At 61.3% G+C, this 115,343-nt stretch carries 80 protein-coding genes and 2 riboswitches (2 of these 82 cut by a window edge); of the genes, 11 read left to right on the plus strand and 69 right to left on the minus strand.

Going from position 1 to position 115,343, the window contains the following annotated elements; all coding sequences use genetic code 11:
- From PQG80_RS13975 to PQG80_RS13995, 5 genes are all read right to left on the minus strand, one after another.
- On the minus strand, positions 1 to 174 hold the beginning of the coding sequence (locus tag PQG80_RS13975) for a sirohydrochlorin chelatase (RefSeq protein WP_271751984.1). The gene continues 693 nt to the left of window position 1, outside the view; only the first 174 of its 867 coding nucleotides appear in the window; it begins with the start codon at positions 172 to 174; its stop codon lies beyond the left edge, outside the window.
- A gap of 169 nt (positions 175 to 343) precedes the next feature.
- Positions 344 to 1,690, minus strand: coding sequence for a hypothetical protein (locus PQG80_RS13980; RefSeq protein ID WP_271751985.1), 1,347 nt, complete (start codon positions 1,688 to 1,690; stop codon positions 344 to 346).
- Positions 1,691 to 1,937: 247 nt separating this feature from the next.
- Positions 1,938 to 3,815 carry an S-layer homology domain-containing protein gene (locus PQG80_RS13985; protein ID WP_271751986.1) on the minus strand — a complete coding sequence of 626 codons (1,878 nt, stop codon included), beginning with the start codon at positions 3,813 to 3,815 and terminating at the stop codon, positions 1,938 to 1,940.
- A 59-nt stretch (positions 3,816 to 3,874) separates the two neighbouring features.
- A complete protein-coding gene (locus PQG80_RS13990) occupies positions 3,875 to 8,770 on the minus strand; it encodes an Ig-like domain-containing protein (RefSeq protein ID WP_271751987.1) in 4,896 nt (1,631 codons plus the stop codon).
- Between the two features lie 234 nt (positions 8,771 to 9,004).
- Positions 9,005 to 12,337 (minus strand): beta-galactosidase, encoded by a 3,333-nt coding sequence (locus tag PQG80_RS13995; RefSeq protein WP_271751988.1) that lies wholly within the window; start codon positions 12,335 to 12,337, stop codon positions 9,005 to 9,007.
- 99 nt (positions 12,338 to 12,436) lie between these two features.
- On the opposite strand from PQG80_RS13995, the gene PQG80_RS14000 reads away from it, so the two are divergent.
- Positions 12,437 to 14,767, plus strand: a complete 2,331-nt coding sequence (locus tag PQG80_RS14000) for a helix-turn-helix domain-containing protein (protein WP_271751989.1) — start codon at positions 12,437 to 12,439, stop codon at positions 14,765 to 14,767.
- 168 nt (positions 14,768 to 14,935) lie between these two features.
- Here the strand turns inward: PQG80_RS14000 and PQG80_RS14005 are convergent, their stop codons facing one another.
- The 3 genes from PQG80_RS14005 to PQG80_RS14015 form a co-directional block, all read right to left on the minus strand.
- Positions 14,936 to 16,537, minus strand: coding sequence for a type 2 periplasmic-binding domain-containing protein (locus PQG80_RS14005; protein ID WP_271751990.1), 1,602 nt, complete (start codon positions 16,535 to 16,537; stop codon positions 14,936 to 14,938).
- 119 nt (positions 16,538 to 16,656) lie between these two features.
- Positions 16,657 to 17,577 (minus strand): carbohydrate ABC transporter permease, encoded by a 921-nt coding sequence (locus PQG80_RS14010; protein WP_271751991.1) that lies wholly within the window; start codon positions 17,575 to 17,577, stop codon positions 16,657 to 16,659.
- Positions 17,578 to 17,593: 16 nt separating this feature from the next.
- Entirely contained in the window at positions 17,594 to 18,541 is a 948-nt protein-coding gene (locus tag PQG80_RS14015) for an ABC transporter permease (RefSeq protein WP_271752117.1), read from the minus strand.
- Positions 18,542 to 18,975: 434 nt separating this feature from the next.
- On the opposite strand from PQG80_RS14015, the gene PQG80_RS14020 reads away from it, so the two are divergent.
- Positions 18,976 to 20,271 (plus strand): glycoside hydrolase family 125 protein, encoded by a 1,296-nt coding sequence (locus PQG80_RS14020; protein ID WP_271751992.1) that lies wholly within the window; start codon positions 18,976 to 18,978, stop codon positions 20,269 to 20,271.
- Between the two features lie 96 nt (positions 20,272 to 20,367).
- Here the strand turns inward: PQG80_RS14020 and PQG80_RS14025 are convergent, their stop codons facing one another.
- The 8 genes from PQG80_RS14025 to PQG80_RS14060 all read right to left on the minus strand — a co-directional run bounded on the left by PQG80_RS14025 (position 20,368) and on the right by PQG80_RS14060 (position 34,420).
- Entirely contained in the window at positions 20,368 to 21,348 is a 981-nt protein-coding gene (locus PQG80_RS14025; RefSeq protein WP_271751993.1) for an S-layer homology domain-containing protein, read from the minus strand.
- Positions 21,349 to 21,423: 75 nt separating this feature from the next.
- The gene (locus tag PQG80_RS14030; RefSeq protein WP_271751994.1) at positions 21,424 to 26,706 is read right to left on the minus strand and encodes a cohesin domain-containing protein; all 5,283 of its coding nucleotides are present in this window, start codon (positions 26,704 to 26,706) and stop codon (positions 21,424 to 21,426) included.
- A 213-nt stretch (positions 26,707 to 26,919) separates the two neighbouring features.
- Positions 26,920 to 27,726 carry a carbohydrate ABC transporter permease gene (locus PQG80_RS14035; RefSeq protein WP_271751995.1) on the minus strand — a complete coding sequence of 269 codons (807 nt, stop codon included), beginning with the start codon at positions 27,724 to 27,726 and terminating at the stop codon, positions 26,920 to 26,922.
- A 23-nt stretch (positions 27,727 to 27,749) separates the two neighbouring features.
- Complete coding sequence (locus PQG80_RS14040) at positions 27,750 to 28,634, minus strand: carbohydrate ABC transporter permease (protein WP_271751996.1); 885 nt, start codon at positions 28,632 to 28,634, stop codon at positions 27,750 to 27,752.
- A 73-nt stretch (positions 28,635 to 28,707) separates the two neighbouring features.
- Positions 28,708 to 30,090, minus strand: coding sequence for an ABC transporter substrate-binding protein (locus tag PQG80_RS14045; protein WP_271751997.1), 1,383 nt, complete (start codon positions 30,088 to 30,090; stop codon positions 28,708 to 28,710).
- 191 nt (positions 30,091 to 30,281) lie between these two features.
- Entirely contained in the window at positions 30,282 to 31,886 is a 1,605-nt protein-coding gene (locus PQG80_RS14050; protein ID WP_271751998.1) for a response regulator, read from the minus strand.
- A gap of 68 nt (positions 31,887 to 31,954) precedes the next feature.
- Positions 31,955 to 33,751 carry a cache domain-containing sensor histidine kinase gene (locus PQG80_RS14055; RefSeq protein ID WP_271751999.1) on the minus strand — a complete coding sequence of 599 codons (1,797 nt, stop codon included), beginning with the start codon at positions 33,749 to 33,751 and terminating at the stop codon, positions 31,955 to 31,957.
- 327 nt (positions 33,752 to 34,078) lie between these two features.
- Positions 34,079 to 34,420, minus strand: a complete 342-nt coding sequence (locus PQG80_RS14060; RefSeq protein ID WP_271752000.1) for a YerC/YecD family TrpR-related protein — start codon at positions 34,418 to 34,420, stop codon at positions 34,079 to 34,081.
- Between the two features lie 288 nt (positions 34,421 to 34,708).
- Here PQG80_RS14060 and PQG80_RS14065 point away from each other — a divergent pair, with 288 nt between their 5' ends.
- Complete coding sequence (locus tag PQG80_RS14065; RefSeq protein WP_271752001.1) at positions 34,709 to 35,290, plus strand: hypothetical protein; 582 nt, start codon at positions 34,709 to 34,711, stop codon at positions 35,288 to 35,290.
- Positions 35,291 to 35,803: 513 nt separating this feature from the next.
- Here PQG80_RS14065 and PQG80_RS14070 read toward each other — a convergent pair.
- The 6 genes from PQG80_RS14070 to PQG80_RS14095 form a co-directional block, all read right to left on the minus strand.
- Positions 35,804 to 36,748 carry a DUF1861 family protein gene (locus tag PQG80_RS14070; RefSeq protein WP_432432756.1) on the minus strand — a complete coding sequence of 315 codons (945 nt, stop codon included), beginning with the start codon at positions 36,746 to 36,748 and terminating at the stop codon, positions 35,804 to 35,806.
- 103 nt (positions 36,749 to 36,851) lie between these two features.
- Positions 36,852 to 37,847 (minus strand): inorganic phosphate transporter, encoded by a 996-nt coding sequence (locus PQG80_RS14075; protein WP_271752003.1) that lies wholly within the window; start codon positions 37,845 to 37,847, stop codon positions 36,852 to 36,854.
- A 26-nt stretch (positions 37,848 to 37,873) separates the two neighbouring features.
- A complete protein-coding gene (locus PQG80_RS14080; protein WP_271752004.1) occupies positions 37,874 to 38,488 on the minus strand; it encodes a DUF47 domain-containing protein in 615 nt (204 codons plus the stop codon).
- A gap of 312 nt (positions 38,489 to 38,800) precedes the next feature.
- The gene (locus tag PQG80_RS14085) at positions 38,801 to 39,874 is read right to left on the minus strand and encodes a glycosyltransferase family 4 protein (protein ID WP_271752005.1); all 1,074 of its coding nucleotides are present in this window, start codon (positions 39,872 to 39,874) and stop codon (positions 38,801 to 38,803) included.
- A gap of 12 nt (positions 39,875 to 39,886) precedes the next feature.
- A complete protein-coding gene (locus PQG80_RS14090; RefSeq protein ID WP_271752006.1) occupies positions 39,887 to 41,089 on the minus strand; it encodes a glycosyltransferase family 2 protein in 1,203 nt (400 codons plus the stop codon).
- A gap of 141 nt (positions 41,090 to 41,230) precedes the next feature.
- The gene (locus tag PQG80_RS14095; RefSeq protein WP_271752007.1) at positions 41,231 to 41,608 is read right to left on the minus strand and encodes a hypothetical protein; all 378 of its coding nucleotides are present in this window, start codon (positions 41,606 to 41,608) and stop codon (positions 41,231 to 41,233) included.
- A gap of 171 nt (positions 41,609 to 41,779) precedes the next feature.
- Here PQG80_RS14095 and PQG80_RS14100 point away from each other — a divergent pair, with 171 nt between their 5' ends.
- A complete protein-coding gene (locus PQG80_RS14100; RefSeq protein ID WP_271752008.1) occupies positions 41,780 to 43,024 on the plus strand; it encodes a sialidase family protein in 1,245 nt (414 codons plus the stop codon).
- A 96-nt stretch (positions 43,025 to 43,120) separates the two neighbouring features.
- Here the strand turns inward: PQG80_RS14100 and PQG80_RS14105 are convergent, their stop codons facing one another.
- The 4 genes from PQG80_RS14105 to PQG80_RS14120 all read right to left on the minus strand — a co-directional run bounded on the left by PQG80_RS14105 (position 43,121) and on the right by PQG80_RS14120 (position 47,917).
- On the minus strand, positions 43,121 to 43,555 hold the full coding sequence (locus PQG80_RS14105) for a hypothetical protein (protein WP_271752009.1): 435 nt from the start codon (positions 43,553 to 43,555) through the stop codon (positions 43,121 to 43,123).
- Positions 43,556 to 43,923: 368 nt separating this feature from the next.
- Positions 43,924 to 44,979 (minus strand): LLM class flavin-dependent oxidoreductase, encoded by a 1,056-nt coding sequence (locus PQG80_RS14110; protein WP_271752010.1) that lies wholly within the window; start codon positions 44,977 to 44,979, stop codon positions 43,924 to 43,926.
- Positions 44,980 to 45,492: 513 nt separating this feature from the next.
- The gene (locus tag PQG80_RS14115; protein WP_271752011.1) at positions 45,493 to 46,815 is read right to left on the minus strand and encodes a M20 metallopeptidase family protein; all 1,323 of its coding nucleotides are present in this window, start codon (positions 46,813 to 46,815) and stop codon (positions 45,493 to 45,495) included.
- A gap of 127 nt (positions 46,816 to 46,942) precedes the next feature.
- A complete protein-coding gene (locus PQG80_RS14120) occupies positions 46,943 to 47,917 on the minus strand; it encodes an NADP-dependent oxidoreductase (protein WP_271752012.1) in 975 nt (324 codons plus the stop codon).
- A gap of 257 nt (positions 47,918 to 48,174) precedes the next feature.
- On the opposite strand from PQG80_RS14120, the gene PQG80_RS14125 reads away from it, so the two are divergent.
- Complete coding sequence (locus tag PQG80_RS14125; RefSeq protein ID WP_271752013.1) at positions 48,175 to 48,786, plus strand: TetR/AcrR family transcriptional regulator; 612 nt, start codon at positions 48,175 to 48,177, stop codon at positions 48,784 to 48,786.
- 137 nt (positions 48,787 to 48,923) lie between these two features.
- Here the strand turns inward: PQG80_RS14125 and PQG80_RS14130 are convergent, their stop codons facing one another.
- On the minus strand, positions 48,924 to 49,748 hold the full coding sequence (locus PQG80_RS14130) for an AraC family transcriptional regulator (protein ID WP_271752014.1): 825 nt from the start codon (positions 49,746 to 49,748) through the stop codon (positions 48,924 to 48,926).
- 118 nt (positions 49,749 to 49,866) lie between these two features.
- On the opposite strand from PQG80_RS14130, the gene lacZ reads away from it, so the two are divergent.
- On the plus strand, positions 49,867 to 53,049 hold the full coding sequence (lacZ, locus tag PQG80_RS14135) for a beta-galactosidase, LacZ type (protein WP_271752015.1): 3,183 nt from the start codon (positions 49,867 to 49,869) through the stop codon (positions 53,047 to 53,049).
- Positions 53,050 to 53,140: 91 nt separating this feature from the next.
- On the opposite strand, the gene PQG80_RS14140 is transcribed toward lacZ, so the two are convergent.
- From PQG80_RS14140 to pxpB, 12 genes are all read right to left on the minus strand, one after another.
- Positions 53,141 to 53,617, minus strand: coding sequence for a GyrI-like domain-containing protein (locus PQG80_RS14140; RefSeq protein WP_271752016.1), 477 nt, complete (start codon positions 53,615 to 53,617; stop codon positions 53,141 to 53,143).
- 512 nt (positions 53,618 to 54,129) lie between these two features.
- On the minus strand, positions 54,130 to 55,323 hold the full coding sequence (locus PQG80_RS14145; protein ID WP_271752017.1) for an LLM class flavin-dependent oxidoreductase: 1,194 nt from the start codon (positions 55,321 to 55,323) through the stop codon (positions 54,130 to 54,132).
- Between the two features lie 37 nt (positions 55,324 to 55,360).
- The gene (locus PQG80_RS14150) at positions 55,361 to 56,320 is read right to left on the minus strand and encodes a type 2 periplasmic-binding domain-containing protein (protein WP_271752018.1); all 960 of its coding nucleotides are present in this window, start codon (positions 56,318 to 56,320) and stop codon (positions 55,361 to 55,363) included.
- A 51-nt stretch (positions 56,321 to 56,371) separates the two neighbouring features.
- The gene (locus tag PQG80_RS14155; protein WP_271752019.1) at positions 56,372 to 56,683 is read right to left on the minus strand and encodes a 2Fe-2S iron-sulfur cluster-binding protein; all 312 of its coding nucleotides are present in this window, start codon (positions 56,681 to 56,683) and stop codon (positions 56,372 to 56,374) included.
- A gap of 36 nt (positions 56,684 to 56,719) precedes the next feature.
- Positions 56,720 to 58,429 (minus strand): FAD-binding protein, encoded by a 1,710-nt coding sequence (locus PQG80_RS14160; protein WP_271752020.1) that lies wholly within the window; start codon positions 58,427 to 58,429, stop codon positions 56,720 to 56,722.
- A 50-nt stretch (positions 58,430 to 58,479) separates the two neighbouring features.
- Positions 58,480 to 59,241, minus strand: a complete 762-nt coding sequence (locus PQG80_RS14165) for a LamB/YcsF family protein (RefSeq protein WP_271752021.1) — start codon at positions 59,239 to 59,241, stop codon at positions 58,480 to 58,482.
- A 210-nt stretch (positions 59,242 to 59,451) separates the two neighbouring features.
- Entirely contained in the window at positions 59,452 to 60,882 is a 1,431-nt protein-coding gene (locus tag PQG80_RS14170; protein WP_271752022.1) for a UbiD family decarboxylase, read from the minus strand.
- 18 nt (positions 60,883 to 60,900) lie between these two features.
- Positions 60,901 to 61,947: an ABC transporter substrate-binding protein gene (locus PQG80_RS14175; protein ID WP_271752023.1), complete on the minus strand. Its 1,047-nt coding sequence runs from the start codon at positions 61,945 to 61,947 to the stop codon at positions 60,901 to 60,903.
- Between the two features lie 127 nt (positions 61,948 to 62,074).
- Positions 62,075 to 62,875 carry an ABC transporter permease gene (locus PQG80_RS14180; RefSeq protein WP_271752024.1) on the minus strand — a complete coding sequence of 267 codons (801 nt, stop codon included), beginning with the start codon at positions 62,873 to 62,875 and terminating at the stop codon, positions 62,075 to 62,077.
- On the minus strand, positions 62,875 to 63,663 hold the full coding sequence (locus PQG80_RS14185) for an ABC transporter ATP-binding protein (RefSeq protein WP_271752025.1): 789 nt from the start codon (positions 63,661 to 63,663) through the stop codon (positions 62,875 to 62,877). The genes PQG80_RS14180 and PQG80_RS14185 overlap by 1 nt, the downstream gene beginning before the upstream one ends.
- Before the next feature lie 4 nt (positions 63,664 to 63,667).
- Complete coding sequence (locus PQG80_RS14190) at positions 63,668 to 64,690, minus strand: 5-oxoprolinase subunit C family protein (RefSeq protein ID WP_271752026.1); 1,023 nt, start codon at positions 64,688 to 64,690, stop codon at positions 63,668 to 63,670.
- A complete protein-coding gene (pxpB, locus tag PQG80_RS14195; protein WP_271752118.1) occupies positions 64,687 to 65,466 on the minus strand; it encodes a 5-oxoprolinase subunit PxpB in 780 nt (259 codons plus the stop codon). Before pxpB ends, PQG80_RS14190 begins: the two co-directional genes overlap by 4 nt.
- Before the next feature lie 285 nt (positions 65,467 to 65,751).
- Here pxpB and PQG80_RS14200 point away from each other — a divergent pair, with 285 nt between their 5' ends.
- On the plus strand, positions 65,752 to 66,489 hold the full coding sequence (locus tag PQG80_RS14200) for an IclR family transcriptional regulator (protein ID WP_432432757.1): 738 nt from the start codon (positions 65,752 to 65,754) through the stop codon (positions 66,487 to 66,489).
- Between the two features lie 355 nt (positions 66,490 to 66,844).
- Here the strand turns inward: PQG80_RS14200 and PQG80_RS14205 are convergent, their stop codons facing one another.
- From PQG80_RS14205 to PQG80_RS14235, 7 genes are all read right to left on the minus strand, one after another.
- Positions 66,845 to 69,238, minus strand: coding sequence for a heavy metal translocating P-type ATPase (locus tag PQG80_RS14205; protein ID WP_271752027.1), 2,394 nt, complete (start codon positions 69,236 to 69,238; stop codon positions 66,845 to 66,847).
- Positions 69,239 to 69,315: 77 nt separating this feature from the next.
- Complete coding sequence (locus tag PQG80_RS14210) at positions 69,316 to 69,675, minus strand: metal-sensitive transcriptional regulator (RefSeq protein WP_271752028.1); 360 nt, start codon at positions 69,673 to 69,675, stop codon at positions 69,316 to 69,318.
- A gap of 67 nt (positions 69,676 to 69,742) precedes the next feature.
- Positions 69,743 to 71,440 carry a sensor domain-containing protein gene (locus tag PQG80_RS14215; RefSeq protein ID WP_271752029.1) on the minus strand — a complete coding sequence of 566 codons (1,698 nt, stop codon included), beginning with the start codon at positions 71,438 to 71,440 and terminating at the stop codon, positions 69,743 to 69,745.
- Entirely contained in the window at positions 71,427 to 73,490 is a 2,064-nt protein-coding gene (locus PQG80_RS14220) for an EAL domain-containing protein (protein WP_271752030.1), read from the minus strand. Before PQG80_RS14220 ends, PQG80_RS14215 begins: the two co-directional genes overlap by 14 nt.
- A 221-nt stretch (positions 73,491 to 73,711) precedes the next feature.
- On the minus strand, positions 73,712 to 74,575 hold the full coding sequence (locus PQG80_RS14225) for a CheR family methyltransferase (protein WP_271752031.1): 864 nt from the start codon (positions 74,573 to 74,575) through the stop codon (positions 73,712 to 73,714).
- Positions 74,572 to 77,847 (minus strand): response regulator, encoded by a 3,276-nt coding sequence (locus PQG80_RS14230; RefSeq protein WP_271752032.1) that lies wholly within the window; start codon positions 77,845 to 77,847, stop codon positions 74,572 to 74,574. Before PQG80_RS14230 ends, PQG80_RS14225 begins: the two co-directional genes overlap by 4 nt.
- Positions 77,848 to 77,880: 33 nt before the next feature.
- Positions 77,881 to 80,394 (minus strand): EAL domain-containing protein, encoded by a 2,514-nt coding sequence (locus PQG80_RS14235; protein ID WP_271752033.1) that lies wholly within the window; start codon positions 80,392 to 80,394, stop codon positions 77,881 to 77,883.
- A gap of 184 nt (positions 80,395 to 80,578) precedes the next feature.
- Here PQG80_RS14235 and PQG80_RS14240 point away from each other — a divergent pair, with 184 nt between their 5' ends.
- The 3 genes from PQG80_RS14240 (at position 80,579) to PQG80_RS14250 (ending at position 82,123) form a co-directional block, all read left to right on the plus strand.
- On the plus strand, positions 80,579 to 80,926 hold the full coding sequence (locus tag PQG80_RS14240) for a hypothetical protein (protein ID WP_271752034.1): 348 nt from the start codon (positions 80,579 to 80,581) through the stop codon (positions 80,924 to 80,926).
- Between the two features lie 129 nt (positions 80,927 to 81,055).
- On the plus strand, positions 81,056 to 81,436 hold the full coding sequence (locus PQG80_RS14245) for a helix-turn-helix domain-containing protein (protein WP_271752035.1): 381 nt from the start codon (positions 81,056 to 81,058) through the stop codon (positions 81,434 to 81,436).
- 18 nt (positions 81,437 to 81,454) lie between these two features.
- Positions 81,455 to 82,123 carry a GAF domain-containing protein gene (locus PQG80_RS14250; RefSeq protein WP_271752036.1) on the plus strand — a complete coding sequence of 223 codons (669 nt, stop codon included), beginning with the start codon at positions 81,455 to 81,457 and terminating at the stop codon, positions 82,121 to 82,123.
- A 108-nt stretch (positions 82,124 to 82,231) separates the two neighbouring features.
- Here PQG80_RS14250 and PQG80_RS14255 read toward each other — a convergent pair whose 3' ends face one another.
- A complete protein-coding gene (locus tag PQG80_RS14255; RefSeq protein ID WP_271752037.1) occupies positions 82,232 to 83,530 on the minus strand; it encodes an alpha-glucosidase/alpha-galactosidase in 1,299 nt (432 codons plus the stop codon).
- Positions 83,531 to 83,666: 136 nt separating this feature from the next.
- On the opposite strand from PQG80_RS14255, the gene PQG80_RS14260 reads away from it, so the two are divergent.
- Positions 83,667 to 84,521: an AraC family transcriptional regulator gene (locus PQG80_RS14260; RefSeq protein WP_271752038.1), complete on the plus strand. Its 855-nt coding sequence runs from the start codon at positions 83,667 to 83,669 to the stop codon at positions 84,519 to 84,521.
- 4 nt (positions 84,522 to 84,525) lie between these two features.
- Here the strand turns inward: PQG80_RS14260 and PQG80_RS14265 are convergent, their stop codons facing one another.
- The 22 genes from PQG80_RS14265 to guaA form a co-directional block, all read right to left on the minus strand.
- Complete coding sequence (locus PQG80_RS14265) at positions 84,526 to 85,617, minus strand: DUF3048 domain-containing protein (RefSeq protein WP_271752039.1); 1,092 nt, start codon at positions 85,615 to 85,617, stop codon at positions 84,526 to 84,528.
- Between the two features lie 115 nt (positions 85,618 to 85,732).
- Positions 85,733 to 86,749 (minus strand): S66 family peptidase, encoded by a 1,017-nt coding sequence (locus PQG80_RS14270; protein WP_271752040.1) that lies wholly within the window; start codon positions 86,747 to 86,749, stop codon positions 85,733 to 85,735.
- Between the two features lie 149 nt (positions 86,750 to 86,898).
- Complete coding sequence (locus PQG80_RS14275) at positions 86,899 to 87,723, minus strand: alpha/beta hydrolase family protein (protein WP_271752041.1); 825 nt, start codon at positions 87,721 to 87,723, stop codon at positions 86,899 to 86,901.
- A 181-nt stretch (positions 87,724 to 87,904) separates the two neighbouring features.
- Positions 87,905 to 89,164 carry a phosphoribosylamine--glycine ligase gene (gene purD, locus PQG80_RS14280; protein WP_271752042.1) on the minus strand — a complete coding sequence of 420 codons (1,260 nt, stop codon included), beginning with the start codon at positions 89,162 to 89,164 and terminating at the stop codon, positions 87,905 to 87,907.
- 27 nt (positions 89,165 to 89,191) lie between these two features.
- Positions 89,192 to 90,748 (minus strand): bifunctional phosphoribosylaminoimidazolecarboxamide formyltransferase/IMP cyclohydrolase, encoded by a 1,557-nt coding sequence (gene purH / locus PQG80_RS14285; protein ID WP_271752043.1) that lies wholly within the window; start codon positions 90,746 to 90,748, stop codon positions 89,192 to 89,194.
- Between the two features lie 414 nt (positions 90,749 to 91,162).
- Positions 91,163 to 91,801 carry a phosphoribosylglycinamide formyltransferase gene (purN, locus tag PQG80_RS14290; protein WP_271752045.1) on the minus strand — a complete coding sequence of 213 codons (639 nt, stop codon included), beginning with the start codon at positions 91,799 to 91,801 and terminating at the stop codon, positions 91,163 to 91,165.
- Entirely contained in the window at positions 91,798 to 92,844 is a 1,047-nt protein-coding gene (purM, locus tag PQG80_RS14295) for a phosphoribosylformylglycinamidine cyclo-ligase (RefSeq protein WP_271752046.1), read from the minus strand. Before purM ends, purN begins: the two co-directional genes overlap by 4 nt.
- A 432-nt stretch (positions 92,845 to 93,276) precedes the next feature.
- A complete protein-coding gene (gene purF / locus PQG80_RS14300; RefSeq protein WP_271752121.1) occupies positions 93,277 to 94,770 on the minus strand; it encodes an amidophosphoribosyltransferase in 1,494 nt (497 codons plus the stop codon).
- 128 nt (positions 94,771 to 94,898) lie between these two features.
- Entirely contained in the window at positions 94,899 to 97,142 is a 2,244-nt protein-coding gene (gene purL, locus PQG80_RS14305; protein WP_271752047.1) for a phosphoribosylformylglycinamidine synthase subunit PurL, read from the minus strand.
- Positions 97,120 to 97,812 carry a phosphoribosylformylglycinamidine synthase subunit PurQ gene (gene purQ / locus PQG80_RS14310; protein WP_271752048.1) on the minus strand — a complete coding sequence of 231 codons (693 nt, stop codon included), beginning with the start codon at positions 97,810 to 97,812 and terminating at the stop codon, positions 97,120 to 97,122. The genes purL and purQ overlap by 23 nt, the downstream gene beginning before the upstream one ends.
- A gap of 6 nt (positions 97,813 to 97,818) precedes the next feature.
- A complete protein-coding gene (gene purS / locus PQG80_RS14315; RefSeq protein ID WP_271752049.1) occupies positions 97,819 to 98,061 on the minus strand; it encodes a phosphoribosylformylglycinamidine synthase subunit PurS in 243 nt (80 codons plus the stop codon).
- A gap of 398 nt (positions 98,062 to 98,459) precedes the next feature.
- The gene (locus PQG80_RS14320) at positions 98,460 to 99,383 is read right to left on the minus strand and encodes a phosphoribosylaminoimidazolesuccinocarboxamide synthase (RefSeq protein WP_271752050.1); all 924 of its coding nucleotides are present in this window, start codon (positions 99,381 to 99,383) and stop codon (positions 98,460 to 98,462) included.
- Positions 99,384 to 99,415: 32 nt separating this feature from the next.
- Complete coding sequence (gene purB, locus PQG80_RS14325; protein WP_271752051.1) at positions 99,416 to 100,711, minus strand: adenylosuccinate lyase; 1,296 nt, start codon at positions 100,709 to 100,711, stop codon at positions 99,416 to 99,418.
- A 6-nt stretch (positions 100,712 to 100,717) separates the two neighbouring features.
- Positions 100,718 to 101,986: a 5-(carboxyamino)imidazole ribonucleotide synthase gene (gene purK / locus PQG80_RS14330; RefSeq protein ID WP_432432758.1), complete on the minus strand. Its 1,269-nt coding sequence runs from the start codon at positions 101,984 to 101,986 to the stop codon at positions 100,718 to 100,720.
- Between the two features lie 5 nt (positions 101,987 to 101,991).
- Entirely contained in the window at positions 101,992 to 102,477 is a 486-nt protein-coding gene (purE, locus tag PQG80_RS14335; protein WP_271752053.1) for a 5-(carboxyamino)imidazole ribonucleotide mutase, read from the minus strand.
- 253 nt (positions 102,478 to 102,730) lie between these two features.
- Positions 102,731 to 102,832, minus strand: a riboswitch (purine riboswitch).
- Positions 102,833 to 103,082: 250 nt separating this feature from the next.
- The gene (locus tag PQG80_RS14340) at positions 103,083 to 103,652 is read right to left on the minus strand and encodes a hypothetical protein (protein WP_271752054.1); all 570 of its coding nucleotides are present in this window, start codon (positions 103,650 to 103,652) and stop codon (positions 103,083 to 103,085) included.
- 228 nt (positions 103,653 to 103,880) lie between these two features.
- Positions 103,881 to 104,396, minus strand: coding sequence for a hypothetical protein (locus PQG80_RS14345; RefSeq protein ID WP_271752055.1), 516 nt, complete (start codon positions 104,394 to 104,396; stop codon positions 103,881 to 103,883).
- 28 nt (positions 104,397 to 104,424) lie between these two features.
- Positions 104,425 to 106,554, minus strand: coding sequence for an ABC transporter transmembrane domain-containing protein (locus PQG80_RS14350; RefSeq protein ID WP_271752056.1), 2,130 nt, complete (start codon positions 106,552 to 106,554; stop codon positions 104,425 to 104,427).
- Between the two features lie 159 nt (positions 106,555 to 106,713).
- Positions 106,714 to 108,105, minus strand: coding sequence for an NCS2 family permease (locus PQG80_RS14355; RefSeq protein WP_271752057.1), 1,392 nt, complete (start codon positions 108,103 to 108,105; stop codon positions 106,714 to 106,716).
- 120 nt (positions 108,106 to 108,225) lie between these two features.
- A riboswitch (purine riboswitch) is annotated at positions 108,226 to 108,326 on the minus strand.
- Between the two features lie 189 nt (positions 108,327 to 108,515).
- Positions 108,516 to 109,268, minus strand: a complete 753-nt coding sequence (locus PQG80_RS14360; protein ID WP_271752122.1) for a YdcF family protein — start codon at positions 109,266 to 109,268, stop codon at positions 108,516 to 108,518.
- Positions 109,269 to 109,406: 138 nt separating this feature from the next.
- Positions 109,407 to 114,260 (minus strand): S-layer homology domain-containing protein, encoded by a 4,854-nt coding sequence (locus PQG80_RS14365; protein ID WP_271752058.1) that lies wholly within the window; start codon positions 114,258 to 114,260, stop codon positions 109,407 to 109,409.
- A 204-nt stretch (positions 114,261 to 114,464) separates the two neighbouring features.
- Positions 114,465 to 115,343: the 3' portion of a glutamine-hydrolyzing GMP synthase gene (gene guaA, locus PQG80_RS14370; protein ID WP_271752123.1), read on the minus strand. It continues 642 nt past the right edge of the window; only the last 879 of its 1,521 coding nucleotides appear in the window; its start codon lies off the right edge, out of view; its stop codon occupies positions 114,465 to 114,467.

Genomic DNA, 115,343 nt, shown 5'->3' on the forward strand with positions numbered 1-115,343 from the left:
CAGCTTGGCCCTCGCCTCGGCGACGGCCTGCTCCACCTGCGCCACCCAGCCCGGCTCGCGGGAGCCATGGCTGATGACCAGCACCCCGGGCCGCACGACCGCTTCCGCCGCGCCTTCTTCTCGTTCCCGCGCCCCCGACGGCGCTTTTCCCTTTTCGCCCACCAGATCCTGCATCCCGCTTCCGTTCCTCCCGGCCTGAACGCTATTCCCTTCATGCTATCCAACGCCGGCGCCGGTGTCAACGAAGAGACGGGATACGCTCACGAGGCGCCGACTCTCTCAGAACACTCGCATCTTGCGGACTCGCATGACAGGCATCGACCTCGGAGGGAGCAAACGCCGCTTACTCGTCCTTGAACGCAATATACTGAGGCAGCTTCTCGAACTCGCTTCCTGCGAGTCCGCCGTTGTCGTAGATCGCGAGCCTCCATGCGCCTGCGGGCACCGCCGTGTCCGCCGGAATCTCGAAGTATCGGCTCTCGCCCTCCACCACGTCGATCGCCGCGCCGATCGGCTGCTGCCACTCGTCCACGAAGAAGAGCGCCGCCCCGTAATCCGGGAACCGCGGCTTGACGTACACCGTGCCGCCGATCTTCCCCTTCGCCGCATCGGTATCGGCGAACAGCGGGTCGGGGTCGCCGCCGACCGGAATATAGACCGCCGCCGACGTGCCCCCGTCCCGCACCGCGTAGATGGCGATGCTGCTCACGTCCTTCAGCGGGAACTCCGGCAGCGCGAGGCGATAAGCCTTGCCGTCGAACGGATAGTCGTTCGTCACGTCGGCGATCGGCTGGATCGGCACGCCGTCCGCATCCGCGCCGTAGACCACGTAGTTCACCGTCGTAGAGCTGTCCGCGTCGTACCAGCTGAGCTCGCCGGATACGCGCGTCTTGCCGCCGGAGAGGACCGGCTTGAAGTGAATATCAGACACGGGCGCGCTGGTAGAATTTACATCTCCCGGCACGACCCAGCTCGCCTCTTCATTCCGGATATCGTCGTAGGATTGCACCCGCGCGCTGGCGCTGTACTCGAAGATGCCGCCCTCGCGGTACGGCACGACCGATACTTCGCCGAGGATGTCGAGATCCCGCAATGCAAGCTTGTAGCGCCCGGTCGACGACTTCGCCACCTTCTCTTTGCCGCCCGGGTACTCGATCTGGTAGCCGTCGTAGTCCGTGCCGTCCGCCGGATCGGTCCAGCCGATCGACCCCGAAGCGCCCGCTGCCGGATCGGCGTCGCTGTACGTCAGTCCCCCGACCAGGTACGCGGGGTAATCCCGCAGCGACGCCTTCGCCACCGGCACGGCCGCGGACTTGCCGCTGTCCGACGCGTTGAAGACGCCTAGCGCCGCGGCTCTGGCGGTTACCTTCGTATCCTCGGGGATAACGAACGAATGCCGCTCCGCCGCGTATTTGCCGATCGCCTTCCCGTACCGCTTGCCTTTATCGTCGAGCAGATACGCCTCGTAGATCTTCGCCGCCGAAGCCCCGCTTTCGCTAATATATATAATGCCGCCGATCTCCCCCGCCTGCGCGTCCCGGTCCTGGAACGAAGCCGACACCGTCGCGGTCGCCTTCGCCGTCCCCTTTCCCGTTGACGCCGCGTGCGCGGAGCCTGCCGACAGTCCGACCGACCCGGTGACCATGAACCCCAAGAGAGCGATGCCGATAGCGCGCAATTCCCGATACATGTGCGTCCCCCTAGTTGCAAGATTTACAGACTCTACATGTATTAAACCGATATTTCCGGCGTTAATCGGCGAGCTGATGGCCAATAGGAAGCGTCTGCCTACCATCGATAAGCGAGAAATCAATGCGGGACAAGCAGTAAAAGTCCGCTGCAAGATGCGCATATAGCGTTAGAAAGTGGAAATCAACGCTCTCTCGAACGCAAAAAAGCAGAGCGCCGATGGCGCTCTGCCGTTCCTGCCCATTCGTTTACAACGTCCCGTTAATATAACCCGCCTTCACCAGCAATCGGTGCGCCATGGCCGCCGTCTCCGCGCGGGTGATCCCCGCGCTCGGGTTCAGCTTGCCTCCGTTGCCTTGGGCGAGACCGGCGTCGACGACGGACGCGACCGCGTCCCTCGCCCAGGCGCCGATGCTGCCGGCATCCGCGAATCCGCTCAGAACGTCGCCGGCGGCGCGGCCGCTACCTGCCCCGAGGTCGGCCAACTTCATCGCGCGGGCGAGCATCGCCATCGCTTCTTGCCTGGTGATCGGAGCGCCAGGCTTGAATGTACCGTCGCTATAACCGCCCGCGATCCCGTAGGAAGCCGCGATTCGAACCGCTCCCCCGTACCAACTGCCGTCCGGTATGTCGGCGTAGGCAGCCGCGACTCCCGTTCCCTGCTCGACATGCAGTCCCAGCCCTCTTGTCAGGATCGAGACGAACTCGGCGCGCGTGACGCCGCGATTCGGTTCGAACGCCGTTGCCGTCGCGCCGTTCACGACCAGCCTGGAGGCCAGATCGTTCACGTCGTCGCGGCTCCAATGAGAGGCCACGTCGGCGAAGGCCTTCGGGTGCCAGATCACCGTATATTCGCTATTCGTCAGGCTGCGGATCGTCGCATAATATTTCCCTTCTTTTTGCGAGACGATCGTCGGCACATGCGAGACCGTACCGTCATCGTTCAGCACGACGCCCGTCGTGATGCGAGCCGGGTCGACGCCGTCGGGCAGCGCCACGGTCCGCTCGACGTAACTGCTGAACCGGTTGACGGCGATGACTTTGCCCGCATGAGAGGCATAGACCTCAAAGCTCACGGGCTTCGCCACCTGGGAAGCGCCGGCGTTTTGCGCAGCCTGCTCTATCTTCTCGATCGCCGAGTCATCAGGGTCGGCGATGCGGACGCTGATCTCGATATCCTGCAGGGCGATGTCCTTGCCGATCTGCGAGGCGATGGCATCGATGCGGATCTGCGAGGCTGGCAGCGTGTACCCGCCCTTGTCCGTTTCGATCTGCAGAACCGCTTCCTTGCTCTCCATCGTTTTCACCAGCTTGCCGTTCAGCTTAGAGACGATGAGGCCGGATGCATCGCCGCGCGCGTCCAGGAGCAGCGTTTTCGTCTCGTTGCCGGCGATGCGCGCCTCTACGGCATCGTTATCTACGGCGATGTTCGCCACATCGCGGCCGTCAATCTTATCCCGCGTGACGGTCGCCGACTTCGGCTGGACTTGCCCGTCGATATAGACCTTCAGATCCGCGGCAGCAGGCGCCGCGCTGCTTGGGCTGCTGACGCTCAGCCGGCCGGCTTCGACGCTGACCGTCAGCGCATTCGGCTTGTTCCCGACGAACGTGCCGCCGGTGAACGACAGGTTCTCCGCGCTCGCTGCGTCGACGGACAAGGTCTGGCTGCCTGTTTGGTTCTTGGCTTCAACTTTGATCTCGAACAGCGTCTGCTCGGACGCGATCGGATGCTCCGCTTCGCTGCCCGTGCTCGGATCGATCCAGGCGGCCCGCAGCCATCCTGCGGCATTGTCGAAGCTCGATTGGATGCAGCCCTGCGCGTCGGTCAGGCATGCCGCTTCGTCGGCGTTGCCGTATTCCGGCGTGACGGATACGACCTCAACCGCTTTGGGATCGTAGTCGATCTGTACGTTGTACGAGGCGATCGCCTTTTCCGTCTTGACCGAGACCGGAATGGTCGTCGTGCTGCCGGTCGTTACGGATGCTTGTCCGATGACGAGCCGCACGTCGGCAGACGCCGGCTCGGCCGAAGCCGTGCCGTAGAAGCCTACAGGAATGCCCAGGAGCAGGGTCAAGACGAACAGCGCCGCCCGGAGAGCGGGGGACATACGATTGCGTGTGCTCATGGTGAACCTCCGTTATGTTAGTATCCTGTTGTTAAAATGGAACGCCGTTTAGCGTTAAGTTAGTTTGTATGGGTTCCGAAATACTGCAGCGTACCCTTCGGGAAGCTGTTCCACTGTCCCAGCTGGAACTTCGGCGAGCCGCCGAACGTCTGCGGTTTGCGAATAATCGTGCCGCCGCTCGCCATGAACTTGAGATCCGTCGTCGCGGTCGGATCGCCCAGCACGTCGATTACCTTCCCGCTTCCGTCCTTGAGGACGATCGCCGTCACGGAGAAGCTGTTCGGATTGTACAGGTCCAGCTCGTCGTTAAAGTACCAGATGTTCATGATATCCATCGCGTCGTAGAAGATCGTATCGATATAGATAAACGGCATGTTCGGAATGATTTTCAGAATCGGAACGGTCGTCGTCGAGATCTGCTGCGTCGCTTTCATGTATTTGTATACGACGACGCTGTAGCCGGTCGCTTCCTGAGCGGACGTGTTGAATAACTCGAGCGCGATCCGTCCGTCTCCGGCATCCAGATATTGCGAAAAGTAAGGACCCGGAATCTCCTCGATCGTCCTGAACCACCAGTCGGTATTCGCGCTCATAGCCGGGCTGGCAGAGCCGTCCGCGCTCGCGAACGCGCCGGCTTCCATGGTCACGTAATACTCCGTCAGATTGTTCAGCATGTTCGGCTGAATGGTGACCGTCGCCCCGCTGATCGTCACTTTGGAAGAATCGTTCGCCGAGATGTTCTGCAAAAGGAAACCGTCCGATCTTCGGATCATCCGGATCGTCTTCCCCGGTACCGCCGTGACGGCCTTGTCGAACGTAAGACTGAGCGTGCCCCGCTTGTCCGCGTCCGTCGCGCCAACGGCCGGGGTGCGGCTCGCGATAGACAGCACGCGAGGCTTGGCCGTGATCGTCATGGCATCCGACGTGATCGTCTTGCCGCTCGCAAGTCCCGACGGCAGCACGGTCACGCTGAAGTCGGTCACGTCCGCGCCCATCGGCGTATCGTCGTAATCGAGACTGAGCATCAAGGTCTGATCGTCGATCTTGTCCGCGCTCAGGATGGTCACGCCTGCAGGGGCATGATTTAATTGAAGGTTCGCTTTATCGAAAACCTCATTGGAACCCGCATCCAGATCGTAGCGGAACTGGTCGCCCGTAATCGTAAGAAGCAGAATGGCGCCTCCGTCCGCGCTCATCTGCGCTTCGGTGAAGTCCGCAACGTTCTCCGCCCCGAAGACGCGCGAGTCCGCGGTGACGAACCGCCATGCGGTCTTGCCGCTGATCCCTGCGAAGGGATTGCCTGTCATGTCGGCGATCGCGCCCGGCTCCACATTGACGTAATACGACGTCGCGTCGTCGAGCCCATCGTGCGCGATCGAGAGCGTCTTGCCGCTGACCGTCACGTTCGCCAGGTCGGACGCATCGAACTCGGCGAACAGGCTGTCGTCGGCCGCATAGCGAATCGCGATTTTCTTGCCGCTCACGGCTTTGATATTTTCGTTGAACGTAATCCGGATGTCGTCGGCGAGGCTCACGCCCGTCGCCTGATCGGACGGCGTCAGCGAAGCGATGACCGGCGCAGCCGTATCCGGCGTCGTGAACGTCCAGCCGGAGCTGCCTGCGTAGCCTGCGAAGCCGTTGCCGGCCGAATCCCGGAAAGCCCCGCTTGCAATCTCGATGTAGTAGCCCGTCTCGCTTGAGAGACCCGGATTGCGAATCGTCGCTTGCGTACCGCTGATCGTGACCTTGGACGTATCTCCGACCGTATAAGAGGCTACAACGCCGTCATCCGATGCCCGCTTAATCGCGATCGTACCGCTATTCGCAACGACCGGCTCGCTGAACTCGATAACGAAGTCCGCGGTCAAGCTGACGCCCGTCGCCTGCTGAACGGGGCTTAGCGTCTCGGCCGTCGGCGCGATCGTATCCGGCGTGGCGAAGCGCCAGCCCGTTTTACTCGCGATTCCCGCGTACGCGTTGCCCTCCGCATCTTCGAATGCGCCTGCATCGACTTTTACGTAGTAGGCCGTATTCTCGTTCAATTGCAGGTTTTTCAGTTGGACCTGGTTCCCCTTCACGACCGCGCGATCGGTATCGGCCGCGTCGATCTTGACGGCTTCCGAGTCGTCAGCGGCGTTGTACACGGTTATATACTTACCGCTGCCGGCCTGAACATTTTCGCTCAAGGTCAGCGTCAGATCGAGGTCCTTGCCGACCGTCACGGCGCCGTCGACCGGCGTCCTCGACGTCAGCGTCGGCGCGATCGTATCCGGGGTCGTGAACGACCAGGCGCTCGAGCCGTTGATGGCCGGAGCCGCATTGCCCGCCAGGTCGGCGAAGGCGCCGGCCGGTACGTCCACGTAGTACGCGGCGTTGTCGCTTAGACCCGGGTTCTGAATAGTGACCGTGCCTCCGCTAATGGATACGTGCGACGAATCTTCAGCCAGGAAAATGGCCAGCGGCATCGACGGCGAAGCCGCGTCGTAGATCTTGATGACATGTCCAGCCACCGCCTTCATCGCTTCGTTATACGTGAGCGTGAGATCGCCCGCTGCGCTCGCGCGCGCGGCCAGATGAACCGGCGACAGCGCGTTCAGCGCAGGCGGTACCGTATCCGGCACGGTGAACGTCCATTCCGAGGCAAGACCCGCGAACGCGTTGTCCGATAGGTCTGCGAACGCGCCGTCGTCCACCCGTACCTCGTAGCTCTCCGCCTCGGCCAGATTCGGGTGCTTGATCGTCACTGTCGAGCCGCTCACCTCGACGTTCGAAGTAGCCGTGACGACGTTGTACGTCAGGAGCGGCTCCACGTTGCCCTGCTTGTAGATCTCGACCTTTTTGCCCGCGACCGCCTTAACCGGCTCGTTAAATGTCAGCACGATATCGGCGTCCTTCAGCACGTTCAACGCACCGGGGGACGGCGACTTCGTCGTCAGCGTCGGCGCCGTAGTATCGGGCGTCAAGAATGTCCACGTCGTGCTGCCGTTCGTGCCCGCGTAGGCATTGCCCGCCAGATCGACGATCGCCGTCGGCTCGATCTCGACGTAATACGCCGTCACGTCGGCGAGGCCAGGATTTTTGATCGTCACTTTATCGTTCGAGATCGTTACGTGCGCCGCATCATTCGCCTCGTAGGAAACGACCGCGCTGCTATCCGATACCTTGCGCAGCTTGATGCTGCCCGTGCCGGCCTTTACCTTTTCCGTGAACGTCATGACGAAGTCCGCCGCCATGTCGCCCTTCGCCACCGTTCCGGTCGGCGTCAGCGCGCCGGTCGCTGCTAGCGCCGGCGGCACCGTATCCGGCACCGTAAACGTCCAGCCCGAAGCCACGCCCGCGAACGCGTTGTCCGACAAGTCTGCGAACGCGCCGTCTTCCACCCGTACCTCGTAGCTCTCCGACTCGTCCAGGTTCGGGTGCTTGATCGTTACCGTCGTGCCGCTTACCTCGACGTTCGAGGTATCCGTAACGACGTTGTACGTCAAGAGCGGATCCTGGCTGCCCTGCTTGTAAATTTCGATATGCTTGCCTGTGACCGCCTTTACCGGTTCGTTGAACGTCAGTACCAGATCGGCGCCCTTCAGTACGTTAGCAGCACCGGCCGCAGGCGACTTCGTCGTCAACGTCGGCGCCGTCGTGTCCGGCGTCTGGAACGTCCACGTCGCGCTGCCGTTCATGCCCGCATACGCGTTGCCGGCCAGGTCGACGATCGCCGTCGGCTCGACCTCGACGTAATACGCCGTCACGTCGGCGAGGCCAGGATTTTTGATCGTCACTTTATCGTTCGAGATCGTCACGTGCGCCGCGTCATTCGCCTCGTAAGAGACGACCTCGCTGTCGTCCGACACTTTACGCAGCTTGATGCTGCCCGCGCCGGCCTTTACCTTCTCCGTGAAAGTCATGACGAAGTCCGCCGCCATGTCGCCTTTTGCCACCGTTCCGGTCGGCGTCAGCGCATTCGCGGCTGTCAGCGCCGGCGGCGTCGTATCCGGCACGGCCCGTTCCGTCGACAGCGTCGCCGTCTCGCCGCGCGGCGCGCCCTCGGCGGCGATCGGCGTGATCTCCGCGAACAGGAAATACCCTGCGTCCTCGTTCTGAACGACATACGTTTGCTGAACCGCGCTCGCGATCGGGGCCATGTCCGAACCGTCGGCCGCTAGGCTTTTGTACCATTGGTATTCGCTGGCGCCCTCTGCGTCGCTTTCGACGTCGCCGTAAGTATAACCTGCCGTTAGCGTGCCGCCGGTCTTGAGCGTGCCCGTGAGCGCGGCGCCGGTTATGAACGGCGCATCGTTCGCTTCCTTGATATTCACGATATAAGTGACCGATTGAGGGCCGGTCTTGCCCACATAATTGGCGAGCAGCGCGGCCGCGTCCGCGCTCGTGACCTTGCCGTCCCGATTGATGTCCAGACGATTGATCTCTTCGTCGGAGAGAGAGGTTTTGCCATTGACGAGTTTCGTTATATAGAGAGCGTCGGCCGAGGTAACCAGTCCGTCGCCGGTCGTATCGCCGATCTTCGTAATGAGAAATTGAATATGATCGATAACGGGCGCCGCATCGTCCCGTTCCGCTTTAAGCTCGATATTCGCGGTGCCTGCTCCAATCACGGTGACCGACAATTTCCCATCAACGATCGAAGCAGTCGCCGATCCGCTGTCGGACGAAGCGGACAGTCGCATGCCCGGCTCCAACTGCCAAGCCGTGTGTCCCGCCAAGTCGATGGTCACCGTAGAACCGTTTATTGCGATCGGGGCGCCTGACGCGTTATTTCCCGCATAGCCGGCGACCCATTTGACGTCCAAGTTTTTTACTGGAGCAGCCAAAATCGCAGTCCCCGCAGCGTGTGCCGGACCGGTGCCCGTTAGCGGTGCCGCTCCCAGCAGGACGGATAACGTCAGAATCTGGCTTTTTCGTTGCCAGGTAGAAGGCTTGCCGGTAATCTTGTTGTCCATGATCCTCTTCCCTTCTCGTCGGAGCCATCTCGCGATGGATTCAAAGACATTAATCGGTATAGTTCGACAGAAAATGAAGATTAATTTTAGGTATATTTTCTTATACTAAACATACATCCCTCTTAATTCTCGGACTTTTGGATCACATTCGACAAATACTGCAATCAAAAAGGCGCAACGAAAAAAGCGCCCGCCGCAAGGGCAAGCGCTTCGTATCAATGCCGGACAACTCTATCATGAGCCGTATATTAACGCGCCGGCGGCCATGTCCTCCGCCTTAACGCCGCCCCCGGATCCGCTAACGGCAACGGCCGTATCCCGGTACGAGGCGATCAGCCCGCCCCGCGCATCCGCCGCGAACAGCACCGACCGCTCGCTCGGCACGGTGAACCGGTAGCGCGTCTCCCCGTCCCGGATCGCCGCTTCGCAGTCGGAGCCCGATTCGGAGATAAAGATATACAGGCTGCCTTGCTTGAAGGAGAGCTTCGTACCGTAGATGCCGGGTTGGTCGCCTCCCTCTTCCCATACCATTCCGCCGCTACCTGCCTCGGATTGTTGCAGCGCCGCGGCGTATAAAGCCTGCAGCGTATCGGTGCGTTCGTTCAGCTCGAGCGGCAGCGGGCACCAGAGCAGCTTGCCTGCGCCCAGCGGACGGACGAGCAGCTCTGCGGTCTGGTTCCAGCCTGCGCCATCGGGACTGGGCACGACTTCTTTGTTCAGCTGGCCGATCTTGCGGTCCCCGAAGGAAGCCCGGTACGTGCGGCCGGCGATTCGGACCTGCTCCTCCCGCGACAGGTTCGTCAGCTTGTACGCGCCCGCCGCCTCCGCGGCCCGCGAGGTCGGCTTCCAATAGGCGTCGAGGCCGATGGGGCCAGTGAACAGCAGCGTGCCGCCGTGCAGTTCGACGTGCCCGAGCAGCTTCGCCAGCGCTTCGTCGCTGAAGCTATGCGCGCTCGGCACGATGATGAGCCGGGGCTTGTCCTTGGCCAGCGAATCGAGGTGCAGCTCGCCGATCCCGTAGAAAGGCACCTTCATGTCGTAGGCAAGCACGCGGGTCAGGCTCTGCGTGGCCTCGCAGGCGAACCTGCGGCTCGAGAAGTCGTTGGTATAAGGGAAGACGACGGCGATGTCCGCCAGCTCGCGCTCCTCGAACAGATCGGCGATGCGGCCGATGAAGCGGCCGAAGTCGTACGATACGTCCGCCTCCGGCTTCTCGGTCCCGTCCGCCCGCAGCGCGCCGATATTGGATTCGCATACGTTGTCCATGAAGTAATTCGTATTCCACAGCCAGTGGACGGCGCCCGCGCCGCCGCCCGCGAAGGCATAGGCGTACTTGCGCTCCAGCAGATTCCGCAGCTCCTCCTCCGTCCGCTTGGCGCGGTTATCCGGCATTTCTACGTACATGATGCCCGTCTCCTGGATCAGCGTCGGCTTGCCGGGGTCCTTGCCGAACAGGCCGTCCCACAGCAGCTGGTCGTTGAGCCACCACGTATGCACGTTAGTGTAGTCGACGCTCTCCGCGTACATGAACGGCGACGGCCGCGGCCCTCTGCCCAGCGCTTCGTCTTGTCCGACCGTGACGAGATGACCGGGCGCGAGCGTCCGGATCGTCGCGCTCAGCTCCGAGACCCAGCGGTTGTGCATGTCAATCGTGAACAGCGTGTAGTCGAGCCAGCGCCCGTTTTTCTTGAGCCGCTTGATGTCATGGATGTCGAACGCGATATCGGCCTGCTCGGGCGGCTCGGCGGACGCGAAGTCGGGCAGCTCGGTCGGCGTCATGTTCCATCGGGCCTGCAGCCGGCCGATCGAGCCGTGCCGCTGCCGCAGCCACTCGCTGAACGCCTGCCGCTCATACGCGTCGTGCACCGCGCGGGGACCGGTGAAGATCCGCGTCGGGTCGAACAGCGAAGGCTCGTTGATCAGGTCCCATTGCACGTTCGACGTGTCCTTGTGACGGGAGACGATCGCCGCGATGAACCGTTTCTGCGCCTGGACGCTGCGCGGGTCGAGGTAAGGATTGCGGCCCTCCCAAGCCTCGGGCGCGAAGGCAAAAAACGTGAAGGTGATCTCCAAGCCGTGCCGCGCCGCCGTCAGGATAAAGGCGTCGATCGCGCGCAGCTGCTCCTCGGAGGCGTGCCCGTCCTCGAACATCAGATGCCGCCAAGCGCTCCACATGCCGGTGCGGATCCAGTTGATGCCGGCCCGCTTCATCGTCGCCATCTCCCGGTCCCAGACCGCCGGATTCGGCAGGTTGATGAACTTGCGGCCCGTATCCGACGCCATATAGGTCATGCCGACCACGGGAAAAGGCTTGCCGTCCTTGATGAAGTAGTCCCGGCCGGCGGCCAGCGGCGTACCGCGCCGCAGCAGCTCGCGGTCGTAGCACCAGAAGCCCTGGTGCAGCAGGCGCCGCTCGCCCGAGGCGGACACGGCTTCGCAGGCGATCGCGTAGCTGCCTGCCTCGAGAGCCGCCGGCGCCATGAAGTTGATATACGTGATCTCGCTCTCCGCGGTCAGCGTTAGCTCCCGGCTCCACAGCGGCGCGTCCCCGCAGGCTGCGCCCGCCACGTCCCCCGCCCTCGCCTCGGCATCCATCCGCTCATTCGCGATCTCCTCCGCCATCTCCGCAGACTCAACAGCACTCCGCTCCTTCGTACTCCGCTCCTCCGCGATCTCCTCAGCTTCGGCAGCATCCCGCTCCGGCTCGGCCCGCTTGCTGACCGAGATCCGCAGCCGCCAATCCTCCGGCTCGCGCGCCGCGCCCCCGGCCGGCGGGATCCGCTGCGCCTGCACCGTCAGATGCGGCGTCTCGCCCGCATGATACGCCGCATAGCTCGGCTTCAGCCACAGCTCGGTCACGCCGGCGTCGCAGTAAGCCGCCCACTTCAGCAGCGCCGCAGTGCCGCCGCGCGCCCAGAATCGCGCCGTCAGCCGCTGATTGGCGAGCAGCCAGCGGCCGCCCGCGAACGCGCTTCGATAATGCTCGAGCAGCACGACCGGCGCGGTCACCTCCCGGCCGTCTGCGCTAACGCCGACGAGCAGCGGGTGAATGCGTGCGTTCATCGGGCCGGACGATCCGGTCGCCTGGTTCAGCTGGTCCCGCTCATGCGTCACATGCAGCACGAGGCCGTAAGTTTCTCCGATCGCGAACAGCTCCTCGCTGCCGGCCAGCAGGGGGCGCTCCGGATGATGCCGCAGGGAGACGGCGCGCGTCCCGTCCGCCGCCAACGCCTCGTGGATATGGATCTCCTGGTGGTAGGCCGTCATCTCCGGCTCGCTGATCCAACCGCCCGCCGACCGGACCGCCGGCCGCTTGAGCGGCGCGCCGCCCGCATGGAGCCAGCCCTTGCCCGCGCTCAGATGGCGTTTGATAGCCGGCCAGGCTTCCTTCGGAAAATGCGGACCGTGCAGGTGAACGAGCGTCCCCGCATCCGGCGCCTCTAGCGCTTCGGCCAGACCTGCCGCATCGACGACCCGGCCGCCGCGGCGAAGCTCCGTCAACGCCGCCTCGTCCGGCGCGGCGCCCTCCATGGGGAACCCCGCGTCGTAAAAAATAATCGTTTCCATAAGTTACGCTCCCTTTTCTGAAATCGTTTTCCTTTCCTTGACGCCCGTTTTATCGTTATAATGTTTCAATCGACCAGATTGAAGCAAGGAGCGATGCCGATGTGGAATCCGACGGACAAGCGAGCTTTCGTTTCTCGCTTGCGTTTGAACTGGAGTCATTTCAAATCCAAGCTGCTCTTCAAATACACGCTGTCTTATATCCTCATCTTCCTGATTCCGCTGACCGGCGTCACGGCCTCCGTCTATGAGAGCGCGGTGCGCAGCCTTCGTACCGAGATCGAGCAATCCAACCTTAACCAGCTGAACCAGGTGCAGCGCACCTTGGACGGCCGCATGACCGAGCTGCAGGAGATCGCCGGGCGCATCGCCTATGACGAGCATCTGACCTCCTACATGGTGCACCACGACTACTACGGCATGGAAGCGATCCAGACGCTGGCGAACTACAAGGCGAGCAGCAGCATCCTGCAGGATCTTTTTCTCTATTTCCGCGACGATGCCGTCGTCTACTCCTATCGCGGGCTCATGAACCTCGGCGTGGCGTTCGGGAGCACCTATCAGTTCAGCGAAGCGAGCAGGCAGGAGCTGCTGCGCGAGATGAATACCGCGATCCAGCCCGTCATGCGGCCCGCGGAGCAGGTCACGATCAACGCCCGCCAGGAGACGATGCTGACGCTGCTCGTGCCGATCAAGCCCAATAATCCTTATCCGTACGGCACGGTCGTCTATCTGATGAAGGAATCGAATCTGACCGGCATGATGGCTTCCATCCTCAACGACTTTTCCGGCAGCAGCTATATCTTCGACGCGCAAGGCATCAAGCTGACGGGGGCCAGCCATGGGGAAACGATGGACCGGGCCGGATTGAATCGGATCGCCTCGCTGTCGACCGGCATTCACAGCTTGACGCTGGACGGCAAGCAGCAGTCCGTCGTGGCGGTGAAGTCGGAGACGAACGGCTGGACCTACGTGACGACGATGCCGAGCCGCCAGTTTTTCAGCCGGGTCGCGCATATCCGGTCGCTGATCCTGGTCGTCTTCTGCCTCGTCGGCCTGATCGGCATCGCGGCCGCCATGCTGCTCGCCAAGCGGCAGTACCACCCGATCCGGAATCTGATGGAATTCGTCAAGCTGCGGGGCAACGGCGTGCCCGAAGCGGCGGACGGCCGCAACGAATGGGACTGGATCCGCCATACGATCCACGAGTACAGCGCCAGGGCGGATATGCAGCAGCCGTACGTACGCAATCAATGCCTTCTCCTGCTCCTCAAGCACGGGAAGCCCGAGGATCCCGAGATCGAGCGGCTCGTGCAGGGTGCGGGCCTGCAGCTGGCGCCCGGCAGGAGCCTCTGCTTCTCCGTCATCCTCACCTGGGAGGAACTGCCCGATCCCGCTTCCTCCCGCGCGATCGTCGCGCAGCTGGCCGAGCGGTTCCGCGAGGCGAAGTTCCCGGCGTGGGACGCCTGCGCATACGGCGTGGACCTCTCCCCGTCGGAGCGGTTCGCGCTGATGGTGACGATGAGCGCCGAGGGTCGGCAATCGGTCCAAGAGCGGGCGGAGCTGGTCGTCGGCGCCGTCCTGTCGCATCTCGGCGACGAGCTAAGGCCGCAGCTGTCGCTTGGCGTCGGCACGCCCTATGACAGTCTGGGAGAGCTGAACCAGTCGTTCATCGAGGCCGCGACCGCGCTGCAGTTCCGCCTGATGGGCGAGCAGGGCCGCGTCACCTACTTCGACCGGCTGGCCCAGCAGGAGCAAGCTTCCGGCGACGCGTACTGGCTGCCCAAGAAGTCCATGCTGAAGCTCGAGCAGAGCTTGAAGCAGGGCAACGAGGCGGTCGCCGCGCAGACGATCCACGGACTCGTGGACGAGATCCGGGGCGTGAAGCTGTCCGTCTCCCTGCTCCGATGCATCTGCTTCGACCTGCTCAACGCCCTGCTGCGCACCGCGTCCGAGTACGGCATGACGGACGTGATGAACGACCTTCCCGGCTTCACGTCGTTCGAGACGCTCGAGGAGCTCGAGAGCCGGCTGATCGAGCTGTCCGCGCTGATCTGCCGCCAGGTGGAGCGCAACACCGAGACCGGGCAGCAGTCGCTGATCGAGAATATCGTCGAGTACGTGGACAGCCAGTACGCCGACTACACGCTGAGCCTCGAGCATATCGCGCTCAAGTATTCCGTCTCCACCTCGTATCTGAGCCGCAGCTTCAAGGACAAGATGGGCGTGACGTTCTCGCAGTATATCTGGCGGCTGCGCATGGACGAGGTGATGCGCCAGCTCGTCGCCACGAGCGCGCCGCTCAAGGAGATCATCGAGCGGGTCGGCTATCTGGACGCGCCGAACTTTATCCGCAAGTTCAAGAACGAGACCGGCTACACGCCCGGCCAGTACCGCAAGCTGAACGCGCAGGTGAACGTGCCTGCCGAATGATCGCCCCCTAAAAACAAATTCTCCGCATCGGCGGGCGACGGCGGAGAATTCTTGAAGCCCGCAGAAAGGCCGTCCGCCGCAGCGGACGGCCTTCTTGCGGTGTGCGGCAGTGAGCGGCATTCTATTCTATGCCGTTGCCGTCTATCGACGGGTCGGCTGCCCACCCTTTTAGTTAGAAGCCCAGCGATCGTAGGCGCCCTGATAGATCTTCGCCATTTTCTCGGCGCCCATCTTCTTGAGCGTCTCCACGTACTTGTCCCAGTTGCTCAGCGGCTCGGCGCCGGTGATGAACTTGGCTTCCATCTGGTTGACGTACATATTGAGGTCGGAGGTCAGGCTGTTAACCTCCGTCTGCTCCTCGGACGTGAGGAACAGCGTCGGGAACGGCGGGCGAGCGCCTTGATCGAGCAGCTTGGTCTGCGTTTCCTTCGCGACCCAGATCTCGAAGTCGCCCTTCAGGCCCTTCTCGATATCGTCGGTGTTGATCGTCGGCGCCGGGATGCCGTAATTCGGCGTCAGCGTCGAGCGATATTTCTCGCGGTCGGTGCCGCCGTCCGGGATCGGCAGATATTCCTTCGTACGGGTCGCCTCGTCGGTGTATTTCCACAGAATGCCCTCAGGTCCTTTGTTGAACAGGAGCGCGCCTTCGTAGGAATACAGGTAATCGACCCAGCGCATCGACGCCTCGGGGGACGGGTTCGTGCTCGAAATGGCGAAGGCGCCCGGCGTGATGCCTGCATTCGCGGCGATGGCCGGCTTGTCCACCATGTCGCTCTTCACCGGCGCGTACATCGGATCGTCGGTCGACGGATCGCCGCCGAGGGACATGTAGGCGTTCCAGTTGGCGAACATCGCGACCTGGTTGTTCTGCACCTTGGCTTTCTTCTGCTCGTCCGTCTGCGAGAAGCTCTCGTGATCCAGCAGCTCCTCGTTCCACAGCCGGTTCATGAACGCGAGGTATTGCTTGAAGCCTTCCTCCAGCGGGGTGTAGTGCACGGTCTTGTTGTCGTCGACGTAGATCGTATCCTCGTACACCCCGAAGGAGCCGAGCAGCCAGTTGCGCACGTCGCGCAGGTTGACATCTCTGGCGTTGCTGGCCGTCAGCGGGATCTCGTCGGCCTTGCCGTTGCCGTTCGGGTCCTCGGTCTTCACCCTTTTCAGATAGGTGTAGAGCTCCTCGGTCGTGGACGGCAGCTTCGTCATCTTCAGCGCCTTGAGGAAGTCTCCGTTGTACCAGATCGGGTTGCGATACCAGTGCTGGCTCATCTCGATGACCGGCAGCGCGTAGATGTGGCCGTCCGGCGCGGTGATCGACTTGCGGACCTCCGGATTCTCGTCGAGCACCTTCTTGAAGTTCGGCGCGTACGCGTCGATCAGCGTCTCCAGCGGGATCAGGATGCCTTGTTCGCCATAGTTGATCTGTTCGGCCGTCGTCAGTCCCGCGGCATAGAACATGTCCGGATACTCGCCGCTCGCGAACACGAGGTTTTTCTTCGTATCGAAGCTGTCCTTGGGCGCGTTGCGGAAGTCGAGCTTGATGTTGCTCTGCTCGGCCATGATGTCGAGGACCTTCATCTTCTTCCAGTCCTGGTCGCCCGTGTCCGGCGCCATCAGCGTCAGCGTGAGCGGCTCGCTCACGATCGGAAAGCCTTCCTTGTTCACGCTCGCCCCCGCCGATTCCTTTTTATCGTTCGAAGCGCAGCCGGCCAGCAGGCCGACCCCCATTGCCGCCGTGAGCAGCAGCTTGCCCGTTGTTGCGTACGTTCCCATGGATGAACCCTCCCGTTTATGATGATGAGTCTTGTATATGGCCGCCCCGTCCGCCGCGATGACGGCGGGGCTTGTATAATAAACGGCCGAGGCCGGTTATTAATAAAACCCGCGTACCGTCAGCCCTTGACCGAGCCGATCATGACGCCTTGGACGAAGTAGCGCTGCAGGAACGGATAGACCGCGATGATCGGCAGCGTGGACACGACGATGACCGCGTACTTGAGCAGGGAAGCGGTCTCCGCCTTGGAGTTCATCGCTTTGGCGATGTCGCCGCTGATCGCGGCGCCCGTCGTCTCCGCGGTCATCTCCTGCAGCACAAGAATCTGCCGGAGCACCATCTGCAGTGGATACTTGGCGGCGTCGTTCAGATAGAGCAGGGACGGCAGGTAGCTGTTCCAGTGGCTGACCCCGTAGAACAGGGCCATGACCGCGATGATCGGAAAGGACAGCGGCAGGACGACGCGGGTGAACAGCCTGAGGTTCGTGCAGCCGTCGATCTGCGCGGCTTCCTGCAGTTCCCGCGGGATCGTCGTCTGGAAGAACGTCCGGGCTACGATCAAGTTCCACACCGACACCGCGACCGGCAGGATCAGCGCGCCCATCGTATCGATGAGGTGGAGGTCCCTGACCACGAGATAGGTCGGCACCAGTCCGCCGTTGAAGAACATCGTCACCAGGATAATGATAACGAACAACGTGCGTCCTACAAAATCGGAGCGGCTGAGCGCGTAGGCGGCGGGCAGCGTCACGGCCAGGTTAAGCGCCGTCCCGAGCGCCGTATAGATGATCGTATTGAGATAACCGCTCCAGATTTTGGAGTTCTGGAAGACGAGCGTGTAGCCGTCCCAGGTGATGCCCTTGGGGAGCAGCCACATCTCCCCGGCGTTCACGAGCTTCGGCGAGCTGATGGATGCGCTGATGATATAGAGCAGCGGATACAGCACGACGATCAGGGCGATGCCGAGAAATACGTACACCCCCAGCATGAACATTCGGTCGCCGGCGGACTGCTTTACGGCTGGATTGGATGGATTCATGTGCGCGTTTCCCCCTCTACCACAGACTGGTCTCGCTGGTCCGCTTGGCGATGCGGTTGACGAGGATCAGCAGGATGGCGTTGATGACCGAGTTGAACAGTCCCACGGCGGTCGAGAAGCTGTACTGCGCGTCGACCAGGCCGGTCCGGTAGACGAAGGTGGAGATCACGTCCGACGACTCCATGTTCAGCGAGTTCTGCAGGAGCAGGATCTTCTCGAAGCCGACGCCCAAGATATTGCCCATGTTCAGGATGAGCATGATCGTGATCGTGGGGACGATCGTCGGCAGATTGATATGCAGGACGCGCTTGAAGCGGCTGGCGCCGTCCACGATCGCGGCTTCGTGCAGCTGCGGATCGACGCCGGCCAGCGCCGCCAGGTAGATGATCGTGCCCCAGCCCGCGCTCTGCCACACCTCGGACAGGACGTACACCGTCTTGAACCATCGCGGATCCGTCAGGAACTGGGGCGCGTCGATGCCCACCCACTCCATCATCTTGACGATGATGCCGGAAGACGGCGACAGGAACGTGATGATCATCCCGGCCATGACGACGACCGATATGAAGTGCGGCGCGTACGTCACCGTCTGGACGGATTTTTTGAACAGTCCGTTCTTCGCCTCGTTGAAGGCCAGCGCCAGGATAATCGGCAGCGGGAACCCGACCGCCAGCGCGTACAGGCTGATGCCGAACGTGTTCCAGATCAGGTCCCAGAAATAATAGGAGTTGAAGAACCGTTCAAAGTGATCGAATCCGACCCAGGGACTATCCATGACCCCTTTGGCCGGCATGAAGTTTTTGAACGCGATCTGGATGCCGTACATCGGCAGATAATGAAATAAAACAAAGTAGGCAAGCGCCGGCGCGACGAACAGGTACAGCTCCCAGTTGCGCCAGATTCGTTTGCCGAGCGACGAGCGGCCGGCAAGCTTCTTCGGCACCGGCAGGCTGCCGCCCGGCATTTGAACTTGCTGCGTTTCTGCTTCCACGTTGCTCCTCCTCTCATGCTGGACCGCCAGGCGGAACCTCGCGGCTCGTATAGGGTTCTTCCGCCGTTTGCGTAAGCTTCCGCGGCCGCCTGATATCCTGTGAGCGCATTCATCTCGTCGGGTATCGGCGTGGTAGCGGTTACAACCAGATTGTAGGGAAGACGGGCCTGCACCGTAAATATGTGAGATGTGCATTGTCATGGTTAAAGCCGGCAAACCCTTGGGCCGCAAGGGATAGGGAATGTACGCGCTCTCATGGCGGGCTACGGGGAATGTGTAAAGTTTAAACCGGACGCGGGGCTGCAAACGATACATATTGCGGCGCAAGGCGAGGTGTGCAAACCTGATGGATGATTCGTTCGGCGGAAGGCCGACCCCAAGCGACCGATTCCAAGGAGGAAATGAACATGACGCAGACTATATCCGCCCTGCCCTCGTCGATCCGCGATTTTCTCGATCAAGCCGACCGGCGTCTCGCCCATCGCCCCAAGCTGCAGCGCTTGTTCCGCAACTGCTTCCCCAATACGTTGGAGACGACGACCAAGCTGCTGGACGACGGCACGACCTTCGTCTTCACGGGCGACATCCCCGCCATGTGGCTGCGCGATTCTACGGAGCAGGTGCGCCATTATCTGCCGTTCGTCCGCGAGGACGAGGCGCTGCGGCGGATCATCGCCGGGCTGATTCGACGCCAGCTTTTTTACATCAACCAGGACCCTTACACCAATGCGTTCAACGAGACGGCCAGCGGCAAGCACTACAACGACGGCGACCTGTCCGACATGACCCCGTGGATGTGGGAGCGGAAGTACGAGCTGGATTCCCTCTGCTTCCCCGTTCAGCTGTTGTACGACTATTGGCAGGCCTCCGGCACGACGGACGTGTTCGACGACGCTTGCTATCAGGCACTCGTGTCGATCACAGACGTCCTCCGCACCGAGCAGCGGCATATGGAAAAGTCACCCTACCGCTTCCAGCGTCCCGGCTTCAAGGAGACCGAGACGATGCAGAACGAGGGCCTCGGCCTGCCCGTCAATTACACCGGCATGACCTGGTCCGGCTTCCGGCCGAGCGACGACGCGTCCCTGTTCGGCTATAACGTGCCGGGCAACATGTTCGCGGTCGTCATCCTTGGTCATATCCGCGATCTCGCAAGCGCGATCTATAATGACGCCGGCCTCGCCGAACGGGCCGCGAAGCTGCGCGAGCAGATCGACTTCGGCATCCGCGCCTACGGCATCGTGAACCATCCGCGCTACGGCCGCATCTATGCGTACGAGACCGACGGCTACGGCAACTACTGCCTGATGGACGACGCCGGCACGCCGGGCCTCCTGTCCATTCCGTACTTCGGCTACGCCCCGGCGGACGATCCGGTCTATCAGAACACGCGGCGGTTCGCGCTCAGCTTCGACAACCCGTACTACTTCGAGGGCAAGCATGCCAAGGGCATCGGCAGCCCCCATACCAAGGACGGCTACGTCTGGCACATGGCCTTGTCCATGCAGGCGCTGACCAGCACCGACGAGCAGGAGGTCAAGGAGCTCATCGAAGTGCTGATCGCGACGGATGCGGATACGGGCTACATGCACGAGGGCTTCAACCCCGACGATCCCGCGATCTTCACGCGGCCCTGGTTCGCCTGGTCCAACTCGCTATTCGCGCAGGTGATCTGCAAGGCGATGGACAAGGGCTGGGTGTAATCGCGGAACGCGCAAAAAAACCGGCGGGCGCTCATGCGCCCGGCGGTTTTCTTTGCTCCATCGCTATTTATTGACCCCATACACGCATACACGCATTCACGCTGCCGACAGGATCACCGTCACGGCCTCCGCCCTTGTCGACAAGGCTTTTGGCGCGAACTGATTTTTTCCGATGCCGTTCATGATCTTCTTCTCTTGTAATGCGGCGATGGACGGCATGGCCCATGCGGAGATCCGATGAGCGTCGGCAAAGCCCGGCTTAGGCTGGCCGGTCGTCTCCAGCTTCAGCGCGCGGGCGATGATGACCGCCATTTCTTCGCGGGTAATCGCGGCGCCCGGGCGGAAGGTGCCGTCCGGATACCCAGCGATAAGCCCCTCCTTCACGGCAGTCGCGATATACGGCTGGGCCCAAGGCGCGATCGCGTCCCTGAATGCCGGCTTCTGGTCGACTGTCGTTATCTTCATGGCTTTGACGAGCATGACGGCGAATTCGGCTCGCGTCACTTGTCGCTGCGGCCCGAACGTTCCGTCGGGGTACCCGGTCACGAATCCAAGCGCGACAGCCTCCCGGATCCCGGCTTCCGCCCAGTGGCCCGCGATGTCCTTCAGCGCCTGGCCGCCAGTCACGGCCGCTTTCACCTTCGGCTGAAGCTCGACGAGATTCAGCTTCGAATCCACCAGCTGCACGTCGATCAGCGCGATCGTCGTGTTCGCGGCGGCGATTCGCTTGAATGCGAGCGTCGCCATTTCCGCTTTACCGTTCAAACCGGTTCCCGCGCCGACCTGCGTATGGGCGATCCGGACCGTAGCTCCCTTGAGGATCGGCTCGACCGAGAAGCCTTTAATCGGGCTGGTAAACTTCTGAAAAGACAGCTTTTCCGGATCGTAGCTGAAGGTTAAGTCGTAAGCGTACATGTCGTTCAAGTGATTTCCGACAGCCGTTAGTTGAACGCCGCCGTCCGTGAGTTGTACTTTTAATTCGATCGTAGGCTGCTCTTCCGCGCTAGCCGCAGGAATGATACAGGTGCTTATGGTAAGCAGGGTGATTATCCATGCTGCAAGTTTACGTACGGCCATTTCCTCGGCCCCCCTCCGATGATAAGCTAAAGCCCGGTCTGTTCGCCGCCGCGAACAAACCGGGACCCTTCGCTATTAATTCATCCAGTTGCTGATGATCATTCTGGCGACGGCGGCCAGTTCGCGAATCGTGATCTCGCCGCTTCCGAAGAGATCGGCTTTTTCGACCTTGGTCCAGTTCGCATCGGTCGATTTGGCGCCGAAGTACTTCGACAAGTACGACAGGTCGCGAATCGTGACTTCCGTCTGACCCGGTACGAGCGTGACGATCGCGGCTTTGAACGCCTGAATGGCCGCATTCAAGTTCGTGACGGCTTGATCGACCGCCGCCTGCGAAGCGCTCGCATCGTTATTGACGCCGTTCGCCGCATTTACGGCAGCCTGCAGGGCGGAGATGGCGGCAGCCGGGTATTGCCCGACCTTCGTACCTGCCATCGCTTGACTCAGCTGCGCTTGCGCGGTGCCCAGCGCCGCGATCAGTACGGTCTTGTCTGCGGAAGGCGTCGGAATCTCGATCACCTTGCTCTTGAACAGGACAATCGCATCGCTCAGCTTCGCGATCGCCTGTATCATCTCCGCTTCCGAAGCATCCGCACGGTCTCTAACCGCGATCGCTTGCGCAACCTCGGCCTGCAGGATCGCCTTGGCGCCAACCGGATATTGCCCAGGCTGCGTGCCCTCGACCGACTGAGCCAGCAATGCCTCTGCCTCGCCGATGATGGTACCAAGCGCGGAGTTGTCCGCGAGCTTCATTTGAATGCTTAGCTTCACGCCGTCCGTATTTGCGGCCTGGGAAGTCCCGCCGAGCGACAGGGTGAAGTCGCTTAGCGTCACGTTCGCGATGCCGGCTCCGGCACCGTTCTTCGCCTTGCCGGTCAGCCGCAGCAACTCGCCGTCGGCTTGCTCGGGCGAACCGAGCGTAGACATAATGACCAGAATCTGACCCTCGTCGGCCTTCACGCCCGTTCCCAGAATTTGCAGGCCCGGCCGTACGGCCGAGATGGCCTTGTCTGTCAGGCTGGTGCTGCCGTCTTCCGTTACGGTATCGAATTCGAGCTTCGTAGGATCATAATGAATGACGACGGACAGCGCATCGAATCCGTATACGGCGTCCTTAATGCCGAGCACCATAGGGACCGATTGACCGACCACTACGGCGGACGGACCCGTCAAAGTCACAATGCCGCTAGGCTCCTCCAACAACTGAAGCGCTTTGATCGCGCTACGCAGCGCGTAATAGGAATCGTCAGCCGCATCCTGCCCGATCCCGCTGTTCGATGCCGCAGCCTGGGCCGCGCTTAAAGCGTTCGCCAGATCGTTCCAGGAATCGAGGGTATACAGCTTGCTGTCCAGGCTGCCGGCGGTTCCGATCAAAGAGGTCAGCAGGGTTTTGTCGACCGCCGCCGGGACGCTTGGGTTCGCGGATCCGCCGCGGCCGGCTTTGACCTCGTTAAAGTAGGTTTCGACTTTCGCAACTTCGTCGGCTGTCAGCACCCTGTCATAGATGAGTACCTGCAGCACTCTGCCCATGAAGCGGAAGGGGGTTGCGGCCGCCATCGAATAACCTACGCCCAGATCCGAGCGGTTCCCTGCAAGGGCCTTCGCGTTGGTTCCCGTGCCGATGGCGTTGTTATTCACATACACGGCTCTGTTGGTTCCGTCGAGCTGCGCCCGCACGCTGACCAGATCGTTCGTGGCCGACGTGGCGATTTGCTGCCCGCCGCCCGATACGCTGCCGTCCGCGTTACCGAAGCGAATGTTAACTCTGTTTGTTCCTACGCCCAGATTAATCCCGCTCCATCCATCGTTGGCGGCCCATGTCTGGTAGGCCTCGTTCAAGCCGAAATAAACGAGTCCGCTTTGGTCGCTGGAGTTGTTGGCCGTGGCGGTCGGTTTAACCAGCGTGTATATCGTCATCTGCGTGCTGCCGTTATAATTTTTAAAGCCTGCAGCCTTTAGCGGCCTGGAGTTCGCCGCAAACTCTACATAGTCGTATACGTCTTTCTTCATCGTAGGATTGCCGGTCGGCGTTCCCAGATTATCGCCGCCGCTGCCGGGGACGTTCGCCGGGACCAGCTTCGCCGGGACGCTGCCCATATTCGTCCATCCGGTCACGTTGCCGCTGCCGTCTTTTTCTACGCCCTCATCGGCCTTGAGCCATAAGTCGAGACCATTTCTAGGAATATCGGCAAGCGTCGGATCGGTCACGACAACGCGAGCATGAGATTGACTGAGCACTTCGCCGTCTGCCGCCAGTACATAAATAATGTAAGGGCCGGGCAGCGTAGGCGCGGTCATCCCGATCGCGTCGCCGGACGCCACGGTTTCATCGTCGCCTCCATCGAAGTGTCCGCCGCTCGACGAGGAGATCCATATTTTTTTCGTCGCGTCGTCCAGATCGATCGCAAACCTGACTTTCCCGCCGGGAGCGACCGATACGTCGGCCGGAAGCATTCGGTTGGCCACCGATACCGTCGTGGTAAAATTGACGGTGATGGCATTCGGCTCCGTCGGCTTGCTGCCGACCAAGGTCCAGCTTCCTTCGGTAGCGATCTTGTATCCGCTCGCCACGGCAATGCCGTTGAGCTTGAAGGTGTAATCTGCGCTCAGCGTCAGTTCAAGCGGCCGTACCGCCGACACTTCGTATTTCTCGCCGTCCGTCACGTTGATCGCCGCCGCGCTCTGGTCGACGTATACCGTATATTTGGAGGTGGCCGTTGCTCTGCCGTCTCCATATTGGATATACAGTTTGTATTCTCCTGCGGCATTCGGCGCTTTGATGGAATTGGCGTCGCCGGAAGCCTTTGTCATCGTTTGGCCTTCATTAAACACCGTCGTGTTCGCAGGCGCGAGCCACACGGTGTCTTGCGCTTTTAGGAGACCTCGGCGGTTCAGCTTTTCGCCTTTGCCCATGATGACGTTGGATGCCAGCTCGAACTCGGTATCGGCAATGAGGCTTCTCGGGATCATGTGCGCGTATTCATTCGCAAGACCCGAATTCAATACGATCTCGTTGCCCTTAATCGGCCAGATGCGGGCTTCGCTCTTGAAGTTGTTGTTCACGATCCGGGGAGCGCCATTCTGATTGTTATTCCCGTCCACGTAACCGTCGACGGCAATCATGTCGCTCTTGCGCTTCCAGTTGTTGAACTCGAACAGACGGCTCTGTCCGGGGGCATGGGAGAGCTTCGACTGCACGACGTTGCCGATCATCTTGATGAACGTGCTGCCTTCGTCGGGATGGAATCCGTTCGTCCAGTTGTTGGAGGTCGTGGGTTTGTCGGTTGGATTCGGGTTCAGGAAGTTGTAGTTCATCTCGGTGTAATTCGTCCAGTTGTCGGGATTCCAGTTGCTGTTCTTGTCGGTGACGGGGTCGTTCGACAGATTGTTGACGGTGTCCCACGTTCCGCCGCCCGGCAAGTTACCCGGATCGCCCTGCCGTCCCAAGGAGTAAATGGCCCCGGAGTCGTTAACGACCGTGCAAATTTCTTCTATCCGGTTATAGTTGATTTTGTTATTTCTGGAGGTCGTCGTAATGTCCGGCGACCTTGCGATGCTCGTTTCATGCGTCCCATGGTAAGGGCCGCCGGTCTTGTTGGTGCCTTGGGCGGTAAAGCCGAAGCCATCGTACTCGTCCCAGCCCCAGCCGATGCTCATGGCGCCGTAAGTGGTGTCGTAAATGTAGTTGTGCAGCACCTGCATGTTCGTCGTGTAGAAGGAAGCCAGCGCGTTGGCGCCCGGGAATCCGTAGCAGGTTCTGTACAAGAAGTTATTCGTAATATAAATATTTTCCGGCACGGCTTCCGTGCCCGCCGCGAATTTTTCCTTATCGACGCCGGCCCAGTTCCGGATGGGCGTGCCTGAAAACGAGGCGGTCGATTCATGCTTAATCGCCTGATCGTTTTCGTAGATATGCTGCGGATGCCCTATTACGATCCCCGAAGCGAGGGTATCTACGATATAGTTGCCCGTTACTTCAATATCCTTGACATCGTTTTCAATATGAATGCCGTTAAATCCGGCAAGCCCGATCTCGCCGTTAAGCACCTTGATGTGCCTTGCTGCGTTGATCATGACCACTGCGGGCGGTATGTCATAGCCGCGGTAGAACGTCTCATGCCAGTTGATGCTGCTGGGGAAGTAAACTTTGTTTACGATAGAGCCTTGTACCGAGGCATAGCCGCGGGAGCTGGTCGTTACCGGACCGGTCCCGTCGCTCAGCGTATAGGTGCCCGTCAGTTCGAATAGCTTGTAGTCGGTATGGGCGAACTTGAGGCCGTTGAAGGTGATGTATTTGACGCGCCCGTCATCCGATCCCGCAACCGGGTTCGTCCGATCGCCTACCGGGATTCCCCGGATGTCGATAACCGTCTCAAGCCTTGGAATGACGACCTCGGCGGTATTGATATCCTCGCCTTCGAGCGGGATGTAGTAAAGCGTGCTCGCTGCCTGGTCGAAATAGAAATCACCGCGTTTGTTGAGGAACTCGAAAGCGTTGCGGACGACTTGGTTGTTGCCCGGATTGTATTGCGTGTTGTTGCTCAGCGACTGGGATACCGCCGCATACGGCATCTGGAAGCGGAGCATGACGCCCCCGGTCTTGCCGCTTGCTGCCGGCGCCGCTTCGATCGACGCGAAGGTGACAAACGGCCTCGCCCATCTGGCGGTAGAACCGCCCATGCTTTCCGCTTCGATGTTTTGGGGGTTTTTCGTTTCAGGCGTCAGGCCTACGCTGGCATCGAATACGATACCCGCCCGGATGTTGGTGCCGTTCTGCCACGCCCAAGGGTTATCGGCAGAGGTAAAGCTGGCTGTGGGAGTGCCGGTGACGGTTCTGTTCCCGGAAACGATTTGCGGGCTCGTCGTCATGTTGGCGCGCTTATCGTTTACATAGATCGCGCGGAGCTTGTCGCTCCGGTTCAGGGTCGTTTTATACGCCTTCAGGCCGCCCGTCTGCGTCAGGCCCTCTGCTTCCGTCCATACGCCTTTTTCCAGCATTTGGCCGGCGCTGATGACCGGCTCCGCGCCAGGTGCCGCTTCGTAGCGGATCGTGCTGGCGGCGCTTCCGGAATCGTCTTTGTTAAATACCAGGGTTTCGTCAAGCGGATAAAATCCGTCCGCAATTCGGACGACGATGTCGCCGCCGGTCTTCGGCAGCGTTCTTACGAATGCTTTTGCCTTGGCAAGCGTTTTGAACGGCTTCGCTTGCGTTCCGTCGCCCGTGTTATCGTTGCCCGTTGTAGCCACGTAGACCGTCGCGCTTGGCGCCCCGTCGGCCGCGACTGCCGCCCCGTAGAATGGCAGCATGGAAAATACCATGACCAAAGTCATCATCCAAACGAATGATCTTCTTCTCACTTTCAATAAAACCTCCTTGGATATAATTTTCCCGCTTTGAGCGATTCGCGCCTGCATCAACGATGGAAGCGCTATCAATCAATGACTTAATGATATCAGCATCCCTGAATAATCCCAGAGACGATTGTTTGTGCATAAGGAATATTATCGGGAGATGTTCCGGTCGTAAAAAAAGACACCTCGGCGGTGTCTCTGGTTCTCCTCTTTGATCTATTACTTTAAAATTGCCCCTGCCGTCAGCGCGTTTTCGATCTTCTCGTTGCCGATCAGATAGACGATGATCATAGGCAGGCTGGATAGCAGCATGCTGGCGCCGATCAGCCCCCAATCCGCGACCCCGACGTTAATGAAATAACTAAGCAATCCGACGGTGAGCGGCCGGAATTGATCCTTCGAGGCGATAATAAAGGCGAGCGGAAACTCGTTCCATATGCGAATGAATATCAGGACGCATTGCGTCATCAGCGCCGGCATGACGATGGGAAAAATGATTCGGAAGTAAGTCTGATACACGTTCGCTCCGTCCATGCATGACGCTTCCTCCAATTCCTTGGGCAAGGACCGGAGGAACGCGTACAGCATCAATACGCAGGAAGCGATCGCGAACCCGGAATACGGCAGGATAAGACCCAAGTAGCTGTTTTTAATATGCAGCGTCTTAATCAATTGGAACAGGGGAATGACGACGACTTCAATCGGCACGATCAGACCCAGGGATACATAGAAGAGCGCCGCCGAATTGAACTTCCACTGCATGCGGCTAAGGCAATAGGCGAGCATGCTCCCGGTCGTCAGCGTGAGAGCGATCGTCCCTGCGGTATAGATCAGACTGTTCTGGAAGTAGGTGTAAAAATGATATTTGGACAAGGCTTCGCCGAAGTTCAGCCAGTCCCAAGAGGCCGGAATACCGAACGGATTGGCATAGGCCTCGTTCTTCGACTTCAGGGACATCGTAACCATCCAATACAAGGGAAACAAAAACGTGCAGCCAACGGCCACCCAGAACAATCGGCTCAACACTTTCAGAAAAATCACTCCCTAGCTTAGAACTCCAGTTTCCCTCTCGCCACGAACCGCTGAATGACGAAGGATATGAAGAGACATTGAAGAATGAAGATCACGGCAATCGCGGTCCCTTTGCCAAACTGGGAGGTATCGAACGCCATGTAATACATCTGGTAGATCACGGTTCTCGAGGTATCCCCGGGTCCTCCGGCCGTCATGACGCGCACATGCGAGTAGAAGGCCATCGAGCCTAGCGTAGAGAGAATCAATACGTACTTGATGACGTTTTGCAGCAAGGGGATCGTGATCTTAAGGCACACCTGCGCAAAGCTGGCGCCATCGAGCAAGGCCGCTTCATAGTAGTCTTTGGGGATCGTCTTGATTCCCGTATAGAACAGGATCGCGTTGAGTCCGATATATTGCCATAGGAACGACAGCCCGATGCTGGGCATGACCGTTTTCTTTTCCGTCAGCCAGGAGTGCGTCCAGTCGCTTAGTCCGATGGAATGAAGGATGCTATTGAACAGTCCCCAGTTCGGCTCATAGAACGCAAGCCAGATTTGGGCTACGACCGTCACCGACAAAATGGCGGGAAACATGGCCGCCGTCTTAAAAAAGCGGCGCAGCCTTGGCGTCTGCACATCCATAAAGAGCGAGAGCATCATGGACAGGGGCAGCCCCAGCAGCAGCGATATGCCGACGATGAGATACGTATTTCTATGCGCGGTCCAAAAGGAAGGCATCGACAGCACTTCCCTGTAATTGTCCAACCCGACAAAGCCAAGATTGCGGAATCCGTCATGGTCATGCAGGCTCATCCAGATCTCCGGGAGCAGCGGATAGACGCAGAAGACGGTAAACAGCAGCAAGGCCGGCGCAGCAAACACGAAAAGGGACATCTTGGTGCTGAAATACTTGTTCATAGCGCTCTCCACCGTTTAATTTATGTCTAACCCCCCGCGGGCTCGCCGAGGGGGATTAGCTGTTGTCGATCCGTTAATTGTTAAACCACGTGTTCTCGCTCCAGATCTTGCTCAGCGCTTTGTTAAAGTCCGCGGCGGCGTATTCGCCCGTCAACAGGTTCGCGCCTTGCGTGGAGATCTCGGCGGATGCCCGCGCATCCAGCGAATTCAGCGCCATGGAAGCGATTTTCTGAGGAATCGGATTGTACCAGTCCACGAACTTCTGCATCAGCGGGCTTTTTTCCGAAGACGGGTTGCCGGTCTGCAGGGAGATCGGCGCTCCGGTCGTCTCGAAGTACAAGGCGTCCGCCATGGCGAGGAACTCGGCCAGCTGGACCGCCTCATCCGGATGCTTGGTCTTGCCGCTGACCGCATAACCGTTCAGCGGAGAACCCCAGAACTGCACGGATTTCGTAGGATCATACTTGTCGCCGGCGCTCGGGAACGGGAAGAAATCGACCGTCTCGTCTTTGGCGAGATTCGGGAGCTCCCAGGTGAACATCATCAACATAGCGGCCTTTTTAGAGGTGAACATCTCCATCGCCGGTCCATAATCCAGGTTGGCGATGCCATCGGGGAACACGCCTTCCTTGACCAGCGTCTCGATCCGGGCCGCTCCCTCCTGGACGGACGGGTTGTCGAAGTTCGTTTTATTGCTCACGAGGTCAGCCATCGCCTGCGGATCGCCGATCTGTATCATCTGCTGCAGCAGGAAGAGCTTCGGTCCCCATCCGTCTTTGCCGGGCGTAACCGCCGGAACCATCCCTTTGCTCTTGAGCGATTTCGAGATTTGAACGAACTCGTCGAACGTAGCGGGCACTTGAACGCCGGCTTGCTCGAACATATCTTTGTGGTAGAAGATCACCGGCGTGAAGTACGTATCCGCGCCCGAAGACAGACTATAGATTCCTCCATCGACGTGTTTCAGCGCATCCGGTACCGAATACTTGTTCAAGAAGCCATCCTTGGAGATATAAGGGGTCAGATCCATAATGCTTCCCGTGCTTTTGAGCGGCGTGAAGTAGCCCGCGTCATTCCAGAATACGTCCGGCATATCCTCCGACGCGTTCAACGTTTTCAGCTTGTTCGCCATATCCTCGCCGCCGCCGCCGGGCTCGAATTCGACCTCGAGATTCGGGAGCGCTTCCGCGATTTTCGGTTTAATGAATTTTTCCATGATGTTATTGCGATTCTCGTCGGTCGTAATCGTGATGACTCTCATTTTGATCTTTTTGCCGTCCGTCCCCGCGCTCTCCTGGGCGCTGTCCTTGGGAGCTTCCGCGCTCCCCGCCGCGACCGACGGGCTGCTGTCGGACGGCTGACTGTTGCCTTTTTCATTCCCGCCGCTGCATGCCGACAAGAGCAGCAAAGCGCTCGCCATAAGGACCGCAGCCCTTGCCTTTGACTTGTTTTTCATGGTTGGCCTCCCCTACGATACGATCTCGTCTCGGATTGATTCGGCATTGAAAGCGATATCAACCTTGAATTCATCTTACGAATCTTCCCATTTTTAGTACAGAGATTATTCTAGGCCCAGAAGTAAAATTAACGGCAAAAAAGACGCAAGAGAGAAGTTTCGCTTCCTCTCTCGCGTCTGTTTTTAATGGTCTATCCGATGTTGTTCACGTACTTGCTGGGCGGAATCCCCATGTATTTCTTGAAGCACTTGCCGAAATAGTTGGCGTCCGCATATCCGACCCGGGCCGCTACGGCCTGGATGACCTGCTCTCCCCGGTCGAAGAGCTCCTTTGCTTTCATGATCCGCGTTTCGGTCAGATAGTCATTAATGGTGACGGTCGTTTCCTTTTTGAACACAAAGCATAGGTGATTGTAATTCATATGCACGCTCTTGGCGATATCTTCGATTCGCAGCTCTTCATTTCCATAATGGCTCGCTATGTACGCTTTAACCTCTTCGATGACCTTGGCGGATCGATTCGGTTTTCGGCGGTGCGCATGGTCCATTACTTTCAAGATTAAGGCACGTATCCAGCTTTCCAGCTCGCCCAAGGTCTTCATTTGCTGGACATGCTGAAGCATGTCGGGCTGCGTCGTGTGCCTGAAGACATCCTCGAGGCCTTGAGACGATTCGGCTAAAAACTCTACGCACGTCGAGACGATCTCCATGCCGGCGAGCAGCAGCATCTCGATCGAGGCTTGCTTGGCGCGCACATGCTCGAAAAAAGCCGCAAGCCACTCCTCCGTCACGGACAAGTTGCCGATGCGCATGCACATCAGCAAACCGCTTCTTTTTTCCACCGGGAACAAACTGACGTTCATGCCGGCTTCAGCTGCTTTGGCATAAGTGAATACCTCGTTGCCCCCCATAACGAACCTGCGCTTCAACGCAAGCAGCGCTTCCTTGTAAGAAACCGAAATCGACGCCCACGATCGGCAGCCGCTCCCGATTCCGATCGTTGCCGAGAACGGCAAGTCTTGAACCTTGTTACGAATCTCTCTGCACAGCGATTCTACCCCGTTGCACGAGTCGTCCGGCGATCCGACGACGATAACCAAGCGGTCTTCGTAGTCGCGGCACACGGCGCATTGATATACGCTCTCCATCTCGCGCACCGCGATCTCCTGGACGACGGCCTTGCGCCTCAGCAGCTCCTCTTCGCGGTTCCAATCGTCGCAAGGATCCAAATCGACCACGACCGCCAGATAGTAAGGGCCCTCCACCTGGATCCCCAAGTAGGCTAAGCGGTCCTGTCCGGGCGCCGATACCGCGTGGCCGTTGCCCTGCAGCAAGCCGTTCAGCGCTTGCTCCTTCAATACAGGCAAGCTTTCCCTCGCTTGCTTCCGCAGATCCTCAAGCTCCATCCGGGCCAGGCGTTCCGTACTGATCTGTTCCTTCATGTCCATCAGCGAGCTCCGCAGCTCTCCCTCGTCAATGGGCTTCAGCACATAATCGAATACGCCCAGATGCACGGCTTGTCTGGCATAGACAAATTCGCTGTGCCCCGACAGCACCATGAATTTCGTTCTTTGATCGCACTGCTTGGCTTTTTGTATAAATTCGATGCCGTTCATAATCGGCATATTCATGTCGACCAGAACGACGTCCGGCTTCAGCTCGGGCATGAGCTCCAGCGCTTCGGCGCCGTTTTTGGCTTCCCCCGCGATTTGAAAGCCAAGCTCCGTCCACGGCAGCGAAATCTTCAGGGCTTGCCTGAAGTAATATTCATCGTCTACGATAAGCACCTTGTACATGACAGAACCTCCTGTTTCACCGCTCAGCGCGTGTGGTCAATCTGTTCGTCTCATGGAAAACGCGGACGTTAATAATGTCTGAGAGGCAAAACGATCGTAACCTTCGTGTAGGAGCCGAATTCGCTTTCTACCCTCAGCCCGTATCGGTCTCCGTACAGCATTCGGATCCGATGAGATACGCTCCTGATTCCAAATCCGCCTTCCTTGGATGCAGCCGTTCCTGTCATCAGCGCCTGGATTTGATTCTCATTCATGCCCACCCCATTATCGAATATCTCGATTTGCAGTTCCTCGCCGACTCGCCGTCCGCCGATGCGTACGAATCCTTTTTCGTTTTTCATCTTCAGACCGTGATAGATGGCATTCTCCACGATGGGCTGCAATGTCAGCTTCGGAATGGAATAAAACAGGATGTCTTCGTCGATTTCCATGGTATACGTCATATACTCCACATAACGGAGCTGCTGGATTTCCATGTAGCTTGCCGTTAAACGCATTTCGTCCTTAATGGAGATGATATCATTCCCGTTGCTTAACGAGATTTTATAGAAATCCGCCATATACTGGGCCGCGGTGATAGCTTCCTTTCCCATGTTCAGCTTGATGAGCGAGATGATGGTTACGACCGTATTGTAAAAAAAATGAGGCTTGATTTGAGATTGCAGCAATTTAAACTCCATTTCGGCCTTCATCTTCTGTTTTTCCGTATTCTCGACCATAAGAGCTTCGATGCGGTCCATTAAATTGTTGAAGCCGTCGCTTAAATATCCGATCTCATCCCTAGATTGGTATGCGCTTCTGACATGCATCTTTCCCGTTCGAATCTCCCGCATCGTCTTGGCAAGACGGAAGATAGGGCGTGTTATCGAGCGAGACAGCAGAAAGGAAACGATCAAAGCGAGAAGCAGGCACACCGCGCCGATTCCAATGATCAACTGATTGATTTTCTTTCGTTCCGACGTAATATCGTCGATGGGAACCGTACTGACGATCGTCCAATGCAGCGGCGTAAATCGTTGCGTGGATACCAGCATCCGTTCGCTTCCGCCGGCCTGCGTAAAGCTGACGTCTTTTTGCCCGAAGTCGGGGATGGATATGGAGAACGCCTCATTGAAATTACGGTACAGCAATTCTTTGTTTTTTGCGGAAATGATGTTGCCGTCCGAATCGAGAATATAAAATTGTCCGCCCTTGTAATTTTTCCCCTCCTCGTAGATCGAGGTGATCACGGCTTCTTTGACATATAAAAAAACGCGGCCGATCGTTTTTCCCGTATCTTTATGAACGACCGTCTTGGATACCGCGAATACGTTGTCCTCCCCTTCATACCGGAATTTGAACTTGATCAACCCCGTCCAGACGGGCAAGTAGGAACGATCCGCGGTCTCGTCGTCATCCCCGAAGAGGCGCGAGGCGTACTCGTTATCGGCAAATCCCACGTCCACCCACTGCCGATTCGAGGTGAGAATGCTTACCGCTTTAATTTTGGTGTTCGGCTCTACGATATTGCTGATCGTCTCTGAGAGGACTTTGTTCATGGAGAGGTTGCTCAATCCCGTTACAGGCGTGCGCGCATCGGAATCGTTTTTCAGCAGATCGTTGTACAGCGCATTCTGCAACCGATAGTCGCTCGCCAGGATTTTAGAATAATCCTCGATCGTAGACAACAAGGTTTGCAGATTATTCTTGATGAGGACAAGCTCGCGCGAAGAACCGTTGACGGCCTTCCCGATAATGGCTTTTTGCGAGATCGTGTTGGTGAAGATCGCTTGCGTGGAGATAAAAAAGACAATGATCAGCAGGTTTGCGATAAAAATTTTATTTTTAATCGATATGCCGCCTACATACATTGTAAACCCTTTCATTTTGCGATAGCTTCCTTTCCCCGGAAGATCGGTAAGCGGTGTACTTTACAGTATTAGCAGAGGAGACCTGCCTGTCAACTTGAATTTTGCCAGGGCGACGTTCGTCCTGGATTTTGACATTTTTCGCGCTTCCGCCATAAAAAGCCGCCGAGCGCTCCCGCGCCGGCGGCTTCGAAATCTGACAGCGGGTTAAGACGGGAGACGAATAAAGAAAGGGCTGCCCGCGCAGGCACCATCCGGCGCCGCGCGAACACCCCTGCTCCCGCTGTATCTGTCATCCTATACGAGCTTCCGAAGATCACCCTTGGGCGGGCATCCCCGGACTAGCTATACCTTCTCGATCTCCGTCGCGTGCTCCGCTTCGTCGGCTACCTTGCCGAATCGGCCCAGACGGTCCAGCGTCAACTTGTAGCCGTCGTTGCCGTAGTTCAGACACCGCTTCACGCGCGAGATGGTCGCCGTGCTGGCGCCGGTCTCCGCTTCGATCTGGTTGTATGTCTGGCCCTTGCCGAGCATCCGCGCAACTTCAAGCCGCTGGGACAGCGATTGAATCTCGTTGACCGTACACAGATCGTCGAAGAAAACGTAGCACTCCTCCACGGACTTCAGTGTCAGAATCGCTTCGAACAATTGGTCGATCGACTTGTCGTTCAGCTTTTTCAGCTGCATTAAGGCACACCTCAGTTTCTAACGAGTCGCTCCGTTGCGTAAACGGAGCATGAATGGCGGTTCACTCTATTGTACTGCGTTTGGTTAAGCAGTTCAACCGGCAACGTATTCGCGCTTTACAGAGCTAAAATCGGGCGAATGCCGCAAAAATCCGAATCTGGGCGGGCATTCGTCCATTCGGCGCCGGGCCATCGCACATATGCTGTATCATCGGACGCCGCCATAGGATCATCCTGCCCTGCGACATGGGCGGGCGCGGCGATCCAGAGCAGAGAAGGAAGTGATGGCATGAACCGCATACCGTCTTCGTACAATCGCAATTGGAGCGGCGCCCCGGGGGCAGGCTTCCCCGTGCAGGGCGGCGGAGCCGGCTTCGACTCCTTCGGCACCCTGGACGGCTTCGGCGGCGCACCCGGCGCCGGCGGCTTCCCGGGTCTCGGCGGCGGAGCGGTCTCCGGACCGCCCGCGCTCTTCGGCGCAGCGCCGGTGCAGACCGTCGCGCAGGCGGCCGCGCCCGCCGCGAAGGGCGGCGGACTCAGCGCGCTGCTGAGCGCGGGCAATCTGGAGAACGTGAAGGGCTTCATCGACAAAATGGGCGGCATCGACGGCTTGCTGAGCAACATCGGCAAGATCCAGAAGATCATGTCCTCCGTCCAGCAGATGGCGCCGCTCATCAAGCTGTTCACGTCCAAGGGCAAGAAGTCCGCGGAGGCGGACGACGATGACGATGAATACGCATCGCGCCCGCGTCGCCGCCGTCGTCGCAGACGCTCGTCTCGCCGGCGCGCAGGCACCGGCGGCGGTTACGGCAGCCGTAGGCGGCGTACGGGCAGCGGCGCCAGACGGCGCTCGGGCAGCCGACGGCGATGAGGCGGGCGGAGGCGACGCGCGCCGTGACGTTCTCCGCCGCCGGGCGGCTCTATCGCTTATGGACCCAGGATCCGCTATTTCCGGTGATCGGCTCCGTTTTGCTCGATTTCGGACTCAGAATCCACTATTCCTGAGCCGAAGGCGCTTTTCGGTCGCTTTTGGCCCAGATAACGGATCCTGTGTCCGCAGCAGCGCCTATAACACGCCCATACGATAAAATAGCGGATACTGTGTTCGTTCTCCCGCTGCCCCCCCCCTCTTGCCCCACGCAAAGGCAAGGCCCCCGAGCGTTCTGACTCGGGGGCCAGCGTGATGAGTATGTATCCCCCAATATGTAACGCTAACTAGCGCTATTTTGTTACATTCTTCCCTAGGACGAGCCTAAGTATCGCCATATATGTTACTTCCGTCGTTCTCCCCCGCCACTTCCGACGCTCTCCCACTTACGGCACGCTTCCCCGCCGCGACACGACAAAGACCGCCCCAACCGGAGCGGTCCATGTCTCTAACAACCTATGACTCGTACTCGGCGAACGGATCCTCGATGACGATCCGCGCGGCCTCGGCGTCGCTGACGCCGGTGTACAGCGTCGCGGTGCCGTCGCCGTTGCGGCGCAGGCCGCCGCTGAAGAGCACGTCCTCAAGGTCCGGCCGCTTGGCAGGGCCTTCAGGGAACAGGCTGCGCGTCGCGATCAGCTTGAGCGGCGTATGCGCGCGCGTCGCCGGGTCGAACGCGAACACCATCGGGTAGTAGTGGCGGATGTTGCCGTAGTCCATCCAGGCGACATGCCCGAGCACGCCGAGCCTGCCGTTGTTCAGCACGTGGATCTCGTTGGCCCCGCCCCACTCGACCTTCAGGAATTGCCCCTGCAGCACCTCGGCGCCCGCCATCAGGTCCTCGGTCAGCTCGTCGAGATCCGAGATCTCGGCGTAGCCGATCATCGCCCGCGCGTCGCCGACCGGCATCGGACGCGTGAATACGCCGATCCGGCCGTTCTGCTGGTCGATGAGGCGCACGTCCTTCATCGTCAGCGGACCCTGGGCGAACTCCCGCAGCTCGCGGACGCGGTAGCCCCGGTAGAACACCGTGCGCCACGTCGTCACGTAGTGGGGATCGTCCGGATCGAAGAACACCTGTACGCCGCCGAGCACCAGCTCGCCGCGGACGAAGGTGAAGAACGGATCCTGCAGTTCCAGGACCGGAGCGCCTTCGCGCGGCGTCCATTTCCCGTTGCTTTCGACGAAAAACATAATGGAAGAACGCTCGCTCGCCCGGTCCTCGACCCGGCCCGCGATGACCCATTCCCCTTCGTCGAGGAACGGCGCGGTCACGTTGTACACGTCGCGTCTGCCCACTCCGCCGAAGATGAGTTTTTCGCCCCGGGCGTCCGTGCCTTTGAGCCGGAACTCCTTGAGCAGTTCAACGCATGATTTGGCTTTCTGTGCGGATGCTTGGATCATAAGCGCGAATTCCTCCAGACTCCGTCCCTAGGAGAACACCATGTTTCTCTATATTGAATGTGGAAACGGCAACATTGGCGATTGCTGCGGCGCCTATTTTTTAATGAAACAGGCTCAATATGGCATATATCGCGGCTGCAAGCAAGGCAGAGATCGGGATCGTGATGATCCAGGTCATGATGATCCTGCCGGCCATGTCCCAGCGGACGCTGGAAAACCGTTTCGCCGCCCCGACCCCGAGGATCGATGAAGTAATCGCGTGGGTCGTGCTGACGGGCAAATGCGTGAGCGTCGCGGTGAAAATGACCGCCGCCGAGCTTGCATCCGCCGCAAAGCCGTTGATCGGCTCGATCTTGAAAATCTTCGTGCCCATCGTCTTGATGATCTTCCAGCCGCCGACCGACGTGCCGAGCGCCATCGCGAGCGCGGCCGAGATCTTGACCCAGAGCGGCACGTCGAAGTTGTCCTGCCAACCGGCCGAGAACAACGCCAGCGTGATGATGCCCATCGCCTTCTGGGCATCGTTGGTGCCGTGGGTGAACGACTGGAGCGCAGCCGTCAGGATCTGGCCCGACCGGAATACCTTGTTCACGTGGTGAGGGCTTGTCCGCGCGAACAGATGCTTCAGCAGGAACATGATTATATACCCCAAAACGAACGCAATGATTGGCGAAATAAGCAGACCTATGACGATTGTCGAAAATCCGCTGGCGTTAATGCCGGACCAGCCCGCGGAAGCGACCGCCGCACCGGCGAGCGCGCCGATCAGCGCGTGCGAGGAGGAGGATGGGATCCCCTTCCACCAGGTGATCAGGTTCCAGATGATGGCCGCGATCAGCGTGGCGATGACGACCGTGAGGCCATGCTCGAGCTTTAACGGATCCGCCACCTTGCCCCCGATCGTCTTGGCGACGCCGGTAAACATAAGGGCGCCGACGAGGTTCATGGTAGCCGCCATCAATATAGCCACGCGAGGCTTGAGCGCGCGGGTGGAGACCGAGGTCGCGATCGCGTTCGCCGTATCGTGGAAGCCGTTGATGAAGTCGAAACCCAGCGCCAGGATAACGATGATAACCACTATTACTGTGAGATCCATGCTTATTCAGTCCTGTCCCGGGCGCATCAAGAATTGCGCATGATAATGGATTGCAGCGTGTTGGCGACATCCTCGCAGGAATCCGTCGTCTGCTCGAGCCGCTCGTAGATTTCCTTGAGCTTGATCAGCTCGATCGGATCCTTCACGTTCAGGAACAGCGTCTTCACGCTCTCGCGAAGCAGATCGTCGCCTTCGTTCTCCAGCTCGTTCAGCTTCACGCAGTGGGTCTGGATCGCGAGCAGCTTCTTCTGGCCCAGCAGATAGATCGCGGACTTGATCTCGACAGCCGAACGGTGCAGGCAATCCGCGAATTTGCGGATGTTTCCGTCAGGTTTTTTCACATGGTACATATCGAAGCGGGAAGCGACGGCCTCGATGCCGTCCAGCACGTCGTCCAGCAGCTTGGTCAGCTCCAGAATGTCCTCGCGCTCGATCGGCGTGATGAACGTCTTGTTCAGCTCGGTAATGATCAGATGGGCGAACTGGTCGCCGCGATGCTCGTAATCCTTCATTTCCTTGGAGAACGCGCTCGGGTCGGGAATTTCGCTATTGACGGCAGCCACGAACCGCTCGGTCGTCTCCATGATCAGATCGGCCATATCCTCGAGCGTTTTAAAAAAAATGTCTTTTTTCCGGAACACGTTTAAGCCCCTTCTTTCACCAATGAATGCCTTGATTTGCCATCGCTTCCAAACCATTACACGATCTTGACACGATTTGCCTTACATATTTTATCACAGCGGACAGGCATGGTATAGGGCCTGACAAACGGAGGTTTACGATTAGTTTTGCCTCCCAGCCATCTTCTAATCCGCCCAGGCTTTCCGCCGCTTGCGCACGCTAGTATATTTATAACCATTGTGGACGGGTTTGCTTAAAAGGAGTTGAGGGTCGGCGTACCATTCGCTGAAAATAACCTTCTCGCGCAAAAAGCCGCCACGGTAGCGGCTTCGCTACTCGTTGCGGCCGAGCTGGCGCATCATGCGCATGAACTGCTTCGCGTAGAGGTGGGCGGAAAAACTGCTGCGGATATGCTTCTCCGCGGATTCGACAATGGCGGCGCGAAGCGCGAGGTCGCTCATCAGGGACAACGCCTCCTCCGTCGCGTGCGCGATATCGCCCCTGCGGTAGAACTTCCCGGTCTTGTCGTGCCGGATGAACCTGCGGACGCCGTCCGAATCCGTAGAGAGTACGGGGCATCTGCACAGCATCGCCTCTGCCACTGCATAACCGAAGCCTTCCATGATCGAGGTCGAGCACAGGAATCCGCCGGAGTCCCCGATGATCGACAGGTAATCCGCCATCTGCCCATGCGGAATGTTCGAATGCCGCACCAGCCGGTCCGACAGCTTCAGGTACTGCAGGGTCTGCTCGAAGGCAGCCTTTTCCGGCGGATCGGACAAGGTGTTGTCGTCGAACATCCACAGTTGCAGCTGCGGATAATACCCTCTCAGGTTCGCCCCGATCAGCAAGTAATCTTGCCAATTTTTATTTTTCTCCAGCCGTCCGACCCACCCCAGGATCGGATATGGCTTCTTAGGATAAGATTCGTAGCCGAACTGTTCGGCATCCAGCGGATCGTCGAAGCAGAAATGGGGCAGCTGGGGGAAAAGGCGCCGCATCAGCTCGATCAGGTGGTCCGTCTTGGGATAGAGCAGCGCATCCGCATAGACCCGCACCCGAGGCGCGAAGTCTTCGAGAATCGCGCTCGCGGTCTCGTACGTGCCGAGCCCCTGCACCTCGAAGATTACCGTTCCTTCGTACGCCCAATTCCGGATTTTCTCCATTAAAAAGATGTCCGTGCACACCACGATCACGTCGTAGCTCTCACGCTCGATCAGCCGCTCGATCAGGAAGTCGTTTCCCGTGACGAACGTCTTGATGCCGCTGATGTTTTTGCGTCCCTGGCCGTCGTGCGTATAGAGCAGGTGGCACTCGTGCCCGGCGCGCATCAACGCACGGCTGCGAACCCGGTTCAGCGTCTCCATGCCGCCGCTCGGATTATAGAAGGTGAACAGGATTTTCATCTCATCACTCATTCATAATGTTTTTAAAATCGCGAGTAGGGCTTCCGTGCGAAAAAGCTCGTTGTACAGGTCCGGCCTCGGCGGCGCTTCGTTGTGGCGACGGTAACGGATGTCCGTGCGGTCCGCGGTATAAAAGGAGGACATCGCAGTCTCGTCGGCCTTGGACAGCTGCGCGATCATGAACTCCATATCCATCGGATCGGGAAAAAGCGCCGGACCCAGCACCATCGTATATCTCGTGCGGAGCATCTGCACGGCGTATAACAGCGCTTTGATCTCCGACTCGTTCGCGAACGACTTGAAGTCCGTCACCGGATGCGAGACCGAGGATAGCAGCGCGGTCGCCTGACCGCCCGGCGTCAGATCCAGCACGTAGCAATAGTAATTGCTGAACGCCTGCTCGTATAAATTTTCCAGTCGCTCGATCGAGCTTCCGTCCACTACGCTCACCGGATAGATCACGGTGACGAGCGGTTCGATATTCCTGCGGCCCCTGGCCAGGTGTCTCGCCAGATGATAGCGATATCGCCAATACCGGTGCTGCGCAACCGTCTGGAGCGTGGCCGAGATGCTGAAGGTCGAGTTGACCCGGTAATCCATCAATTCGACGGGGATGTATTTGATCTCGCAATGCTCCGTCAGCCGCAGCCAATAATCGTAATCCTCGACGGGCTGCAGCCCGTAGCCGTCGATCATTTTGGCGTACTTCGCCTTATACATAAAAGAGACCCCGATGATCGAGGAGTCGAGCAGTTTGTCTTTGGGCTTGGATTGATATTGGCGCAGCGCAGCGAGCTTGCTCTCGTCGTTCAGCGGCCTGTCTTCGTTGTCGATGGATTGGAAGGAGCTGTAGACGAGGCCGAGCTCGTCGGGTCCCTTGGCCAGCGCCTTGCGCAGCGTCTCGAAAAAAGCCGGATAATACACGTTGTCGCTGGAAACCCAGGTCAAATATCGAATCTGCTTCATTTTATACAGCTTCTTGAACCCCGCGTTCAGCGCGTTCGCCACGCCCTGGTTTTGGCCGAGCGGCATCACCTCGGCCCGCGCGTCGCCGTCGATGTACTGCCGTACGAGCGGCTCCATCTCGGGCGCGCCGTCGATAACGACGATCAGCTTAAAATCCATGTACGATTGCCGAAGCACGGACTCCAGCGCGGCCTTCAGAAACGCCGGCTTTTGCTTGTAGACGGGCATGACGACGCCCAAGTCGACCATGAAGCGTCACCTCTTCCGCGCATAGATGATGTTAGTGTATGGGACTCCCGCCGAATTGCTTGTGCGACTAACCCTGCCCGGCTCTCGATTTCTCCGCGCGAAAAGCCCGGCGTTCGCACGCCGGGCCGGACTGCGGCAAGTTTATATCGGTATCGTCAATCCGCTCGTCGGCGTGAGCTCGGACTGCAGTACGCGCTGCTCGGTCACGAGATTGCCGAATTCGTCCAATCCGTAAGTGGACATCGCGACCTGGGTTAGCGTGGCCGTGACGCTGTATTGCACTTCATAGGACACGTTCCCGGCGATGAAAAAGCTGCGGATGTCGGATGAAAAAGCAGGCAGGATATAGCCGGTAACGTAAAGCGGCGTCAAAACCAGCGTGCTGCTGGGAACGCCGAACACTTCAACGACGACCGTCGCGCTCGCGTTGCTCAGGTTGCGGGCGCTGACGACGATATTGGTTGCCGCCGTGCCTGACGCTCTCGTGTTCGTGATAAGACCCGTCGTATAAGTCGGCATGAGATCTCCCTCCTTCCCTCTCTCTACTCTATTCCTGCCGCGCGAGGAGTAGCTGGACAACTACGCCCCGGAAATCGCGCATTTTTTTGTCCGCGGCAGGCAGGCGCATAGGTGGCTTGTTCGAGATCGCTATAGAATAAGCTATGACTGACGCAGAGGGGGAGAGAAGGCTTGACCAATTTCAACTTTCAGGTAACGCCTGCGGGCTTCCCCAAGTTCGAGCCGAGCGTCGCCGTGAATTTACTGATTCCGGGTATCATGGTGGCGGTATCCGTCGACACGACGACTGGCGTGCCTATGACGGGATTGTATCGCTCTTTGGACGGCGGCTTCAGTTGGAGCAACACCTTGCTCCCTTTGCCCCCCGGGTTCACCGGCGCCGAAGCGCCGACGGTGACTTATGCGTTTCCAAGCACGTTCGCCGTCGCCGTACACGTGTTTCCCGGCGCATCCTTCGGTACGACCGTCGTTTATGTATCCACGGACAATGGAGCGACGTTCACTCCCCCCAAGATCGTAGCGCCGGGCTACGGCACCTACATTAACAACGACGAGACCAATATCACGGCGGATACGGGCCAATCCAGCCCTTATCTCGGCAATCTGTACCTCACGTACAACCATCAATTCAATGTCGCGAACAGCGGGAATTCGACGGCTTTCTTTCAGCGATCGACCGACATGGGGACAACCTGGAATACGCCGGTGCTGCTGTCCAGCGAATCGGACCAGGTCGAGCGGCCGGAAGTCGCGGTGAGTCTCACCGGCATCGTGTATGCCGCCTGGGTAACCGTCAATCCCAGCTATCGTTATGTCATCCGCAGATCGCTGGATGGAGGGGTGACGTTCGAGCCGTCCGTGCTTGTGTCGAACATCGTCCCCGTTCCGACCATCCTTCCCGTGCCGGGCTATGGCTTTCGGGTGCTCACCTTCGCCAGCATCTCCACGGACCGGTCCATCGGGCCCAACACCGGAGCGGTCTACGCGGTGTGGCAGGACTATCGTCAAGGCTACGCCAATATCTTCATGTCCAAATCGATAGACAACGGCGTGAATTGGTCCGCGCCGGTCCCCATCACGGGCGCGCCCGCCGGCACCCAGAACTTCTTTCCGTCCGTCGACGTGGACCCGCTGACCGGCGTCGTCAATATCATTTACTACAGCAATCAGGTCAACGGCTTCGATCTGGACGTCTACGTGGCGCGTTCGATCAACGGCGGAGCGACGTTCACCAACACCCGCATCACGAACACTTCGTTTAACCCGAATGGCAGCAATCCGACCCCCGTCTCTCTGATCGGGGACTACATCGACATCGTCAGCGTCCCTCCCGGCGGATATATCGGCATATGGACGGATACAAGCCCGGGCACGCAGACGATCTTCGCGGGGTATTCGGATATCGTCATTCCGTAAGCGCGCCGCAACGCGCAGGCACAGAAAAGGGATAAAGCAGAGAATGCTCTGCTTTATCCCTTTTTGATGATTGCGCTTTTTTCGCGCGAAGGCGGATCAGTCCGATACGGCCGTGAAGTTGAAGCTCTCGGGTCCTACTCGGGTCGTCCCGAGCAGGGAGGCGGTCACGAACACCGTATAGGGCACGTTGCCGATATTCGGCGCGTTAAAGTCCGAGCCGGCGATCGTGATCAACTGCGGCCCGAGGATGGCGACATTAAGGTTCTCGGATGCCGAGAATACGAGCACGCCGCCGGTCGTCAGCCCCCTATAGACCAATATCGTGATGTTGGTCACGACGGGCACCAATGGGAGCTGCAGCGCCATGACCCCCGTGAACTCGACCCGGGTCAAGCCCGCGGTCCCTGCCGACAGGTCGAGCGTCTGCTGGGCGACCAGTTGCGGCGTGTTGATCACGCTGATCGGAATCGCGATCGAGTTGGCGTAACTCGCGTTTTGCGAAGTTTTGGACTCCAAAAATCTAGCTGCCATAAGTTATCCCTCCCTCGCCATATTTTATGACTAAGAGGGACAGCCGGTCTGTGCGATGGCCACCGCGCTAATCGCCCTTTTGACGCGCGCGGAGGGTGCTTAGGGCAGGCCGCGAAGGGGCAGAGTCGAGTGGGACGCCATCGCCTGTTGCAGTGAAGACGATAGGCCGGATTGCTGGCGAGCGGGGTTCGCCGCCTCTTCTAGTGCAGGCGATAGGCTAGATTGTTGCTGAGCGGGGCGCATCGCCTCTCCTAGTAAAGGCGATTCGCCAGATTGCGCGTGAGTTGGGCGCATCGCCTCTTCTAGTGCAGGCGATAGGCCGGATTGTTGGCTTGCAATGCACATCGCTCCTACGTCGCGGCGCCTCCTCAAACCCGCTGCAGCGTCGGCCCGCTCCATACCGCGCTCGGGATCTCCCGGCGCAGCGCGGGCATGACGTCCGCGGCGAAGCGCTCGATCTGCTCGCGCTGCTCGACCTCGGAGAGCCCGTCCACGCTGATCGCCAGCACCTGATTGCCGAACCCCTCGTAGTAACGCAGCACCTTCTCGATCACGCTGTCCGCGCTGCCGACCAGCATTGAGCCCCGCGCGATCGCGTCCTCGAGACCCGCGAACGGCGACTGGTTGTGCTGCGAAGATGCCGTCGCGCTGAACGCGTCGTAATAAGGCCGAAACCGGCGGATGGCTTCCTCCTTCGTATCCGCCAGGTACAGCTGGCCCGCTCCCGCGCCGATGAGCGCGTCCTTCGGATCGTGGCCGTAGTAGGCCAGACGTTCGCGGTAATGGTCGATCAGCGCCTGATACTTAGCCATCGGATGGAACGTGTTGGACGAGAAGATCGGCTCTCCGAACTTCGCGGCCAGCTCCGTCGAGAGCGGACTCGAGGCGCTGCCGTGCCATATGGGGATTCGCGTTTGATACGGTCTCGGATAGGTCGTCACTTCGCTTAGCGGCGGGCGGTACTTGCCTTCCCAGGACACCTTCTCCTCCGTCCACAAACGCTTCAGCAGCGCGTAACGCTCTGCGAGCGATTCCCACTGCTCCTCCTCCCGGATGCCGAACAACGGATAGTGGCGCGGATCGTTGCCCTTGCCGATGATGAGCTCGAGCCGGCCGCCGGAGAGATGGTCGAGCGTGGCATAGTCCTCGGCGACGCGCACCGGATCGAGCACGCTCAGCACCGTCACCGTCGTCAATAGCCGTATCCGCGACGTCCGCGCGGCGACGGCGGTCAGCACGACGGCCGGCGACGACGACAGGAAGGGCTCGCCGTGCCGCTCTCCCACGCCGTATGCATCGAAGCCTAGTTCCTCGGCTAGCGCAGCCTGCTTCAGCACGTTTTGAAACTTCTCCTGGTCGGTCAGCGTCTCCCCGGTCACCGCGTTCGGTATGTTCATCAGCAGGCTGAATAAGGCAAATTTCATGGTGGACCTCCTCGGGATATGGGACCGAATCGATTCTTCACACTATTCCAGGCTTTTTAGTCAGAATCACAACGCCCCTACTATAAGCCCTGCCCCGAAGAAGTGTCTAATAGAGTTTTTGAATGCATCTATCGATAAAATAAAAGAAGCGCTCCGCGGGATCGCTCCTGTCCTCAGCGGGCCGGGTCCCCCCCGGAGCTGACCGAAGCGTTTACGCGGAGATGCGCGTGTTCCTGTGCGAAGGGGATAGCGTTAAAACGGTGGATAAAGCGCGTGTTCCTGTGCGAGGGGAATAGCGTTAAAACGGGCGGAGCGTGCTCCTGTGCGAAGGGGATAGCGTTAAAATGGGCGGAGATGCGCGTGTTCCTGCGCGAAGGGGATAGCGTTAAAACGGGGGCGAAGACGTCGGGTCGTAAACGCTATTTGGCGATACTCTCACGTTCACGGCCAAGGCGCCGAGGGTTCTCCCCGCGGTGCCTTGGCCGTGCTTGCAACCTGCGCGGAGCAGGCGGTCTATTCGAAGCCCCGCTCCAAAAACGAAGCGGCCGCCCGCGCGTGCAGCTTGGCCCCGAGCGCGATCGCCCGCTCGTCCAGATCGAACGACGGATGGTGGAGCGGATGAACGATGCCTCGCGCCTCGTCGCGCACGCCGATGAGCAGCATGGCACCGGGGGCCTTGTCGAGATAATAAGCGAAGTCTTCACCTGCAAGGCTGGGCTGGTCGAGTAGGCGAACCTGCTCCGCGCCGAACACGTCGGCGCCCGCCCGCTCCGCGAGCCCGACCGCCGCGGCGTCGTTGATCAGCGCCTTGCCCATGCGGAAGCTCGGCTCGACGGTGCCGCCGAAGCGGTCGGCGCAGGCTGCGGCGCAGCGCTCGAGCACGAACCTGATCCGCCGCACCGTCGCGTCGCCGAAGGCCCGGTAGGTGCCGAGCACTTCGGCCGTGTCCGCGATGACGTTGCCTGCGGTCCCGGCATGAAGCTTGCCGAAGGCGAAGGCCACCGGCTCGAGCGGATCGGACGAGACCGCCACGGCGCTATTGGCTTCCACTGCGAAGTGGGCGGCCATGAGCAGCGCGTCCGCCGCCAGATGCGGAGCCCCGTGATGGCCGGACCTGCCGCGGAACGTGAATCGAAAATGCGACGAGGCCGCCATCGCCTCCCGCCGGTGAATCGCCATCTCGCCGGTATCGAGCCCCGGCCAAACGTGCAGCGCGAATGCCGCGTCAGCCCCATCCGCGGCCCCGCTCTCGACAAGATCGCGTCCGCCGCTGCGCAACTCGCCGTCAACCGGACTGGGCGCCGCTCCCTCCTCGGCAGGCTGGAATACGAATCGAACCGTCCCCGCCAGCCGTTCGCGCTCCAGGCTTAACCCATAGGCAGCCGCCAGCAGCATCGCCGTATGCGCGTCATGGCCGCAAGCATGCATCGCTCCCTCGATCTCGGAGCCGTATTCGCGGCCCTCGATCTCGCGGATCGGGAGCGCGTCCATGTCCGCGCGCAGCAGTACGGTTCGACCGGGCCGGCTGCCGCGCAATACGCCGACGACGCCTTTCCCGAAGTGATCCCCGACGCTCTCCTGCACCTCTAGACCATACTCGCGCAGCAGCTGCGCGACACGGGTCGCAGTTCGGCCGACGTCGTACATGAGCTCGGGAAAATGATGAAACTCCCGCCGAAGCGAGATCCATTCGGCTTCCCGCTCCTCGATGGCGCGGCAGACGGCGTCGACGTCCAAGTCCGAACCTCCCCGCACGGCGTGCAGTTCTCGCTCCCAGCCCGTTGCCTCGGGACTCCACGACGCTGCTGCCGACACTTGACCCGTCAATAAAGCCATTTTTCCCACCCGCTTACTATGATTTGTATGGTCACGACTCTACCACCCGGGCGTCCCGGCGTCAATCCGCGGGCTTATCGGACTTTTCTATTCATTCGCGCCGTCCTCTATTCAATCTCAAAGCCCCTTACTCTCCCGCTTGCAGCACGATCTTGCCGCGCGCCCGCCGGCTCTCGCTCAACGCGTGCGCCCTCGCCGCTTCCGCTAGCGGCATCGCCGCGCCGATCTCGGCCCGCAAGTCGCCTGCCGCGAGCCGCTCCCCGATCCTCGCGAGCCTGTCTGCCTCGAACGGCGCCATCAGCAGCTCCTGCACGCGGACGCCGATCTTCCGGGCCAGCTCGGGAGAATACCTGCCCCAACCGACCGGCACGAGCGAACCTCCCTGGCGTACGGACCGGACGAGCGCTTCCGTCTCCTCGCCTCCGACCGTGTCGATGACGGCATCGGCCACCCCTGCGAGTGCCGCCCAATCGTCCGCCGTGTAATCAAAGACGTCATCGGCGCCGAGCGCTTCGGCGAACGCGCGGTTGCGGCCCGACGTCACGGCGATTACGCGCGCGCCCGCGAGCTTCGCGAACTGCAAGGCGAAGTGACCGACGCCGCCGGACGCGCCGTTGATCAGAACGGTCTGGCCAGGCAACACCTGCGCTTGCGCGTGCACGGCCGTCCATGCCGTGAAGGCCGACATCGGCACGCCGGCAGCCTGAACGTCGTCCAGCGCCGCCGGCAGCAAAGCGAGCCGTGACTCCGGGACGGCCACAAACTCCGCATAAGCACCGGCCGCCGCCGTCATTCCGAAGACGCGGTCTCCGGCGCGATACCGGGTCACGCCCGGACCAACCTCCTCGACGATGCCCGCCAGGTCGTATCCCGGCGTGAACGGCAGCGTCAAGGACAGGCCGAACTTCTCCGCCGCCCAGCCCGAGCGCATCTGCCAATCCCCCGGATTGACGCCTGCCGCACGCACGCGCACGAGCACTTCCCGCGTCCCCGCGGACGGTCTCGTTACCCGCTCGAAGCGCAGCGCTTCAGGCGGGCCGTATTCGTGAAAGCGAACCGCATTCATGGTCTTCGCGTTTGTCCTGCTCTTCCCTTCGTCCATCCCCATCTCCCTCTTCTCCGCATCCTGAGTGTGAGGACGCCTGCCGTCTTGCTCGTCGGCCTCCCCGCTCCGATGCGCATCTACTCGCGCGTCTGCCTGTCGCGTGCGGTGCTGCCGGATGCCCTTTGCATTGTGCGCCGGCGGCGCGCTCGCTTATAATGTAGCGTGCCGAACGCAATGCGTTCAATGGACAATAACGGCCATTCGGCCGTTAACGGACACTAACCCGATACTGTCGGGAAACGGAGGGCGCGGACATGAGCACAAGCGCGAACGCGGCTGCGCATAAGCCGGATAGACGTGCCAGAAGAACGGTCGGGCTGCTTAAGCAGTCGTTCCGCGAATTGGTCGAGGAGAAGGGGTTCGAGGCCGTGACCGTACGGGATATCGCCGAGCGGGCGGACGTTAATCGCGGCACGTTTTACGCGCATTTCCCGGACAAATACGGCTTGCTCGACCTGGTCATCCGCGAGAAGCTGCAGGCGTTGCTCGGCGCCCGTCTCGGTCCGGACGCGGGCTGGCGCCGCCGCGACCTGCGGCTCGCGATCTCGGCCGCGCTCGCCCACTTCGAGGACGTATACGGCGTCTGCCGGCGTCGGGAGTCGCTGCATCCGATGCTCGAGCAAGCCGTCCAACAGGAGTTGGCCGCCTTGTTCGGACGATGGCTGGACGCCGTGCCCGCTCCTCCCGAAGCTTGGCCCGTCCCGGCCGAGACCATCGCATCCGCGGCGAGTTGGGCCGTCTTCGGGGCGGCCAACGAGTGGGCCCGCGGACGGCGGGCCGTGCCGCGCGAGGAGATGACGGAGCGCTTGCTCGCGCTCGTGCTCGGCGGTGCCGCGGCGCTGACGCCCGGCGGGCTGCTTGAATAATGCGCGCCTTGCGCCTTGATCGAGGCCGACAGTCCCGTTCCCTCTGCCGGAATCGCAGACGCGAGCCAGGCCGCAATAGAAGCTTCGTCCATCTCCTGCTTAACCGCGCGGCTGTAGATACCGCCCCCACACACGACTTATTCCGCGTCCGGCAATCCGTACAGCCGCCTGAACTGCTCCGGACTGAACCCCGTCGCCTTCTTGAATACGGCCCCGAAGTAGCTGGCATTGTCGAAGCCGACGTCCCGCGCTACCTCGTGCATTCGCCTGCCCGGCGCGCCGAACATAAGCTGCTTGGCTCGCCCCACGCGCTGCAGATTGACGTATTGCAGCGGCCGCATCTGAATCGTCTTCTGAAACAGCCGGCACAAATACTGCGGAGACACGTCCGCAGCCTCTGCCAGTTCCCCGAGCGAAAGCGGACGGTGCAGGTTGTATTCAATAAAGTCGATGATGGGCCTTATCCGGTTCATGTCCTGTTCCCGGCTGCCGGCCGTCTGCGCGCGTCCCAGCTCGAGCAGCAGGGCGTACATGCCGTGCGACCGGGTCAGATTGGCCTCGTACGAGAGCGAGTCCTCTCCGAGCATCGTCCTGAAGGATTCGAGCAGCCCGCCTTCCGCGACCTTTCCGTGTCCGGAAGCCCCCCAGCCCGCATATCGCAGCAGCGCGCCCGCCTCTCTGCCGTTGAACGCGACCCACGCCATTTCCCACGGCTTCGAGACGGGCCGGTACGCATGCCGGACGCCCGGGTACAGGACGAACGCCTCTCCGGGTCCGACGCGGATCGTCCGGCCGTCCACGATGTATTCGCCGACGCCGCGGATCGTCTGGTGCAGCTGGTAATCGGGGAAGCCCTCCTCGCGCTCCGTTTCCGGCTGATGCTCCCAATAACCGATCGAGGTGACGTGCACGGGGAGCAGCGTCGTCCGGTCCGTCCGGCTGAACAGCATTTTGCTTTTCACCTAGCATCGCTCGTTTCATATATTAATAGTTAGGTAGAAAATCCTTTTATATAACCACTTTATCATACCGACTATAATGTGAATATATTAATGACTTCATTGCGAAGGAGCGCTGACAGTGCGTCAGAAATTCAACTACACGCCGCCGGCCAACGGCTATCCCGAATGGAACAACAACCCCGACGTTTTTCAACTGAACCGGATGGAAGCGCATTCCCATATGATGGCATATCCATCTGCCGACGGCGTTCTCGCGGGAGATCCGACCCTGTCTCCCTATTTCCTCACGCTGAACGGCACGTGGAAATTTTCCCTCGCGGACACGCCCGAACAGCGCGCGCGCGACTTCTACCGGACGGACTTCGACAGCAGCGGCTGGGCGGACATGCCGGTGCCTTCGCATTGGCAGTTCCACGGCTACGACTATCCGCAATATACGAACATCCGCTATCCGTGGTCCGAGCGGGAGCCCGAGCTGAAGCAGCCGTTTGCGCCTACGGTTTACAACCCCGTCGGCTCCTACGTCCGCTCGTTCGAGGTACCCTCCGCCTGGGCGGGACAGCCCGTTTTCCTAAGCTTCCAGGGCGTCGAGTCCGCCTTCTACGTCTGGGTCAACGGAGAGCTGGCCGGTTATAGCGAGGATACGTTCACCCCTGCGGAGTTCGACATCACTGCCTACCTGGTCGAGGGGGAAAATAAGCTCGCGGTCGAAGTGTACCGCTGGTGCGACGCGAGCTGGCTGGAGGACCAGGACTTCTGGCGGTTGTCCGGCATCTTCCGCGACGTATACTTGTATTCGGCTCCGGCGCTTCGGGTCTCTGACTTCTTCGCCAAGCCGACGCTGGACGCGGACTATCGCGACGCGGTGCTGGCCGTGGACGTCAAGCTGGACAACTACTACGGCAAGCGCTATGACGCAAGCCGGCTCGACATGCAGCTCTACGACGCTTCCGGCCGCGCGGTCTGGGATGCGGCGCATTCGGTCGCCGTCTCCACTTCCGCCGAGGAAGCGCTGGCGCTGACGCTGACCGCCCCGGTGACCTCGCCGCTCAAGTGGAGCGCGGAGTCGCCTCACTTATACACGCTGGTCCTGTCCCTTTACGGCGATGACGGCGCGCTGCTGCATGCGACCGGCTGCCGGATCGGTTTCCGCGCGTTCGAGCTCAAGGACGGGCTCATGAAGATCAACGGACAGCGGATCGTGTTCAAGGGCGTCAACCGCCACGAGTTCTCCTGCGATACCGGCCGCGCGCTGGCCAAGGCGGACATGGTGCGCGACATTCTGCTCATGAAGACCCACAACGTCAATGCCGTCCGCACCTCGCACTATCCCAACCAGCCGGTCTGGTACGACCTGTGCGACGAGTACGGCCTGTACGTGATCGACGAGACGAATCTCGAGACGCACGGCAGCTGGGAATATGGCCAGGAGGAGGAGAAGGCGTTCAACGTGCCGGGCAGCAAGCCGGAGTGGCGGGAAAACGTGCTCGACCGCGCCAACTCGATGCTCCAGCGGGACAAAAACCACCCGTCCGTCGTCATCTGGTCGCTCGGCAACGAGTCGTACGGGGGCGAGAACTTCATCGCGATGCACGACTTCCTGCGTGAGGCCGATCCGTCGCGCCTCGTTCACTACGAGGGCACGTTCCACCACAGGGCTTACGACGCCGCGTCCGACATCGAGTCGACGATGTACGCCAAGCCGGCGGACCTCGAGCGCTACGCGCAGGGCAAGCCCAAGAAGCCGTACATTCTGTGCGAATACAGCCATGCGATGGGCAATTCCTGCGGCGGCTTGCACCTGTACTGGGAGCTGTTCGACCGCTACGACATCCTGCAGGGCGCGTTCATCTGGGACTGGGTCGACCAGGCGATCCGGACGCGCACGCCGGAGGGCGTCGAATATCTCGCCTACGGCGGCGACTTCGGCGAGTCTCCGCACGACGGCAACTTCAGCGGCAACGGTCTGCTCTTCGCGGACCGGACGGTGACCCCCAAGCTGCTCGAGGTCAAAAAGTGTTACCAGAATGCGGCATGGACGGCGGTCGATCTGCGCGAAGGACGCTTCAGCGTCGTCAACAAGCATCTGTTCACCGATCTGTCCGCCTATGCGCTCCGGTGGGACATCGCGATCGACGGCGAGACGCGCGAGAGCGGCGCGCTCGAGCTGGCGCTGGCGCCGGGCGAACGCGCGGAGATCGTCGTGCCGTACGATTGGGACGCGCTCCCGGGCGATGGCGAGGCGACGCTGCTGCTGTCGCTCGTATTGAAGGCAGACATGGCCTGGGCCGCGGCGGGACACGAGGTCGCCTGGGATCAGTTCGTGATCAAGGCGCGCACGGCGGCGGTATCCCATGCCGGTTCGATCGCCGACGCGCAGGTTGCCGCGGCCAGCGAAGGCGTAGCTGCCGCGGCCAGCGAGTTAGCGCCCGTCGCGGCAGCCGCGGTCGTCGCATCCGAATCCGGCGACGCGCTGACGGTGTCGGGTGAGCGGTTCGGCCTGCGCTTCGACCGGACGTCCGGCGCGCTCGTCTCCTATGTCGCGGACGGCCGCGAACGGCTGATCGCGCCGCTGCGCCCTTGCTTCTGGCGCCCCGAGACCGACAACGACCGCGGCAACAAGATGGGCGACCGCTGCGCGATCTGGCGCGACGCGGGCAGCCGCCTGCAGCTCGTCGGGCTGGACGCGCGCGCGGCGGGCGCCTCGCACGTCGTGTCCGCCGCCTACCGGCTCGCGGACGATCCGTCGAGCGCGCTCTCGCTGCGCTATGCGATCGGGCCGGACGGCGCCGTCGAGGTGACGCAGGAGCTCAGCCCCGGCAGCGACGCGCTGCCGGAGCTGCCGGCGTTCGGCATGATGTTCGAGCTGGACGGCGCGCTGGACACGGTGTCCTGGTACGGCCGCGGTCCGCACGAGAACCACTGGGACCGTCGCACGGGCGCTCGCCTGGGCCGCTATGCAGGCAAGGTCGCGGAGCAGTTCGTGCCGTACCTGCGGCCGCAGGAATGCGGCAACAAGACGGACGTCCGCTACGCCGAGCTGACCGGCGGCGACGGCCGCGGACTGCGCTTCGAGGGCGCGCTGCCGTTCGAGCTGAGCGCGCTCCCGTGGACGCCGGCCGAGATCGAGGCGAGCGACCATGCCTACAAGCTGCCGGAGAGCCGCGGCAGCATCGTGCGCGTGAACTTCAAGCAGATGGGCGTCGGCGGCGACGACAGTTGGGGCGCGCCTACGCACGAGGCCTACACGCTCCCGGCGAACCGGCCTTACGCGTTCCGGTTTACGTTTAAGCCGGTGTGATATTCACCGGAGCGCGGCGCTAAGAACACGCAAAGAAGACATTCACCCTGTCAGGGGGCGAATGTCTTCTTCATTTGCGCCATCCATTCACTTATTCGCTCGCGCGTGCAACAGGAACGTAAATCTCGATCTCTGCGTCTTCTTGCTCAAGCGCTTGAATATCGGGCCAATATTCGATATCCACGGGTCTCGGGCCGTGTTGCGCGTTAATATAATCGTAAGCCTCGGCAATTCGCGACTCGGGCCCTCGATGCACGAATCTCGCATAACGGCCTGCCGGCAGCACATATTCGATCATCCCTTCGGGCAGCGCGGCCTCGGCGGAGGCCTGAATACCGACGATATTGTCAAAAGGCGTGTCTTGCGACCATCCGCCCGGCTCGTAGATCTGAATTAGATATATGCCGTCAAGGCTCGCGCCGGGAATCTTCGTTCTTCGTTCGACGAGCTCCTCTCTCAGCTTGCCGACGATCCGAGTCTCGATGATGCGGTTCAAACTCTCTCTCACCTTGTAGCCGAACAAGCGGACGGCATCCCGTTCCATGATGGCGGATGGAATCGCAGACATTTTAACACTCCTTTTTATAGGGGAAGTATTCCATTCCCACCATACCGAATATATGTTCCCCTGTCAAACATTAAATTACATTTATGGATCAGCGTAAAAAGGCACCACCGGACACATCATCCCCGGCGGTGCCTCTGATTTTACTTGCCGTGTACTTCCTGCCCCAGCTTCTCGGCCGCCGACATAGGCGCGGTTGACGCGAGGAGGCACCCACGTTTTGTTCCCAACCGAGAACAAAACAGCGCGGCCAGCACGGGGCACCCACGTTTTGTTCCCAACCGAGAACAAAACAACGCGGCCGGCACGGGCCCCCTCGCTTTGTTCCCATCCGAGAACAAAACAGCGCGGCCGGCACTGGACCCCCTCTCTTTGTTCTCAATCAAGAACAAAACAGCGCGGCCGGCACGTGGCCCCACGTTTTGTTCCCAACCGAGAACGAAACGGCGCAGCACAAAAAAGGACGAGACAGGAATGTTCCTGCTCGTCCCTTTCGCATTTCCAAACAGCTTGTCTCAAGCCTCCGACTCCACTGCATGCCGCAGACCGGCCTGCTCCAGGAGCGGAATCACGCTCTCGCCAAAGTAGGCCAGCTCCGGCTCGTAGTCGTAAAACGTAATCTGAATGCCGTCGATGCCTGCCGCGTGCAGCTGCGCCAGCTGCTCGGCGACGTCCTCGGGCGAGCCGACGACGTGCAGATGCCCGCCGACCGCGCGCCCTCTGGCCGTGTGCTCGAGCCAGGATTGGCTGTCTCCGGCCTTGTGGCGGGCCGAGAAGCTGCCGATGGCGCCGAGATCCGCATGATCCATGATTGCCTGATAGTAGGCGAACGCTTCCTCGCGCGTCGGGCGCACGATGATCGTCGGGTTGATGATGACGCGGATCTTGCGGCCGAGCGCGGCAGCGGCGTTCTTGACCGTCGCCACGTGCGCGGGCAGCTTGGGCAGCGCGTCCTCCAGCTTTTCCCCGGCCGGGCTGGAGACGAAGACGACATCCGAATACTTGGACGCGTAGTCGAAGCCGGCGGGAGAGCCCGAAGCGGTAGCCAGCACGGGACGTCCGTACAGCGGGCGCGGGGAGACGTAAGCCTCCTCCAGCTCGTAGAACTCGCCCTTGTAGGTCAGATTGTCGACGCCGGACCACAGTGCGTTGCAGATCCGGGTAAACTCTGCGGACTGGGCATACCGCCTGTCGTGATCTCCCCGGGTCACGCCGAACATCTTGGGCTCGTTCTCCGCGTAGCCGGTGACGATGTTCGCGCCGAAGCGGCCCTGCGAGATATGATCGGCCGTCGCCAGGAACTTCGCCAGATGCATCGGATGCCAGGGCCCGTACAGGATATGAATGGTGCCCATCAGCAGGATCCGGCGCGTCGCGGACGCGAGCGCGACCGCGGACACGAACGGATCGAGGAAGTTCTCCCGGTAGCCGGTCTCCCCGCCGAAGCCGCCCTTGGGCAGCCACTGCGACAGGCCGAAGGCGATGTCGAAGCCCAGGTTTTCCGCCTGCTGCGTCAGCCTCTTATTGTACTCGAACGACCAGTCCGTGCCTCTCGGCAGCGTCGACTGGGACCAGCCGCCCGTCTGCAGCGGCAGAAACAGGCCGAGCATCAGCGGCTGGGAGAACGCCCGCGACAACGGGCTGTCCGGCAGATTCTGCGGTTCCTCCGGCGTCCAGAGCTGCGAATCGTGTTGGTTGAAGGCGCTCATCGCATCCCTCTCCTATCCCATGTAGATGTTGTCGATCTTAGGTGTTCCATACCGACGGGTGGAACACTTCCTCCGGCGCCAGCTCCCGCTTCAGCAGGCCATCCTCGCGGAGGTAACCCATGAACTTGACGATCTGCGCCCAGTTGGCTGCGGCGCCGTAGGGCCATATATCGCCGTTCATCAGCTGCGAGGAGCGCTCGACCGACTCCCAGCCCCACGGATCGGAGCTGTTGTTCTTGATCGTCTCCAGCTGCGCTGCGATGCCCTCGTTCTTGATGTCGAGCAGCAGATCGTATGCCAGCTTCGGCAGCTCCGGATAGCGCTCCACGGTCTCGGCCTTCAGAGAGACGAGGTGCATGATCGGGAAAATGCCGGTACGGCCGTAATACGCCCGCTCCTCGTCCCATACGTTCGGGATGAGCCGGCGGATCGCGCCGCCCTCGCCCGCAGCCGGGAACAGATGCGCCGGCGGACGGCGGGCCGACATGACCGCATCCACGCGACCCTCGGCCAGCGTTTCGAAGATGTCGCCCTCCGTGAGCGTCGCCGGTATATCCACGGGCACCCGCTCCGGCCGGAAGGTGAACCACTGCAGCTCGTCGCCGCGGATCGCCCATTCCTCCCGGAACATGCCTCTCACCCACACGGCCGCCGTCATCTGGTATTCCGGGAAGCCGAATCGCTTGCCCTTCAGCTCGGACGGGTGGCGCAGCGGGCTGTCCGCGCGCACGTAGATCGCGTTGTGCCGGAACGAGCGCGACAGGAATACGGGAATGGCCGTCAGACGGGTATCCCCGCCTCCCTTCGCGATCAGATACGAAGCGAGCGACAGCTCCGCGATGTCGTACGTCGCCTCGGATATTTGGTTGATGAAAATTTGCTCGACCGATTCCCGCTTGGCTTCGATCCCGAAGCCGGCCGGGCGGCGGTCGCCGGACAGCAGCTTCAGCGTGCGGTCGCTCTCGGACATTGCTATCGTAAGCTTGGGCTCCGTCATGGTCCGTTCGCTCCTTCCATTATTCAGCGTCGTGTACGGGCCGTTTCTTGATTAATCGAGATCCGTCGCCAGGTCCCTGATCCAGGGGCGTCCCTTGAGCGGCTCGACGCGAACCTCGCTGCCGGCCTTGGCGCGAATGCTGCACAGGAAGCCGGCCTTGCCGTCCACGAGCGCCGAGCATTCCTTGCAGGCGTTGGCCGATCGGCAGGAATAGCGCACGGTCAGGGACGGATCCCGATGCTCGCGGATCCAGAAGATCGCGTCCAGCAGGCTCATGCCCTCCCGGTAAGGCACGTCGTACGCGACCACGTTCGGCTCGGCGCCGGCCTCTCCGCGCGTCACCTGCAGCTTGATGTCGGACATCTTCGCTTCCTCTCCTTCCTCTTCGGACATTCGCATTCAGACGTTCGCGGGCGGCGCCGCGTCGCTCAGCGTCCAGCCGCCCGTCTCCGGGTCCAGTGACACGCTGTAGCTCTCCGCGACGGGCAGCGTCTCTTCGTAATCGAGGCGTACGTGCGCGCCGCGCGACTCCCGCCGCCGGATGGCGCCCAGTATGATCGCCTCAGCGACCTTTAGCATATGGTCGGCCTCCAGCTTTTCCACCGGCGGCAGCGCGAGCTTGCCAGGTTTCGCCAGCGCGATCGCGTCCAGCTCCGGACGCAGCGCCCGGACCTCGGCCAGCGCGGCCTCCAGGCCTTCTTCCGTCCGCAGCGGGCCCGCGCCCTTCCACATGATCCGCTGCAGCTCGCGCTTGAACGCCTGCAGCGAGGCGCTATCCCGCTCGACCTCCGCCGGATGCCAGAACGCCTCGAGCCGCACCAGCTCCGCCTCTAACGCGCGGCCGACGATCCCTTCGGCGTCCGCGGGCCGATCGCCGCGCGACCGCGCCGCGATCTCGCCGGCGATCCGCCCGGTTACCAGCGCCTCGGTGATCGCGTTGCCCGACAGCCGGTTCGCGCCGTGCATGCCGTAGATCAGCTCGCCCGCGGCCAGCAGCCCGGGCACCCGGGTGCGCATATCCGCGTCCACGCGTACGCCGCCGAGCATGAAGTGCGCCATCGGCGCCACCTCGACCATGTCCCGCGTCAGATCCACGCCTTGATTGCGCAGGATATCGATGACGGGGCCGAACGCTTCCTTCAGCTTGTCCTCCGGCACCATGGTGAAGTCCAGGTAGGCGCCGCCGTGCGGCGTGCCGCGCCCCGCCTCGACCTCGCGGAAGATCGCGAGCGTCGTCTGGTCGCGCGCGGCGGTATACTTGCCCCCGACCTCGCCGTTGTACTTATGCATGAACTCCTCGCGCTCGCCGTTCAGCAGACGGCCGCCCAGCTTGTAACGGAACGGGTCCCACATGATCGGGTCGATGCCGACGAGCGGCGGGAACAGATGGGCGATCGGGAAGAACTGCACCATCTCCATGTCGCGAAGCTCCGCGCCCGCCTCCGCCGCCAGCACGTAGCCGTCGCCGGTCATATTCGTCGAGGCGCTGTTGCGCTCGTACACCTCGGTCAGTCCGCCGGTCGCCAGGATGACCGAGCCCGCGGCGATGCCGACGGGGCGCATGCCCTCCATCTCGAATCCGACGGCGCCTACCGCCTTGCCGTCCTCGACGACGATCTTCGTGATCATCACGTTTTTCAGGCGCCGGATCTTCTCGTCCTTCCAGATCGCCCGCTTCAAGCCGTTCGACGTCGCGCCGCCGGTGTTCAGGATGTCCACGTAAACGCAGCGGGCCCGCGAGTGGCCCGGCGCGAACGCCTGCGAGCGCTTGCCGTCGGGCGTCCTGGCCCACTTCACGCCGTAGCCTTCCGCCTCCAGAATCACCTCCGCGCCGCGATCGACGATCGCGCGCACGATGGCCGGATCGGCCAGTCCGCGGCTTCCCTTCATCGTATCCTCGAAGTGCACGTCCGCGTCGTCCTCCTCGGCTTCGCCAAGCGCCACCGCGACCGTCATCTGGGCGAGGATCGTGGCGCCGCCCCGGCCGATCAGGCTCTTGTCCGTCAGGATCACGTCGGTGCCCTCGTCCGCCGCGGCTCTGGCGGCCATCAAGCCCGCCGCGCCCGAGCCGACGATCAATACATCGGTATGCAGCTGAATCGCATTCACGCGCGCCGCCCCTCTCTGATCTTCGTTTGCCATGCTGCTATTCGGCCTATTCATTCGCCGACCGGCCGCACCTCGATGCCGGATTCGGTCAGCTTGCTCCTGATCCTGCTCGCGAATTCGACGGCGCGCACGCCGTCACCGTGCACGCAGATCGTATCGGCGCGGATGCCGATATCGACCTGCTGCTGCGTCAGCACCTTGCCCTCGGACACCATCCGGACCACCTGGGCGAGCGAGCGCTCCTCGTCCGTGATGAGCGAATCGGGCAGCCGTCTGGACGTGAGCGACCCGTCGGACTGGTAGGTCCGGTCGGAGAACACTTCGCTCGCCGTGCGCAGCCCGATGCGGTCTCCCGCGGCGATCAGCTCGCTGCCGGCCAGGCCGAACAGGATGAGCGAGGGATCGACGCGGTAGACCGCCTCGGCGATCGCGTTCGCCAGCCCGGCGTTGCGCGCCGCCATATTATAGAGCGAGCCGTGCGCCTTGACGTGCCGGAGCCGCGCTCCCTCCGCCTGCACGAAGCCCCACAGCGCGCCGAGCTGATAGACGACCAGGTCGAAGGCCTCCTCGGGGCTGATGTCCATGTCCCTGCGGCCGAAGCCGATCAGATCCTGCAGCCCCGGATGCGCGCCGAGCGCGACGCCGTTGTCCAGCGCCAGACGGACCGTCCGGCGCATCGTCGCCGGATCGCCGGCGTGGAATCCGCAGGCGATGTTGGCCGATGTCACGTATTTCAAAATTTCCTCGTCCCGCCCCAGCTTGTAGGCGCCGAAGCTCTCTCCCAGATCGCAGTTCAGATCCACCGTTTTCATCGCATGCATGCCTTCCTTTCGCTGCGTCCCGGGGTCCGATGCGCTTCGCGAGCCGGACCGGACGGGACGGATAAATGAAAGCCGCCTCTGTCGCGACTCCTCGTCCGCGCGCGAGATTGGCGTGTCGCGCGCAGACGAAGAGCCGCCGTGCGGCAGCCGCGCCCGAGCCTTACCGGCCCTGGCGCGCCGCCGACGGCGACACCGTATGATTTAACCCTTAAACCACTTAGAGAGACCTTCCGCGCCAGGCTCGGTCAATGCGCCGAGATCCGCCAGCTCGATATGCTCGCGCGGCACGACGGCGCGCTTCGGGAACACGATCGGCGGCGCAGGCTTGGTCGCGTCGACGATCGCGGCTGCGGACATGCGCGGCGTATTCTTGCCTTCCTTGCTGTATTCCCAGTTGGTCGGCAGCAGGCCGCCCGGACCGTTCCACTTGGGGATGACCAGCAGGTCCCGCTCCGCGTCGAAACGGGTGCCGATCGCCCACGCTACTTCCTCGCCGTTGAAGACGTCGATGTCGTCGTCGACCACGACGATATGCCGCAGATTTTCCTGCTCGGTGTTGAGCGCCGCGAACGCCGCCTTCTTCACGTCGGCCTCCCGCTCCTTGTGGAGCGAGATATAGCAGTGCATGCGGGCATAGAACGGCACATGCACCGTCTTCAGGCTCGGCACGACTTCCTTGACGGTCTGGTAAATGCTGCCGGACCGCGGGACGCCGCCGACGACGAGGTGCTCGCGGCTAGAAGCGACGATGTCCTGGAAGATGGCTTCGTTGCGGTACGTGATCCGCTTGATGCGGATCGTCGGCACCGAGCCGCCGCCGAGGTAGTGGCCCGGCCACTCGCCGAACGGTCCTTCCGGATGATCCTCGTCCGGCAGAATCTCGCCCTCGAGGATGATCTCCGCATGCGCGGGGACGAGCAGGTCGGACGTCTCCGCCTGGACCAGCTCGAGCGCCTCGCCCATCAGCGCGCCAGCGGCTTCGTACTCGCCGCCGATGCCCTGCACCCGGGACACCGAGCCCATGACGAAGCCCGGATGATGGCCCAGCGCGATCGCGATCGGCGCCGGTTTGCCCATCTTTTTGTACTTCTTGTAGATCAGGCCGCCGTGATGCGCGCCCAGGAACCAGACGCCCATATCGGTGGCGTTGAAGATCTGATGGCGGTAGATGCCCGCGTTGATGAGACCGGAGTCCGGATCGCGGATGATCATGACGCCCGCCGACAGATAAGGGCCGCCGTCCATCTCGTTGTGCACGGGGATCGGCAGCTTGCCCAGATCGACGTCCTGCTCCGCGATGACGTTCTCCTTGACCTTCGCCTGCGCGCGTTCGACGACCACCGGCGCGATCGGCTTTTGCAGCTTTTCGCCGTATACCCGGGGAATGTCCTGCACCTCGCAGCCCAGATACAGGGCGATGCGCTCGTATTCCGTCAGCAGGTTGGAGACGCAGGCGAAGTCCGCGCCCTTCACCCGGTTAAAGAGAAGCGCCGGATACTCGCCCTTCTCCGCGAGAGCCGCGGCGTAACCGGTGATCCCGAAGCGGGGATCGACCTCCTGGTCCACGAGCCGCACGCTGCGTTTGTCGAATTCCGCCAGTTGGCGGAGGTACGTCCTCAGATCCTGGGCCATGCTGCCATCTCCTGTCCGTTAGGGAAGTAAAGTCAGATCTACTGCGTCGGCGAACGGAATTTCTTTTTTCAAAATGCCTTGGTCAAGCTGCGTCTTTTGCACATAGTCCGCGCCGGCTTGGGTCACCTTCAGCCCTTCGGGCACCTTCGTCAGCTGTGTTGCGACAGCTTGCTTCAGCACGTCCGCCGGCACTTTGTCGAACAGCTTCTGCACGGCCGCAACCGCGCTGGCCGGGTCCTTCTGCGAGCGCTCGTTCACTTCGCCGCTCACCTTCAGGAATTGCTTCATCAAATCCTGATTCTTCGCGACCCAGTCCGTCTTCGCCATGATGACGATGCCGGCGAATTCGAACGGCGGATCGTACAGCACGCGGTAGTTGCCCGTGGCGACCATCTGCGACAGCGTCGGCTCCGATACCATGCCGCCCGCCGCCTGGCCGCCTTCGATCGCCGCCAGCATCGTCGCGCCGCTGCCGCCGTTGACGAGCTGGACGTCCTTTTCCGGATCGAGCCCGGCTTCCTTCAGGCCTTCGCGCAGACCGGTGTCGGACAGGCTGCCGACCTTCGTGACGGCCAGCGTCTTGCCCTTCAGCTCGGCCAGCGATTGGTACGGCGCGTCCTTCTTCACGACGAGCGAGTAGCCGACGCCGTTGAAGATCTCGGCGTACGCCTTGACGCCGAGGCCGTTCTGGATCTGGCGCAGCACGTGCTCGTAAGAGCCGAGCACGACGTCGAGACTGCCGCCGACGAGCGCTTGCACCATGTCAGAGCCGGCCGTGAAGTCCTTCTCCTCGATCTCGATGCCGGCCTTCTCGTACGAGCCGTCGTTGATCCCGATCTGGGCGATGATCGGCGTCATGCCGCCGCCGACGAGGCCAAGTCGGATCTTGCCGCCTGCCGGCGTCTCGGGTGCGGCTTCGGCGCTGCCCGATGCGGACGGCGCCGCCGAAGCGGAAGCGCCGGCGCCGGCGTTCGAATTGGAGTTGGAGTTTGAGTTGCCGCACGCGGACAATACGACCAGCATGGTCGCCAGCAGCAGCGAAGCGATCGTTCTTTGCTTTTTCATTTGAATTGACCTCCTCTGGATGATCGAGCTTGCGTCAGACTGTATATCAAGCCGCTCCGTTGTCGGGTCCAGCGTAATGTAGGGGCCGGCCAAATGCCGGGTACGGCGGTAGAACGAACCTCGCCCGTTAACGGTATCGGAGCAGCGTGCGCTCCAGCAGCAGGACGCATTGCTCGAGGACGACGGCGATCGCCATGATCAGCACCAGTCCGGTGAAGATGCCCGTCGTATCCAGCATGTTCGAAGAATACGTAATATAGTATCCAAGCCCGCGATTGGAGCCTACCAGCTCGGCGATGACCGAGCCGATCAGCGCCATGCCGATATTGAGCCGGATGCTGGTCAGGATCCACACGGTGATCGAGGGAAGCACGACCCAGCGCAGCTTGTGGTTCCACTTGGCTTTGTAGGTGCTCATCATGTCCATGAGATCCTTGTCGATGTTGCGCATGCCCTCGAAGGCATTGTAGAAGGCCACGAAGACGACCATCGCCACGACCATCAGGATCTTGGAGGAGAGCCCGATGCCGAACCATACGATGAACAGCGGCGCGAGCGACACGCGGGGCAGGCTGTACAGCGCCATCATGTACGGATAGATCCACCGTTCGAAGATGCCGCTGAACGCGAGGCCGATGCCGAGCAGCGTGCCGCCGACCATCCCGATCGCGAGCCCCGCGATCGCCTCCTGCAGCGTCGCGCTCATATGGAACCACAGGTCCCCGTCCTTGAGCATATCGACGATGCGGGTGGCGATCAGCGAAGGCTTGCTCAGCCAGAAGGCGTTGAACGCGCGGCCGGACAGCACCTCCCACGAGCCGATCAGCAGCACGAACACGACGATCCGGCCCAGCCATACGGATGTTGGGGAATATTCGCGGTCCCGGAACGACGAGGCGCGGGACGCGCGTTTCGAATTTGCAGCCATCAGTCGATCCCTCCCGCGCCGCTCGACATTTGCGCCCATATTTCCTTCTGCAGCTCTTTGAATACCGGATCGAACCGGATGTCGTAAAAAGGCCGGGGCCGCGCTAGCCGGATATCGAACTCGGCCTTGATCCGTCCGGGACGGTCCGTCATCACGATGACGCGGTCCGACAGCGCGATCGCTTCTTCGATATCGTGCGTGATGAACAGCACGCTTTTGCCGACCGACTCCCAAATGTGCAGGAACTGCTCGCCGATCTTGACGCGGGTCTGCGCGTCCAGCGGGCCGAACGGCTCGTCCATGAGATAGATGTCGGGGTCGTAAGCGAAGGTGCGCGCGAGCGCGACCCGCTTGCGCATGCCGCCGGACAGCTGCTTGGGATAGAAGTTCGCGAAGCCCTCGAGTCCGACCATCTTCAGCAGCCGCGTCGCTTCGGCGACCTGCTCCTTGTCCGGCAGCCCCTTGATCGCCAGCGGCAGACGCACGTTGTGGAGCACCGTCTTCCAGGGCAGCAGCGCATCGTTCTGGAACACCATGCCGACCCGGTCGGGCACGTCCTCGATCGGCTCTCCGTCGATATAGGCGGCGCCCGCCGCCGGCTGCAGCAGGCCGGCGGCCACCTTCAACAGCGTCGACTTCCCGCAGCCGCTCGGACCGACGACGGAGACGAATTCCCCGTCCTTCACGTCCAGGTTGACGCCTTCGAGCGCGACGGTGCGCTGTCCTTTCGTTCTATACTCCACCGCCAGCTCCTGTATCGAGAGCTTGGGCTGATTGTCCTTCGCCACTGGCTCACACCCTCCCGTTCGTGCTAGTTTGCATGCGCTCCAATCCGCCGCGCAGCGTTCGAATGCCGTTTTCCCTAATCAGATACAGCCGTTGCGCTTCGCTCAAGGAGATCATGCGGAATTGGACTGCCCCGCCGAGATTCGTCTGGGCCAGCAGCGGCCAATCCACGGAAGCGACCTGGGCGATCTTCGGGTAGCCCCCCGTCGTCTGCCGGTCCGCCATAAGGACGATCGGCTGTCCGTCGGGCGGCACCTGGACCGTACCGAAGGTAACCGCCGAAGAGACGAGCTCCCGCTTCTCCCGCAACCTCAGGCTGTCTCCGGCCAACCGGTAACCCATCCTGTCGGATTCGGTCTTCACCCGGTAAGTCTCGCCGAAAAAGCGGTCCGCGCTATCCTCGTCGAACAGCGCCAGCTCCTGCCCCGCGATCGTCCGCACCTCCGGCTGCGCCGTATAGGACGGCAGCAGCTCCGGCGCGACCGACCACCTGCTGATCGCGACGCCGTCGGCTTGCGCTTGATCCGCGAGCAGCTCCGCCAGCACCTGGCTGGCCCGGGCCGGTTCCCCGGCCGGGAGGCGGTCGCCTTTGCGCAGCGCCCTTCCCTCCCAGCCTCCGAGGCCCGCTCGCAAGTAGGTGGAGCGGCTGTTCATCCGGACCGGCGCGTCGATGCCTCCCGCCACCGCCAGGTACGCGCGGCAGCCGAGCCGTACCGGTCCGAACTGCAGGAGGCTGCCTTCCGGCGCGACGACCGTCTTCCACAGCGGCACTTCCCGTCCGTTGAGGACAGGAGACAGGTCGCCCCCGCAGATCGAGATCAGCGTCTTCTCCGCAAAATAGATCTCGGGGCCGACCATCGTAATCTCGAGTCCGGCCGCACCCTCGTCATTGCCGACCAGCAGGTTGGCGATCCGCAGCGCGAAGGCGTCCATCGCGCCGCCGACGATGACGCCGAATTGCTGTACGCCATACCTGCCGAGATCCTGGACCGTGGTCAGCAGTCCCGGCTTCAGAATGATCATGCTCATCGCCGCTCCGCCTCCCGCCGATCGAATTCTTCCCGGGAGATCGGCCGGAACCGTACGATATCCCCCGCGCGCAGCAGCGTCGGCGGCGTGGCGTCCGGCAGGAACAGCGGCTCGGGCGTCTTGCCGATCAACTGCCAGCCGCCCGGCGTGGCGATCGGGTACACGCCCGTCTGATCCCCCGCGATGCCGACGGTGCCGGCCGGGATCGACAGCCGCGGCGTCTGCTTGCGCGGCGTGGCGATGCTTTTCGGCAACCCGCCCAAATAGGCGAAGCCCGGCGCAAAACCAAGCATGTAAACCAGATATTCCGCGGAGGCGTGAATCTCGATGACCTCCTGCTCCGACAAGCCGTGAACCGCCGCCACCTCGGGCAGATCCGGCCCCAGCTCGCCCCCGTAGCAGACCGGTATTTCCGTCAGTCTCGGCTTTTCCTGCGCCGTCTCCTCCAGCTTCGCGAGGTTATCCGCAAGCCACCCGGCGACCAGAGCCATGGGATCGGCGCTCCCGGACAGATCGGCCGGATCTCCGAGTCCCGCCAGCGCCTCGAACGGATCGAAGTACACGGTCACGGACAGGAAGGCGGGGACGTGCTCGATCATGCCGGCGAACCGGCTGCGCTCCAGATGCTCCGCCAACTGCCTCACCCGGTCGTGCGTCTGCCGGCAGATCGTCTCACCAAGCTGTACCGTGATCGCCGAATCGCCGAGCGGCAGCAATTTGGCTTCGATCGCGCCGTACTTTCCGTATATGTCGGACAACCCTTCCAATTCGATCATCACCTTGTATAATAGATCCTATGTTGTTAATCCCGAATTTCGGGAATTGAATCCCGAATTTCAAATCTATATAATACGATCATTATAGTAGGTAATTAAAAAATAGCAAGAGGCAATTCGTATCTCATTCACCGATCATCGACGATCGGCGAGAACGCATATCCATTTTTGATGCATTCAAGGTATACTTACCCGAGAAGCCCGGCAGAATAGGGCGCGCATCGGAACGGTAATCAGGAGGAAATCGTGCAAAACAAGAGCAAAAACAAGACCGTAATCAAATCCATGGATCTACTCAATTTGTTTCTCCACCATACCAAGCTGAGCATGAACGACATCATACGCCTGTCCGGCGTCCCCAAGTCCTCCGCCCACCGGATGATCGGCTCGCTGGTGGACATGGGCTTCCTGACCAAGGATCAGGACGGCCTGTATTCGCTCGGGCTGCTCTTCCTTCAGTTCGGCAATCTGGTCTCCGAACGGCTGGACATCCGCCATGTCGCCGCGGCAGATATGCTTCGTCTTCGGGATAGCATCGGCGAGGCCGTGCACCTCGCCGTGCGAGACGGCGACTTTTCGATGTACATCGAGAAGCTGGATACCGATCATCCCGTGCGTTTGTTTACTAAGATCGGCAGAAAGGCGCCGCTGTATGCCGGCGCCTCTTCGCGTACTTTGCTTGCCTTCATGCCGGAACCGGAGCGGGAACGTTACCTGAGCGACGTCGTACTGGAGAAGATCGGGGACGGCACGATCGTCAGCGAGACCGAGCTGCGGGAGGCGCTGGACGTATCCAGGAAGGCGGGGTACAGCTTCAGCCGGTCGGAGCTGGAAAACTACACGGCGGAATTAAGCGCGCCCATCTTCGATCATGCCGGACGCATGGCGGCCGGTCTCAGCATCGCCGGACCCGAGGTCCGGTTCGGCGAAGACCGCCTGCCCGAGCTGATCCGCACCGTGAAGCAGGCGGCCTACGACATCTCGCTAAAACTCGGGTACGCGGGACCGCCCATTTCTCCGTAGCCGACGAGGGATGTGAATGCCGCTGAGCCCGCTGCGGATGGTGCAGCGTATTCAGAACGACGTACGCCGCAGCGCCGCCACTTGACGCATCGCTTCTCCTGGTGAAGGCGATGACCACCGCGGCCCCGCAAAAAGACGCATCGCCTCTCCTAGTGAAGGCGATGACCGCCGTCGCCCAGCAATTAGACGCATTGCCTCTCCAAGTGAAGGCGATGACCGCCGCGGCCCCGCAAATAGACGCATCGCCTCTCCTAGTGAAGGCGTTCACCACCGTCGCTCCACAAAAAAACGCATCGCCTCTTCTAGTGAGGGCGATGCGATCGAACAAGTATGAGTGGACCCGTGTCTAGCCGGATCAGGATCGGAGCTTCGCCCGCTGCAGCCGCAATGCGTTGAGCACGACGGACACCGAGCTGAGCGCCATCGCCGCGCCGGCCACCCACGGGGCGAGCAGTCCGATCGCCGCGACGGGAATGCCGATCGTATTGTAGCCGAGCGCCCAGAACAGGTTCTGGCGGATGTTGCGCATCGTGAGCCGGCTCATCTCGATCGCATCCGGTATGCTCGCCAGATCGCCGCGCATGAGCGTGACGTCCGCCGCCTCCATCGCGATGTCCGTGCCAGTGCCGACCGCCATGCCGACGTCGGCCGTCGCGAGCGCCGGCGCGTCGTTGATGCCGTCGCCGACCATCGCGACCTTTCGTCCTGCCGCCTGCAGCTTTTTCACCTCCGCCGCCTTGCCTTCCGGCAGCACCTCCGCGAGTACGCGGGATATGCCCACCTGTGCCGCGATCGCTGCCGCGGTCCGGGCGTTGTCGCCCGTGATCATCACGACCTCGATGCCCATTGTCTTGAGGCGGGCAACCGCCGCAGCGGAAGTTTCCTTCACCGTGTCCGCCACCGCGATCGTCCCCGCATGCCGGCCGTCGACCGAGACGAGCATGACGGTCTTGCCCGCCTCCTCCATACGCGTCATCGCGTCCGAGGCCGTAGCGCCGATCTTCACGCCCTCGCGCTCCATCAGACGCCGCGTGCCCACCAGCACCCGCTTGCCCTCCACGACAGCGAGCACCCCGTAGCCCGGTACCGCCTCGAAGGACTCGGCGTCCGGCAGCGCGATGCCCCGCTCGCGAACGCCCGACACGATCGCCTCCGCCAGCGGATGCTCGGAGTCCTTCTCCGCGGCACCGACGAGCCTCAGCAACCGAGCAGCCTTATCCGCTTCGCTCAGGCCTCCCACCGGCTCCCGCTCTACCTTATCCCCTTCGCTCAGGCCCCCCACCGGCTTCCGCTCTACCTTATCCCCTTCGCTCAGGACCTCAGCGTGCTCCCGCTCTACCTTATCCCCTCCGCCCAGGACCTCCCTCGCTCCCGCAGCGTCGTCCGCGACCAGCACGTCCGTCAGCTCCGGCTTGCCCTTGGTCACCGTGCCCGTCTTGTCCAGCACGACCGTGTCGATGCCCTGCGTCAGCTCCAAATGCTCGCCGCCCTTGAACAGGATGCCGAGCTCGGCCGCCCGCCCGGAGCCCGCCATGATCGAGGTCGGCGTCGCGAGCCCGAGGGCGCAGGGACAGGCGATGACGAGAATCGCGATGGCCTTCTCCAGCGCACCCGCCAGGTCCCACGGGCTGACGAAGAAGTACCACGCGAGAAACGCCGCAGCCGCGATGCCGACGACGATCGGCACGAAGATGCCCGAGATGACGTCCGCCACCCGCTGGATCGGCGCCTTGGAGCCCTGCGCTTCCTCGACGATCTTGACGATCTGCGCGAGCGCCGTGTCCCTGCCGACCTTGGTCGCCCGGATGCGCAGCCTGCCGTTCTTGTTGATGGTCGCGCCGATGACCGCGTCTCCCGCCTTCTTGCCGACCGGCAAGCTCTCGCCCGTCAGCATCGACTCGTCGACCGACGACTCGCCCTCCACCACTTCGCCGTCCACCGGCACCTTGTCGCCCGGACGGACGAGCACGATGTCGCCGCGCACGACATGCTCGACCGGGATCGTCATCTCCGCGCCGTCCCGCACGACAAGCGCCGTTTTCGCCTGCAGGCCCATCAGCGACTTGATCGCCTCGGACGTACGGCCCTTGGCCAGGCGCTCGAACCATTTGCCTAGCAGCACGAGCGTGATCAAGATCGCGCTTGTCTCATAGTAGAGCGACGGCGCGTGATGTACGCTCGCTCCCGTAGCCGCCCAGTCGATCGTCAGATACAAGCTGTAGAAGTATGCCGCCGACGTGCCGAGCGAGACGAGGACGTCCATATTGGCGCTGCCGTTGCGCAGGGCCTTGTACGCGCCGACGTAGAAGCCGCGGCCGATATAGAACTGCACGGGCGTGGCCAGCGCCAGCTGGAACCACGGGTTCATGAGCAGCTCGGGCACGTACATCCACGAGGTGAACGAAAAGTGGCCGACCATGCTCCATAGCAGGGGCAGCGATAATACGGCGGACAGCAGCAGCTTCCGCAGCTGACGGCTTCGATCGGCGGCGCGGCGGTCCGCGCCCGCGGCGTCCGTCTCGTCCCGCTTCGGCGTGGCCTTGTAACCGAGCTGCCCGACTTTATTCTGCATGTCGGCTACCGATACCGCTCCCGGCTCATATTCGACCCGCGCGGTCTCAAGCGCCAGGTTGACGGACGCTGCGCTGACGCCGGGCAGTTTGCCGAGCCCCTTTTCGATCCGTGTCGCGCAGGCCGCGCAGGTCATCCCCTCGATCGCGAAGTCTGCTTGATTCAATTCTTTTTCCATCAGTACAGTACCCCCCAACCCTATATTTATGCTTAAAATGAAAGCGGCGATCCGAACGCCGCCCGGCTGCCGCCGATTTACTTGATCAGCTTGTTCATCGTGGTCATCAGCTCGGCCAGTACGTCCGTGTCGCCTTCCTGTATGCGTTCGACGACGCAGCTCTTGAGATGATGCTCCAGGAGCAGCTTGCCGACGCCGTTCAGCGCGGATTGGACGGAAGCGATCTGATTCAGGACATCGTCGCAGTACGTATCTTTTTCAATGAGACCCTTGAGGCCGCGAACTTGTCCTTCGATGCGGTTCAGCCTGCTGACCAGGCTTCCTTTGACCTTATCCGAGTGATGGCTCTTGCGCTCGGAGCCTCCGTGGCCGCAGTCTTCGGCTTCGGCTTCGCCCGTGATTCCCGCCAGATCAGGCGATTCTGAATTGACGTGCATGTCGTCGGCCTCCTTCTTATAACACAATTATACTCCCCCACCCTATTTTAGGCAAGTCAATTCTCTCCTAGCGGGCCAGGCAATATCGGTTTCTGCCCGATTTTTTAGATTCGTACAGCGCCTGATCCGCCTGTTTGATTAAGTCGTCTGCCGTCGCGCCCCCCCCGGGATAGACGGAGATGCCAAGGCTGATGGTCGAGTTGAACCGGTACGCACCGAAAATCCAAGGCCGCTGAAGCGAGTGCAAGACGTCGGCCGCCACCTCGATAGCCTCCTCTACTCCCTCGATGCCGGGGAGCACGATCGCGAATTCGTCTCCGCCGATGCGCGCCACTTGTCCGTGATCGCGAACGCAATTCATCAGTCTATCGGCGAGGCCCTTAAGCAGCGCATCCCCCATATCATGCCCCATCGTATCGTTAATCTGCTTGAAGTTGTCGCAGTCGAGGTAGATGAGCCCCATGCTTCTCCGATTCAGCTTCGCGTCCGCTATGGATTTCTGCAGCCGTTCGGTAAAAGAGCGCCTGTTGGGGAGTCCCGTCAACGTATCGTGGTAGGCCATCTGGATCAGCTGGGCCTCCAGTTTTTTGCGCTCCTCGATCTCGCGGGCAACCGCGAGAAAGTAGCCGATCCTGCCCCTGTCGTCCAGAACGGGGGTAACCTTCACTTCGAGCCACTTCCACCCGTCCGTCTTATGCGCGAAGCGGTACTCGAACGCTTGCGTCTCCTTCATTCGTCTCATCTCCGCAAGGGACTGAGGGGCCTGCATCCTGTCGTCTGGATGGGCAAAAGCGAGCGCCGGCTTGCCTTCATAATGCTCGGGCGGATACCCCAGCACGGACAGAATTGAAGGCGAGGCATAGGTCGCGATGCCGTCCAAGTCCCACATGCAGACCACGTCATGCATGTTCTCCGCGATCAACCGGTATTTCTCCTCGCTGCGCTGCAGCGCCTCTTCCGCTTTTTTGCGGGCCGTTATGTTATGAATGATCAGTTGAGCCGAAGGCTCTCCCTCGTAAGAAATGCTGATGCCCGTCACTTCTACGTAAATGATCGATCCGTCCGGACGAACGATACGTTCTTCAACCAGAGCTTCCGCACTTCCTTCGGCCTTCAGCCTCTTCATCCGTTCCCGCGCCATGCCGCGGTCGTCGGGATGGACAAAATCAAGCACGGATTGTCCGATTAATGCGGCCGGATTCGCCAAGCCGAGCAAGGAGACGCCGGCCTGATTGATGTACCGCAGCTTTCCGTTCGTATGAACCACCACCGGATCCGGCGACTTTTCCACCAGCAGCCGATAGCGCTCTTCGCTGTCCCTCAGCGCTTTTTCCACGCGTTTGCGCGCCGAGATATCCCTGAACATGGTCATCGTGGCAGGATGGCCCTCGTAAGGTATGAACATGGCGCCGACTTCCACGTCGATGATCTCGCCGTCCCGCCGGATCAGCTTCATCTCCCTAAAAGGCAGTTCACGTCCGATCTCCGCCTTGACGGCCCTTTCTCTGACGACATCGTGATAATCGGGGTGTAAATAAGCGAAAATGGACTCGCCGACCGGACTCGCGCCGCCTGTGTAATGCAGAGATGCCGGATTGGCATAGAGGATGATCCCGTCCCTTTGAACGATAATCCCCTCGGGCGACAGCTCCACCAGCCTGCGATAGCGCTCCTCCGATTCTTGCAGCGTCCGCCCGGCCCGTTCGCTCTCGAGCAGGTCAAAAGCGTGAAAGGAGATCCCGTAATTATGGTTATATGCGCCCATCGTTGCCATCTCCCTGCTTCCTCAGCCTAATATCGCGACCCACGCTGATGATGCGCTCGACCTTGCCGTCGCCGCCCAGCACGGGCGTGCAGCCCGACTCGACCCACAGATAGCCTCCGTCTCTATGTCTCAGCCGGAACTCGCTGTGGCTTGGCTCTTTTTTCTCCAACATGCCGGAGAAGAACGCCATCGCGTGCAGGCGATCGTCCGGGTGGAGCAGATCCGTCAGCAACTTGCCTTCGAACGTCTCCATCGCGAATCCCAGGACAGGCGCGTGAGACGGCGAGGCATATTGCAAAATTCCCGCGGGATCGAACACTGCGATCAAATCCGTCGTGTTCTCGGCGATCAGCTGATATCGCGCGTACACCTGCCTCAGCGTCTCCTCGGCCCGCTTTCTTTCCGTGATGTCGATCGCCGAACCGATGACCTCCACGACGATGCCGCCCCGGCGGATCGGCCGCAGGGAGGAGAGAAAACAAATGCCGCTGATCTCCGCTTCGTACGATACATGGTCGTCTCCCAGCCATGCTTGACGGTAAAACGCCTCGATGCGTTCCGCCGTGGCCGGAGGAAGGAAGTCCCGCAGTTCTTTGCCGTTAATCTGCTCGGGCGAGAAGCCCATCCGATAGAGGAGCTCGCCGTCGGACAACGTATGAATGAATTTTCCGTCGACTTTATTAAATTTCATCGTTAATCCCCGCTGCTTGCGCAGCGTCGTCTCGAGATCCAGCCGCGTCGCGCGCAGCTGCTCCTGCATCCACATCCGATCCGTCATCTCCGCCTTGATGCCCAGGCTTGCCACCATCTTGTTGATCTGCCCATACGCCTGCCGGAAGGCCTCGGCGGGCAGCGGCCTGCTGAACAGATAACCCTGCGCTTCGTCGCACAGATGCTGCTGCAGAAAGATCAGTTGCTCCGGCTTCTCCACGCCCTCGGCGATCACGTTCATATTCAGATGATGGGCCATCGAGATAATCGTCTTGATGATCATCGCATCGTTCTCGTCCGCCGTGCACTCCCGGATGAAGGATTGGTCGATTTTCAGCGTATCGATAGGGAATCTTTTTAAATAGGTCAGGGAGCTGTAGCCGATGCCGAAGTCGTCCACGCTTATTCTAACTCCGAGCTTCTTCAATTCCCGAAGCGTCGCGATCGACCGTTCCACGTCCATCGTCATGCCTTCGGTAATCTCCAGCTCCAGATACCGGGGATCGAGACCCGTGTCTTCCAGCGCCCGTCTGACCGTCTCCACGATGTCGTCTTGCTCGAACTGACGCGGCGACAGGTTCACCGACACGACCAGCGGCTCCATCCCGTCGTTCTGCCACGTTTTGTTTTGCAGGCAAGCCGTCCTCAGCACCCATTCCCCGATTGGCATGATCAGCCCGCTCTCTTCCGCAAGCGGGATAAATTCGCAAGGCGAGACGATGCCGCGCTCGGGGTGATGCCACCGCAGCAGCGCCTCTACGCCCAGAATCCGGCCCGTGCGAATATCAAGCTGGGGCTGATAGTTCGCGATCAGTTGATTCCGTTCGATGGCCAGGCCCAGCTCCCGTATCAGCGGAGAGCGCGTCTCGGCTTGCTCGCGCACCGGCGCGGATGAGGCCGCCTGCCCCTCGGCTTTATCGGCTGCATCGGTTTCATCGGCCTGCGGGCCCAAGGCGGCCATGCCGTACAGTCCGACCAATGTATCTTCGGCATAGACCGGCACGAGCGCGATGCGGCGCCGGACCTCTCGGCCGTCGCGATGCAGGCAGTGCGCCTCCAGCCGCTGCTCCCGCCCCGTTACTGCCGCTTCGAGGAGACGCCTGGCGATCCGCCGCACGTCCCTTCGGGCGATCATCCGTTCCCAGCAAAACCCGGCGGACTCAAGGGCAGCGCTGCCGAAGAAATTCCGGAAGGCCCCGTTGCCGCCCAGCATCATGCCGTTGACGTCCATCCACCACGCGATATCGTCATAACGTTCGAAAAGCATCTTCGCGTTCCGCTCGAATTGTCTTATAGGGGGCAGCATAGCCGCAGCCTCGTTCATCGCGCTCACATCCATTCAGGTTTATCCTCCGCGGTAATCGCATGCACCGTTCCATCCCGTTCTAAGCGGGTTCATGTTTTCATTATGGAGCACCCGCGCGGAAGAGCCTATCGCCTGGAGTTCCCCATTACCGGTCCTTCATCAAAATGAGAAGGCATTCCTATGCCGGTTCGAACAGGACCGTGGACGCGAAAAAAAGCCGCCCGGCTTTTCGATTCCGGACGGCTTTTTTGGGATTATTTGATTTTCCTGTACAATCGTTGATCCGGTCCGACGGCCGCATAGCAATCGCTCCGCGACGTATAGGCGATCGTCTCCTTATCCCCAAGGCCGATGAAGCCGAGCATGCCCAGACTCTGATAGAACAGCTCCAACACCTTCTCCTGCAACGCTTTATTGAAGTAGATCATCACGTTCCTGCACAGGATGACATGAAACTCGTTAATCGATCCGTCCGTGACCAGATTGTGCTGGGCGAACACGATATTCCTGGACAGGGAGGGATGGAAGATCACCTTGTCGTGCGCCGCAAGGTAGTAGTCGGAGAATGCGTTTTTCCCGCCGGCTCTCTGGTAATTGGACGTATACGTCCTCATGCTGCCCAGGGGGAACTCGCCGGCTTTGGCCGCGCTCAGAACGTCGGGATTAATATCCGTCGCGTAGATTCTGGCCTTGTCGTACAAGCCTTCCTCCTGCAGCAGAATGGCCATGGAATACACTTCTTCCCCCGTCGAGCAGCCGGCGTGCCAGATCCGGATCGACGGGTACGTGCGCAGCAGCGGTACGACGTTTTCCCGGAAGCACAGGAAGAACGCGGGATCCCGGAACATTTCCGTGACGTTGATCGAGAAGTCGGCCAGCAGCCGGCCGAGACACGCCGCATCGTGAAGAACCTTCGCCTGCAGCGCGGAGATGCTGGGCAGGCTCTCCGCATGCACGCGATGCCAGACGCGTCTGCGAATCGAGCTGTACGCATAGCCTCTATAGTCGTATCCGCACCAGCGGTACAAGCCCTGCAGCAGCAGCTCGATCTCGATCCGCTCCAGCTCTTCGTCGATCTCCGCGCCGGGTTGTCCAAATTTTTCGTTCGGCTCTCTCATCTTTTCGACTCTTCCGGGTGCAGCCAGACGCGGATGAGCGATACGAGCCGATCGGGATGGACCGGCTTGACGATATAGTCCGACGCACCGGCCTCGATGCATTTATCGCGGTCTTCCTTCATCGCTTTTGCCGTCAGCGCGATGACCGGCAAGCTTCGGAGCGCTTCGTTTTCCCTGAGCTTCCGCGTCGTCTCATAGCCGTCCATCTCCGGCATCATGATGTCCATGAGCACGATATCGAACGGGGGCGCCTCGTCCAGCAGCTTGAGCGCCTCGACCCCGTTCATGGCATAGGTTACCTTCATCCCTTGGATCTCCAGGATATTGGACATCGCGAATACGTTGCGGACGTCGTCGTCGACGAGGAGCACCCTTTTGCCCTCGAGATCTTCTGCCGGCATCCGCTTCGCTTGCCCGCCCGCCGCGGGGAAGCCGTCTTCCCGGCCGGCTTGCAGGAACAGGTCCAGTTCGTCCAGCAAGCGCTGCGGCGAATGGGCGTCCTTGACGATAATGGCATGGGCGAGCTTCTTCAGCTCGATCTCCTCTTTGGCCGTGAGGTCGCGTCCGGTATGGATGTAGATCTTCGTCCGGTCGCTCCATCCGTGGGATGCCATGCGATTAAGCAGCTCGAAGCCGGTCGTATCGCCGAGCCCGAGATCGAGCAGCATGAGGTCGAACGACCTTACCTTCAGCTCTTCGACGGCTTCGGCGCCGGTCGAGACGGCGGTGATGACGACGTTCTTGCCCCTGAAGAGCTCGAGCAGGCTATTGCGCTGGTGGGCATCGTCGTCGACGATCATCATGCGCTTGATCGGACGGTCTGCGTCCGCGGCCTGCCCGCGAGCCGCCTCCGCCTCCAGCGCCTCCTGTGGCTGGGCCCGCACCGGCTCCGTATCGGCCGCTTGGGCCGCAGCGGTCTCGCGCGCGGCGAGGAGACGGGCATCCGCATTGATCTCCGCATTGACGGCCGCGTCGCGGATTCTGAACGTAAACGCGCTGCCGCGCCTTTCCTCGCTCTCCACGTCGATCTCCCCTCCGAGAAGGGTCGTGATCTCCCTGCAAATGGACAGCCCCAGACCGGTTCCGCCATACTTGCGGCTCGTGGTGCCGTCCGCCTGCCGAAAGGCTTCGAAAATCAGCGCCTGCTTGTCCTTGGGGATGCCGATCCCGGTATCCGCGATGCGGAAATACACGCCGGAACGGTCATCGCGAGGCCTCCACGGCCCAACCTCCAGGGTGACCGAGCCCTTATCGGTAAACTTGAAGGCGTTCGACAACAGATTTTTAAGCACCTGCTGCACCCGTTGCTCGTCGCTGTTCACGAAGAGGGGCAGTCCGTCCTTGGTCACGATGTTGAAGTCCAGCTTTTTTTGCGACGCGACCGGACGGAAGCTCTTGTCCGCGAACGCGATCAGATCCTCGAGCAGAATCCGGCTCGCGTTGACCTGCATTTTCCCCGATTCGACCTTGGCCAAGTCGAGGATGTCATTGATGATGCGCAGCAGATCGCAGCCGGAAGAATAGACCGTATTGGAAAACTCGACCTGCTTGGCGGTCAGATTGCCTTCCGCGTTGTCCGCGAGCAGCTTCGATAGGATCAGCAGACTGTTGAGCGGCGTGCGAAGCTCATGGGACATATTCGCCAGAAACTCCGATTTGTACCTCGAGCTTAAGGCAAGCTCCCTCGCCTTTCCTTCCAGCTCGATTCTCGCCCGCTCCACCTTTTCGTTGGTCGATTCGAGCTCTTGGTTCTGGATCTCCAGAATCCCCGCCTTTTCCCTCAGCTCGGTATTGGTCTGCTCCAATTCCTCCTGCTGGGATTGCAGGCGCACTTCCGATTGGCGGAGCGCCTGCGCCTGCTGCTCCAGCTCCTCGTTGGAAGCCCTGAGCTCCTCCTGCTGGGACTGGAGCTCCTCGGCTTGCGCTTGCAGCTCCTCCGACATGGCCTGCGATTCTTCCAGCAGACGCGCGAGCCGGATTCTGCCGAGCGCGCTCTCCAGCAGGATGCCCAGACCGGAGACGGACTCCTCCAGGAGCGCCGTCTGGGCAGGATTGAACGGCTCGAACGAAGCGATCTCGAGCACCGCGTAGACTGTACCGGCGTGACCAACCGGCAGCACGAACAGCTGCAGGGGCGCCGATTCGCCGAGTCCGGAGCGGACGCGGACATGGTCTGCCGGCACGTTCGTCAGCAGGATCGGGGATTTTTCGAGCGCCGCCTGCCCGACGAGCCCTTCGCCCGGCGCGAATTCGTTGATCGGGTGCTTCCGCTCTCTAAAGGCATAGGATGCGAGCAGCCTGTAATTCGGTCCCTTCTCTTGCTTCATATAAAACGCGGCCTGGCAGCCCCCCAGCAAGGGCATCAGCTTGGAGAGATAAGCACTGGCGAACGACTCCAGCTCGTGGATGGCGGTCAGCTCGGTCGTCATCTCGGCGAGGTTGGACTTCACCCAGCTTTGCTCCTGATTCATCCTGCTTAAGCGCTGTTCCCTCTGCATCTGCTCCTCGAGCGATTCCGCTAGGTAGTTGAAGGCGCGGGCGACATCGTCGATCTCGTCGTTCGAACGGATCTCGATCCGCTCATCGAGATTCGACTTCCCGCTCGCTACGTTTAGCATGGCGCCCGATACCTTGGTCAGCCTGAAGGCCACGGCCCAGAGATTGCGGGACGCATAGACGAGCCCGATCGCGATCGCGAACAGGGACACGAGACCGGCGCCGAGCAGCTGACGTTGAAGATCGCGGTCCATGATGTTCAGCGAACTTTTCATGCCGCCGTCCAGCGTGCCGGTGATTCCGGATATCGCGCGAAAAGAATCCTCTTGCATTTGCTTGCCGTTATCCTTCACGAAGCGGATGGCTTCCGCCTTGTTTCCTTGATCCACAAGCCGGATCACTTCTTCCGCATAATCGTTGTAGCTTTGATTGATTTGCTCCAGATCGCCGAACAGCTGCCGCTGCTCCGAGCTGACGGAGAGCCGGTCCAGGCGCCCCAGATTGTCCATGATCGATTGCGACAAGGCCGCCACGGTATCCTTTTGCGCGCGTACTTCTTCCGGCTCCGATTGGAGCAGCATATTCCGCAGCGCGATAGCCTTGTCCTTCATCTGACGCTGTACCTCGCCGGAGAGGGAGGCGAGCTCATAATTCCGCTCAAGCTGTCCGCTTACGCGATTGACCATGGCATTTTGGAACCAGCCCGCAACGGCGAGTATAAGGAAGGCAACCATCAAAAGGCTGAGCCCCACGAGCAGCTTCGTCTTAATTTTCATGTTCCGCAGTCCCACTCTCGATTGGGTTTCCCGTTATTGGGCCAGCCGCTTCTGGCTCTCTTCCATACAGGCCTGATAGACAAAGGACATCGCCTGCATGCGGTCGGTGACGTTCAATTTTTGAAAAATGCGGGTGATATGATTTTTAACCGTGTGCTCGCTTATGAACAACTTTTCCGAGATTTCTTTATTGCTCAGGCCTTCCACGATCAGCTGGAAGACCTCCGTCTCGCGCGACGAGATATCGTACTGCTCCTTGGTCCTGAATATGGCGACCTGGAGAATCGCCTGGTTCTGATCCGTTCTGCCGGTCTCCGTCAGCGGTACGCTCTCCGGCCTGCTATGGAGGCCCGGGCGGACGGGAGGCGTCTTCTCCGACGCTTCGCGCGAGTCTCCCGCTTCTTTTCTCGGCAGCAGCGCCTCGAGCTCCTCGGGCGGAACCGGCGGGCAGAACAGGTACCCTTGTATGACCCTGCACCGCTCCTTCTTGAGCACGTCGAGCTGCTCCTCCGTCTCTACGCCCTCGGCGATGACGGACATGTTCAGGCTCTCCGCCAGCGTTAGGATGGAGGATACCAGCGCGATGCTCCCCGGCGACTTCGAGGAGATATCCTGAATAAATGATTTATCGATCTTCAGCGTGTCCAGCGGATACTTGCGCAAATAATTCAATGAGGAATACCCCACGCCGAAGTCATCGATGCTGATCTTAACGCCCATTTTGCGAATTTGCTCGAGCACGGCCGTGATGCCCTCCTCGTGCCGAAGGAGCGTGGATTCCGTAATCTCGATCTCAAGCTCCGACGGACGAATGCCCGCCTCCGCGATCGCGGATTTGATCTTGTCCGGCAGATCCTTCTGCCAGAATTGCTGCGCGGAAAAGTTGATGGCGATCCGTACGGGCATCAGGCCGGACGCGTTCCATTGCTTGCATTGAAGGCAGGCGGTTCTCAGCACCCAATTCTCGATCTCGACGATCTGGCCGCTCTCCTCGGCGAGGGGAATGAACTCGGACGGCAGGATCATCCCCCAGCTCGGGTGGCGCCAGCGCAGCAACGCTTCGACGCTCGTGACGGTTCCCGTGTCCACGTCGACGCGAGGCTGGTAGAACAAGGAGAGCTCCGAGCGTTCGATCGACTTGCGGAGATCGTGCTGCAGCACGAACGCCCTGTAGGACTGTATATTCATGCCGCTGTGGAACACCTTCAGCTTGTTCTTGCCCTGCTCCTTCGCGCGGTACAGCGCCGCATCCGCGTTCTTCATCAATACGGGCGCGTCTTCCCCGTCGAACGGAAAGACGCTCATCCCGATGCTGGCCGTGAAGTACAATTCGTAATGATCGATGGCGTACGGCGCCTTGCAGCGCTCCATGATCGTCTCGGCGACCTCGATCGCCGTCTCCCGATTCGTCTCGGGCAGCAGCAGGATGAATTCATCCCCGCCGACTCTGGCGACGACATCCCCGTCGCGCACGCTGCCGACCAATCGCTTCGCGACCTCCTGGAGCAGCCGGTCTCCCGTATGGTGCCCGAGCGAATCGTTGATGTTTTTAAAGAGATCCAGGTCCAGATACAGCAGGGCGAGCGGCTTGTTATGGCGCTTGCACCGGTTCAGCTGCTCATGGAGCCGATCGTTGAACAGCCTTCTGTTCGGCAGGTCCGTCAGGCCGTCATGGTAGGCCATGTGGGTGATGAGCTCCTGCGCCTCTTTCTTGGCCGTAATATCCCGGATCGTGCAGGCGACGATCGCTTTATTCGCGACGTAGCGCCTGCCGATCTGTACCTCCGCCGGGAATGCCGTGCCGTCCCTTCGGACGGCGGTCGCCTCTCTAAGGTTGTGATAGCCGATGCCGCCGGCCGATTCGAGCATGCCGCCGACGTAGTCGCGGGCTTCGCCCTCCGCGAACAGCATGCGGACGTTCCGGCCCCGCATGTCTTCCTCGGTCCACTGGAACATGGACCGGACGGCCGGATTCACCTTGAGCACGACGCCCAGCTCGTCCATCACGATCATCGAGTCGATGGAGGTCTCGTTGATCACGCCCGCCAGCGCCTCGGATTCGCGCAGATCCTCCGTCATGGCGGTGAGCTCGGCATTCGCCTTCTCCAATTCCCTCGCCTTCTCGAGCAGCGCTTCGGCCTGCTCCGCGAGCCGCAGGCTCATCTTGTACAGGTCGACGAAGCCCGCTACCTTGGCCTTCAAGATAAAAGGATCGATCGGCTTCAGAATATAATCGACGGCGCCGAGGGCGTATCCTTTAAAAATGTGCTCGGCGTCCATGTTGTTGGCCGTGATGAACAGAATCGGAATGTTTTTGGTCCGCTCACGCGCCTTGATGATCTTGGCCGTCGCGAACCCGTCGATGCCGGGCATCTGGACATCCAGCAGGATCGTCGCGAAGTCGTAACGCAAGAGATGGGCCAGCGCCTCTTCTCCCGACGTCGCTTTGACGATCCGGTAGTCCTTCTGCTCGACGATCGCCTCGAGCGCCAACAAATTTTCCGGCCTGTCGTCCACCAGCAATATATTCACGAAGGGGTCCGTCATCGAGAAGCTTCCCACCCTACTCAGTTTGGTATGTAATCGCTTGCATCCTTTGAGGGTACGCGCCCGCCGGCCGACTAGGAATGATTTCCCCAAGCGTGCCCGACGCGTAATAAGAAGCACGGCGGATTGGATTCCGGCGAGCCCTGGCCTATAATGTCTCCTATAGAGAGGCAGGGATCACGCTATGCATACACCGCGAACGGGGCGAAGAAGAGCGCGGCCGGTCACGGGCAAGAGATCGAGACCGGTCGCTTCCCCCGATCGAGCGTCCTTGGCGCTTCCGCTGGAAGCCGATATGACCATCCTCGCGATCAACCGCATTAAGGTGAACGCGGGCAGTACGCCGGTCCAGGTGACGGCGATCGGACGGGGCGAATTTCAATTCATCTCGCCGCTCAACCTGCCGAACAAGCCGCATCTCTGGCTCGATTTTAAAAGCCGTATTCCCCGTTATCCGCTCTGGCTTCAAGGAAAAATCATATGGCACGCTAAAATCGGAGAGAATTGCTACGAATATGGCGTACAAGTATAATTATCCCTTTTTTACCCCTAAAACGACGTGTGTTATAATATGAACTAGGAAAAAAGTATTCATTTCGCGTACCTATTTTTTAGTTTAAAGGATATTGGTCCTATTTTCAATTATTTCCTGGAGGAAATTATGACAAAAGCATTCGGAAATCGACTCAAGCTTATCAGAAAAAAACGGGGATTCACCATGGAGCAGCTCGGCGCGGAAGTCGGCGTGGCCAAGACGACGATCTCCGGCTACGAAAACGGCAACCGCGAGCCGCAGCTGGCCGTCGTCTCCAAACTTGCCTATTCTCTCCGGACGACCGCCGACTACTTGATCGGCATCACGGACGTCGAGGAGCAGCTGCTCTTGGCTTCCTCGCACTCCGCCCAAACTCGCGCAGGAGCGGGCGCGTTCCACTGGAACGGCGCCGAGCTCGACGAGCACGAGCTGCAGACCATCCGCGAATTCATTGAATCGATCTTGGTCAAAAACAAACGCAACCCTTCTGAAGAACAGTCATCCTGACGGACCCGGAGAGGTGTTATGGAGGAAATACTCGCTTCCCTCAAGAAATTTAGGGAGACCAAGGAATTGACGAAGCTGCTCGGACGCCTCGATCCCGCGGGAAGACCAGATAACAATGTCGCTACGCAGCTGCTGCGGCTCTATCAGGAGGATCTGATCGGCCGCGCCGAATACCTCGCCATTCGGGCCAAGGTCGTCATGGGACATTATTTCAACCGGATGCGGCACTTTTACCCCGAATTCAAAGGCGGGCTGTACTTCTACGATACGGACGCGATACGCATCTGGAATGCTTCCGTCTCCCATCTGCCGGATCAGCTCAACGAGTATACGCAAGGTCTATCCGTGGAACAGGATGTGCCCGACCACGCGCCCGACCCCGTCTATACGTCGGACATGCTGCTGATCGAAGACGTGCTCCGCTCGGACCATCCGATCGCGGTCAACCATTACGACATGTACGACCAAGCCTCGATCCGATCCTTCGTTACCGTGCCTCTGTTAAGCGGCGGCGAGTCGATCGGCTATCAATTCATATCCGCCGAGTACGCGCATCGGTATACCGAAGAAGAGCTCTCGTTCTTGACCGCCGCCTCCGAATATTTAATACAGGAGCTCGCCGCGATCAAGCCCTACATGGTGGCGCAGCTCGAGCGATCGCGGCTGCATGCGGGCCGGATCGGATAGCTGGTGCCGCATAAGCAAGGCGAACGAAATAAGTCCGGCCTGCGATGATGGCGCGTCCCGTGTGGAACGCGCCAACCCGCAGGCCGGACTTTGTTTTCCGTACGTTGATTAGCGGAACTTAGGCAGCCAGTCGCCGTGCGCTTCGATCAGGTCGTCGCACATGGAGACGATGTCGTCCATCGACAGCTCTGCGGCCGTGTGCGGATCCAGCATGGCGGCGTGATAGATGTGTTCCTTTTTGCCCGTCATCGCGGCTTCTATGGTGAGCAGCTGGGTGTTGATGTTGGTGCGGTTCAGCGCGGCGAGCTGCGGCGGCAGATCGCCCACGTAGGTCGGCGTTACGCCGGATGCGTCTACGAGGCACGGCACCTCGACGCAAGCCTCCCGGGGCAGGTTGGTGATCAGCCCGGTGTTCATGACGTTGCCGCCGATCTTGAACGGAACGTTGGTCTCCATCGCGTCGAAGATGTAGGAGGCGTACTCGTGCGAACGTTCGTGCGAGAGGCTCGCATTGTTCACGATGCTGTCGCGCATCTCTTCCCAGCCCTTGATCTGGTTGACGCAGCGGCGGGGATATTCGTCGAGCGGGATGTTGAAGCGCTCGATCAGCTCCGGATAGTTCTTTTTGATGAAGTAAGGGTGGTACTCGGCGTTGTGCTCGCTCGATTCGGTGACGTAGTAGCCGAACTTCAGCATCAGCTCGTAGCGCACCATGTCTTCGTGCTTTTCCTTCTGCTTCTCGGCCGCCCGGCGCTTGATCTCCGGATACAGGTCGACGCCGTCCTTGGTCACCTCGAGCAACCAGGCCATATGGTTGATGCCGGCGATCCGGGATCTTACGCCTTCCTTGTCCATGCCGAGTCCGTCGAACAAATGGCTGATGCACGCCTGCACGCTGTGGCACAGGCCGACCGTCTTGACGCCGCCGTGCGTGTTCATGACGTTGGTGAGCACGGCCATCGGATTGGTGTAGTTAAGGAACCACGCGTCGGGACATACCTCGCGGATGTCGCGCGCGAAGTCCATCATGACCGGGATCGTGCGCAGATTGCGGAAGATGCCGCCGATGCCGAGCGTGTCCGCGATCGTCTGCCGCAGTCCGTATTTCTTGGGAACTTCGAAGTCCGTGATCGTGCAAGGATCGTAACCGCCGACCTGGATCGCGTTGACGACGTATTTGGCGCCGCGCAGCGCTTCCTTGCGGTCCGAATACGCGACGATGCGAACCGTGCTGCCGTTGGAAGCCTGAATGTTGCGGAGCATGCTCTCGGATTCCTTGAGGCGCTCCGGATTAATGTCGTACAGCGCCAGCTCGAAGCCTTGAAGCGACGGTACGAGCATGCTGTCACCCAGTACATTTTTGACGAATACGGTGCTGCCCGCGCCGAGGAACGTAATCTTGGACATGAGAATGAAACCTCCCTGATCCCTAGTGGAATAAAGCCTAACTACGATTTATAATAAAGAAAAAGCGCTTGCGGGCATATGGAACAATTCGTTCAACTTATGGAATTATGTAGTTTCATCAATGGAGGTTCGCGTCATGTCCAATCCGTTCAGCCGTACGTACGTGCATCCGAATCCGCGCGCGTCCGGGACGCTGTCCGTGCTGTTCGCCGGTCACTCGCAGACCGTGCCGGAACACCGGATGGGACCGCAGAAGCTGGAGCACTATCTCATCCATACGGTGGCGGAGGGCAAGGGCTGGTACAGGTGCCGCGACCGGCACTACGATCTCGGGGAAGGCGACAGCTTCGTCATACTGCCGGGGGAAATGCATGCTTACGAGTCGGATAAGGCGCAGCCATGGCGCTATCGGTGGATCGCCTTCCGGGGATCGGAGGCGGAACGGTGGCTGGCCGCGGCGGGCATCGACGCGCTGCATCCCGTCGTGCGCGGGGGGAGCGAGGAGGCGCTGCGGGCGATCCGGGCCGTCGGCGGCTCGTTCGCCAAGAAGAGCTGGACCGCCGATTGGGAAGCCGAAGGCTGGCTGCGGCTCGCGTTCGCCGCCTGGGCCAGGGCCAACCGGCCGGCCGGTCCGGCCGCAGGCGCCGAGCCCCGGAGCCTGTCCGCGGTGGAGGCGGACCGCGCGGCGCGCTGGCTGCAGGCGCAGCAGTCCGCGCCCTCGGTCACGATCGCGCAGATGGCCGCCGAGCTTGGCTACCACCGGACGCATCTGACCAAGCTGTTCAAGCGCGAGACGGGCATGACTCCCGTAGCTTATCTGCAGCAGCTCCGCATCGAACGCGCCCGCTCGCTGCTGGCCGAGCCGCTGTCCGTGGAGGAGGTCGCCCTGTCCGTCGGCTACAGCGACCCGCTCTACTTTTCCAAGTCGTTCAAGAAATTGACGGGACATACGCCCTCCGCGTACAGGAAGCTCGTTCGGTCGGGCGGTTAGACGACTACTCGTACTGCACGTGACTCGCGAACCCGCCGTCCGTCGGCACGACATGATAGTAGGTCGTACCCGGCAGGAACTTGAGCTCGCGGCCGTCCCGGTACAGCCGGACGATGTCGCCGCGCTCCCGCTTCCACTCGCATGCGATGGCGCGGCCCTCTTGGAACGCGACTGCCTCTCCGCCGGCATTGAGATCGATCTCGAGCCGGCCGTAATCGTCGTAGGCATGGTGCTTGGCCGACAGCACGACGAGATTCGCGGCGGTGAGCTGGCGCGCATTGTTGAGATCGATATGCGGCTCGCCGTTGACGGAGCGGGCATAGAGATGCGATGCGGCGTCGTATCGGTACGATACCTTGTAGTCCGACAGCTGGAACTTGATCTGAATCTGCGTCGCGGCAGGCTCCCCGATGACGTCAGGCGCCGGATCGAAGTGCACCAGCGGTACGGCCGCCGTCTCCTCGTACTTCATTTTCCGCGCGCCCGTATACAGCTTCTCCTGGGTCGAGTACAGGTTGTGCGGGGCTTTGCGGTCCTTGCTTCGGTAAAAATAGGCGCCGGCGTTGTTGATCTCGTCCATGTCCGCCTTGCCCGAGTGCTGCAGGATGGCGAGCGCGTCGTTGCTCGCGCCGGCATGGACGAGGACGCCGCCGTAGGTCTCGCCGATGTCGATCAGATAGGGCCGGATGCTCCGGATCGGCCCGATCGGATCGTCGAACGTCTGGCTCTGGAAGATCGCCAGGAGCCGCGTGATGCCGCCCTCCGCGAGGATCTCCCACACCGTGTCGGCGTGGGTCAGGCCGGACTGCGGCCGCGCGGCCTTGAAGTTGTTGATCATGACGCTGAGCGGCCTGCGGGTGACGGCCTGCTCGACAGGCAGGCCGGTGAGCGGCGCGAGGAAGGCGGCCGTCGGCTCGGCCTCCGACGCGGTAGGCGCGGCCGAGGCCGAGCCGGTCTGCGCGGCCGTGGCGGTGCCGACCGGCGCCAGGGCGGGCTCGTCCTTGGCGGCGCAGCCGGTCGCGATGGCCGCCAGCAGCGAGGCGGCGGTCAGCGCCAGCGCGGCGCGGCGCGCGGGGCTGCAGTAGCGTGAAGTCATCCATTATCCTCCATGTCGTCGGACGGTCAGTTCCGAGCTTGTTTCTACCATTAAACCATAACCCGGACCGATTGTCTCCGGTCGCGAGCACGCCGAACCTCCCCGAGCGGAGTTATCAGGGTCGAAAGGTTTGCACCAATGTCCCCCGCCCGGCTTCGACGTCGACCTCGGCGTATGCGCCGTTGATCAGCGTCAGCTGCGGAGGCTTGTGCCCGCAGTCAACGTCGTACACGACCGGCACGCCCAGCTCGCTCTCGATTTCCTCGAACACGTCGAGCTCCGTATACCCCTCCTTCGGGATATGCACGGCGCTGCGGCCGAACAGAATGCCCGAGCAATGCTCGAACCATCCCGCCAGCTTCATTTGCACAAGCGATCGCCGCAGGTCCACCGTAGACAGCTCGCAGTTTTCCAGGTACCACAGGATGGGTTCGCCGGGGATATGCCGTTCGCGGAATGCCCGCACGTCGCCGTACGGCGTGCCGGCAAGATGGCGGATCACGTCGACGCAGCCGCCCAGCAGACGGCCGCCGACATGCGCGCGTTCGCCGCGTACGACCTTCCAGGCCGTGGGCTCCGTCAGATGAAAGACGTGCGGCGAGGGTTCGGCATGATCCCAAGACACTTGATGACGCTCGGAAGAGGCTTGTGCGATCGACCCTCCCTCGCTTGTACGGAGCACCCGCTCCCATGCGGCAGTCGTCGGATCGGCGTACTCGCCGCGCAGATCGACGAAGCTCGCACCGTGCGCCGTCGCCATCCCCGTCCGCAGCGTCGCCGCGAGCAGCAGCACGCTAAGATCCGAATAGCCCATGATCCACTTGCGGCCCATGGCTTCGAAGTCGATATGCGCGAGAATCTCGATCAGCAGCTCCCCGCCCCATGGAGGCAGGATCAGATCGATTCCGCCGTCCTGCAGCAATCCGTTGAGCTCCGCCGCACGCACGTCCGCAGGCGCCGACTTGGCTTTGTCCTGCGTCCACGTCGTCTTCCCGACGACAACCCGGTAGCCCAGCTGCCCGAGTCGCGCGACCGATTGGCGCAAGAGCGGATGCAGCTCCTCGGGAACGCCCGACGACGGCGCGGTGACGCCGATCGCGGCCTGCGGCGGCAGATATGGATAAACGATCATCGCTCTCTCTCCTATTCGGACGTGACGCTTCCCTCTTGCCTGTCTCGTCCGCGCAGATTATCGTTCATAGTGATAGTGTACCTGCCGCGGGATTCTTTCGCACGCAAAAAAACAGCGGCATCCGCCGCTGCTTCTGTTCCGTTAACCGTTCATATGCTCCAGTGCTGCCAATCCCGCTGCCGCTGCTCATAGCCGCAGAGCCAGTCGCCCGTCGCCTTGAACAGCTGTGCCTTGTGCTCGCCCTTGGAGTAGGTATGATCCGCCTGGAAAATGATCGACTTCTCGCAGCGGCCCTCGCCGCGCAGCCAGAATGTCTTCTCGAGCAGGAACGTATAATCCACGGGAATCGTCTCGTCTCCGGTACCGTGCACGAGGAAGACGTCGCCCGGAAACTTCTGCGTCTCCTGAAACGGCTGATGCTTCATCAGCGCGTCGAAGAACGCCGGCTTGATCGAATACCCCAGATAGTCGGCTTCTCCCTTGGTGACGGCTTCGTCGTACGCCTTGCGCCCGACGATCCGGAGGATGTCGTTGAACGGATACGCCACCGGCGACCACAGCGCCAGCGACTTGACCCGCCGGTCGCGCACGCCCGTGAGCAGGGCGACCGAGCCGCCGAGGCTGTGACCCAGCAGCGCGACGCGCGTCGGATCGACGATATCGAGACCGAGCGCGTAGTCGAGCACCGAGCGCGTCTGCTCGATCATCGAGTCGAGCCCATGATCCCCGTACACGCCGTCGCTCTCGCCGCAGCCGGCGAAGTCGAAGCGGATGACCAAGCTGCCCCTGCCGGCGAATTCTCTGGCGGCGAGCACGAAGAGGCGATCCACGCCGATGCGATTGCCCACGAAGCCGTGCGTGATGATGACGAGCGGCAGCTTGTTGCACTCGCCCTTGCCCTCAGCCGGAGGCGGATAGTGAATCGTGGCTGCCAGGTTCAGAGCTCCGTGCTTTATCGTTAAAGAGCGCTCCATGCGTACGGCCCCCTTTTCCATTAATTCCGATTAAATTACTGTGTATTAACTATAACGCGCTCCGCAGCGCCTGTCAATACGATGAAGCAAGAAATAACCGTGCGTCGACGATGCCATCGCGCCAAAGAAAAACCGCTCCCTGCGCGCGGCGGCGCGGAAGCGGCTTCTGAAAACGATGCGGTTAGACCAGCGCCTTGGCGGCGATGTCGGTGCGATTCTGCTTGCCTTGGAACGTAATCTTCGACGCGGTGCGGTAAGCCGCCTCTCGCGCTTCGGCGATGCCCGAGCCCAGGCCGACGATGCCCAGCACGCGTCCGCCCGCCGTTACGATCCGGCCGTCCTGCTCCGCCGTCCCGGCATGGAAAACGAGTCCTTCGTTTGCCGCTTCAAGACCTTCGATCGGCAGCCCCTTCGGATAAGAGCCGGGGTAACCGCCCGACGCGAGCACGACGCATACGGCCGCCTCATCGCTCCATTCGATCTCGAGGTCGCCTAGACGCCCTTCGAGCGAAGCGAGGATGATCTCCAGCAGATCGCTCTTCAGACGCGGCAGCACCACCTGCGTCTCCGGATCGCCGAAGCGCGCGTTGAATTCAATCGTCTTGGGACCCTCGGGCGTAATCATCAGGCCGCCGAACAGCACGCCCCGGAACGGGCGCCCTTCGGACACCATGGCCCGCGCTGTCGGCTTCACGATGTTCTCGATCGCGTCGTCGATGATCGCCTGCGGAATGTGGGGCAGCGGGGAATAGGTGCCCATGCCGCCCGTATTCGGACCTTTATCGCCGTCGTAAGCCGGCTTGTGATCCTGCGCCGCGGGCATCGCCCGGACGGTCTCGCCGTCCACGAACGCCAGGATCGACATCTCCTGCCCGGTGAGGAACTCTTCGATGACGACCTTGTCGCCGGCCGCGCCGAACGATTTGTCGACCATCGTGTCCTTCAGCGCCTGCTCCGCTTCCTCGCGGGTGAAGCAGACGGTGACGCCCTTGCCCGCCGCCAGCCCGTCCGCCTTGATGACGATCGGCACCGGCTGCGAAGCGAGGTAATCGCGAGCCGCCGCGTAATCGGTGAACGTCTCGTACTTCGCGGTCGGAATGTCGTACTTTTTAAGCAGGTTTTTCATAAAAATCTTGCTGCCTTCGATCTCCGCCGCAGCCTTGTTCGGCCCGTACACCGGGATGGAAGCCGCTTCGAATGCGTCGACGATGCCCGCGGCCAGCGGATCGTCCGGTCCGACGACGACGAGGTCGATCGCATTCTCCTTGGCGAACTGTACGAGCTTATCGAACTCCAGCTCGGCGATCGGCACCAGTTCGGCGAGCTGCGCGATCCCTGCGTTGCCGGGCGCGCAGAAGATGTGCTCGGCCTTCGGATTTTTGCGGAGCGCCCAGATGATCGTATGCTCCCGGCCGCCTCGGCCTATGACTAATATGCGCATGTTCTCGTTCTCCCCCCGACGATCGGATCAGTGCTTGAAGTGGCGGACGCCCGTGACGACCATGGCGATGCCTGCGGCGTTCGCCGCCGCGATCGACTCAGCGTCCTTGACGGAGCCGCCCGGCTGGATGATCGCGGTGATGCCCGCTTGCGCAGCCAGCTCTACCGTGTCTCCCATCGGGAAAAACGCATCGGAGGCAAGCACCGCGCCGCGTGCCTTGTCGCCTGCCTGCTCGATGGCGATGCGGGCCGCGCCGACGCGGTTCATCTGGCCCGCGCCCACGCCGACCGTCATGCTGTTCGAGGCGAGCAGGATGGCATTGGACTTCACGTGCTTGACGACCTTCCAGGCGAAAAGAAGCTGCTTCATCTCTTCCGCCGTAGGCGCGCGCTCCGTGACGACCTGCAGGTCGGCTTCGTCCAGCGTGTGGACGTCGCTCTGCTGGACGAGCATGCCGCCGTCTACGCTCGTGACGAGCCATTCCGGCTTGCGCTCGGCCGCGCTCGTGGCTTGCTCTTCGCCCGTGGCGAGCAGACGGATGTTCTTTTTGCGGCTTAGAATGTCCAGCGCTTCCGGCGTGAATGCCGGCGCGATGACGATCTCGAGGAAGATCTGCGCGAGGCGGTCCGCCGTCTGCGCGTCGATCGCGCGGTTCGCCGCGACGATGCCGCCGAAGATCGAGGTCGGGTCGGACTCGTACGCCTTGACGTACGCTTCGTCGATGTCCGCGCCGATGCCGACGCCGCAAGGGTTCATATGCTTGACGGCCACGACGGCCGGCTCGTCGAACTCGGAGACGATCGCGAGCGCCGCGTTGGCATCGTTGATATTGTTGTAGGAGAGCTCCTTGCCGTGCAGCTGCTTCGCCGCCGTAATGCTAGCGCCTTTTTTGGCGAGCGGCTTGCGGTAGAATGCGGCCTGCTGGTGCGGGTTCTCGCCGTAGCGCAGGTCCTGCACCTTTTCGTAGGTGAACGTCAGACTCTCGGGAAGCGGTTCGCCTAGCTGCTCGGCGAAGTACTCCGAGATGAGCGCGTCGTACGCGGACGTATGACGGAAGACTTTGGCCGCGAGGCGCTTGCGCGTCTCGAGCGTCGTGTCGCCGCCGGCCTGAACTTGAGCGAGAACCTCGGCGTAGTCGCCTGCGTCGACGACGACGGAGACGAAGGCATGGTTCTTGGCCGCGGAGCGCAGCATCGTCGGGCCGCCGATGTCGATGTTCTCGATGGCGTCCTCGTAGCTGACGTCCGGCTTGGAGATCGTCTCCTTGAACGGGTACAGGTTCACGACGACGAGATCGATGTAGTCGAGGCCCAGCTTTTCCATCGCCTCCACGTGCTCGGCGCTGTCGCGGATCGCGAGCAGGCCGCTGTGGACGGCGGGATGCAGCGTCTTGACGCGGCCGTCGAGGATCTCGGGGAAGCCGGTGACGTCGGAGATGCCGATGACCGGCACGCCTTCGCGTTCGAGCAGCGCGTGGGTGCCGCCCGTCGAGATGATCTGCACGCCTTGCGCCGCGAGCGCGCGGCAAAATTCGGTGATGCCCGTCTTGTCGGATACGCTGACCAGCGCTCTTTTGATAGCCATGACTGTTCATTCACTCCTATAAGGTTGATTAATGCCGGCGGGGTGGGGTTATCCCCTTCACACAGGACTGCGCACGGGCGGCGCCTGAGCGAACGGGATAAGCCCACCCCGGGGCGGAAATGCATGAAGGGCTGGGCTGAATAACGATGCGGCGCATCGTTATTTGGAGACAGCGGCGCGGTTCCGGGCGAATAGCGATGCGGTACATCGTTATTCGGAGACAGCGGCGCGGTTCCGGGCGAATAGCGATGCGGCGCATCGTTATTCGGAGACAGCGGCGCGGTTCCGGGCGAATAGCGATGCGGCGCATCTTTATTCGGAGACAGCGGCGCGGTTTCAGGCGAATAGCGATGCGGTACATCGTTATTCGGGAGAGACCCCATGTTACCCGGCGAATAGCGATACAGCGTTTCTTTATCCCTGCCTGCCGGTCGAGTCCCCCACTGTGACGAGGCGACCGTCCAACCGCACGCGGCCTTCGGCGATCTGGCGTACGGTGTGCGGCAGGAGCTCATGCTCGATCGCATGGATGCGCGACGCCAGCGTCTCTTCCGTGTCGCCTGGAGCGATCTCGATGACCCGCTGCGCGATGATCGGGCCGCTATCGAGCCCCCCGTCCACGAAGTGCACGGTGACGCCGGTGACCTTAACGCCGTAATCCAGCGCTTGCCCGATCGCCCGGATGCCGGGAAAGGCGGGCAGCAGCGAGGGGTGTACATTGATCATACGCCCCTCGTACGCGCCGACCAGCACGTCCGTCAGGATCCGCATATATCCCGCCAGCACGATCAGCCCGATGCCGCGCGCTGCCAGCTCTGCAGCGATCGCGGTCTCGTACGCCTCGCGGGAAGCATATTCCTTGGGCCGAAACGTATACGCCTCTACGCCCAGCCCCCGTGCGCGCTCAACCGCCTTCGCCTCCGGCTTGTCGCAGACGAGCAGCGCGATCTCGCCGGGGCCGAGATCGCCGGCCCTCGACGCTTCGGCCAGCGCCTGGAAGTTGCTGCCGCTGCCGGACGCGAATACGGCGATGCGGAGCTTGTCGCGGCTCATTCGAACTCGGCGCCCCCGAAAGTCACGACGCGCGAGCCTTCGGTGACGCGGCCGATGACGTAAGCCTTCTCGCCGAGCTCGCCCGCCAGCGCGACAGCCTGCTCCGCTTGATCGGCGGGCACGACGAGCACCATGCCGATGCCCATGTTAAACGTCGTATACATGTCGCGGTCGCTGATCGCGCCGTCGCGCTGCATGAGGCCGAATACCGGCTGCACCGGCCAAGCGCCCAGCTCGATGTCGACATTGACGCCTTCCGGCAGCACGCGCGGGATGTTTTCGATGAATCCGCCGCCCGTAATGTGCGCCATGCCTTTCACCTGCACGCTCTCGATGAGCTTCAGCACCGACTTCACATAGATGCGCGTCGGCTCGATCAGCACGTCGCCCAGCGTCTTGCCTTCCAGCTCGGGGAGCTTGTCCGCGAACTTGTAGCCCTTGGTCTCCAGCAATAGACGACGAACGAGCGAGAAGCCGTTGGAATGGATGCCGCTCGAGCCAAGCCCGATGACCGCGTCTCCGGCCGCAATCGCGCTGCCGTCGATCGCCTTCGGCTTGTCCACGATGCCCACGGTGAAGCCCGCGATATCGTATTCGCCGTCCTGGTACATTCCAGGCATCTCCGCCGTCTCGCCGCCGATCAGCGCGCAGCCGGCCTGCTCGCAGCCGTCGGCGACGCCTTTGACGATCGCCTCGATCTTCTCGGGCACGAGCTTGCCGCAAGCCAGATAGTCAAGGAAGAACAGCGGCTCCGCCCCGGTCACGACGACGTCGTTGACGCACATCGCCACCGCGTCGATGCCGATCGTGTCGTGCTTGTCCATCTCGAACGCGAGCTTTAGCTTCGTGCCGACGCCGTCCGTGCCGGACACCAGCACCGGCTCCTCGTACTTGTCCTTGTTCAGGCCGAAGAGGCCGCCGAATCCGCCGAGTCCCGTCAGCACCTCCGGACGCATCGTGCGCTTCACGTGCTTCTTCATTCGTTCGACCGCTTCGTTGCCCGCGGCAATATCGACGCCGGCCTGTTTGTACGCTTCGGACACTTGGGTTAAGCCCCCTTGGGTATAATTATAAAACCGTTAAACACCGTTATCCGCTCCAACGACACATCGAGCTTCTGAATGAGCATCAGCACCGGCATATAGCGGAAGTTTGTTCCGCTATCCGCACCGCCTCAGCATCAACACCGGCATATAGCGGAAGTTTGTTCCGCTATCCGCCCGCCGACGCATCAACACCGGCACATAGCGGAAATTTGTTCCGCTATCCGCACCGCCGACGCATCAACACAGCATATAGCGGAAATTTGTTCCGCTATCCGCACCACCGACGCATCAACACCGGCACATAGCTGAAGTTTGTGCCGCTATCCGCACCGCCGACGCATCAGCACCGGCACATAACGGAAATTTGTTCCGCGATTATCGCTTGCTCCGCCGCCCAAATGCGGCGACTCGCCGCTACCCGCATCTCAGTCAGTCGCAGCTGCAGCTGGTCGCCTTGGCATCCTCGAACTCCACCGGCGTCGGGTAGTCGTTGGTGAAGCAGCCGAGGCACAGGCCCCGGTCATGCTCGTCTTCGGCGCCGCCGACGGCCTCGAGCAGGCCCGGCTTGCTGAGGAAATACAGCGAGTCCGCGTTGATCGCCTGGCGGATCTCCTCGACCGTCTTGCTCGACGCGATCAGGTCGCGGCGGTCCGGCGTGTCGATGCCGTAGTAGCAGGGGTTGGCAAATGGCGGCGACGTGATGCGCACGTGCACCTCCAGCGCTCCGGCCTCGCGCAGAAGATTGACGATGCGCAGCGAGGTCGTGCCCCGCACGATCGAGTCGTCGATCATGACGACGCGCTTGCCCTGCACGACCTTGCGGACGGCGGACAGCTTCATCTTGACGCCCTTCTCGCGCAGCTCCTGGGAGGGCTGGATGAAGGTGCGTCCGGTGTATTTGTTCTTGATCAGTCCAAGCTCGTACGGGATGCCCGTCTGCTCGGCGTAGCCGATCGCGGCCGAGATACTCGAATCCGGCACGCCGGTGACGATGTCGGCATCTACGAAAGACTCCAAGGCGAGCTGCTGGCCCATGCGCTTGCGCGCGCTGTGCAGGTTAATGGTATTGATGTCGCTGTCGGGGCGCGCGAAGTAGATGTACTCCATCGCGCACACCGAACGCCGCTGAAGCACGGCATAGCGCTCTTCGCGGAAGCCGTGGCGGTCCAGCACGATCATCTCGCCCGGCTCCACGTCGCGTACGTACTCGGCGCCGATGACCTCGAACGAGCAGGATTCGGACGCGAAGATATAGGCGTCGCCGAGCCGGCCCATGACCATCGGACGCAGCCCGTTGGGATCGCACGCCGCGATCAGCACGTCCTTGGTCATGATCAGGAACGCGAAGCCCCCGATCAGCCGCGAGAACGCATCCTTCACGGCGCCGACCAGATCCTTGGGCGAGCGCGCGATCATGTGCGCGATGACCTCGGTGTCGCTCGTCGTCTGGAAGATCGAGCCCGATTCCTCGAGCTCGCGCCGGATGATCGGCTCGTTGACGAGGTTGCCGTTGGTGCAGACGGCCAGGTCGCCGCCGCGGTACTTGAAGACAAGCGGCTGCGCGTTGGCCAGCCGGCTCGCGCCGGCCGTCGAATAGCGAACGTGGCCGATCGCGTTGGCGCCGACGAGCGAGTCCAGCCGGTCGCGGTCGAACACTTCCTTCACCAGGCCCATGCCGCGGTGATAGTGGAAGTCCCCGCCGAGATCGGCGGTGCAGATGCCGCAGCTCTCCTCGCCGCGGTGCTGCAGCGCATGCAAGCCGTAGTAAGACAACTCCGCCGCGTCCTTGTGACCGAACACGCCGAACACGCCGCATTCTTCCTTCAGCTTGTCCATCATGCCGGAGGCCTGGTCGTTGCCCTGATTATAATAATCCCCGGTCCAGAAACGCGCCTCGGCGGCCGGCAGACCCTCCGTCTGCATAGACGGCAGGTCGCCGGTCCGTCCGCTCATGTCGTAAGGCAGGATGCTTGCGGCCGGACCGTGCGGCTGCATGTCCGCCGAGGCTATTGCTCCCTCGGGGGCAGTCAGCGCGCGGCCCGCTCCGGCGTTTATTTCATCCGGCATGGGATCGCTTCCTTCCATTCTGTGCGGAATTCGTTCACGGGTGCCTGAATTGCCGTATGTCCGTTGACCGCGATGACCAGCTCGTCCCCGCCTACCACGCCGAGCTTCTGTGCCGGCACGCCTTGCTCCGCGAGCCACGCTTCGAGCGCCGCGGCGGATTCCGGCTTGGCCGACAGCAGAATGCGCGACTGCGATTCGCTGAACAGCGCGAGGTCCGGACGCAGGTTGGTCTTGAAGTCGACCTTCGCGCCGAGTCCGCGTCCGAAGGTGGCTTCCGCTACCGCCGCTGCCAGTCCGCCTTCGGACAGGTCATGCGCCGAAGCGACGAGGCCCTGGCGGATCGCGCCGAGCACGGCGCCGTGCAGCGCCTTTTCAACGGCCAGATCGATGACCGGCGGGCGGCCTTCGGTGAGGCCGTGAACCGCGTATTGGAACTCGCTGCCGCCGATCTCCGCCTTCGTATCGCCAAGCAGGTAGATGACGTCGCCTTCGGCTTTGAATTCTTGCGTCGTGATGTGATCGATGTCCGTAATCAGGCCGACCATGCCGACGACCGGCGTCGGGTAGATCGCGCCCTTGGCGTTCTCGTTGTACAGCGACACGTTGCCGCCGATGACCGGCGTCTCGAGGAAGCGGCAGGCTTCGGCCATGCCGTCCACCGACTTCTCCATCTGCCAGAACACTTCCGGCTTCTCCGGCGAGCCGAAGTTCAGGTTGTCCGTGATCGCGAGCGGCTCGCCGCCCGAGCAGACGATGTTGCGCGCCGCTTCGGCGACCGCGATGCGTCCGCCGACCTCAGGATCGAGGTACACGTAGCGGCCGTTGCAGTCCGTTGTCATCGCGAGCGCTTTGCGCGTGCCGCGGATCGCGACGACCGCCGCGTCCGAGCCCGGCACGACGGCCGTCGACGTGCGAACTTGATAATCGTACTGGCTATAGACCCACTCCTTGCTGGCGAGCGAAGGAGAGCCGAGCACCTTTTTGAGCGAATCCGTCAGGTCGAGCATCTGCTCGTAACGGTTCGTATCGATGGAGCCGTTTTTCAGATAGTAATCCGGCACCTTGGAAGGCTTGTTGTACACCGGGCAGTCGTCGACAAGCGCCTTGACCGGCATGTCGGCAACCTCTTCGCCCTTGTGGAACAGGCGCAGGCGGCCGTCGTCCGTCACCTTGCCGACTTTGGCGCAGTGGAGCCCCCAGCGCTCGAAGATCGCCTTGGCCTGCGCTTCGTGCTGCGGCTCGGTGACGAAGAGCATGCGCTCCTGCGACTCGGACAGCATCATCTCGTACGCGGTCATGCCTTCCTCGCGCTGCGGCACCTCGTCGAGGTACAGCTCCATGCCGTTGCCGGCCTTGGACGCCATCTCGGCGCTGGAGCAGGTGAGGCCTGCGGCGCCCATGTCCTGGATGCCGAGCACGATGCCGGAGTCGATCAGCTCGAGCGTCGCTTCCATGACGAGCTTCTCCATGAACGGGTCGCCGACCTGGACGGCCGAGCGCTTGGCTTCGGACTCGGCGGTCAGATCCTCGGACGCGAACGTCGCGCCGTGGATGCCGTCGCGGCCGGTAGCCGGTCCAACGTAGAATACCGGGTTGCCGACGCCTTTGGCCACGCCGCGCTGGATCTTGTCGTGATCGATGAGGCCGACGCACATCGCGTTGACGAGCGGGTTGCCCTCATAGGCTTCGTCGAACATAACTTCGCCCGCGACCGTCGGGATGCCGATGCAGTTGCCGTAGCCGGCGATGCCGCTGACGACGTGCTCGAACAGGTACTTGACGCGGTCGCTCTCGAGCTTGCCGAAGCGCAGCGAGTTGAGCAGCGCGATCGGGCGCGAGCCCATGGAGAAGATGTCGCGGATGATGCCGCCGACGCCGGTGGCGGCGCCTTGGTAAGGCTCAACCGCGGACGGGTGGTTGTGCGACTCGATCTTGAAGACGACGGCCTGCTTGTCGCCGATGTCGACGATGCCGGCGCCTTCGCCCGGTCCCATCAGGACGCGGGGGCCTGTCGTCGGGAAGCGGCGGAGCAGCGGCTTGGAGTTCTTGTACGCGCAGTGCTCGGACCACATCACGCTGAATACGCCGATCTCGGTGTAGTTCGGCTGGCGTCCGAGGAAACCGCAGATGAGTTCGAATTCGGAATCGGAGACGCCGAATTGCTTGTAAATTTTCTGCTCGGCGATCTGCTGGACCGTCGGTTCTTTAGCGGGTGCTTGCTGCGCCATTGCGTTCCCTCCAAGCGTTCAGTACTGACGTAAACATCTTCGCGCCGTCCGCCGAGCCGAGCAGCTCGCTGACCGCGCGCTCCGGGTGCGGCATCATGCCGACGACATTGCCCGCTTCGTTCGAGATGCCGGCGATATTGCCGACCGAGCCGTTCGGGTTGAGGCCGTCGTAGGTGAAGACGATCTGGCCCTTCGCCTTGAGGCTCGCCAGCGTCTCTTCGTCGCAGTAGTAGTTGCCTTCGCCGTGCGCGATCGGGATCGTGACGACCTCGCCTTGCTCGTAATCGCGGGTGAACGCCGTATTCGCGTTCTCGACGCGGAGGCCGACCGGGTGGCAGCGGAACTTGAGGCTGTTGTTGCGGATGAGCGCGCCGGGCAGGAGACCCGCCTCGGTGAGCACCTGGAAGCCGTTGCACACGCCGAGCACGAACTTGCCTTCGGCCGCCGCCTTGCGCACTTCGTTCATGACCGGGGCAAGCTGGGCGATCGCGCCGCAGCGCAGGTAGTCGCCGTAGGAGAAACCGCCCGGCACGAGAATGCCGTCATAGGCCGACAGGTCGGTGGCCGTCTGCCACACATAATCTACGTCCTCGCCGAGCACGTCGACGACCGCGTTGTACATGTCCAGGTCGCAGTTGGAGCCCGGGAATACGATGACCGCGAATTTCATGAGGTCTCAGCCCTCCAGTTCGAATCGATAGTCTTCGATGACAGTGTTGGCGAGCAGCTTTTCGCACATGGCCTTCACGCGCTCTTCGGCGACCGCACGGTCGGCGGTGTCGAGCGTCAGCTCCAGGTACTTGCCGATGCGGACCTTCGCGACTTCGTCGAAGCCGAGCGTCTGCAGCGAGCCTTGGACGGCGTTGCCTTGCGGGTCGAGCACGTTTTCCTTGATCGTCACGTATACCGTTGCTTTCATGGACGGGTCTCCTCCTGGATGGGGACATGGGTTGAGGGCTATTGGGTCGAAATGTAGAGCGGTGTCTGCAAAGGAACGACGAGCGGCCGTCGGGACGAAGGGCGGCAGCGATGCAGCGGCGCAATCTTCCCCAGAACCGGCTGCGCGGAGCGGATTAGCTGCAAATGTGCTGTTTTCCCCCTCTCGCCGAGCGTTTCCGAGCAAAAAAACGGCATATATGCAGTTACTCCATCTTAAGCCCCGCTTGACGCCGCCCTCTCTCGAAAATAGATGTATTTTTGCAGTTATAACATGACGTCACCTTCGTTGAACCGAAAATAGATGTAAATTTGCAGTTATCGGCGACGGGAGCGATGGCGTTCATGATGATGATGGCGATGATTGCCAATCTTGGGCTATTAGTACCTGACCGGCTTGTACGCCGTGAAGCCGTAGCTCGTCGGCTCCGTGAGCCTGCGGTAGATCTCCTCGTAGCGCGCCGTGGTCGCCGCCACGACGTCGTCCGGCAGGCGCGGCGGCGTGCTGTCGCGATCCCAGTCCGTACTGAGCAAGTAGGTCCGGACCGGCTCCTTGTCCATGCTGTCGATCTCGATGTCGAGCTCGTACTTCTCCTCGGCCCAGAAGCGCGAGGAATCCGGGGTGAACAGCTCGTCGATCAGGATGATCTCGTCGCCCAGCAGGCCGAACTCGAACTTGCAGTCCGCCAGGATGATGCTCTTGTGCTCGCACACCGCGAGCGCGTAATCGTACAGCAGGAGGCTGCGCTTGCGAAGTCCCGCGGCCAGTTCCGCGCCGATGCGGCGCTCCATCTCCGCGAAGGAGATGTCCTCGTCGTGGCCGACGTCGTTTTTGCCGGCCGGGGTGAAGATCGGCTCCTCCAGCTTGGCGTTCTTGCGCAAGCCCGCCGGAAGCGGAATGCCGTTGACCTCGCCGTTCTTCTGATACTGCCGCCAGCCTCCGCCCGTGATGTAGCCGCGCACGACGCACTCGATGTCGATCCGCTGCGCCTTCTTGGTGACCATGATGCGTCCGGCCAGCTTGTCCGGCTCGGAGACGAGGTCGCCCAGCTTGCGGACGTCCGTATGCACGACGTGATTCGGGACGAGCTCCTTGGTCTTGTCGAACCAGAAGGCGCTCAGGCCGTTCAGCACCTTGCCCTTCTCGGGAACGGCGGGATCGAGCACGTAGTCGAACGCCGAGATCCGGTCGGTCACGACGATGAGCAGATGCTCGCCCAGGTCGTACAGCTCCCTAACCTTGCCCTTGTGGATGAGCGGCGCCTTGACGAGCCCTTCCGCGGTTGATAATGCGTCTGTAGACATGTCAGCCTCCTGCATTCTTTATATAGAAGAGATTATTCCAGACCGAGCCGCTTGAATATCGTATCGACGTGCTTCAGATGCCACGAAGGGTTGAACGCGTCGGCGAGTTCGTCCGGGCTCAGCAGGTTCGTGATCTCCTTGGTCTCGGAGACGATGGACTGGAAGTCGCGCTGCTCCTCCCATGCCTGCATCGCGCGGGGCTGCACGGTGTCGTACGCCTGTTCGCGGCTCATGCCCTTGTCGATCAGCTTGGTCATGACGCGGCCGGAGAACGGCACGTTGTAGGTGCTGCGCATGTTGCGCTTCATGTTCTCGGGGAAAACCTGCAGGTTCTTCACGATGTTGCCGAAGCGGTTCAGCATGTAGTTCAGCAGCATCGTCGCGTCGGGTAGAATGATGCGTTCGACGGAGGAATGGGAGATATCGCGCTCGTGCCACAGCGCCACGTTCTCGTATGCCGTGACCATGTGGCCGCGAATGACGCGGGAGAGGCCGCTGATGTTCTCGGCGCCGATCGGGTTGCGCTTGTGCGGCATGGCCGACGAGCCCTTCTGTCCCTTGGCGAACGGCTCTTCGACTTCGCGAAATTCGCTCTTCTGCAGCGCGCGGATCTCCGTCGCGAACTTGTCGAGCGAGGAGCCGATGAGCGCCAGCGTCGCCATATACTCGGCATGACGGTCGCGCTGCAGCGTCTGGGTGGAGATCGGGGCCGCGCTGATGCCGAGCTTGTCGCACACGTACTGCTCGACGAACGGGTCGAGGTTGGCGTAGGTGCCGACCGCGCCGGACATCTTGCCGTACTGGACTTCGTCCGCGGCTCTGCGGAAGCGCTCCAGGTTGCGCTTCATCTCTTCGTGCCACAGGGCGAGCTTGAGGCCGAACGTCGTCGGCTCGGCATGCACGCCATGGGTGCGCCCCATCATCGGAGTCGATTTATATTGAATCGCCTGATCGCGGAGGATGGCGATGAAGTTCACGATGTCGCGCTCGAGAATCTCGTTGGCCTGCTTCAGCAGGTAGCCGAGCGCGGTGTCGACGACGTCCGTGGACGTCATGCCGTAGTGCACCCACTTGCGCTCCTCGCCGAGGCTCTCGGACACGGCGCGCGTGAAGGCGATCACGTCGTGGCGGGTCTCCTGCTCGATCTCGTAGATCCGGTCGATGTCGAACTTCGCGTTCTGGCGCAGCAGCGCGGTGTCCGCCTTCGGGATATGGCCGAGCTCCGCCCAGGCTTCGCAGGCGCACAGCTCGACTTCGAGCCAGGCCTTGAATTTGTTCTCTTCGGTCCAGATAGCCCGCATCTCCGGGCGGCTGTAGCGTTCGATCATGACGTATTAGACCCTCCAAATGGTTGATTCGTTGATCCATGCGAGCGCGGACGCGGTATCGTCGGCAAGCACGTTGACATGGCCCATCTTGCGCCCCGTCTTGGCCTCCGCCTTGCCGTACAGATGGATCTTCGGCGCGACGCCGAGACGCTCGGCCTCCGGATCGTCGCTCTGCATCCAGTCCAGCAGCGGCCCGACATGCTCGCCGAGGATATTGCCCATCACGACGGGCGACAATAACGAGGTGTCTCCGAGCGGCAGATCGCAGATCGCGCGGACATGCTGCTCGAACTGAGACGTGCGGCACGCCTCCATCGTATAATGCCCGGAATTGTGCGGCCGCGGCGCCAGCTCGTTGACGTACAGGGTGCCGTCCTTCGCGACGAACATCTCTACGGCGATCAGGCCGACGGCTCCGAGCGTCTCCGCGATCGATACCGCGAGGCGCTCCGCCTCGGCGGTCACGGCATCCGGCACCCGCGCGGGCACGATGGATAGATGCAATATATTGCGAACGTGTATATTCTCTGCAGGGGGAAACGTTCGGATCTCGCCGGACGGCCTGCGCGCGGCGATGACCGAGATCTCGCGCTCGAAGTCGATGAACTTCTCCAGCACGAGCTCGGTGCCGGCGCGGCTGGCCTCGTCCCAGGCGGGCGCGAGCTCGTCCGCGCTGCGCAGCACCCACTGGCCCTTGCCGTCGTAGCCGCCGGTCGCCGTCTTCAGCACGGCGGGCAGGCCCAGGCGCTCGGCCGCCTCGCGCAGCCTCTCGAGGCTAACGATCTCGGCGTAAGGCGCGACGCGCGCGCCCGCCGCCTCGATGGCGCGCTTCTCGCGCAGCCGGTGCTGCGTCGTATGCAGCAGGGCGCTTCCCTGCGGCACGTACGACTCGGTCTCCAGCATCGCCGCGACGCCAGCGTCCACGTTCTCGAACTCGTACGTGATGACGTCGCTGCGCCGCGCCAGCTCGCGCGCCGCGTCGCGGTCGGCATAGCCGGCCACGATCTGCTCGGCCGTCTGGCCGCAAGGCGCGTCCGGCGTCGGATCGAGCGCCACGAAGCGGTAGCCCATCCGGCTGCCCGCATGCGCCAGCATCCGGCCGAGCTGCCCGCCGCCCAGCACGCCGATCGTGGCGCCCGGCAGGATCGGACGGGCCGGCTTCGCGCCCGCGGCAGTTGCCTGACCGCTCCGAGCAGCGTCTCCGACCGGCCCGCAGCCGTCCGCGCCGCATGCCGCGCCTTCGCCTCCGAGCAATCCCTCCAGCTCGCGATTCAGTCCGCTCATGGCAGCACCGCGTTGTTCAGCACGTCCTGCGTCGTCCGCTCGCGCCGCGCGGCGACCCGCGCCTGCACGTCCGCGTCGAACGCGCCGACGATCTGCGCCGCCAGCAGTCCCGCGTTGGTCGCGCCGGCTGCGCCGATCGCCACGGTGGCGACCGGGATTCCGCCCGGCATCTGCACGATAGACAAGAGCGAATCCAGCCCGTTCAGGGCGGCGGACTTCACGGGCACGCCGATGACGGGCAGTACGGTCTTCGCGGCGACCATGCCGGGCAGATGCGCGGCGCCCCCGGCTCCGGCTATGATAACCTTGAGCCCGCGCTGCGCCGCCGTCTCCGCGTATTCGAACATCAGATCCGGCGTACGATGCGCCGATACGACCTTTTTCTCATAGGGGACGTTCAGTTCGTCCAGCACTTCGCACGCCTTCTTCATCGTCTCCCAATCGGACGTGCTGCCCATGATGACCCCGACGATTGCCGACATGGTCCCACCCTTTCCCCGCTAGCTTGGCCTGATTGTTAATATTGCACAAATCGCCCGTCGCGCCTGACCCGGCCCGCCTCCGCGCGCAAGGTCCGCGAATCGGGCCCAGAGCGCAAAAAAGGGCGACTTCAGACCGCTATGGTCCTCCGTCTAACCCCGTCTCTCTCCCATATTCCCGGCTTCGCTCTTCTGACGCCCAGAAGGCGCAACGCAGGACCTTCCCCCATAACGGAGGATCGTCCGGCATTCACCCGCCGCGCGTCCAAGAGCCCGTAGTCCGGAAATTTAAGGTCTCCGGGTAGAGACGATCGGGCCTTATTCCCGATAATATACGAGCATTTCCGATTCTGTTTGCCGATTTTTAGTTTACCCCAAACCTCACATCGATGTCAAACGAAAAGGCGAACGCTAGCCTTTGCAGAAAAAACGAATGTTCGGATTTTGGCCACACAATTCCGAGTCTGGCAGTTAGATTAACAAATTTTCAGTAAAATTTAAATTATGAAGGTTATACAAAAAATCAGATCCGCGCTCTGGCTTCGCCGGCCGAGCAAAAAGGGATGCCTCAGGCCCTAAGGCCCTCGGCATCCCCTGTCGACTTGCGCTTACCGGTCCGCCCGTCTCTTCGCTCGACGCGCTTCGAAGCCGCGAATCCATCGCTCCAGCTCGACCAGCGGCAGCTTGTACAGCGTCAGCGCCCCGTTATCGGTTCGCGACGCCCCCGGCAGCGCGGCGATCCTTCGCAGCAGCCGTCCTTCGCTTGCCTCCGCCGACCACTGCACCCAGAATTGGACGTACCGAACCCCCGCATAGCCCTCGCGGATATCCTCCACAAGCTCGCTTGCCGCGGCGATCAGCAAGTCCGGCTGCCGGCGCTTCTCTTCGATATAAAACACTTCAAGCTGACAGTTCTCGCGATCCTCGTATTCGCCCGGTCCGGTACCGTAAGCGAATCCGAAGGCGCCCACGTTCTCGTACGTATCCTCGCAATGAATCATCGTGGACCTGCCGAGTACGAGCGGACTCGCCAGGAAGCTCAGCTTGGTCGCAAACGAATAAGGGAGAGACAGACTCGCGTGACGAGATATTAAATAACGGAGGTAAGAGGCGTGGTCCATCTCCAGCTCGCAGCGCCTGAATATGCAGTTCGCATGGAGGAATGCCCTGCCGGCCATCGTCTCTGCCTCCCTCGTGTTCTTTCAAGGCACGCGGCGGAGCTGCTCCGCCTTCTTCCGCACGGAGCAGCCCTACCTTCTTACTGCTGCGGTTGTACGCGCAGGTTGTCATTCGCGATGACAATTCTGCCGAAACCGCTGCCTTTCTTTTGTTCGTTAACGGTTGGGGGAATCGGGAACATTCGTCTCGACCTCCTTCGACAAAAATTGGATAAAGTTCCACCCTAACTATACACGATTCCATTTACCCAGAACAGCCGTAATTTCAGTTACTTCGGCACTATACAAGGTCTCTTCGCCCCATGCGCCTTCCCGGACGCCGGTCGGCGCCGCGAACTTCGCGTACAGCCGATTCAAGTATTCGTTCGCGGTCTGCGCGGCCAACCGGACCTCCCTGACTTCGGGATGCCGTTCCGCGATCGAGCGAACCGTGAAGCCGAGGCCGTCCAGAAATACGCGCGTCCCGCGGTGCGAACGGGCGGCGAGCGCCAGGTCGATCAGCGCGATATCCTTATTCTCATAAGCTTCGTCCCTCGTCCCGTGGTAGTAAGCCCCGAGCCCTACAGCCTCTCCGCCTTCCTTTACCAATACGATCGTACCTTCCGTAATGTACTGGTAGACGAGCGTTACCGTGTCCATTACCGAGAAAGAAGGATGCACGTCCCGCATATGTTCGAGCAGAAAAAGGCTGGCTTGCGCAAAATCGTCGTCCGTCGCGCATATCGAGCAGTGTAGCGCCCTCATTCGATTCTCTCCTCTCGCGGCCGCGCGGTTAAGTCCTTCGCTCCAGCGCGCGGGTCAATGCGTCGCGCACCTGCGGCGAGCCGCTGAGCAGCCGCTGGAACGTCTCCCTGCGCATCGACAGCAGCACGGAAGGGCCGAGCGCGCGAACGGTGGCGGTACGCGGCACTTCCTGCATGAGCGCGATCTCGCCGAAATAATCGCCGTCCTGGAGCGTCGCCACGCGTCGTTCGCCGCCATCGTCCGCCTGCTTGGTCACCTCGAATTTTCCCCGCACGATAATATAGAAGGTCTGGCCCTCCTCGCCCTCCCGGACGATGGCTTCGCCTTCCCGGCAGGTCTGCGTCGAGAAGGCGGCGGATAGGCTGTTCAGCAGCCCGGTATCGATCCCTGTCAGAAAAGGCAGCCGGGCGAGCCAGCTTGTGTCCACGTCGGCATGCAGCCCATCCTCGGACAACGTGAATCCCTGCTGTTTGTCCCATAAACGCGCATAGGCGCCCCCTTGGCCCAGGAGCTGCTCGTGCGTGCCGCTCTCGACGACTTCGCCCCGGTCGAACACATAGATACGGTCCGCCTGGACGACCGAGGACAAGCGGTGCGTCACCGACACGACGGTCTTGCGTCCGCGCAGCGACAGGACCAGCTCGTTGACCCGCGCCTCCGAGACCGTATCGAGCGCCGCGGTCACCTCGTCCAGCAGCAGCACGTCGGGATCGCGGAGCAGCGCCCGCGCCAGCGCGATGCGCTGGCGCTCTCCGCCGGAGAAGCTGCCCCCCTCGTGGCGGACGACCGTGTCATAGCCCTCGGGCCAGCGGGCTGCCGCTTCCTGCAAGCCGGCTCTGCGCGCGGCGTCGATCATCTCCGCCTCGGACAGGTCGCCGCGGCCGAGAAGCAGATTGTCCCTTACCGTCGTATTGAATAGGAACGTATCCTGCCCCACGAGCAGCGTCAGCTCGCGAAGCCGCCGCTCGCCGATCTCGCGCAGGTCGAAGCCATCCATGACGACCTGCCCCTGCCTCGGATCGTAGAAGCGCGCGAGCAGCTGCAGCGCCGTGCTCTTGCCCGAGCCGCTAGATCCGACAAATGCCGTATAGCTGCCGCCGGCGACGGAGAGCGAGACGCCGCTCAGCTGGTCCGTCCCTTCGCCGTAGCCGAAGGTCACGCCGTCCATCGCGATCTCGCGGATCGGGGCTGCCGGCGAGCGCGGATCGGCAGGCTCGGGCACCTCGGACTCGCGCGCCATGACCTCGCCGATCCGGGCGAAGCTGACCCGGGCCTCGATGATGCCGGGTATGAGGTAGGTCAGGTTCGTCCCGGACTGGCCGACCGTGAGGAATAGCGTGAAGAAAGCCATGAAGCCGCCGATCGTCAGCTCGTCATGGAAGATCAGATATCCGCCGAGGCCGATCATCAGGCCGTTCAGGATCATCAGACTAATGAGCGGCAGACGCTCCATCCATGAGGTCACAAGCCGCAAGCCCAGGCCGTTCCGCAGCATATCTCCGACGAGACGGGCAGCCGCGTCGCCGACGCGCGCCTGTTGATGGAGACTGCGGATCGTCTTGTGCCCCTTGACGGTCTCGTCGATCGCGTCCATAAAGCGCTCCTGCGATGCCTTGAGCCGCTCCTGTCCTTCTTCGGCTCTTCCCTGCAGCAGCTTGGGTCCGACGATCATCAGAGATGCGCCCGCGATCATGACCAGCGTCAGCCGCCAGTCAAGCGCGAATAGCATAACGAGTCCCAGCGCGGCGCCGAGCGTCTGCGCGAACAGCATCGGCACCGTCGCGCCTACGGCGCGCTCGACGGATGCGGTATCCGTCGTGAAGCGGGACACCAGATCGCCCGTGCCGTATCGCTGGTAGAAGGAGATCGACTGTCGCTGCACCCGCTCGAACAGATCGAGACGCAGCTTCGCGACCCCTTGGCCGACCACCCTCCCCAGCGCGTAGTCTCCGGCGAGGGATGCCGCGATCGACAGCAGCCCCGCGCCGATCAGCAAGCTCAGGATCAGCGCGAAGACGCCGCCGTCCTTGGGGACGAACGCCTCGTCGACCAGGTACTTCAGACTGAGGGGCGCGGCGACGGCGTAGGCGGCTTCGATGAGCAGACAGAGCAGGAGCAGGGCGATAAGTCCGCGGTAAGCGGCAAAATATTTAAGCATAAAGTCTCCCCGGCCCGCTTGCGAGCAGTGATATGGATGTGTTTCTCCCACCATATCGCACCTTTTTAAAAAGTGTCAATCCTTGTCGGAACGAATAAAAAAATCTCCGTTCCTTCAATGAAGAAGGAAGCGGAGATCGATTGCGGGAACGGATGAATATCAGCCTTCCGCGCCGATGAACACGTAACGCGCGATCACGAGCACGAACAGCACCCACATCAGCCAGTGCACCTGGTACTTCTTCTTGCCGGCCAGGTTGGCGATGACGGCCAGCACGACGTACGAGATGATGCCGAAGGAAATGCCGTTGGCGATGTTGTAGGTGAAAGGCATCATGGCGATCGTCAGGAACGCAGGGATGCCGACGACGAGATCTTCGAAGTCGATCTCCTTGACGGACTGCATCATGAGGACGCCGACGATGATGAGCGCGGCGCTCGTTGCCGGAGACGGCACGAGCAGCGCGACCGGCGCGAGGAACAACGACAGCAGGAACAGCACGCCGGTCGTGGAGGACGTCAGGCCGGTGCGTCCGCCTTCGGCAATGCCGGCGGAGCTCTCGACGAACGCCGTCATCGTGCTCGTGCCGAGCATGGCGCCGCCGCTCACGGCTACGGCGTCGACGAGCATCGCCTTGCCGACGAGCTTGCGCCCCTTCTCCTTGTCCTTGAAAAAGCCGGCGCGGTTCGCGGTGCCGACCATCGTGCCGAACGTGTCGAACAGCTCGACGAACGTAAACGTCGCGATCGCCGAGAGGAGACCGGTCGTCAGCAGGTCGGCGAAGTCGAAGTCCCAGAAGTTCAGCTTGCTGAAGTTCGGCACCCAATCCGAACCCTTCAACGAGTCGAAGCTAACGACGTCTACGCCCGGGATCGCGCCGATCAGCGTCGTGAGCAGAATCCCGTAGAGAATGGCGCCGCGCACTCGGAGCACCATCAACGCGCTGATGATCAGCAGGCCGAGCACGGTCAGCCATACGGACGGCTCGGTGATGTCGCCCAGATGGAAGATCGTCTCGTTGCTGTTCAGGTTCGAGTACGAGCCTGCGGCGTAGTCGGCAAAAGGACTCAGCGAGATCGTCAGCAGTCCGCTGCCCTTGAGGCCGATAATCGTGATGAACAGGCCAATGCCGACCGTGATCGCGTACTTGATGCTGTCCGGGATCGCCACGATCAACATCTGGCGGATCTTGGTGACGGTCAGAATAATGAAGATAATCCCCGAGATGAATACCGCGGCCAGCGCCATGGACGGCGATATCTCATGCCCTGTCGCCTTGGACGCGACGACGGTCGTCGCAAAGTACGCGTTAAGCCCCATGCCCGGCGCGAGCGCGACCGGGAAGTTGACGAACAAGCCCATCGCGAGCGTGAAGATGCCGGCGCCCAGCGCCGTCGCGAGGAAAATGCCGTACGTGTCGAGACCCGATCCTCCAAGCACCAGCGGATTGACCGCCAGGATGTACGCCATCGTCATGAACGTCGTGATGCCCGCCATGATCTCCGTGCGTACGTTCGAACCGAATTCCTTCAGCTTAAAGAAACGTTCCATCGTCTCCTTAGCTCCCCTTTCGCCCAGTTAAAGTCGGCGCCACAACCAAATAACCCAGAAGATTACTCTCCTAGGTTCCGCATAAGCACGCAACATCATGCACAGGAGCCGTCCGCTCCTCTTGCCGTGCGCGCTTTTCGTAGCCAGGTCCTTTGCGGTGACCTTGTAGAGACATCCGGGCCGATCCCCGGAAATATACGAAAACATATGCTGTTGTATACAGTAGTGGTCCCATGCATATTCTAGTGCCGGAATTTGTAGCGTGTCAACAAAAAATATGAATGTTAAAGTCTAAAACCGTCGATTATGTTAATGATCTAGCAATATATTCTAAAGATATTCGTTCAATGTACGTTGAAAGCGGACTCAAAGTGAACAATGGGCGATTGCGCGGTTAAGATCCTATAACCTCATCGCAGCTTAAACGCCAGCATGCCCAGATATTCCTTAAGCGCGAGCCCCGTCGTACCGGCCGCTCCGCTATTCGGCGCGAACATGCCGGCGTATAGGCGCAGGCGTCCTCCGCTCGCCAGATAATCGGTCGGAAAAGGCTCGGGTTCGACGCCCGCCCGGCGGAACTCTCCCATCGCGCGCGGCAGATGAAACGCGGAGGTCACGAGTACGGGATGCGACAAACCGCGTTCCCGCAGCATAGCCGCCGTATAGACGGCATTCTGCTCCGTATTGAGCGAGCGGTTTTCGACGAGGATGTCGATGTCCTGTACGCCTAGCCCGATGAGCTGCCGTCTGGCGATGTCCGCCTCGTTGCCGCTGTCGGAGAACACTTGGCCGCCCGAGAACAGAATCGGCAGTCCCGTCATCCGATGCAGACGAACCGCAGTCAACAGCCGATTAGCCGCCCCTCCTCCCAGATTGCCTTCGCCACCGAGATCGGGCGTCGAGCGCGTCGCCCCGCCGCCCAGCACCACGATGACGTCGCCTTGAACGGCGTCAGGCTGATCGTATTGCCTCTCGAGCGATCGGATCAGCGTCTGGCTCGTGAGCGGTATGACGGAGAGATAGAAAAGCAGAGCGATGCCGGCGATCAGCCACGCTTGTTTGCGCGCCTTCTTCCAAAGCCATACCGCCGCCGCCAACAGCAGCAGGACGAAGATTCCCGGCGGCAGCACGAAGCTGTATATGAACTTAATGATATAAATCAGCTTAATGCCCCCTTTGCCTTAAAATTTGCGAGGTTAAGTCAATCGTCTATATCATATCAACTAACCGAGACATAAAAAAATCCCCTTTATCCGCGCAATGCGCAAATAAAAAGGATTTGCAAACTTATGACACGACTATCATCCATCGATAAACCGTACCGTCAACAAGAAACGCTTAAGCATCGCGGCCGCTTCAGCCCGGGTCGCGTACGCTTGCGGCTCGAAGCGTCCGTCCGCGTTGCCTTTCACGATGCCGGCTTCTGCGACCCGCCGGGTCGCTGCGCTAGCCCAAGACGAGATGCGGTTCGCATCAGCGAAATCGACAGACTCGGATACGGCGGCAGACTCGATACCCTGCACCGCTGCCAGCGGTAGCGCATGGTCCAGCATGACCGCCATCTGCTCCCGCGTCACCCTGCCGTTCGGGTCGAAGCGGTCTGCATCCAGCCCCTTCGCCAATCCAGCCTTCACGCCGGCCGCTACCTCCGACACGTACCAAGCGGACGACGGCACATCCACGAAGCTCAAAGCTGTCGCATCCGCATCCGTTCTTATGCCCAGCGCCCGCACGAGCAGCGTGAGGAATTCCGCGCGCGTGATGGCTCCGCCAGGAGAGAACTTCGTATCCGATACGCCCTGCACGATCAGCTTCGACGCCAGCAGCTCCACGTCTTCCTTCGCCCAATGGCCATACAGGTCGTCGAACGAACGCTTTGTCGTCTCCATGATGGCATAGATGCTGTTATGCGGGGTCCTCATGGACATTTGCTGTTTATCGTCGCTTCTCGTTCCCAGTACGGCCGGAACGAAGGAAAACGACGGAACGCTTGGGTCATACACGACGGCGGTATAGCTCTTGCCAGGCCCGATCGACGCCATGACGATAGCCCGAGCCATGTACGTGCCGCCGAAATCCGTCACTTCGATCGAGCGGCTGCCGCCCGTCACCATAATGCGATAATCGACCGCTTGACCGACCAGCTTCATTCCCTTCGCGCCCGCGAGCCGCTCCAGTTCGGCCTTGGCCGGTCCGATCACTTGCGACGTCAGCATGCTTACCTTCATGTCCTTTAAATCGACGCCTAGCCGGGATGCCAGATCGGCCAGATCCAATACGTCAACCTGCAGCAGGAAGCTGGAGTCGTTCAGTCGCACCTCGTATTGCAAGTTCGGGTAAACGGCGAGCTGCTCCCCAAGTCGATCGGCCGGGAAGCGTACATTCACCGCCCGTTCCGTGTCGTCGATCACCAACGTCACGGTCGGCTTGCCGGCGTTTTTCAACTGCTCCAGAATCCGGTCCATCAACGCGTCCGTCAGCTCGACCCTCTCCGTCACGGTTCCGTCCGGCTGTATTTCCTTCACGATGTCAGAATCGGCGACACGGACCACTACGCCGCCGTCCGGCGACAGTTCAACCGTCGTACCCGGCGTGCTGACCGGATACGCGATGGAAGAGATCGTAATGACCGCTACGGACTCGTTGCCCGCGGCATCCTGGGCATACACGGTATAGTCTCCGTTCGCCTGCGCCGTGAACGCCCTCGGCTCGAGTATCGACGCTCCGGCCGCACCTCCCGCGAAGTCGGCGATCTCATGCGCTCCCAACAGCCAATTCAGCTTAACGAGCGAATTCCCCGCTGTCGCTTCGCCGTATACCGCCGCCGTCACGGCCACATCGGCCGACGTGCGCGGCGCGTCGCTCGCGCTCAGCTCAAGCGTCGGCGCCTGCCCGATCAGCCGAATGCCGCTCGTCTCGGGAACGGCGAAGTCCGCCAGCGCATCCGCGCCGCCCGCGACGAGCGTGACGGCCGCGCCAGCCGGCAGATCAAGCCGGCCTTCGAGTGCGATGCCGTCCTCATCTACCATACCTTCGGGCACTGTATACTTGAACGACAAGCTCGTCGTCGGTACGCCTGTCGCCCCCGTATACTCCGCGTAGACGGTGTCCGCGACGGAACCGGCTCCGAGCGCAAGCGCCAGCCGCGGCATGCCGGCGACGTTCACCTCGTCGCGATACGTCAGCGTGAAGGCGAGCGTGTCTCCTATGCCGTACAAGCCTGCGCCCGGCACGTTCAGGACGACGCCGACGACCGTCAGCCCGAACGCCGAGATCGCGTCGTTCAGCGTTGTCGTTGCCGTGTCCAATTGCGTTTGCGTCTGGTTCGCCGCATCATCCGACACCGCCTGCGCCGCATCGATCGCCGATTGCAGCGCGCTGCGAACGCTCTCCGACGCCTGGCCGAGCTCCGCTCCCTCCGGATGATCCGCCAGCGCCTGCTCCGCCGTCAAGATCGCGGCATTCAGCGCCGCTGCATCGCCGGCTACGATCACTAATCCGTTAAACGTCGCGATCGCGCCGTTCAGCGTTGTCTTTGCAGCGTCCAATTGCGCCTGCGATCGGTGCGATGCATCGTCCGCATCCAGTTGCGCTGCGTCGATCGCCGACTGCAGCGCGTCCCGCGCGCTCTCGGGCGCTTGCCCGACGTTCGTTCCTGCCGGGTGGTCCGCCAACGCCTGCTCAGCCGTCAAGATCGCGGCATCCAGCGCCGCCGGATCGCCCGCTACGATCACTAACCCGTTAAACGTCGCGATCGCGCCGTTCAGCGTTGTCGTTGCCGTATCCAGCTGCACCTGCGTTTGATTCGTTGCGTCATCCGAGACATTCTGCGCCGCGTCAATCGCCGTTTGCAGCGCGTCCCGCGCGCTCGCGGACGCTTGCCCGAATCCCGTCCCCTCCGGATGATCCGCCAACGTCTGTTCCGCCGTCGTAATCGCAGCATCCAGCACATCTGGATCGCCGGCTACGATTACTAACCCATTAAACGTCGCGATTGCGCCGTTCAGCGTTGTCTTTGCCGTGTCCAATTGCGCTTGCGTCTGATTCGCTGCGTCATCCGAGATGTCCTGCGCAGCGTCGATCGCCGATTGCAGCGCGTTCCGCGCGCTCGCGGACGCTTGTCCGACGTCCGTCCCCTCGAGATGGTCCGCCAGCGCCTGCTCCGCCGTCAAGATCGCTGCATCCAGCGCCGCCGGATTGCCGGCTACGATCACTAACCCGTTAAACGTCGCAATCGCGCCGTTCAGCGTCGTCTTTGCTGCGTCCAATTGCGCCTGCGTTCGATGCTCCGCATCGTCCGCATCCAGTTGCGCTGCGTCGATCGCCGACTGCAGTGCGTTCCTCGCGCTCGCGGAAGCTTGTCCGACGCTCGTCCCTGCCGGATGGTCCGCCAGCGCCTGCTCCGCCGTCAAGATCGCTGCATCCAGCGCCGCCGGGTTGCCGGCGGTCAGAATGTTGTTTATATTAATCGTCTTAACAACCTCGTTGCCTGCCGCGTCCTTCGCATAGACCGTATAAGTTCCATTGCTCGCCGCATCGAACTTCGAGGTTGCCGTGATCGAGGCTCCCGCGCTCGCGAAGTCGGACACGGTCTTGCTCCCGGCCAGCCACTTCAGGAGACTGAGCGTATTGCCGCTGCCGTTGATCGAAGGTGCCACGGTGACGGTCACCGGATCGAATGTGTCGCTCGTCGGCGAAGGAGTTAGTGTCAGCCCGGGCGCTGCCGGCATGTTGACTTGGTGGGAGACGCTGGCAGAGTTAGCCGCCGCATAGTGACTATCTCCTTGATAACTAACGGACAAGTTACGGGCTCCTGTAGCCAAAGAAGTTGCCGAGTACGTCGCGGTTCCGCCGGCAAGCGAAGCGCTCCCCAGCACGGTGGCGCCGTCCTTAAATTCGACCGTGCCGGTCGGCGTCTCCATATCGCCGGTTACCGTCGCCGTCAGCGTGACCGACTCCAGCTTGGTCGTAGGAGACGTCGGCGATACGCTAAGCGTTACCGCAGGCAAGAACTTTAATCGGGTCGGTACCTTTTGCGCTTGGTAGCCCCACGTCCAGATCAGTCCGTCGGCATCAATGGCGAACGACCTGGCTTCACCGGCGAAGACCGACACGAACTCTACCCGATTGCCGCTTTCCATTACAGTCCTCTTGCGCGGCGTTCCATTATCGGCCGTCGTGTCGTCCCCCAGTTGCCCCGACTCGTTAGTCCCCCAGCTCCAGATGTCGCCTGCCGCATCTACGGCCAGCACGTGCCGGGTGCCGGCGGACAGCGATTTGAATTTGACAGTCGCGCCGTCCTCCTTAAGATCGCGGAGCTCAGGCACGGCAGTACCTGCTGTTCCCGAAGCGCCCCCATCTCCCAATTGGCCATCGCTGTTATTTCCCCCTGTCCAGATATGACTATCTGTATCCAGAGCGGTGTAAAGCATGTTGTCGTTGCCGCCAGTACCGCCTTGGCCCGTAGAGATCGCCTGGAACGTTTCCGGCAAACCGAACTCTGCCGGACTAGAGCCGATACTATTAAGATCCCAATTCCAGAGCCGGTTGGACGTGTCGAGTGCGAGTGCGAACGTGGCACCGGCCGCTATGCGCTTGAAGGAGACAAAGCCCATTCCGTCCGTCACCGTCTGCTTCACCGGCGCTTCGCCGATCGCCCTTCCCCAGCCCCACAGCGAGCCGTGGCTATCGATGGCGAATCCGTTAAAGGCTGCCACAGCAATAGCTGTAAAGGTGACGTCTCCTCCTCCATCGGATACAGGAAGCTTGGTCCAAGCCGTCGCGTCGGATTGGCCGGCCCCGTTGCCCTGCGCGCCGAACACATCTTCTCCGGTTATCCACAGATGATTGCTGGTATCGAGCGCCAGCGAGACCCTCCGTTCAATCTGCACATCCCGGAACGTTACGGGTGTTGCCCCGTTCATCACGTCGATGCGCTTCGGCATACCGGAGGGCGCTAAAGTTCCGTCACCGAACGTGCTGTCGTTAGCGCCCCAAGCCCAAATATGCCCCGCAGCGTCAAGCGCGAGCGTCGCGTACGTTCCCGAAGACACGCTCTTGAACGTTAACCCGGTCGCCGCGTTCGCCTTGGGGGGGACGAATAGCGTACTGAAAACTAACAGGAATGATAGTAGTGCGATCAATGATTTTTTCAAGACGGTCTCCCTCTCTGATCCTGATTTATAGCTTTATAAATAGACATATTTCTAATAATACAACATCCCTATGAAAGATTTATGAAAGAATTTGACGTATTATAGACTCCACTACCGCTATATTTGAGGTCATAAAAAATACTCCCTTCTATCTGCTAAACAACGCAGATAGAAGGGAGTCGATTTTTGCTGATTCCCGTAAACCTATTCCCACTCGATCGTCGCCGGCGGCTTCGACGTGATGTCGTAGACGACGCGGTTGACGTCCCGCACTTCGTTGACGATGCGCACGGAGATCTTCTCGAGTACGTCCCACGGGATGCGCGCCCAGTCGGCGGTCATGCCGTCGATCGAGGTGACGGCGCGGATGCCGACGGTGTAAGAATACGTACGTCCGTCGCCCATGACGCCGACGCTCTTCATGCCGGGCAGCGCGGTGAAGTACTGCCAGATCTCGCGGTCGAGCCCGGCCTTGGCGATCTCGTCGCGCAGGATCGCGTCGGATTCGCGGACGATCTCCAGCTTGTCCTCGGTGACCTCGCCCAGCACGCGGATCGCCAGACCCGGACCCGGGAACGGCTGGCGCCAGACGATCGCGTCAGGCAGGCCCAGCTCGGCGCCGACCTTGCGCACCTCGTCCTTGAACAGCGCCTTGAGCGGCTCGACGAGCTTGAACTTCATGTCCTCCGGCAGGCCGCCGACGTTGTGGTGCGACTTGATCGTCTGCGCGGTCGCCGTGCCGCTCTCCACGATGTCGGTGTAGAGCGTGCCCTGCGCCAGGAAGGCGAAGTCGTCGAACTTCGCGGACTCCTCCTCGAAGACGCGGATGAAGTCGCCGCCGATGATCTTGCGCTTCTGCTCGGGATCGCTGACGCCCCGCAGGTTGCCCAGGAAGCGAGCGCTCGCGTCGATCTTGACGACGTTCATATCGAACTTGCCGACGAACGTCTCCATGACGCTCTCGGCTTCGCCCTTGCGCAGCAGGCCGTGGTCGATGAACATGCAGGTGAGCTGATCGCCGATCGCGCGGTGGATGAGCGCCGCGACGACGGACGAGTCGACGCCGCCGGACAGCGCGCACAG

This window comes from Cohnella rhizoplanae (assembly GCF_948329515.1).
Classification (GTDB): Bacteria; Bacillota; Bacilli; order Paenibacillales; family Paenibacillaceae; genus Cohnella; species Cohnella rhizoplanae.

What these genes read in the sequence shown, in the direction of transcription:
- PQG80_RS13980 (WP_271751985.1), bottom strand. Translation starts at nt 1,690, where the DNA reads ATGTATCGGGAATTGCGCGCTATCGGCATCGCTCTCTTGGGGTTCATG.
- PQG80_RS13985 (WP_271751986.1), bottom strand. Translation starts at nt 3,815, where the DNA reads ATGAGCACACGCAATCGTATGTCCCCCGCTCTCCGGGCGGCGCTGTTC.
- PQG80_RS13990 (WP_271751987.1), bottom strand. Translation starts at nt 8,770, where the DNA reads ATGGACAACAAGATTACCGGCAAGCCTTCTACCTGGCAACGAAAAAGC.
- PQG80_RS13995 (WP_271751988.1), bottom strand. Translation starts at nt 12,337, where the DNA reads ATGGAAACGATTATTTTTTACGACGCGGGGTTCCCCATGGAGGGCGCC.
- PQG80_RS14000 (WP_271751989.1), top strand. Translation starts at nt 12,437, where the DNA reads ATGTGGAATCCGACGGACAAGCGAGCTTTCGTTTCTCGCTTGCGTTTG.
- PQG80_RS14005 (WP_271751990.1), bottom strand. Translation starts at nt 16,537, where the DNA reads ATGGGAACGTACGCAACAACGGGCAAGCTGCTGCTCACGGCGGCAATG.
- PQG80_RS14010 (WP_271751991.1), bottom strand. Translation starts at nt 17,577, where the DNA reads ATGAATCCATCCAATCCAGCCGTAAAGCAGTCCGCCGGCGACCGAATG.
- PQG80_RS14015 (WP_271752117.1), bottom strand. Translation starts at nt 18,541, where the DNA reads ATGCCGGGCGGCAGCCTGCCGGTGCCGAAGAAGCTTGCCGGCCGCTCG.
- PQG80_RS14020 (WP_271751992.1), top strand. Translation starts at nt 18,976, where the DNA reads ATGACGCAGACTATATCCGCCCTGCCCTCGTCGATCCGCGATTTTCTC.
- PQG80_RS14025 (WP_271751993.1), bottom strand. Translation starts at nt 21,348, where the DNA reads ATGGCCGTACGTAAACTTGCAGCATGGATAATCACCCTGCTTACCATA.
- PQG80_RS14040 (WP_271751996.1), bottom strand. Translation starts at nt 28,634, where the DNA reads ATGAACAAGTATTTCAGCACCAAGATGTCCCTTTTCGTGTTTGCTGCG.
- PQG80_RS14045 (WP_271751997.1), bottom strand. Translation starts at nt 30,090, where the DNA reads ATGAAAAACAAGTCAAAGGCAAGGGCTGCGGTCCTTATGGCGAGCGCT.
- PQG80_RS14050 (WP_271751998.1), bottom strand. Translation starts at nt 31,886, where the DNA reads ATGTACAAGGTGCTTATCGTAGACGATGAATATTACTTCAGGCAAGCC.
- PQG80_RS14055 (WP_271751999.1), bottom strand. Translation starts at nt 33,751, where the DNA reads ATGAAAGGGTTTACAATGTATGTAGGCGGCATATCGATTAAAAATAAA.
- PQG80_RS14060 (WP_271752000.1), bottom strand. Translation starts at nt 34,420, where the DNA reads ATGCAGCTGAAAAAGCTGAACGACAAGTCGATCGACCAATTGTTCGAA.
- PQG80_RS14065 (WP_271752001.1), top strand. Translation starts at nt 34,709, where the DNA reads ATGAACCGCATACCGTCTTCGTACAATCGCAATTGGAGCGGCGCCCCG.
- PQG80_RS14075 (WP_271752003.1), bottom strand. Translation starts at nt 37,847, where the DNA reads ATGGATCTCACAGTAATAGTGGTTATCATCGTTATCCTGGCGCTGGGT.
- PQG80_RS14085 (WP_271752005.1), bottom strand. Translation starts at nt 39,874, where the DNA reads ATGAAAATCCTGTTCACCTTCTATAATCCGAGCGGCGGCATGGAGACG.
- PQG80_RS14090 (WP_271752006.1), bottom strand. Translation starts at nt 41,089, where the DNA reads ATGGTCGACTTGGGCGTCGTCATGCCCGTCTACAAGCAAAAGCCGGCG.
- PQG80_RS14095 (WP_271752007.1), bottom strand. Translation starts at nt 41,608, where the DNA reads ATGCCGACTTATACGACGGGTCTTATCACGAACACGAGAGCGTCAGGC.
- PQG80_RS14105 (WP_271752009.1), bottom strand. Translation starts at nt 43,555, where the DNA reads ATGGCAGCTAGATTTTTGGAGTCCAAAACTTCGCAAAACGCGAGTTAC.
- PQG80_RS14110 (WP_271752010.1), bottom strand. Translation starts at nt 44,979, where the DNA reads ATGAAATTTGCCTTATTCAGCCTGCTGATGAACATACCGAACGCGGTG.
- PQG80_RS14115 (WP_271752011.1), bottom strand. Translation starts at nt 46,815, where the DNA reads ATGGCTTTATTGACGGGTCAAGTGTCGGCAGCAGCGTCGTGGAGTCCC.
- PQG80_RS14120 (WP_271752012.1), bottom strand. Translation starts at nt 47,917, where the DNA reads ATGGACGAAGGGAAGAGCAGGACAAACGCGAAGACCATGAATGCGGTT.
- PQG80_RS14125 (WP_271752013.1), top strand. Translation starts at nt 48,175, where the DNA reads ATGAGCACAAGCGCGAACGCGGCTGCGCATAAGCCGGATAGACGTGCC.
- PQG80_RS14140 (WP_271752016.1), bottom strand. Translation starts at nt 53,617, where the DNA reads ATGTCTGCGATTCCATCCGCCATCATGGAACGGGATGCCGTCCGCTTG.
- PQG80_RS14145 (WP_271752017.1), bottom strand. Translation starts at nt 55,323, where the DNA reads ATGAGCGCCTTCAACCAACACGATTCGCAGCTCTGGACGCCGGAGGAA.
- PQG80_RS14150 (WP_271752018.1), bottom strand. Translation starts at nt 56,320, where the DNA reads ATGACGGAGCCCAAGCTTACGATAGCAATGTCCGAGAGCGACCGCACG.
- PQG80_RS14155 (WP_271752019.1), bottom strand. Translation starts at nt 56,683, where the DNA reads ATGTCCGACATCAAGCTGCAGGTGACGCGCGGAGAGGCCGGCGCCGAG.
- PQG80_RS14165 (WP_271752021.1), bottom strand. Translation starts at nt 59,241, where the DNA reads ATGAAAACGGTGGATCTGAACTGCGATCTGGGAGAGAGCTTCGGCGCC.
- PQG80_RS14170 (WP_271752022.1), bottom strand. Translation starts at nt 60,882, where the DNA reads ATGGCCCAGGATCTGAGGACGTACCTCCGCCAACTGGCGGAATTCGAC.
- PQG80_RS14175 (WP_271752023.1), bottom strand. Translation starts at nt 61,947, where the DNA reads ATGAAAAAGCAAAGAACGATCGCTTCGCTGCTGCTGGCGACCATGCTG.
- PQG80_RS14180 (WP_271752024.1), bottom strand. Translation starts at nt 62,875, where the DNA reads ATGGCTGCAAATTCGAAACGCGCGTCCCGCGCCTCGTCGTTCCGGGAC.
- PQG80_RS14190 (WP_271752026.1), bottom strand. Translation starts at nt 64,690, where the DNA reads ATGAGCATGATCATTCTGAAGCCGGGACTGCTGACCACGGTCCAGGAT.
- pxpB (WP_271752118.1), bottom strand. Translation starts at nt 65,466, where the DNA reads ATGATCGAATTGGAAGGGTTGTCCGACATATACGGAAAGTACGGCGCG.
- PQG80_RS14200 (WP_432432757.1), top strand. Translation starts at nt 65,752, where the DNA reads ATGGATCTACTCAATTTGTTTCTCCACCATACCAAGCTGAGCATGAAC.
- PQG80_RS14205 (WP_271752027.1), bottom strand. Translation starts at nt 69,238, where the DNA reads ATGGAAAAAGAATTGAATCAAGCAGACTTCGCGATCGAGGGGATGACC.
- PQG80_RS14210 (WP_271752028.1), bottom strand. Translation starts at nt 69,675, where the DNA reads ATGCACGTCAATTCAGAATCGCCTGATCTGGCGGGAATCACGGGCGAA.
- PQG80_RS14215 (WP_271752029.1), bottom strand. Translation starts at nt 71,440, where the DNA reads ATGGGCGCATATAACCATAATTACGGGATCTCCTTTCACGCTTTTGAC.
- PQG80_RS14220 (WP_271752030.1), bottom strand. Translation starts at nt 73,490, where the DNA reads ATGGATGTGAGCGCGATGAACGAGGCTGCGGCTATGCTGCCCCCTATA.
- PQG80_RS14225 (WP_271752031.1), bottom strand. Translation starts at nt 74,575, where the DNA reads ATGAGAGAGCCGAACGAAAAATTTGGACAACCCGGCGCGGAGATCGAC.
- PQG80_RS14230 (WP_271752032.1), bottom strand. Translation starts at nt 77,847, where the DNA reads ATGAAAATTAAGACGAAGCTGCTCGTGGGGCTCAGCCTTTTGATGGTT.
- PQG80_RS14235 (WP_271752033.1), bottom strand. Translation starts at nt 80,394, where the DNA reads ATGACGGACCCCTTCGTGAATATATTGCTGGTGGACGACAGGCCGGAA.
- PQG80_RS14240 (WP_271752034.1), top strand. Translation starts at nt 80,579, where the DNA reads ATGCATACACCGCGAACGGGGCGAAGAAGAGCGCGGCCGGTCACGGGC.
- PQG80_RS14245 (WP_271752035.1), top strand. Translation starts at nt 81,056, where the DNA reads ATGACAAAAGCATTCGGAAATCGACTCAAGCTTATCAGAAAAAAACGG.
- PQG80_RS14250 (WP_271752036.1), top strand. Translation starts at nt 81,455, where the DNA reads ATGGAGGAAATACTCGCTTCCCTCAAGAAATTTAGGGAGACCAAGGAA.
- PQG80_RS14255 (WP_271752037.1), bottom strand. Translation starts at nt 83,530, where the DNA reads ATGTCCAAGATTACGTTCCTCGGCGCGGGCAGCACCGTATTCGTCAAA.
- PQG80_RS14260 (WP_271752038.1), top strand. Translation starts at nt 83,667, where the DNA reads ATGTCCAATCCGTTCAGCCGTACGTACGTGCATCCGAATCCGCGCGCG.
- PQG80_RS14265 (WP_271752039.1), bottom strand. Translation starts at nt 85,617, where the DNA reads ATGACTTCACGCTACTGCAGCCCCGCGCGCCGCGCCGCGCTGGCGCTG.
- PQG80_RS14270 (WP_271752040.1), bottom strand. Translation starts at nt 86,749, where the DNA reads ATGATCGTTTATCCATATCTGCCGCCGCAGGCCGCGATCGGCGTCACC.
- PQG80_RS14275 (WP_271752041.1), bottom strand. Translation starts at nt 87,723, where the DNA reads ATGGAGCGCTCTTTAACGATAAAGCACGGAGCTCTGAACCTGGCAGCC.
- purD (WP_271752042.1), bottom strand. Translation starts at nt 89,164, where the DNA reads ATGCGCATATTAGTCATAGGCCGAGGCGGCCGGGAGCATACGATCATC.
- purH (WP_271752043.1), bottom strand. Translation starts at nt 90,748, where the DNA reads ATGGCTATCAAAAGAGCGCTGGTCAGCGTATCCGACAAGACGGGCATC.
- purN (WP_271752045.1), bottom strand. Translation starts at nt 91,801, where the DNA reads ATGAGCCGCGACAAGCTCCGCATCGCCGTATTCGCGTCCGGCAGCGGC.
- purF (WP_271752121.1), bottom strand. Translation starts at nt 94,770, where the DNA reads ATGCAGACGGAGGGTCTGCCGGCCGCCGAGGCGCGTTTCTGGACCGGG.
- purL (WP_271752047.1), bottom strand. Translation starts at nt 97,142, where the DNA reads ATGGCGCAGCAAGCACCCGCTAAAGAACCGACGGTCCAGCAGATCGCC.
- purQ (WP_271752048.1), bottom strand. Translation starts at nt 97,812, where the DNA reads ATGAAATTCGCGGTCATCGTATTCCCGGGCTCCAACTGCGACCTGGAC.
- purS (WP_271752049.1), bottom strand. Translation starts at nt 98,061, where the DNA reads ATGAAAGCAACGGTATACGTGACGATCAAGGAAAACGTGCTCGACCCG.
- PQG80_RS14320 (WP_271752050.1), bottom strand. Translation starts at nt 99,383, where the DNA reads ATGTCTACAGACGCATTATCAACCGCGGAAGGGCTCGTCAAGGCGCCG.
- purB (WP_271752051.1), bottom strand. Translation starts at nt 100,711, where the DNA reads ATGATCGAACGCTACAGCCGCCCGGAGATGCGGGCTATCTGGACCGAA.
- purE (WP_271752053.1), bottom strand. Translation starts at nt 102,477, where the DNA reads ATGTCGGCAATCGTCGGGGTCATCATGGGCAGCACGTCCGATTGGGAG.
- PQG80_RS14340 (WP_271752054.1), bottom strand. Translation starts at nt 103,652, where the DNA reads ATGGCCGGCAGGGCATTCCTCCATGCGAACTGCATATTCAGGCGCTGC.
- PQG80_RS14345 (WP_271752055.1), bottom strand. Translation starts at nt 104,396, where the DNA reads ATGAGGGCGCTACACTGCTCGATATGCGCGACGGACGACGATTTTGCG.
- PQG80_RS14350 (WP_271752056.1), bottom strand. Translation starts at nt 106,554, where the DNA reads ATGCTTAAATATTTTGCCGCTTACCGCGGACTTATCGCCCTGCTCCTG.
- PQG80_RS14355 (WP_271752057.1), bottom strand. Translation starts at nt 108,105, where the DNA reads ATGGAACGTTTCTTTAAGCTGAAGGAATTCGGTTCGAACGTACGCACG.